The sequence below is a fragment of the Blastococcus sp. OS1-29 genome (assembly GCF_057628075.1).
In genome coordinates this window covers 395175-507174 of the sequence record NZ_JBXXJK010000003.1, presented here as the reverse complement: position 1 = coordinate 507174, position 112000 = coordinate 395175, and the positions used below count along the sequence as shown (strand labels likewise).

Annotated in this window: 104 protein-coding genes, 2 tRNA genes and 4 pseudogenes (1 of these 110 running past the window's edge); 46 read left to right on the top strand and 64 right to left on the bottom strand. The window is 73.1% G+C overall.

All coding sequences use genetic code 11. From position 1 onward, the window contains the following. Positions 1-5 precede the first annotated feature (5 nt). On the top strand, positions 6-881 hold the full coding sequence (locus AC2H4J_RS10600; RefSeq protein WP_487464822.1) for a maleylpyruvate isomerase N-terminal domain-containing protein: 876 nt from the start codon (positions 6-8) through the stop codon (positions 879-881). On the opposite strand, the gene AC2H4J_RS10595 is transcribed toward AC2H4J_RS10600, so the two are convergent. Genes AC2H4J_RS10595 through AC2H4J_RS10575 form a run of 5 tightly spaced genes read right to left on the bottom strand, consistent with a single transcriptional unit; the run spans position 878 to position 4121 of the window. Further along, positions 878-1087: a ferredoxin gene (locus tag AC2H4J_RS10595; protein WP_487464821.1), complete on the bottom strand. Its 210-nt coding sequence runs from the start codon at positions 1085-1087 to the stop codon at positions 878-880. The two genes, AC2H4J_RS10600 and AC2H4J_RS10595, sit on opposite strands and share 4 nt — an antisense overlap. Further along, complete coding sequence (locus tag AC2H4J_RS10590) at positions 1084-2283, bottom strand: NADH-ubiquinone oxidoreductase-F iron-sulfur binding region domain-containing protein (RefSeq protein ID WP_487464820.1); 1200 nt, start codon at positions 2281-2283, stop codon at positions 1084-1086. The genes AC2H4J_RS10595 and AC2H4J_RS10590 overlap by 4 nt, the downstream gene beginning before the upstream one ends. A 4-nt stretch (positions 2284-2287) precedes the next feature. Then, positions 2288-2908 carry a ferric reductase-like transmembrane domain-containing protein gene (locus AC2H4J_RS10585; protein WP_487464819.1) on the bottom strand — a complete coding sequence of 207 codons (621 nt, stop codon included), beginning with the start codon at positions 2906-2908 and terminating at the stop codon, positions 2288-2290. Next, positions 2905-3825: an FAD:protein FMN transferase gene (locus AC2H4J_RS10580; RefSeq protein ID WP_487464818.1), complete on the bottom strand. Its 921-nt coding sequence runs from the start codon at positions 3823-3825 to the stop codon at positions 2905-2907. Before AC2H4J_RS10580 ends, AC2H4J_RS10585 begins: the two co-directional genes overlap by 4 nt. After that, on the bottom strand, positions 3822-4121 hold the full coding sequence (locus AC2H4J_RS10575; protein WP_487464817.1) for a hypothetical protein: 300 nt from the start codon (positions 4119-4121) through the stop codon (positions 3822-3824). Before AC2H4J_RS10575 ends, AC2H4J_RS10580 begins: the two co-directional genes overlap by 4 nt. A gap of 101 nt (positions 4122-4222) precedes the next feature. Here AC2H4J_RS10575 and AC2H4J_RS10570 point away from each other — a divergent pair, with 101 nt between their 5' ends. The 4 genes from AC2H4J_RS10570 to AC2H4J_RS10555 all read left to right on the top strand — a co-directional run bounded on the left by AC2H4J_RS10570 (position 4223) and on the right by AC2H4J_RS10555 (position 5579). Next, positions 4223-4858, top strand: a complete 636-nt coding sequence (locus AC2H4J_RS10570) for a TMEM175 family protein (RefSeq protein WP_487464816.1) — start codon at positions 4223-4225, stop codon at positions 4856-4858. Between the two features lie 8 nt (positions 4859-4866). Continuing rightward, positions 4867-4943 (top strand) — tRNA-Ile (locus AC2H4J_RS10565). A 166-nt stretch (positions 4944-5109) separates the two neighbouring features. Beyond that, positions 5110-5274, top strand: coding sequence for a lmo0937 family membrane protein (locus tag AC2H4J_RS10560; RefSeq protein ID WP_487464815.1), 165 nt, complete (start codon positions 5110-5112; stop codon positions 5272-5274). Positions 5275-5399: 125 nt separating this feature from the next. After that, positions 5400-5579 carry a hypothetical protein gene (locus AC2H4J_RS10555; RefSeq protein WP_487464814.1) on the top strand — a complete coding sequence of 60 codons (180 nt, stop codon included), beginning with the start codon at positions 5400-5402 and terminating at the stop codon, positions 5577-5579. A 26-nt stretch (positions 5580-5605) separates the two neighbouring features. On the opposite strand, the gene AC2H4J_RS10550 is transcribed toward AC2H4J_RS10555, so the two are convergent. Next, a complete protein-coding gene (locus tag AC2H4J_RS10550) occupies positions 5606-6049 on the bottom strand; it encodes an iron chaperone (RefSeq protein WP_487464813.1) in 444 nt (147 codons plus the stop codon). A 279-nt stretch (positions 6050-6328) separates the two neighbouring features. On the opposite strand from AC2H4J_RS10550, the gene AC2H4J_RS10545 reads away from it, so the two are divergent. After that, positions 6329-9394, top strand: a complete 3066-nt coding sequence (locus tag AC2H4J_RS10545) for a patatin-like protein (RefSeq protein WP_487464812.1) — start codon at positions 6329-6331, stop codon at positions 9392-9394. 114 nt (positions 9395-9508) lie between these two features. On the opposite strand, the gene AC2H4J_RS10540 is transcribed toward AC2H4J_RS10545, so the two are convergent. The 6 genes and pseudogenes from AC2H4J_RS10540 to AC2H4J_RS10515 form a co-directional block, all read right to left on the bottom strand. Beyond that, positions 9509-10483: a hypothetical protein gene (locus AC2H4J_RS10540; RefSeq protein ID WP_487464811.1), complete on the bottom strand. Its 975-nt coding sequence runs from the start codon at positions 10481-10483 to the stop codon at positions 9509-9511. Between the two features lie 259 nt (positions 10484-10742). Further along, positions 10743-10811: pseudogene (locus tag AC2H4J_RS10535) on the bottom strand (low temperature requirement protein A); the annotation flags it as partial. A 56-nt stretch (positions 10812-10867) separates the two neighbouring features. Further along, positions 10868-12955, bottom strand: a complete 2088-nt coding sequence (locus AC2H4J_RS10530) for a xanthine dehydrogenase family protein molybdopterin-binding subunit (protein WP_487464810.1) — start codon at positions 12953-12955, stop codon at positions 10868-10870. Beyond that, a complete protein-coding gene (locus tag AC2H4J_RS10525) occupies positions 12952-13407 on the bottom strand; it encodes a (2Fe-2S)-binding protein (RefSeq protein WP_487464809.1) in 456 nt (151 codons plus the stop codon). Before AC2H4J_RS10525 ends, AC2H4J_RS10530 begins: the two co-directional genes overlap by 4 nt. Further along, on the bottom strand, positions 13404-14651 hold the full coding sequence (locus tag AC2H4J_RS10520) for a 2-oxo acid dehydrogenase subunit E2 (protein ID WP_487464808.1): 1248 nt from the start codon (positions 14649-14651) through the stop codon (positions 13404-13406). Before AC2H4J_RS10520 ends, AC2H4J_RS10525 begins: the two co-directional genes overlap by 4 nt. 1 nt (position 14652) lies before the next feature. Further along, positions 14653-16812 (bottom strand): alpha-ketoacid dehydrogenase subunit alpha/beta, encoded by a 2160-nt coding sequence (locus AC2H4J_RS10515; RefSeq protein ID WP_487464807.1) that lies wholly within the window; start codon positions 16810-16812, stop codon positions 14653-14655. A gap of 157 nt (positions 16813-16969) precedes the next feature. Between AC2H4J_RS10515 and AC2H4J_RS10510 the strand changes: the two genes are divergently transcribed. Beyond that, positions 16970-17473, top strand: coding sequence for a VOC family protein (locus AC2H4J_RS10510; RefSeq protein WP_487464806.1), 504 nt, complete (start codon positions 16970-16972; stop codon positions 17471-17473). Then, on the top strand, positions 17470-18141 hold the full coding sequence (locus AC2H4J_RS10505) for a GntR family transcriptional regulator (protein WP_487464805.1): 672 nt from the start codon (positions 17470-17472) through the stop codon (positions 18139-18141). Before AC2H4J_RS10510 ends, AC2H4J_RS10505 begins: the two co-directional genes overlap by 4 nt. Positions 18142-18243: 102 nt before the next feature. On the opposite strand, the gene AC2H4J_RS10500 is transcribed toward AC2H4J_RS10505, so the two are convergent. From AC2H4J_RS10500 to AC2H4J_RS10480, 5 genes are all read right to left on the bottom strand, one after another. Then, a complete protein-coding gene (locus AC2H4J_RS10500) occupies positions 18244-19713 on the bottom strand; it encodes an NAD-dependent succinate-semialdehyde dehydrogenase (protein ID WP_487464804.1) in 1470 nt (489 codons plus the stop codon). 20 nt (positions 19714-19733) lie between these two features. Then, entirely contained in the window at positions 19734-20972 is a 1239-nt protein-coding gene (locus AC2H4J_RS10495) for a M24 family metallopeptidase (RefSeq protein ID WP_487464803.1), read from the bottom strand. Positions 20973-20974: 2 nt separating this feature from the next. After that, positions 20975-21946 carry an NAD(P)-dependent oxidoreductase gene (locus tag AC2H4J_RS10490; RefSeq protein WP_487464896.1) on the bottom strand — a complete coding sequence of 324 codons (972 nt, stop codon included), beginning with the start codon at positions 21944-21946 and terminating at the stop codon, positions 20975-20977. Between the two features lie 98 nt (positions 21947-22044). After that, on the bottom strand, positions 22045-22680 hold the full coding sequence (locus AC2H4J_RS10485; protein WP_487464802.1) for a carboxymuconolactone decarboxylase family protein: 636 nt from the start codon (positions 22678-22680) through the stop codon (positions 22045-22047). A 183-nt stretch (positions 22681-22863) separates the two neighbouring features. Beyond that, entirely contained in the window at positions 22864-23922 is a 1059-nt protein-coding gene (locus AC2H4J_RS10480) for an alpha/beta hydrolase family protein (RefSeq protein ID WP_487464801.1), read from the bottom strand. A 139-nt stretch (positions 23923-24061) separates the two neighbouring features. On the opposite strand from AC2H4J_RS10480, the gene AC2H4J_RS10475 reads away from it, so the two are divergent. From AC2H4J_RS10475 to AC2H4J_RS10465, 3 genes are read left to right on the top strand one after another with little or no spacing between them, the layout of a single operon-like run. Further along, positions 24062-24961, top strand: a complete 900-nt coding sequence (locus AC2H4J_RS10475; RefSeq protein ID WP_487464800.1) for an ABC transporter substrate-binding protein — start codon at positions 24062-24064, stop codon at positions 24959-24961. Next, positions 24958-26148: an MFS transporter gene (locus AC2H4J_RS10470; protein WP_487464799.1), complete on the top strand. Its 1191-nt coding sequence runs from the start codon at positions 24958-24960 to the stop codon at positions 26146-26148. Before AC2H4J_RS10475 ends, AC2H4J_RS10470 begins: the two co-directional genes overlap by 4 nt. Positions 26149-26198: 50 nt before the next feature. Beyond that, positions 26199-27212: a LacI family DNA-binding transcriptional regulator gene (locus AC2H4J_RS10465; protein ID WP_487464798.1), complete on the top strand. Its 1014-nt coding sequence runs from the start codon at positions 26199-26201 to the stop codon at positions 27210-27212. Positions 27213-27218: 6 nt separating this feature from the next. On the opposite strand, the gene AC2H4J_RS10460 is transcribed toward AC2H4J_RS10465, so the two are convergent. The 7 genes from AC2H4J_RS10460 to AC2H4J_RS10430 all read right to left on the bottom strand — a co-directional run bounded on the left by AC2H4J_RS10460 (position 27219) and on the right by AC2H4J_RS10430 (position 36340). Then, the gene (locus tag AC2H4J_RS10460) at positions 27219-28766 is read right to left on the bottom strand and encodes a phytoene desaturase family protein (RefSeq protein WP_487464797.1); all 1548 of its coding nucleotides are present in this window, start codon (positions 28764-28766) and stop codon (positions 27219-27221) included. Further along, a complete protein-coding gene (locus AC2H4J_RS10455) occupies positions 28763-29860 on the bottom strand; it encodes a M24 family metallopeptidase (RefSeq protein WP_487464796.1) in 1098 nt (365 codons plus the stop codon). Before AC2H4J_RS10455 ends, AC2H4J_RS10460 begins: the two co-directional genes overlap by 4 nt. A gap of 47 nt (positions 29861-29907) precedes the next feature. After that, complete coding sequence (locus AC2H4J_RS10450) at positions 29908-30678, bottom strand: ABC transporter ATP-binding protein (protein WP_487464795.1); 771 nt, start codon at positions 30676-30678, stop codon at positions 29908-29910. 3 nt (positions 30679-30681) lie between these two features. Further along, positions 30682-32559 carry a branched-chain amino acid ABC transporter ATP-binding protein/permease gene (locus tag AC2H4J_RS10445; RefSeq protein WP_487464794.1) on the bottom strand — a complete coding sequence of 626 codons (1878 nt, stop codon included), beginning with the start codon at positions 32557-32559 and terminating at the stop codon, positions 30682-30684. Then, complete coding sequence (locus tag AC2H4J_RS10440) at positions 32556-33437, bottom strand: branched-chain amino acid ABC transporter permease (protein WP_487464793.1); 882 nt, start codon at positions 33435-33437, stop codon at positions 32556-32558. The genes AC2H4J_RS10445 and AC2H4J_RS10440 overlap by 4 nt, the downstream gene beginning before the upstream one ends. Before the next feature lie 76 nt (positions 33438-33513). Then, on the bottom strand, positions 33514-34683 hold the full coding sequence (locus AC2H4J_RS10435; protein WP_487464792.1) for an amino acid ABC transporter substrate-binding protein: 1170 nt from the start codon (positions 34681-34683) through the stop codon (positions 33514-33516). A 487-nt stretch (positions 34684-35170) separates the two neighbouring features. Beyond that, entirely contained in the window at positions 35171-36340 is a 1170-nt protein-coding gene (locus AC2H4J_RS10430) for an AI-2E family transporter (protein ID WP_487464791.1), read from the bottom strand. Positions 36341-36447: 107 nt separating this feature from the next. Between AC2H4J_RS10430 and AC2H4J_RS10425 the strand changes: the two genes are divergently transcribed. Both AC2H4J_RS10425 and AC2H4J_RS10420 read left to right on the top strand, forming a co-directional pair. Continuing rightward, a complete protein-coding gene (locus tag AC2H4J_RS10425; protein WP_487464790.1) occupies positions 36448-36570 on the top strand; it encodes a hypothetical protein in 123 nt (40 codons plus the stop codon). 27 nt (positions 36571-36597) lie between these two features. Next, positions 36598-37773 carry a serine/threonine-protein kinase gene (locus AC2H4J_RS10420; protein ID WP_487464789.1) on the top strand — a complete coding sequence of 392 codons (1176 nt, stop codon included), beginning with the start codon at positions 36598-36600 and terminating at the stop codon, positions 37771-37773. 4 nt (positions 37774-37777) lie between these two features. On the opposite strand, the gene AC2H4J_RS10415 is transcribed toward AC2H4J_RS10420, so the two are convergent. After that, the gene (locus AC2H4J_RS10415; RefSeq protein WP_487464788.1) at positions 37778-38116 is read right to left on the bottom strand and encodes a universal stress protein; all 339 of its coding nucleotides are present in this window, start codon (positions 38114-38116) and stop codon (positions 37778-37780) included. 66 nt (positions 38117-38182) lie between these two features. Continuing rightward, a complete protein-coding gene (locus tag AC2H4J_RS10410; protein WP_487464787.1) occupies positions 38183-38746 on the bottom strand; it encodes an HNH endonuclease signature motif containing protein in 564 nt (187 codons plus the stop codon). 813 nt (positions 38747-39559) lie between these two features. On the opposite strand from AC2H4J_RS10410, the gene AC2H4J_RS10405 reads away from it, so the two are divergent. Then, positions 39560-40069, top strand: a complete 510-nt coding sequence (locus AC2H4J_RS10405) for a mycothiol transferase (protein ID WP_487464786.1) — start codon at positions 39560-39562, stop codon at positions 40067-40069. 43 nt (positions 40070-40112) lie between these two features. Further along, positions 40113-41309 (top strand): acyl-CoA dehydrogenase family protein, encoded by a 1197-nt coding sequence (locus AC2H4J_RS10400; RefSeq protein ID WP_487464785.1) that lies wholly within the window; start codon positions 40113-40115, stop codon positions 41307-41309. Here the strand turns inward: AC2H4J_RS10400 and AC2H4J_RS10395 are convergent. Further along, positions 41272-41532 (bottom strand): hypothetical protein, encoded by a 261-nt coding sequence (locus AC2H4J_RS10395; RefSeq protein ID WP_487464784.1) that lies wholly within the window; start codon positions 41530-41532, stop codon positions 41272-41274. The genes AC2H4J_RS10400 and AC2H4J_RS10395 overlap by 38 nt on opposite strands. Before the next feature lie 143 nt (positions 41533-41675). Here AC2H4J_RS10395 and AC2H4J_RS10390 point away from each other — a divergent pair, with 143 nt between their 5' ends. Both AC2H4J_RS10390 and AC2H4J_RS10385 read left to right on the top strand, forming a co-directional pair. Then, positions 41676-41981, top strand: coding sequence for a hypothetical protein (locus AC2H4J_RS10390; protein ID WP_487464783.1), 306 nt, complete (start codon positions 41676-41678; stop codon positions 41979-41981). A gap of 33 nt (positions 41982-42014) precedes the next feature. Continuing rightward, entirely contained in the window at positions 42015-42806 is a 792-nt protein-coding gene (locus AC2H4J_RS10385) for an esterase/lipase family protein (RefSeq protein WP_487464782.1), read from the top strand. Positions 42807-42812: 6 nt separating this feature from the next. On the opposite strand, the gene AC2H4J_RS10380 is transcribed toward AC2H4J_RS10385, so the two are convergent. Further along, the gene (locus AC2H4J_RS10380) at positions 42813-43265 is read right to left on the bottom strand and encodes a MarR family winged helix-turn-helix transcriptional regulator (protein ID WP_487464781.1); all 453 of its coding nucleotides are present in this window, start codon (positions 43263-43265) and stop codon (positions 42813-42815) included. A 20-nt stretch (positions 43266-43285) separates the two neighbouring features. Between AC2H4J_RS10380 and AC2H4J_RS10375 the strand changes: the two genes are divergently transcribed. From AC2H4J_RS10375 to AC2H4J_RS10340, 8 genes are all read left to right on the top strand, one after another. Then, the gene (locus AC2H4J_RS10375) at positions 43286-44329 is read left to right on the top strand and encodes an ABC transporter substrate-binding protein (protein ID WP_487464780.1); all 1044 of its coding nucleotides are present in this window, start codon (positions 43286-43288) and stop codon (positions 44327-44329) included. Between the two features lie 81 nt (positions 44330-44410). Then, a complete protein-coding gene (locus AC2H4J_RS10370; protein ID WP_487464779.1) occupies positions 44411-45280 on the top strand; it encodes an APC family permease in 870 nt (289 codons plus the stop codon). Next, positions 45259-45858 (top strand): APC family permease, encoded by a 600-nt coding sequence (locus AC2H4J_RS10365; protein ID WP_487464778.1) that lies wholly within the window; start codon positions 45259-45261, stop codon positions 45856-45858. Before AC2H4J_RS10370 ends, AC2H4J_RS10365 begins: the two co-directional genes overlap by 22 nt. Continuing rightward, positions 45855-46880: an acetamidase/formamidase family protein gene (locus AC2H4J_RS10360; RefSeq protein ID WP_487464777.1), complete on the top strand. Its 1026-nt coding sequence runs from the start codon at positions 45855-45857 to the stop codon at positions 46878-46880. Before AC2H4J_RS10365 ends, AC2H4J_RS10360 begins: the two co-directional genes overlap by 4 nt. A 78-nt stretch (positions 46881-46958) precedes the next feature. Further along, positions 46959-48038 carry a sigma-70 family RNA polymerase sigma factor gene (locus AC2H4J_RS10355; RefSeq protein ID WP_487464776.1) on the top strand — a complete coding sequence of 360 codons (1080 nt, stop codon included), beginning with the start codon at positions 46959-46961 and terminating at the stop codon, positions 48036-48038. After that, positions 48035-48949 (top strand): STAS domain-containing protein, encoded by a 915-nt coding sequence (locus tag AC2H4J_RS10350; protein ID WP_487464775.1) that lies wholly within the window; start codon positions 48035-48037, stop codon positions 48947-48949. The genes AC2H4J_RS10355 and AC2H4J_RS10350 overlap by 4 nt, the downstream gene beginning before the upstream one ends. Beyond that, a complete protein-coding gene (locus tag AC2H4J_RS10345; protein WP_487464774.1) occupies positions 48946-49356 on the top strand; it encodes an STAS domain-containing protein in 411 nt (136 codons plus the stop codon). The genes AC2H4J_RS10350 and AC2H4J_RS10345 overlap by 4 nt, the downstream gene beginning before the upstream one ends. Further along, positions 49353-49643: a phosphatase RsbU N-terminal domain-containing protein gene (locus AC2H4J_RS10340; protein WP_487464773.1), complete on the top strand. Its 291-nt coding sequence runs from the start codon at positions 49353-49355 to the stop codon at positions 49641-49643. The genes AC2H4J_RS10345 and AC2H4J_RS10340 overlap by 4 nt, the downstream gene beginning before the upstream one ends. A 110-nt stretch (positions 49644-49753) precedes the next feature. Here AC2H4J_RS10340 and AC2H4J_RS10335 read toward each other — a convergent pair whose 3' ends face one another. From AC2H4J_RS10335 to AC2H4J_RS10310, 6 genes are all read right to left on the bottom strand, one after another. Continuing rightward, positions 49754-50083 carry a hypothetical protein gene (locus AC2H4J_RS10335; RefSeq protein ID WP_487464772.1) on the bottom strand — a complete coding sequence of 110 codons (330 nt, stop codon included), beginning with the start codon at positions 50081-50083 and terminating at the stop codon, positions 49754-49756. Between the two features lie 167 nt (positions 50084-50250). Further along, a complete protein-coding gene (locus AC2H4J_RS10330; RefSeq protein ID WP_487464771.1) occupies positions 50251-51144 on the bottom strand; it encodes an ABC transporter permease in 894 nt (297 codons plus the stop codon). Then, complete coding sequence (locus AC2H4J_RS10325; protein ID WP_487464770.1) at positions 51134-51943, bottom strand: ABC transporter ATP-binding protein; 810 nt, start codon at positions 51941-51943, stop codon at positions 51134-51136. Before AC2H4J_RS10325 ends, AC2H4J_RS10330 begins: the two co-directional genes overlap by 11 nt. A 33-nt stretch (positions 51944-51976) precedes the next feature. Continuing rightward, positions 51977-53071 (bottom strand): ABC transporter substrate-binding protein, encoded by a 1095-nt coding sequence (locus tag AC2H4J_RS10320; protein WP_487464769.1) that lies wholly within the window; start codon positions 53069-53071, stop codon positions 51977-51979. A gap of 228 nt (positions 53072-53299) precedes the next feature. Beyond that, positions 53300-53929, bottom strand: coding sequence for a class I SAM-dependent methyltransferase (locus AC2H4J_RS10315; protein WP_487464768.1), 630 nt, complete (start codon positions 53927-53929; stop codon positions 53300-53302). A gap of 2 nt (positions 53930-53931) precedes the next feature. After that, positions 53932-54900, bottom strand: a complete 969-nt coding sequence (locus AC2H4J_RS10310; protein ID WP_487464767.1) for an NAD(P)/FAD-dependent oxidoreductase — start codon at positions 54898-54900, stop codon at positions 53932-53934. A gap of 69 nt (positions 54901-54969) precedes the next feature. Here AC2H4J_RS10310 and AC2H4J_RS10305 point away from each other — a divergent pair, with 69 nt between their 5' ends. Then, positions 54970-55551, top strand: a complete 582-nt coding sequence (locus tag AC2H4J_RS10305; RefSeq protein ID WP_487464766.1) for a helix-turn-helix domain-containing protein — start codon at positions 54970-54972, stop codon at positions 55549-55551. Here AC2H4J_RS10305 and AC2H4J_RS10300 read toward each other — a convergent pair. Then, positions 55539-55973 carry a response regulator gene (locus tag AC2H4J_RS10300; protein WP_487464765.1) on the bottom strand — a complete coding sequence of 145 codons (435 nt, stop codon included), beginning with the start codon at positions 55971-55973 and terminating at the stop codon, positions 55539-55541. The two genes, AC2H4J_RS10305 and AC2H4J_RS10300, sit on opposite strands and share 13 nt — an antisense overlap. A gap of 291 nt (positions 55974-56264) precedes the next feature. On the opposite strand from AC2H4J_RS10300, the gene AC2H4J_RS10295 reads away from it, so the two are divergent. Both AC2H4J_RS10295 and mgtA (AC2H4J_RS10290) read left to right on the top strand, forming a co-directional pair. Then, a complete protein-coding gene (locus tag AC2H4J_RS10295) occupies positions 56265-58691 on the top strand; it encodes a phosphatase PAP2 family protein (RefSeq protein WP_487464764.1) in 2427 nt (808 codons plus the stop codon). A gap of 57 nt (positions 58692-58748) precedes the next feature. Beyond that, positions 58749-61412: a magnesium-translocating P-type ATPase gene (gene mgtA, locus AC2H4J_RS10290; protein WP_487464763.1), complete on the top strand. Its 2664-nt coding sequence runs from the start codon at positions 58749-58751 to the stop codon at positions 61410-61412. A gap of 10 nt (positions 61413-61422) precedes the next feature. Here the strand turns inward: mgtA (AC2H4J_RS10290) and AC2H4J_RS10285 are convergent, their stop codons facing one another. The 3 genes from AC2H4J_RS10285 to AC2H4J_RS10275 all read right to left on the bottom strand — a co-directional run bounded on the left by AC2H4J_RS10285 (position 61423) and on the right by AC2H4J_RS10275 (position 65057). Next, complete coding sequence (locus AC2H4J_RS10285) at positions 61423-62424, bottom strand: zinc-dependent alcohol dehydrogenase family protein (RefSeq protein ID WP_487464762.1); 1002 nt, start codon at positions 62422-62424, stop codon at positions 61423-61425. A 10-nt stretch (positions 62425-62434) separates the two neighbouring features. After that, positions 62435-63388 carry a universal stress protein gene (locus AC2H4J_RS10280; RefSeq protein ID WP_487464761.1) on the bottom strand — a complete coding sequence of 318 codons (954 nt, stop codon included), beginning with the start codon at positions 63386-63388 and terminating at the stop codon, positions 62435-62437. Between the two features lie 88 nt (positions 63389-63476). Further along, on the bottom strand, positions 63477-65057 hold the full coding sequence (locus AC2H4J_RS10275; RefSeq protein ID WP_487464760.1) for a DUF4389 domain-containing protein: 1581 nt from the start codon (positions 65055-65057) through the stop codon (positions 63477-63479). A 246-nt stretch (positions 65058-65303) separates the two neighbouring features. Here AC2H4J_RS10275 and AC2H4J_RS10270 point away from each other — a divergent pair, with 246 nt between their 5' ends. After that, positions 65304-66302: an Acg family FMN-binding oxidoreductase gene (locus tag AC2H4J_RS10270; RefSeq protein WP_487464759.1), complete on the top strand. Its 999-nt coding sequence runs from the start codon at positions 65304-65306 to the stop codon at positions 66300-66302. A 63-nt stretch (positions 66303-66365) separates the two neighbouring features. On the opposite strand, the gene AC2H4J_RS10265 is transcribed toward AC2H4J_RS10270, so the two are convergent. Then, positions 66366-67337, bottom strand: a complete 972-nt coding sequence (locus AC2H4J_RS10265; protein ID WP_487464758.1) for a universal stress protein — start codon at positions 67335-67337, stop codon at positions 66366-66368. Positions 67338-67476: 139 nt separating this feature from the next. On the opposite strand from AC2H4J_RS10265, the gene AC2H4J_RS10260 reads away from it, so the two are divergent. The 5 genes from AC2H4J_RS10260 (at position 67477) to AC2H4J_RS10240 (ending at position 72111) form a co-directional block, all read left to right on the top strand. Continuing rightward, positions 67477-68112 (top strand): CBS domain-containing protein, encoded by a 636-nt coding sequence (locus tag AC2H4J_RS10260; protein ID WP_487464757.1) that lies wholly within the window; start codon positions 67477-67479, stop codon positions 68110-68112. 19 nt (positions 68113-68131) lie between these two features. Continuing rightward, complete coding sequence (locus AC2H4J_RS10255; RefSeq protein ID WP_487464756.1) at positions 68132-68992, top strand: universal stress protein; 861 nt, start codon at positions 68132-68134, stop codon at positions 68990-68992. Between the two features lie 31 nt (positions 68993-69023). Further along, positions 69024-69410, top strand: a complete 387-nt coding sequence (locus tag AC2H4J_RS10250) for a pyridoxamine 5'-phosphate oxidase family protein (RefSeq protein WP_487464755.1) — start codon at positions 69024-69026, stop codon at positions 69408-69410. An 85-nt stretch (positions 69411-69495) separates the two neighbouring features. Beyond that, the gene (locus AC2H4J_RS10245; RefSeq protein WP_487464754.1) at positions 69496-71214 is read left to right on the top strand and encodes a sensor histidine kinase; all 1719 of its coding nucleotides are present in this window, start codon (positions 69496-69498) and stop codon (positions 71212-71214) included. A gap of 21 nt (positions 71215-71235) precedes the next feature. Beyond that, a complete protein-coding gene (locus AC2H4J_RS10240) occupies positions 71236-72111 on the top strand; it encodes a polysaccharide deacetylase family protein (RefSeq protein WP_487464753.1) in 876 nt (291 codons plus the stop codon). Between the two features lie 6 nt (positions 72112-72117). Here AC2H4J_RS10240 and AC2H4J_RS10235 read toward each other — a convergent pair whose 3' ends face one another. Continuing rightward, a complete protein-coding gene (locus AC2H4J_RS10235; protein ID WP_487464752.1) occupies positions 72118-72786 on the bottom strand; it encodes a response regulator in 669 nt (222 codons plus the stop codon). 236 nt (positions 72787-73022) lie between these two features. Between AC2H4J_RS10235 and AC2H4J_RS10230 the strand changes: the two are divergent. Further along, positions 73023-73433 (top strand): annotated as a pseudogene (locus AC2H4J_RS10230) (flavodoxin domain-containing protein); the annotation flags it as partial. A 107-nt stretch (positions 73434-73540) separates the two neighbouring features. Here AC2H4J_RS10230 and AC2H4J_RS10225 read toward each other — a convergent pair. Then, a complete protein-coding gene (locus tag AC2H4J_RS10225; RefSeq protein WP_487464751.1) occupies positions 73541-76699 on the bottom strand; it encodes a cation-translocating P-type ATPase in 3159 nt (1052 codons plus the stop codon). Positions 76700-76703: 4 nt separating this feature from the next. Then, positions 76704-79379: a GNAT family N-acetyltransferase gene (locus tag AC2H4J_RS10220; protein WP_487464750.1), complete on the bottom strand. Its 2676-nt coding sequence runs from the start codon at positions 79377-79379 to the stop codon at positions 76704-76706. A gap of 185 nt (positions 79380-79564) precedes the next feature. Here AC2H4J_RS10220 and AC2H4J_RS10215 point away from each other — a divergent pair, with 185 nt between their 5' ends. Genes AC2H4J_RS10215 through AC2H4J_RS10200 form a run of 4 tightly spaced genes read left to right on the top strand, consistent with a single transcriptional unit; the run spans position 79565 to position 83163 of the window. Continuing rightward, a complete protein-coding gene (locus tag AC2H4J_RS10215; RefSeq protein WP_487464749.1) occupies positions 79565-79834 on the top strand; it encodes a DUF1876 domain-containing protein in 270 nt (89 codons plus the stop codon). Between the two features lie 19 nt (positions 79835-79853). Further along, positions 79854-81383 (top strand): long-chain-fatty-acid--CoA ligase, encoded by a 1530-nt coding sequence (locus AC2H4J_RS10210; protein WP_487464748.1) that lies wholly within the window; start codon positions 79854-79856, stop codon positions 81381-81383. Continuing rightward, entirely contained in the window at positions 81383-82792 is a 1410-nt protein-coding gene (locus AC2H4J_RS10205; RefSeq protein WP_487464747.1) for a WS/DGAT/MGAT family O-acyltransferase, read from the top strand. The genes AC2H4J_RS10210 and AC2H4J_RS10205 overlap by 1 nt, the downstream gene beginning before the upstream one ends. After that, positions 82789-83163, top strand: a complete 375-nt coding sequence (locus AC2H4J_RS10200) for a hypothetical protein (RefSeq protein ID WP_487464746.1) — start codon at positions 82789-82791, stop codon at positions 83161-83163. Before AC2H4J_RS10205 ends, AC2H4J_RS10200 begins: the two co-directional genes overlap by 4 nt. Positions 83164-83173: 10 nt before the next feature. On the opposite strand, the gene pspAB is transcribed toward AC2H4J_RS10200, so the two are convergent. The 3 genes from pspAB to AC2H4J_RS10185 all read right to left on the bottom strand — a co-directional run bounded on the left by pspAB (position 83174) and on the right by AC2H4J_RS10185 (position 85489). Next, the gene (pspAB, locus tag AC2H4J_RS10195; protein WP_487464745.1) at positions 83174-83377 is read right to left on the bottom strand and encodes a PspA-associated protein PspAB; all 204 of its coding nucleotides are present in this window, start codon (positions 83375-83377) and stop codon (positions 83174-83176) included. Continuing rightward, positions 83331-84362, bottom strand: a complete 1032-nt coding sequence (locus AC2H4J_RS10190) for a class I fructose-bisphosphate aldolase (protein ID WP_487464744.1) — start codon at positions 84360-84362, stop codon at positions 83331-83333. The genes pspAB and AC2H4J_RS10190 overlap by 47 nt, the downstream gene beginning before the upstream one ends. Positions 84363-84451: 89 nt before the next feature. After that, a complete protein-coding gene (locus AC2H4J_RS10185; protein ID WP_487464743.1) occupies positions 84452-85489 on the bottom strand; it encodes a zinc-dependent alcohol dehydrogenase family protein in 1038 nt (345 codons plus the stop codon). Positions 85490-85876: 387 nt separating this feature from the next. On the opposite strand from AC2H4J_RS10185, the gene AC2H4J_RS10180 reads away from it, so the two are divergent. Both AC2H4J_RS10180 and AC2H4J_RS10175 read left to right on the top strand, forming a co-directional pair. Beyond that, positions 85877-88321, top strand: coding sequence for a glycoside hydrolase family 65 protein (locus AC2H4J_RS10180; protein WP_487464742.1), 2445 nt, complete (start codon positions 85877-85879; stop codon positions 88319-88321). A gap of 5 nt (positions 88322-88326) precedes the next feature. Beyond that, complete coding sequence (locus AC2H4J_RS10175) at positions 88327-89439, top strand: Acg family FMN-binding oxidoreductase (RefSeq protein ID WP_487464741.1); 1113 nt, start codon at positions 88327-88329, stop codon at positions 89437-89439. 4 nt (positions 89440-89443) lie between these two features. Here the strand turns inward: AC2H4J_RS10175 and AC2H4J_RS10170 are convergent, their stop codons facing one another. Further along, the gene (locus AC2H4J_RS10170; RefSeq protein WP_487464740.1) at positions 89444-89929 is read right to left on the bottom strand and encodes an AMIN-like domain-containing (lipo)protein; all 486 of its coding nucleotides are present in this window, start codon (positions 89927-89929) and stop codon (positions 89444-89446) included. Between the two features lie 38 nt (positions 89930-89967). Here AC2H4J_RS10170 and AC2H4J_RS10165 point away from each other — a divergent pair, with 38 nt between their 5' ends. Next, positions 89968-90417, top strand: coding sequence for a pyridoxamine 5'-phosphate oxidase family protein (locus AC2H4J_RS10165; RefSeq protein WP_487464739.1), 450 nt, complete (start codon positions 89968-89970; stop codon positions 90415-90417). Between the two features lie 26 nt (positions 90418-90443). Here the strand turns inward: AC2H4J_RS10165 and AC2H4J_RS10160 are convergent, their stop codons facing one another. Further along, positions 90444-90944, bottom strand: coding sequence for a winged helix-turn-helix transcriptional regulator (locus AC2H4J_RS10160; protein ID WP_487464738.1), 501 nt, complete (start codon positions 90942-90944; stop codon positions 90444-90446). A 65-nt stretch (positions 90945-91009) separates the two neighbouring features. Here AC2H4J_RS10160 and AC2H4J_RS10155 point away from each other — a divergent pair, with 65 nt between their 5' ends. Both AC2H4J_RS10155 and AC2H4J_RS10150 read left to right on the top strand, forming a co-directional pair. After that, entirely contained in the window at positions 91010-92452 is a 1443-nt protein-coding gene (locus AC2H4J_RS10155) for an MFS transporter (RefSeq protein ID WP_487464737.1), read from the top strand. Then, positions 92449-93258: a thioesterase family protein gene (locus AC2H4J_RS10150; protein WP_487464736.1), complete on the top strand. Its 810-nt coding sequence runs from the start codon at positions 92449-92451 to the stop codon at positions 93256-93258. Before AC2H4J_RS10155 ends, AC2H4J_RS10150 begins: the two co-directional genes overlap by 4 nt. Positions 93259-93280: 22 nt before the next feature. Here the strand turns inward: AC2H4J_RS10150 and serA are convergent, their stop codons facing one another. The 4 genes from serA to AC2H4J_RS10130 all read right to left on the bottom strand — a co-directional run bounded on the left by serA (position 93281) and on the right by AC2H4J_RS10130 (position 100728). Further along, entirely contained in the window at positions 93281-94486 is a 1206-nt protein-coding gene (gene serA, locus AC2H4J_RS10145; RefSeq protein WP_487464735.1) for a phosphoglycerate dehydrogenase, read from the bottom strand. Positions 94487-94693: 207 nt separating this feature from the next. Next, positions 94694-96298 carry a hypothetical protein gene (locus AC2H4J_RS10140; protein ID WP_487464734.1) on the bottom strand — a complete coding sequence of 535 codons (1605 nt, stop codon included), beginning with the start codon at positions 96296-96298 and terminating at the stop codon, positions 94694-94696. Between the two features lie 1146 nt (positions 96299-97444). Further along, on the bottom strand, positions 97445-98563 hold the full coding sequence (locus tag AC2H4J_RS10135) for a glycosyltransferase family 4 protein (protein WP_487464733.1): 1119 nt from the start codon (positions 98561-98563) through the stop codon (positions 97445-97447). After that, on the bottom strand, positions 98560-100728 hold the full coding sequence (locus tag AC2H4J_RS10130; protein WP_487464732.1) for an amylo-alpha-1,6-glucosidase: 2169 nt from the start codon (positions 100726-100728) through the stop codon (positions 98560-98562). Before AC2H4J_RS10130 ends, AC2H4J_RS10135 begins: the two co-directional genes overlap by 4 nt. Positions 100729-101272: 544 nt before the next feature. On the opposite strand from AC2H4J_RS10130, the gene AC2H4J_RS10125 reads away from it, so the two are divergent. After that, a complete protein-coding gene (locus tag AC2H4J_RS10125; RefSeq protein ID WP_487464731.1) occupies positions 101273-101497 on the top strand; it encodes an RGCVC family protein in 225 nt (74 codons plus the stop codon). A gap of 846 nt (positions 101498-102343) precedes the next feature. Here AC2H4J_RS10125 and AC2H4J_RS10120 read toward each other — a convergent pair. The 11 genes and pseudogenes from AC2H4J_RS10120 to AC2H4J_RS10070 all read right to left on the bottom strand — a co-directional run bounded on the left by AC2H4J_RS10120 (position 102344) and on the right by AC2H4J_RS10070 (position 110090). After that, the gene (locus AC2H4J_RS10120; protein WP_487464730.1) at positions 102344-102748 is read right to left on the bottom strand and encodes a hypothetical protein; all 405 of its coding nucleotides are present in this window, start codon (positions 102746-102748) and stop codon (positions 102344-102346) included. A 190-nt stretch (positions 102749-102938) separates the two neighbouring features. Beyond that, entirely contained in the window at positions 102939-105536 is a 2598-nt protein-coding gene (gene mgtA / locus AC2H4J_RS10115; protein ID WP_487464729.1) for a magnesium-translocating P-type ATPase, read from the bottom strand. A gap of 68 nt (positions 105537-105604) precedes the next feature. Beyond that, the gene (locus AC2H4J_RS10110) at positions 105605-105778 is read right to left on the bottom strand and encodes a hypothetical protein (protein WP_487464900.1); all 174 of its coding nucleotides are present in this window, start codon (positions 105776-105778) and stop codon (positions 105605-105607) included. A 13-nt stretch (positions 105779-105791) separates the two neighbouring features. Continuing rightward, entirely contained in the window at positions 105792-106142 is a 351-nt protein-coding gene (locus tag AC2H4J_RS10105) for a phosphoketolase family protein (protein WP_487464728.1), read from the bottom strand. Then, a pseudogene (locus AC2H4J_RS10100) lies at positions 106085-106258 on the bottom strand (hypothetical protein); the annotation flags it as partial. The pseudogene AC2H4J_RS10100 and the gene AC2H4J_RS10105, both read right to left, overlap by 58 nt. Beyond that, positions 106210-106374: pseudogene (locus AC2H4J_RS10095) on the bottom strand (hypothetical protein); the annotation flags it as partial. The pseudogenes AC2H4J_RS10100 and AC2H4J_RS10095, both read right to left, overlap by 49 nt. Positions 106375-106500: 126 nt before the next feature. Continuing rightward, positions 106501-107391: a slipin family protein gene (locus AC2H4J_RS10090; protein ID WP_487464727.1), complete on the bottom strand. Its 891-nt coding sequence runs from the start codon at positions 107389-107391 to the stop codon at positions 106501-106503. Between the two features lie 136 nt (positions 107392-107527). Continuing rightward, a complete protein-coding gene (locus AC2H4J_RS10085) occupies positions 107528-108022 on the bottom strand; it encodes a hypothetical protein (protein ID WP_487464726.1) in 495 nt (164 codons plus the stop codon). A 407-nt stretch (positions 108023-108429) separates the two neighbouring features. Continuing rightward, positions 108430-109185 carry a GAF and ANTAR domain-containing protein gene (locus tag AC2H4J_RS10080; protein WP_487464725.1) on the bottom strand — a complete coding sequence of 252 codons (756 nt, stop codon included), beginning with the start codon at positions 109183-109185 and terminating at the stop codon, positions 108430-108432. Positions 109186-109306: 121 nt separating this feature from the next. Then, positions 109307-109528: a hypothetical protein gene (locus AC2H4J_RS10075; RefSeq protein ID WP_487464724.1), complete on the bottom strand. Its 222-nt coding sequence runs from the start codon at positions 109526-109528 to the stop codon at positions 109307-109309. Positions 109529-110017: 489 nt separating this feature from the next. After that, a tRNA-Asn gene (locus AC2H4J_RS10070) sits at positions 110018-110090 on the bottom strand. Between the two features lie 130 nt (positions 110091-110220). Here AC2H4J_RS10070 and AC2H4J_RS10065 point away from each other — a divergent pair. After that, positions 110221-110430, top strand: a complete 210-nt coding sequence (locus AC2H4J_RS10065; RefSeq protein ID WP_487464723.1) for a hypothetical protein — start codon at positions 110221-110223, stop codon at positions 110428-110430. A gap of 9 nt (positions 110431-110439) precedes the next feature. On the opposite strand, the gene AC2H4J_RS10060 is transcribed toward AC2H4J_RS10065, so the two are convergent. Together AC2H4J_RS10060 and dnaG are read right to left on the bottom strand one after the other, a co-directional pair. Next, positions 110440-111015 (bottom strand): hypothetical protein, encoded by a 576-nt coding sequence (locus AC2H4J_RS10060; protein WP_487464722.1) that lies wholly within the window; start codon positions 111013-111015, stop codon positions 110440-110442. Between the two features lie 73 nt (positions 111016-111088). Next, positions 111089-112000 carry the 3' portion of a DNA primase gene (dnaG, locus tag AC2H4J_RS10055; RefSeq protein WP_487464721.1) on the bottom strand. The gene runs 972 nt beyond the window's last position, so 912 of the gene's 1884 nt are visible here — the last part of the coding sequence; its start codon lies beyond the right edge, outside the window — the gene reads right to left on this strand; its stop codon occupies positions 111089-111091.

Here is a 112000-nt window from a genome sequence, read left to right as displayed (position 1 = left end):
AGGGAATGGCCGACGCCGGCCGCGAGCAGGTCGGCGCGATGGTGCTGACGGCGTGGGACGCCTTCCTCGCGGCCGCGGAGGGGGTCGATCTGGACCGTCCCTCCCGGCTGGACGGCTGGCGCGCGCACGAGATCTGCGTCCACCTGGGCTGCTGGGACGACCACACCGCGATGGCCGATCTGATCGAGTCGGCACGGGCCGGCGGCACGGGCACCCCACCGGACGTCGACGGCGTCAACGCGCGGGTGACCGCCGCCCATCGCGACGCCTCCCGGGACGAGGTCCACGCGGCGCTGCGCCGCAACCGCGAGGCGACCGCCCGCTATCTGGCCCACGAGCCGGCCGAGCTCGACACCGCCCCGACGGTCTCGGTCGTCGGCCGGATCCCGCTGCTCAGCGTCGTGCTCGGCCAGGCCTACGAGCTCGCCGTGCACGGGCTGGACCTGGTCTCCTGCGGCGCCGCTCCCCCGCCGCCGGACGTGCTGCAGTCGGGCATCGCCGCACTGGCCGACGTGACCGGCGGCCTGGCGGCGTCCCTGGGCATCACCGGCGGTGTCACGCTCGCCACCCCGGACGGCGGCTGGGCGTTCGCCGCCGACCCGCACGGCTGGACCGTCCGGCAGGTGGCCGCGGGACGTTTCACCGGACCGGCCGTCGAGGCACCGGCCGACCTGCTGCTCGAGGCGGCGTCCGGCCGCATCAACCCGGTGCCGGCCGTTGCCCGCCGTCGGCTGAAGGTGCACGACGTCGGCGGGCTGCTGAAGCTGGCGCCGATCGTGCAGGCCGTGCCCGGGATCCCCGGCGGCCCGATTCTCCAGCTGGCCGCGCGGACCGTCGGAGGCGCCGGCGGGATGCTGGGCCGCCTGTTCGGCCGTGGCTAGCGCGTCCGGAGGTCCTCCCGCAGCCGCAGCGCCCGGGTCGGGCACGCGGCCGCCGCCTGCTTCGCGGTGCGGACCAGTTCCGGGGGCAGGTCAGCGGGCACGAGCAGGGGGTAGCCCCACTCGTCGAGGGTGATGCCCTCCGGGAACAGCTCGGCACAGAACCCGTGGCCGGTGCAGGCGATCGGGTCCACCGCCAGCCGGGTCATCGCGGGCTCCCCGGCACGGGCAGGAAGGGCTGTGCCGTCCGCGCCCTGCAGCGTCCGGCCCCGTGGCGGGCCAGTTCGTCGGAGAAGACGCGCAGCGAACTGGCGACGAGCCGGACGGTGGCGTCGGGATGCGAGCAGGCGCCCCGGCCGGGCAGCAGCCCCGACCAGCGCTCGACGTCGCGCAGCAGCCCGGACGGCGGCCGACCGGGCTGGGCGAGCAGGGCAAGCGCCGACGCGATGCGGGGCAGCCCGTTCAGGCATGGCCCGCACTGGCCGGCCGACTCGCCGGCGAGAAACCCGACCACGCGGGCGGCCTCGACCAGGCCGCAGCGGTCGGCGGGCAGCGCGGCCAGCACGCCTGCGCCGAGGGAAGCGCCGGCGGGGGCGAGGCCGCCGCGGTCCAGCCGGAGGTCCGCCGCGCGGTGGCTCTCGACCCAGGTGCCTGCGTATCCGCCGATCAGCACCGCCTGGGCGCCGTCCAGACGGAGGACGTCGCCGATCCGGCTGCCCAGCGGCACGTCGACCACGTCCACCCACGGGGTGCCGGCGATCTCCATCCGCCGGGTGGCCAGCATCGAACCGGCCGCGGATGCGTTCCCGCGGGCGATGAGGGCGAGGCGGGCGAGGGTCTCCACGTTGAGCACCAGCGTGGGTCGGCCGTCCACACCGCGCTCGCGCACCGGCGGGAACTTGGTGCGCGGCAGGGGTGGGCCGCCTTCGAGCGCCGCGCACAGCGCCGACTCCTCCCCCGCGAGATAGGCGTCGGCGACCGGGTGCAACCGGACGCCGACCCGGTCGCGGCGCTCGGCCAGGTGCGCCGTCAGCCCGGGCAGCAGCTCCGGGCGGACCGCGAGGTACGAGGTCGTCGCGCCGAGGGATCCGGTGACGAGGGCCAGCCCGTCGAACACCAGGTGCGGCGCGAGCGTCAGCAGGGTCGTGTCCTTGGCGGCCGCCGGCTCGCCCTCCGAGCCGTTCGCCACCACGACCGGAGGGCGCCGCGTGTCCGCGGCGGCCGCGGCGACGCTGCGCAGCTTGGTGGCCGTCGGGAAGCCGGCGCCGCCGCGTCCCATCAGCGCGGCCTCCTCGACCAGCGTGTGCAGGTCCACCGGGGGCAGCGGACCGTGGGCGGCGACGTGGTCGGCGTAGGACGGGCTGGGCGCGTCGAGCAGGCCTCGCACGAGGGATGGAGCGCTCATGTGGTCATCCGTTCCGGAAGACGCCGACCGGGGTGCCGGTGGCGAGGGCGTCGGAGGTGGCGGCGAGGGCGGCCGAGGCGCGCTCCGCCGGCGGCGGCATCGTCTTCCGGGCCAGGAGGGCTGCGGTGGAGAACCAGGCAGCGGCGCCGGCGCAGGCCAGAACCAGCCAGAGCAGCCACCCGCCACCGAGATCGGTGCCGGCGGTGATGCCGTGGACGAAGGCCAGTGGCCACATCAGGTAGGACGTCAGGTGCACCGCCTTCCAGAGCCGGAGCGGCAGGTGGTTGCGCAGCAGGCTGGTGGCCAGGACCAGCAGGAGCAGATCGACGGCGAGCGTGCCGAGACCGATCGCGAAGGGCCGGTAGCCCGCCACGAACGGGACGAAGGACGACGACACCCCGATGTCGACGTAGGAGTCGACGACCGCCGTCCCCACGTGGGTGACCAGCAGGAGCGCCGACAGCAGGCCGACGTTGCGGTGCAGGCCGTGGACGGCGAACCGCGGCAGCCCCGGGATCTGGCCGTGGCGGCGGACCATGCTGCCGAGCACGACGGTCAGCGTCATGAGCACCAGCGACGTGATGCCGGTCGCCCGGTTCAGGTACCAGAGCACGATGCCGGTCATGCCGCACGCTCCTCGGGCCAGCCCCCGGCGGTGAGCACCTGACCGTCGGACGTCACGAGGCGGACCGGCAGCCGCGCGGTGCGGAGCAGCGGCCAGATGCCGTTGCCGCGGACGACGGCGGCGGTGCTCAGCACGTTGGCGTCGACGCAGGTGCCCGCGGCCGCCGAGACCGTCCGCCAGGCGGGCGCGGGCGGCATGCCGGTGTGCGGGTCGACGAGGTGGTGCAGCCACAGGCCGTCGCGTTGCCAGCGGCGGGCGGTCACCGACGACGTCGCCAGTCCCCCACCGGCGATGGTCACGACGGCGGCCGGGCCGGCCGGCGCGGCGTCCGGGTTCCCGGTGACGTCCTCGACCCGGATGCGCCAGCCCCCGGTGGGCGGCGGACCATCGACGGCGACGTCCCCACCGATCGAGACGAGGCAACCGCTGCCGGTCGTCGCGGTGATCGCGCCGGCGGCGGTGTCGGCGGTCCACGCCTTCGCGGTGGCGCCGAGGTCCAGCCGGACGCCCGGGAGCAGCCGTACCCGGCAGCTCTCCTCGTCCAGCTCGATCGCGCGCCATCCGGGAGCGGGGACGGCGACGACGACGCCGTCCGCCCGGATCTCCTCGACGGACCGGTCGTAGCCGAGCCCGGCGAGGGCGCCGCCGACGGTGGGGTCGACGTCCCCGTCGGTGAGCCGGGCTGCGCGCAGGGCCACGGCGAGCAGCTCGGTGAACAGGGGGCTGATCGACGTCCACGCGCCGTCCGCCCGGTCGACCGCGGCGAGCTCCGAGTCGTCGCGGAACCGGCTGGCCGCCAGATCGACGTCGGCCATCAGGTCGGTGAGCAGCTGCCGGGCCTCGGGTAGGGCGGCGGGGTCGGTGACGGCCAGACGGACGCGGCAGGTCCACGCCGTCCAGTCGGCGGTGGCGATCACGACCCACCGCTCGACGCGTGCGAGCTGCCGCCGCCGAAGGTGCTGGTCTGCGGGAGCTGGTCGGGCACGACGAACTGGTCGTCGTCGTTGCTGGTGGTCGTGCTGGTGCTCGTGGAGCCGTCGTCGGATACCTCGCCGTTGCCGGTCGTGGTCCCGACGGAGGCCGACGCCGTGTCGGCCGCGACGGACCAGGCGAGCGCGCCGGTGCCGACGACTGCGGCGGCGCCGATGGACGCGGTCACCACGCGCAGGCGGTGGGCTCCGGTGCGGCGGGCTTCGAACGGGTCGGTCTGCATCACGGGCTCCTCAACGTCGTCAGGTACGACGATGAGGCGCCTGGCTCGGTTCACCCGGGGAACGGGCTGTGCAGTGGCTGAGAGCGCTCTAGCCTGCGCCGGTGCGCACCGACCGCGGCCTCGACCGGTTCATCACGTTCCTCGACGCGGTGGTCGCCATCGCCATCACACTGCTGGTGCTGCCGCTGGCCGAGGTGATCGGCGGCGAACACGTGCCGGCGCACGTGGCGGACGTCTTCGCGGAGAACGCCGCACCGTTCGGGGCCTTCCTCTTGAGTTTCGCGGTGATCGCCCGGCTGTGGACCGGCCACCACCGGATGATCGAGCGGGTCGGCGGCTACGACACCGCGTTCGTGCTCGTCAACCTCGGCTGGGTGCTGACGATCGTCTTCCTGCCGTTCGCCACTCAGCTGGCAGCTGCCTACTCGGTCCACGAGCGGCTCGCGGTCGGGGTCTACACCGGGACAGTCGCGCTCAGCTCGGTCCTCATGGCGGTGGCCGCGGTGCTGGTGTGGCGGCGGCCGGCGCTCCGGCGAGAAGGCATCACCGAGCGCGAGGCGTTCCCCCGAGCGGCGTTCCTGACGACCGGCCTGCTCGTGCTGGCGTTCGTCCTCGGCACCGCGATCCAGGCAGTGAACTACTACGCGCTGCTGCTCCTCCTGCTCACCGGCCCCGCGGACCGGCTGCTGCCGGGTCGACGTGCTGACGCGGGGCACGCGGCAGGTTTGAGACACTGACCGGTGCCGGGGCGGTAGCTCAGCTGGTCAGAGCATGGGACTCATAATCCCTGGGTCGTGGGTTCGAGCCCCACCCGCCCCACCAGGGCCGATGTGTCGTTCCCGCTGGTCTTCCCAGGTCGACGCCGACCGCACCGGAGACGGCCGGAAGCCGCAAACAAGTAGGCGCGCATGCGTGCATGCATGACTGCAGCACTCCGTGGGTAGTCGGTCCAGGCGGTTCTCTCCGCAGCCCTTCTCAGGAGGTCGCAATGATCCTGATCATCGCCGCTGTGCTGTTCGTGCTCTGGCTCCTGGGCCTGCTGGCGTTCCACGTCACGGCCTTCGCCATCCACCTGCTGCTCATCGCTGCCGTCATCGCCGTGATCGCCCACTTCGTCGTCGGAGGACGAGCGGGCCGCCGCAGCCGCCTCTGACCGCTTCCGTCGGGCTGTCCGGGCCGATCCCTCCGCTCAGGCAGCCCGACGGGACGTCACCTGCGACCGCATGTCAGCATGCGGCCACAGGATGACGGTTCGATCGGCGAGGGGACGAGGGCGCCATGACATCTGATGACCGGCGTTCCCAGGCCGACATCGACACGATCGCGATGCTCTCGGTGCGCGTCCGCCCGGAACTGCGCAAGCGCCTCAAGCGCCATTCCGTCGAATCCGGGCAGTCCATGGCCGAGATCGTCGAGTCCGCGATCATCCGGTACCTGGACGCCGAAGAGCCTGCCTGAGGCCGACTGATGCCGTCACCGCCCCGCTAGGAGATCGCGGCGGTGACCAGTTCGGCGACCTTCTTCTCCACCTCGGGCGTCCATTTCGTGATGGCGAACCCGATCGGCCACACGTCGCCGTCGTCGAGGTGCGCCGAGTCCTGGAACTCCAGGCTCGAGTAGCGCTGCCCGAACTTGCCCGAGTTCTTGAGCGACAGCACGACCTTCCCGTCGGCGTTCGCGTAGGCCGGCATGCCGTACCAGGTCTTCGGCGCCAGGTCCGGGGCGTGGGTGGTCACCGTGACGTGGACGCGCTCGGCGATCGCACGGTCGTCGTCGGTCATCTTCGCGAGGGCGTCGAGCACCTGCTGGAGCCCGTCGGCCTTCTTGGCGCCGTTCTTCCCCTCCGCGCGCAGCTCGGCCGCCCGCGCCTTCATGGCGGCACGCTCGTCGGCGCTGAAGCCGTCGGTCTCCGTGGTCTTCGCGGTCATTTGTGCACTTCCGTTCGTCCTCAGGGCCTCCCGGTCGCCGAGGCCGTCTGGTGGAAGAGGCTAGGGCGCGGTGCCGGTCAGGACTTCTCGATTCCTGACCGATCGGACCGGGGCCGTCGGGTCATCGCGCTCGTCGCGCTCGTCGCGCTCGTCGCGACGGACCTTCCGCGCGGGTGGTGGCGGCGCTACCGTGCGCCACGCCGTTCGCGCAGCTCACGGGGGACCCATGTCTCGTTCGTGCCGCATCCGCCACCTCCCGCCCGCGAGGAAGGCCCGGTCGTGACGGATCCGCAGGGCAACGACGCCACCCAGGAGATCCGCCTGGCGGTCGTGCTCAACGGCGGGGTGAGCCTCGCCGTCTGGATCAGCGGCGTCGCCCACGAGCTGAACGGCCTCGTGCAGGCGAGCCGGCGCCGCCCCGCGGCCCCCGACGCCTACGCCGACCTGCTCGGCGTCCTGCAGGCGAGCGCCCGGATCGACGTCATCGCCGGAACCAGCGCCGGCGGCATCAACGGCGGCTTCCTCGCACTGGGACTGGTGCACGGCTGCAACCTGTCCGGTCTGCGCACGCTGTGGCAGGACCAGGGGGACCTGGGCATCCTGCTCCGCGACCCCCGGAAGACAGCCGCGCCCTCGCTGTTGCGTGGCGAGTACTTCCACGCGGCGCTGACCGATGCCTACAACCGCGTGTGGGCGGACCGCCCGGGGGCGCCTGCGGGCGAGGACGAGGACGTCGACCTCTTCCTCACCGGCACGCTGTGGGAGGGGCGCCGGAGCTTCTTCGCCGACGACATGGGCCGCCGGATCACCGAACTGGACCACGACGCCACCTTCCACTTCAGCTCCGACCCGGAGACCGTCCCCTCCGGCACCGACCACGGGAACCTGCGCGACCGCTGCGTGACCCCCCAGCTCGGCGTGGCCTCCCGCTGCACCGCGTCGTTCCCGGCCGCCTTCGAGCCGTTCCACGTCGTCGTCTGTGACGGCGGTCCCCTGCCCGACGGGCGGTGGCCGTCGAACGCCGGCCGGGCCAACTTCGGGCGCTCCCAGTTCGTCATCGACGGCGGCATCCTGCGCAACAAGCCGATCCGGCCGGCCATCGAAGCCGTCTACCGGCAGGCGGCCGACCAGCAGGTGCGGCGGATCCTCGCCTACGTCGTCCCCGATCCCGGCGAGGCGGCGACCGGAGAAGGCAGCCAGACGGTGACCGAGCTGCCCGGAGCGGCCGACGTCATGCTCGGGGTGATGACGCGGCTGCGCTCTGCCGACTCGGTCGCCGACGAACTGGCGGAGATCGACCGGCGGAACCAGGAGACCGCGCACCGGCGGCGCGCCCGCGACCGGCTGGCCCAGACGTTGCTCGACGCGGCCGCCCCGGACGGCGGCAGAACCGACCTCGTGGGGTCGGCCTATCCCGGTTATCTCGAGGTCCGCCGGGCCGACACCGCCGAATCGGTGGCGAAGCTGCTGCTCTCGCGACCGGGCCAGCCGCCCTGGAGCCGGCGCGAGGTGTCCGCGGAGCTCCGCGACCTGATCGCCGACCTCGACGACATCCCCTTCATCCCGCAGGGCGACCCGCAGGCGGCGCTCGCCGCCTCGGGGAACGGCTGGCGCTGGGGCCAGGCGACCGTGCGTCGGCTCGGGGACGTCGTCCTGGACGTGCTCAAGCGCGCGGTGTGGCTGGCTCCCCTGGACGACGACCGCCGCGGGACGATCGTGGCGCAACGACGTCGGGTGCACGAGGTCCTCCGCGACGTCCGTGCCGTACGCACGGCCCTGGACGCCTACTGGCGGACCTGCGTCCTGCCGTCCCGAAGCGACGATCCTGTCGCGACCAAGGCAGAGCTGACCAGGCTGCGGGAAGACCTGACGGGATTCGTGTCGCGGTGGGGCGGCGCGGCCGGGCTCTCGATGGGGGCCCGGCTGCACGAGCTCGCCCTCGAACTGGCTCGATGCCTGGTCGACGCAGGGCCGGAGGTACGCAGCGTCAGTGCCGACGTCGATTCCCGGGTCGACCGCGACGGCGAGGACCGGCGGCGCCTGGGCGCGCTGGCCGGGCTGCTGGTGGCCGACGAGGAGGCGGCGTCCGACGTCCTCCGGAACATGCTCCGGCTCGAGGTCGTGCACGTGGCTTTCACCGGGGTCAGCGACATGCCCGAACAGGCGGTCGAGCTCGTGCAGCTCAGTTCGCTGCAGAAGGACCTCGTCACCGGGATCCAGCTGCATCACTTCGGCGCCTTCTACCGTCAGTCCTGGCGGGCCAACGACTGGCTCCGGGGACGCATCGACGGCTCCCGGCAACTGATCCAGATGCTGTTGGCGCCGGAGCGGCTCCGGCAGCTCTACGGCTCCGATCCCGGCGCGGCGCTCACGGCGCTCGGGGCGCTCGAGAAGGTGGCGGTGGGCCCCCCGGACGGCCCCCGTGCCAGGGAACTGGCCGCGGGCTGGGAGGCGGTGAGGGGGAAGCTCACCACCGAGTTGAGCGTGATCGAGGGCGGCGGGCCGCTCCCGCGGACGTTCCCCCTCGTCGCGGAGCGGATCGCGTACCGGATCAGCACCGACTTCCTCCCAGCGGAACTCGCGTCGCTGGCCACCGCCGTCATCGCCGAGCCCGATCCGGTCCCGCTCGGACTCCAGTGGGCCGAGCCGGCCCGGACCGCGCTGCAGGACCGCGGTCCCGACGGAGCCCCGCTCACGGCCGCCGCCCTGGACGCGTTGCTGGACGCCAGCGCCGCCGCGGTCGGACGGCAGACCATCACGCAGGAGGCCGAGCGAGGCTCGGACACCTTCACCCGCACCGTCTCCCACGCCGCCGCCTCGCTCACCGCGACCGCGGCCTCGGTCCCGAGGCCACAGGCCGTCGTCGGCCTCTTCAAGGCGCTGCGGGGGTACGCCCTCCTGCTCTGGGTGCTGGGCAACTTCCTCGCCGGGAAGAGCGCCACGGGCCGCAACCTGACGAGCCTGGTCCTCGGCGTGGGCGGCGCGCTCCTCGGCCTCGCCGTCATCGTTCCGGGCATCCCGCTGATGGTGCCGCTCGTGGGCGTCGTCCTGATCCTGGCCGTGGCCAGCATCGCCGCGCTGCGGCAGGGGAAGCTGGCGGGGACGTCGCTCACCCGCCGCATCGTGCTCGTGGCCGCGATCGTCGTTGTCGCGCTGGCCGGCCTGGTGGTGCAGCTGCTCGTCCAGAGCAAGCAGAGCGTGGGCGACCTGCTCCTGGAATGGGCGCTGCGGCTGCTGCTGGTGGCCGTCGTGCTCGGTGTCGGCTGGTTCCTCGGGCGCCCCGCGGTGAAGGACGAGGACGAGACGTCGACCCCGGTGGGGGCTGCATCCGCGCCGAGCCGGTGACAGCCCGTCAGGAACCGGCTCGGCATGGCGACTGCACGCGGCGCGGCGTCGCATGCCGCCCCGTCCATCGGGGAGTCGGTGGTCCGGACGCCGCCCTCACCTCATTATGGGGGCTCACTCGTTCCGGAAAGGCGCGGGGGTCCGCATGGCCATGCAAAGAGCGCACCACCGCTCGTCCGGTGCTGCCTCCGCCGTGCTCGGCGCCGGGGCCACCGCGCTGACGATCGCGTCGCTGCTGGCCATCTCGCAGACCACGGTGCTGTCCGCGGCCACGGCGACGGCGACGGCCGGTAGGTCGTCCGCGCCGTCCGGCTCGGCCGCCGCTCTGGACTTCCAGCTCGTCCCGGGCCCGCTCCAGGTCCCCGCCATCGGCGTCGTCGCGCCCGGATTCGACGACTGGTACACGACCGGACCGGGTCTCCCGCTGTCCTCGCCGCCTGCGGCGCCACAGTCCGCGCTCGAAGACAGCGTCCTGCCGTCGATCGCGACCATCGAACCGCCCGCGTCGGCGCTCTCGGTCACCCCACCGGCCGCGCCCCCGGCTGTCGACCCGCCGGCCGCAGACCCGCCCGCCCCCGACCCGCCGGCCGCCGACCCGCCGGCCGCCGACCCGCCGACGGTCGCGGAGCCGCCCAGCACTCCCCCGTCGCCTGCCGCGGCCGCCGCGACGCCGAGCACGGCAGCACTCACCCCGTCGGCCGAACCGACACCCACCCCACCGCCGCCGACCTGCGCACCCGCGGTCACACCTGCGCCGACGGACGGCGCCACGCCGACCACGCCCGTGGATCCGGCCGCGGACGCCGGGAAGGCCACCCCGCCCGCGCCGCCCGCGGTCTCCTGCCCACCGCCGCCGTGCCCCACCGCCGTGACCCCGCCGGCCGGCGGCACCGCTACGCCCACTCCGACCTCGGCCACCCCGACCCCGGCCACCCCGACCCCGGCCACCCCGACCCCGGCCACCCCGACCCCGGCCACCCCGACCCCGGCCACCCCGACCCCGGCCACCCCGACCCCGGCCACCCCGACCCCGGCCGCCGCGCCCCCGAGCACGTGCACCGACCCCGCGACGACCCCGACGGATGCCACGCCGCCGGCCCAGGCGACGCCGGCCCAGGCGACGCCGCCGGCGCAGGCGACGCCGGCCCAGGCGACGCCGCCGGCGCAGGCGACGCCGTCCGCCGCGCAGCCCTGACGCGCAGCCCTGACGCGTCCCCGTCACGGACAACCCGTCGCCGCGAGCGCCGCGAAGATCCACAACGCGAACAGCAGCACGAGCCCGCCGACCGCGATGGTCACGAACGCCCCGCCGACTCCTCCGGGACTCGAACGCCGACTGCACGCCGGTGGAGGTGGCCAGCACGCTCTCGCCGAGCAAGATGATCGTGAACAGCCCGTACCGGTCGACGATGTGGTGCGGGTGCCAACTGCCTCCCCCCGGTCACGCGGGCAGCCTCGGGACCGGCAGGCGCCTCAGCCTCCGTCCATCGCGGCGACGACGTTGGCGCTCGTGAGCGGGAGGGTGCGCACCCGCAGCCCGGTCGCGGCATGCAGCGCATTGCCGATCGCGGCCGCGGCCGGCCCGGTCGAGGCCTCCCCCGCCCCCAGCGCGGGCTGGTCGGGCCGGTCCAGGAGCACGACGTCGACGGGCGGCACCTCGCTGAAGGTGAGGATCGGGTACTCCTCCCACGTCCGGCTGGTGACGGTGCGGGCGTCGAACCGCACCTGCTCCTTCGTCGTCCAGCTCAGCGCCTGCAGCGCCCCGCCCTCGATCTGGTTGACCACGCCGTCGGGGTTCACCACGAGCCCGACGTCGACGGCGATCGTCAGCCGGCGTACCCGGACCGATGCCTCGGCCTGGACCTCCGCGACGACCGCGCACCAGGCGCCGCGGTTCTTGTACCGGGCCAGCCCGACCCCGAGCCCTGCGTCGGGTCCCGGGTCGCGGCCCCAGCCGGCCCGCTCGGCGGCGACCCGCAGGACCGCACGGGCCCGCTCGTCGGTCAGCATCCGCAGCCGGTACTCGACCGGGTCGACGTCCGCCATGTCCGCGAGTTCGTCGACCACCGACTCGATCGCGTAGACGTTCAGATGGGCGCCGAGTGCCCGGATCGCGGAGGTGCGCAGCGGCATCGTGAGCAGGCGGTGCGTGCGCACGAGCTGGTTCGGCAGGTCGTACAGCGGGACGGCGTTGCGGCCCGATCCCCCGCCGTTCTGCAGCGGCGGGTCGGCGGCGGGCAGCGGCTGCACGGCGTCCGCGACGTGGGTGGCCGCGAGCAGCGGGTTCCCGGGCGGACCGGGGCGGCTGGCGTGCCCGTTGCTCCACACGTCGTGCTGCCAGCGCTGCACCGCGCCGGTCCCGTCCAGGTCGGCCGCGATGTCCACGACCATCGCCGGCCCCAGCGGACCCCAGCTCAGCTCGTCCTCCCGCGTCCAGACGACCCGCACCGGCCGACCCGGCACGGCGCGGGCCAGCAGCACCGCGTCGTAGGCCGCGTCGTCGGCCGCGTTGTGCCCGTAGCAGCCGGCGTTCTCCACGTGCCGGACGGCGACGTCGGCCTCCGCCAGCTGCTGCAGCCGCGCGATCGCCGTCCGCAGTTTGTAGATGCCCTGCGAGTGCGACCAGACCGAGAGCCGTCCCCCGTCCCAGACCGCGAGGCCGCACGACGGCGCGATCGAGGCGTGCGCCAGGTAGGGCCGCGTGAACCGCGCCCGCACCGAGCGGGCCGCCGTCGTGGCCTCGCCGGTGGTGTCGGCGAGGACCGTCTCCTCGGTGGGCTCGGCGACCAAGAAGTCGGCCAGCCGCTCCTCGGGCGGGAGGCTGTCCTCCTCCGACCAGACGGCGCGCAGGGCGGCCAGCGCGCGCAGCGCGTTCTCCTCGCGCTCGGCGACGACCCCCAGGAACGAGCCGTCGCGGACGACGGCGACCACGCCCGGAACCGACCGGGCCGCGGCGTCGTCCACCGACTCCAGCACGGCGCCCCGCGACGGCGGCCGCAGGACGCGGCCGTGCAGCATGCCGTCCAGGCGCAGGTCGTGGATGAACCGTGGGCGGCCGGCGACCTTGTCGGGGATGTCCAGCCGCTGAGCCGACCGACCGACGACGGAGTAGCCGGCCGGGTCCTTCGCCGAGACCCCGGCGGCGACGTCCTGGTCCAGGTCGAGCGCGAGCTCCCAGTAGTCGGTGCGGCGCCCGTCGGACGCGCAGAACGCGCCGTCGGCCACCGTGAGGGTGTCGGCCGCGACCCGCAGCTGCTCGGCGGCGGCGGCCAGTGCCAGCGCACGCACCTGGGCGCACACCGCGCGCAGGGCGATCCCGGAGTGCTGCACCGACAGACTGCCCGCGGTGTACGCCTCGTCGGGGCTGGCGTCCGTCGACGCCGGCACCATCTCGATCCGCGCGGGATCGACGTCGAGCTCCTCGGCGACGATCTGCGCGAGCGCGGTGAGCACGCCCTGGCCCAGCTCGACCTTGCCCGACCGCACGAGCACCCGGCCCGACGGCTCGAGCGACACCCAGCGGCCCAGCCGCGGGTTGTTGTCCAGGCTCGGGGAGGTCATCGGGAGCACGGCCTCGCGCCGAGCACCGCCCGGACGATGCGGTTGTGGGCGCCGCAGCGGCAGAGGTTGCCGTCCAGCGCCCGCCGGACGCCGTCCTCCTCCACCTCGGGTTCCCGCTCCAGCAGCGCGGCCGCCGTGACGACCATCCCCGCCGTGCAGTAGCCGCACTGCAGCGCCTGTTCCTCGACGAACGTCTCCTGCAGCCGGTGCCCGGCGAGCCCCTCGACCGTGGTCACCTGCTTGCCCACGACCGCCCAGACCGGGGTGTCGCAGGAGTGCGTCGGGTGCCCGTCGACCAGCACGTTGCACGCCCCGCACAGCCCGAGGCCGCAGCCGAACTTGGCGCCGACCAGGCCCAGGTCGTTGCGCAGCACGTAGAGCAGCGGGGTGTCCGGGTCGCAGGCGACCTCGTGCGTCGTGCCGTTGACCACGAGGGTCTGGAGCGCGGTCACGACAGGATCCGGACCGGCCGCTCGAGCAGGGCGACGAAGGCGCTCATCCAGCGTGCCGCGATCGCCCCGTCGACGGGCCGGTGGTCGACCGACAGGGTCACCCGCAGCACGGTCGCGACGTCGAGCCGGCCGTCGGTCACCACCGCCTCCTGCTTCGCGGCACCGACCGCCAGGATCGCGGCCTGCGGCGGGTTGATGATGGCGGCGAACTCGTCGACGCCGTACATGCCGAGGTTGCTGATGGTCACGCTGCCGCCCTCGAGCTCGGCCTGCTGCAGCCGGCCCTCGCGGGCCCGGGCGGCGAAGTCCTGCGTGGCCCGCGCGACCTCGGTGATCGACCGTCGCTCGACGCCGGTGAGGACCGGCGTGACCAGACCCGTGTCCGTGGCGACCGCGACCGCCACGTCCACACCGGCGAAGGAGCGGATGGCGTCGCCGGTCCAGACGACGTTCATCTCCGGCACCTGCTGGTGCGCCTTCGCGATCGCCTTGACGAGCAGGTCGTTGACCGAGACGCGGACCTCGGCGCCCTCGTTGAGGTCTGCCCGCAGCTGCAGCAGCGCGTCGACCCGGGCCACCCCACGGACGTAGAAGTGCGGCGCGGTGGTCACGCTCTCGGTGAGCCGGGCCGCGACCGCCCGGCGCATCCGGCTCAGCGGCTGGTCGGTGAACTCGGCCGTCGTCCCCAGGGCCCGGGCCCGGACGGGCGGCGGCGTCGACGGCGCGATGTCCTCCGACTGGAGGTCGACCTCCTCGTGCGCGACCCGCTGGGCGAGGGCGGCCTCGACGTCCCGGCGAACGATCCGCCCGCCCGGTCCGGTGCCGGCCAGGTCGGTGACGAGCAGCCCCGCCTCCGCGGCGAGCCGGCGGGCCAGCGGGCTGGCGAAGCGCCGGGCGTGGCCGTTCCCGGCCGGCACGGAGGCGGGCACCGGCGCCGGCGCACTGCCGTTGCCCGCGGTCACGCCGAGGGCGGCCAGCGCGGCGTCGACGTCGTCCACGGTCTCGTCCGGCCGCGCGAGCACGGCGATCGCCGTGCCGACCTCCACCTCCGCGCCCTCGGGCACGAGCGTGCGCAGGAGGACGCCGTCGCTCTCGGCCTCGACGTCGACCACCGCCTTGTCGGTCTCGACGGTGGCGATGACGTCGGCCTTCGCGAACCGCGTGTTGACCGCCACCGGCCAGCCGGCGAGGGTCGCCGACGTCGTGGCCGCCGCGATCTCGGGCATGCGCAGGAGTTCGGGCATGTCAGTACCGGACCCGGGTCTGCAGCGCCTCGACGACCTCGTCGGTCGTGGCGATGGCGGCCCGCTCCAGCACCTTCGAGATGCTCGGCGACGCCTCACCGCCGGTCACCCGCTGGATGGGGTGGTCGAGGTGGTCGAAGAAGCGGCGACCGATCTCGTCGGCGAGCCAGCCGCCGTACGACGTCCCCACGGCACCCTGCTCGGCGATGAGGACGTTGTTGGTCTTCTCGATGCTGGCGCCGATGGTCGCCCAGTCGATGCTGGCCCGGTCGAGCCAGCGCAGGTCGATCACCTCGGCGTCCGCTCCGACCTGCTCGACGGCCTCGAGCACGTAGGCGGTCATCGCGAGGTAGGTGAGGATCGTGACGTCCTTGCCCTCGCGGCGGACGGCGGCCTTGCCGACCGGCAGGCAGTAGTCGAAGTCGTCGACCGGGCCCTCGCCGGTGGAGTTGTAGAGGTCGACGTGCTCGAGCACCAGCACCGGGTCCTTGCACCGCAGCGCGCTGTTCATCAGGCCCACGTAGTCGAACGGGGTGGACGGCGCAACGATCCGCCAGCCGACGGAGGTGGCGAAGACGCCGGCCGGGTCCATCGAGTGCTGCGAGCCGTAGCCGGTGCCCATGGCGACCTTGCTGCGCAGCACGATCGGGACGTCGTCGTCCCCACCGAACATGTGCCGGGCCTTCGCGATCTGGTTGAACAGCTGGTCGGCCGCGACCCACATGAAGTCGGCGTACATGAACTCGACGACCGGGCGGAAGCGGCCGTCCAGCGCGATGCCCCCGCCGAGGCCGGTGAACGCGTTCTCGCTGATCGGGGTGCCGAGGACGCGGTCGGGATAGGCGTCCTTGAGGCCGCGGGTGGCGCCGTTGGTGCCGCCGTTGAGCCGGTGCACGTCCTCCCCCATGACGACGACGCGCTCGTCGGTGGCCATGCGACGGTTCATCACGGCGGCGACGGCGTCGATGAACTTGGTCTCGGCCAGCTCGCCGGTGAAGGTGTCGCGGTCGACGATCGGGGCGTCGTCGAACTCGCTGAGGTCGCCGCGCACGCCCACGTCCACGAACGCGGGGTCCGGCCACTCCGACGCCTTGATCTGCCGCTCCTTCGGCTTGCCTCCGGGCTTGGGCTCCAGCAGCACCGTGCCGACGTCGGCCATGAGCGCCTTCGCGGCGGCGATGGTGTCGTCGACGTCGGCGCTGCTGAGGATCCGCCGGCGGGCGAGGTGACCGCGGAGCTGGTCGATCGGGTCGCGCAGCCGCCACTCCGCCTCCTCCTCGCGGGTGCGGTAGCGGAAGGAGCTGCCCGGGAAGGCGCCGTTCTGGTGGAAGTAGCGGTAGACGTCGGCCTCGATGACGGTGGGGCCGTCGCCGGCGCGCATGTGCGCCAGGGCCTCCTGCATGGCCAGGAAGACGGCCAACGGGTTCATGCCGTCGACCTTCCAGCTGCGGATGCCGAAGCCGGGGCCGCGGGCCGACAGCCGCGGCTCGCCGGTGGCCTCGAAGACGCTGGTGGAGACCGCGTACCGGTTGTTCTCGATGAAGAAGCAGAGCGGCAGTTTCCAGGCCGCGGCGAGGTTCATCGACTCCAGCGTGGAACCGATGTTGGTGGCGCCGTCGCCGAAGTATGTGACGGCGACGGCGTCCGTGCCGGCCTGCCGGTGCGCCCACGCCGAGCCGGCCGCCAGCGGCACGCCCCCGCCGACGATGGCGTTGGTTCCGATCGCGCCGGCCTCCTTCCACTGCAGGTGCATGCTGCCGCCCCGGCCGTGGCTGAACCCGCGGTCGAGCCCGCAGATCTCCGCGAGGCTGCGCAGCACGACCGCCCGCACGTCGTCGGGGAACGGCTTGGTCGGGTCGATGCCCTCGGGGTGGAGGTGCGTGAGCACCTTGGCCAGGAACTGGTGGTGGCCGCGGTGGGAGCCGTTGACCGTGTCCTGGCTGGTCAGCCCGATGACCGAGCCGACGGCGCCGCCCTCCTGGCCGATGCTCGAGTGCGCCGGGCCGTGGATGAGTCCCTCGCCCGCCAGTTCGAGCACGAACTCCTCGAACGTCCGGATCAGCACCAACTGGCTGAGCATGCTGGTGAGCAGGTGCGGCGCGGCGGCGTCCCAGTCGGCGTCCGTCGTCGTGAACTCCACCCACTCGACGGATGGATCCAAGGGCGTGCGCTGGGGCATCGTGCGTCCCTTCGAAGGGTGGTGACGGTCACAACGATCCCACGGACTGGATCCAATCACAAGGATGGAGATGCTCTGGCGTTCCGGATTCCCGGTGGTGTTCACTGACTGGATCCAATATCTGCTGTCAGGAGGACGCGTGGCTCTGCCCGGAATGACCGGTGTCGACCACATCGGGTTCACCGTCCCCGACCTGGAGCGGGCGCGTGCCTTCCTCGTCGACGTCCTGGGTTGCGAGTACCTCTACTCGCTGGGGCCGTTCATCCACGAGGACACCGACTGGATGGCCGAACACCTCAACGTGCACCCGCGCACCGTGATGCGGCGCAACTCGTTCTTCCGCTGCGGCGACCAGGCGATCTTCGAGGTCTTCTCCTACGAGGCGCCCGACCAGAACCTCGCGCCGCCGCGCAACAGCGACGTCGGCGGTCACCACGTCGCGCTCTACGTCGACGACCTCGACGCCGCGGTCGCCTACCTCCGCTCGTGCGGCGTGCGCGTGCTCGGCGAGCCGACGGCGAGCTCCGGCGCCCACGAGGGCCAGCGCTGGGTCTACTTCCTCAGCCCCTGGGGGATGCAGTTCGAGCTGGTCAGCTACCCGAACGGCAAGGCCTACCACGCGAACCCCGGGGCGTTCGCATGACCGAGGTCGCCGACGGCGTCGGTGCGGCCAGCGAGCGGATCGCGGCCTACCTGCGCGACGCGATCCTGTTCGGCGACCTGACCCCCGGGCAGTGGATCCGCCAGGAGGAGGTCGCCGCGCGCCTCGGCACCAGCCGGCTCCCCGTCCGCGAGGCGCTGCGCATGCTGGAGGCCGAAGGCCTCACCGAGCACGAGGCCAACAAGGGCTCCCGGGTGACGCTGCTGGACCAGCACGAGGTGGACGTCGTCTACCAAATGCGTGAGCGGCTCGAGCCCCTCGCGCTCACCGAGAGCCTGCCGCACCTGAGCGCCGACCAGGTCGAGCACCTGGAGTACGTGCAGGAGCGGATCGAGGCCGACGTGCAGCTGACGGAGTTCCTCGTCCTCGACCGCGAGTTCCACCTGACGTCCTACGCCGCGTGCACCTCGGAGCAACTGGTCTCCACGATCAGCCGGCTGTGGAACACCACGCAGCACTACCGCCGGGCGTTCATGCAGATCGGCGGCCCGGACCGGCGCTGGGTGGTCAACAGCGAACACCGACTGCTGCTCGACGCGATCCGCCGCCGGGACGCCGTCGACGGTGAGCGCTTCCTGTCCGGCCACATCCGCCGCACCCGCATCGAGCTCGCGGCGCACCCCGAGGTCTTCGCCGCCCCGCCGTCCTGACCGATCGCCGTCCTACCCCACCGTTCCGGGTCCTCCCCCACCGTCGACCGCGGGGGAGGTCCCGGAATGATCAGCGACGCTGATCATCCCGGGGCAGACAGGTCACCAGGAGACGGCGATGTACTTGCTCTCCAGGTAGTCGAGCATGCCGTCGTGGCCGCCCTCGCGGCCGATACCGCTCTGCTTGGTGCCACCGAAGGGCGCCGCGGGGTCGCTGACCAGCCCGCGGTTCAGCCCGACCATGCCGGAGTCCAGCCGCTCGCTGACGCGCAGGCCGCGGGCCAGATCACCGGTGTAGACGTAGGAGACCAGGCCGTACTCGGTGGCGTTGGCCAGCCGGACCGCGTCGTCCTCGTCGTCGAAGGTGACGATCGGCGCCACGGGCCCGAAGATCTCCTCGTCGAGGATCGGCGAACCCGGGCGAACGCCCAGCAGCACGGTCGGCTCGTAGTAGAAGCCGTCGGCGTATGCCGAGTCCTGGGGACGGCGGCCACCCACCACGGCCTCGGCACCCGCGTCGACCGCTCCCCGCACCAGCTCGTCCACCTTGTCCACGGTGTCGGTGTTGACCAGCGGCCCCACCTGCACGCCGTCGTCCAGGCCCGGGCCCATGCGCAGCGCCTTCATCCGGTCGGCGAGCCGGCGGCTGAACTCCTCGGCGATACCGCTCTGGACGTAGAAGCGGTTGGCCGCGGTGCAGGCCTCTCCCCCGTTGCGCATCTTGGCGACCATCGCGCCCTCGATCGCGGCATCGAGGTCGGCGTCGTCGAACACGAGGAACGGCGCGTTGCCGCCGAGCTCCATCGAGCAGTTGATGACCTGGTCGGCCGCCTCCTTGAGCAGCACCCGGCCGACCTCGGTCGAGCCGGTGAACGACAACTTCCGCACGCGCGGGTCGTGCAGCATCGCCGAGACGACGGCGCCGGACCGCCGGGCGGGCAGCACGTTGACCACGCCCGCCGGGACGCCGGCCTCGTCGAGGATGCGGGCCATCGCCAGCGCGGTCAGCGGGGTGTCACTGGCCGGCTTGAGGACGACGGTGCAGCCCGCGGCCAGGGCGGGACCGATCTTGCGGGTGGCCATCGCCGCGGGGAAGTTCCACGGCGTCACCAGCACGCAGATGCCGACCGGCTGCTCCAGCACCATGATCTTGTTCGCCCCGGACGGCGCCGTCATCAGCTGCCCGACCGCGCGGACGGCCTCCTCCGAGTACCAGCGGAAGAACTCGGCGGCGTAGGTGACCTCGCCCTTCGCGTCGGCCAGCGCCTTGCCGTTCTCGAGGGTGACCAGCTTCGCCAGGTCGTCGGCCTGCTCGGTCATCAGCTCCCAGGCGCGACGGAGGATCTCCGCACGCTCCCGCGGGGACGTGGCAGCCCACGCGCCGGCCGCGCTCTCCGCGGCGTCGACGGCGGCGATCGCGTCGTCCACGCTGCCGTCGGCGACCGTCGTCAGCACCCGGCCGGTGGCCGGGTCGAGCACGTCGAAGCGGCCGCCGTCCGACGCGGGCACGGCTTTGCCGCCGATCCACAGGTCGGTGAGCAGGTCCGGGTTGCTGAGGTTGTCCAGCGACATTGCGGGATCCTTCTCCGAGCTCAGTAGGGGTTGGTGACGACGAGGTCCTGGGCGGGGAACAGCGTAAGGATGCGGGGGCCGTCCTCGGTGACGACGACCTCCTCCTCGATCCGCGCGGCCGAGAACCCGTCGGTGGCCGGGCAGTAGGTCTCCAGAGCGAACACCATGCCGACCTGCAGTTCCACCGGCTCCTTCATGGAGTTCAGCCGGGAGATGATCGGCCGTTCGTGCAGGCCGAGCCCGAGGCCGTGGGCGAACTGCAGCCCGAAGGCCTCCATCTCGCTGCCGAAGCCGAACTCCTCGGCCGCGGGCAGCAGGGCGGCGACCTCGTCGGTGCCCACGCCGGCCTTGATCCCGGCCAGCCCACGGTCCATCCACTCGCGCGCCTTCGTGTACGCGTCGCGTTGCGCCGACGTGGAACTGCCCACCGCGAAGGTGCGGTAGTAGCAGGTCCGGTAGCCGTTGAACGAGTGGATGATGTCGAAGAACGCCTGGTCACCCGGGCGGATGAGCCGGTCGGTGAAGTTGTGCGGGTGCGGGTTGCACCGCTCACCGGAGATGGCGTTGACCGCCTCGACCTGGTCCGAGCCCATCTCGTACAGGCGCTTGTTTGCGTGCGCCACGATCTCGTTCTCGCGGACGCCGGGCTTCAGCATCTCGACGATGTCCTGGTAGACGCCGTCGACCATGGCGCAGGCCTGGTTGAGCAGCATGATCTCGTCCTGCGACTTGATCACCCGGGCGTCGAGCATCAGCTGTTGGCAGTCGACGACGGTCAGGCCCTGCCGCTGCATCTCGAACAGGAACGCCGGTTCGACGATGTCGACGCCGACCGGCTGGTCCGCCACGCCCGCCTCGACGAGCAGCGACCTGATCTCCTTGACGGCGTCTTCCATCAGCCCGACCGTCGGCGCCACCGCGCCCCGGAAGCCGAGGAAGCCGGCGCGGTAGTTCTCGGTCGGCACCCACTGGGAGTACTGCTGGTGGTGCTTGACCGCCGAGCCGAAGTCCCACAGCACCGGGTCCTTGCCCCGCGCGAGCAGCGCGTACCGGATCATCTTGTCGCCGAGGGCGCCACCGATCCAGGTCTGGGTCGTGTAGCGGATGTTGTAGAAGTCGAACAGCAGGAACGCGCCGCACTCGCTGGCCTCCAGCGACTGCTTGGCCCGGCCCAGCCGGTAGTCGCGCAGCCGGGCGAAGTCCACCCGCTGCTCGTAGTCGACGCCCATGTGCCCGGGCGCCGCCAGGGGGCGCGGCACGCTCAGTGCTCCGCGAGCGGTGCGAGACCGTCGTCGACCTCGACGTCCTCGCTGACGATCTCGTAGCCGGAGTTGCGGGCCTGCAGCTCCAGCAGGACGGCAAAGTCCTCGGTGGTGCGTCCCTGCGCGACGGCGGCCTGGACGGTCTCGCGGGCGGCGGACGTCACCGGCATCGGGACGCCGAGGTCGTCGGCGGCCCTCAGGCCGAGGTCGAGGTCCTTGCGCAGCAGCACCGGGGTGAACGTGGGCGTGAAGTCCAGGTTCACGTAGGCCGGCGACTTGTAGGTCGTGAACATCGAGCCCATGACGCTGTTGTTGAGGAAGTCGAGCATGGCGGCCCGCGGCACGCCGCCCTTCTCCGCGAGGACGACGATCTCGGCCATGTTCTGGGCGACCACGCCCAGCATGATGTTGTGGCAGATCTTCACGAGGCGGGCCTTCTCGCCGTCGCCGACGTACGTGACGTGCCGGCCGAGCAGCTCGAGGATCGGCTCGACCTGGTCGTAGGCCTCGCGCGGGCCGCTGCTGACCAGGCTGAGCTTGCCGGCCGCGACGACCTTGCCGTTCCCGCTGACCGGCGAGGCCAGGAAGGCGATGCCCCGAGCGGTGGCGACCTCGCGGACCCGCGCCGAGGCCTCCGCGGAGACCGTCGAGCAGTCGACCAGGACGCGCGGCGCCCGCTCGGGGTCGGACAGCAGCCGCTCGACGACCTGCTCGAGGTCAGCGGAGCTGGTCACCATCGTGAAGACGACGTCGCGGTCGGCGAGCTCGACCGGCTCGTCGGCGACCTTGGCGCCGGCCTCGGTGAGCGGCTCCGCCTTGCTGCGCGTGCGGTTCCAGACCGTGAGGTCCAGGCCCGCCCGGCCGATGCGTGCGGCGAGCGCAGCACCCATGTGCCCGGTGCCGAGCCAGCCGACGGTCAGGTCGGGAAGGTCCGTACGTGTCATCGAGCTGTCCCATCCGGGTCGGTGAATGCAATCGTTTGTAGCCTACTGGCGCGCCGACCCGTGTCAAGAACGCCGGAGAGGGCCTCCGGCGCCGAAAGCCCCCTCCGCAGGTCAGCGCGGTGCGCTCACCGCGTCGCGCCCGCCCAGTAGTCGGGCGAGGCCTTGCTCGCGGCCAGCTCCTCGGCGGTCCGGAACCCCGGCGCCATCGACGCCGCCGTGCCGGCCATGTACTGGTGGTGGTCGATGCCGAGCAGCCGGATCCAGCTCTGCTGGCCGAACGTGAGCGCGATCGCGCAGCCCAGCTCGACCAGCTGCGGCTCCGAGAAGTGCTCGTGCAGCCGGGCCCAGAATGCTTCCTCGTCCGCGGGCATCCCCCAGGCGATGGCCTCCGCGTAGGACAGGGCCGCCTTCTGGCGCTCGTCGTACTTGTCGGACTTCTCGAAGTTCAGCAGCTCGTCGTACTGCATCTCCTCCAGGCCGGCCTTGATCGCCTTCTCCGAGCGCTGATTGCCGCAGAACTCGCACTTCACCGTGCGGGAGATGTAGACGCGGCAGAGGTCCTTGATCGTGTGGTCGCAGACGCCGCTGTGGAAGATCGACTTCCAGGAGTCGGCGAACGCCCAGAACGCGTTCGGCGCGTGCGCCCGGACGGCGGAGCTCTCCGGCCGCGGCGTCCCCTCGCGGGCGCAGCGATGCATCTCCTCCTGCATCCGCTCATCCATGTCCTCGAGCGGCACGTAGCTGATGTGGGGCTTGGGCATGGAGTCCTCCGGGGGCCTGGCGCGCTCGGTGCGCGCAAACGTTTGCCTGACAGTGACGATGCGGCGGCCGCGGACCGATGTCAAGAGCCGTCGCCGACCCCCGGGAACGACCGCCCCGAGGGGACTTTCTGTACAGGAAGTCCCCTCCTCCCCGGGACTTCCTGTACCGAAAGTCCCGGCGGGTCAGGCGGAGAGCTGGCGGGCCATCCAGTCGGCGGTCTTGTAGCGGTGCTTGGCCGCCACGTTCATGTTCCCGTGGTTGCCGTCGTCGAGCATGATCAACTCGGTGGGTCCGCCGGCCTCGGCGACCAGCCGCTCGGCGTGCTGCCACGGGATGAGCCGGTCCTGCTTGCCGGCGACGACGAGCAACGGCACCCGGATCTTCGCGGCGGCGCGCGTCAGGTCCAGGTGCAGCGCGGCCTTGCGGCCCGCCTCCTGATCGGCGCTGAACGAGCGCGCGGTGAACGCTGTGCGGGTGAGCGGCGGCAGCTGGTCCCAGACCTCGCCGAAGTTGTACGGGCCGGCCAGCGCGACACAGGCCTTGACCTGCTCGACGCCGCTGGCCAGCCGCGGTGCGTAGTAGCCGCCGAGGCTGACGCCCCAGACGCCGATCCGCTCGGGGTCGATCCCCGGCCGGGCCGCGACGGCGTCCACGATCGCCCGACCCGGGATCTCCCAGTCGCCGCGGATCGGCAGGTCGTACTCGGCCTCGCCCTGGCCGGGGCCATCGACCGAGAACGTGGCCAGCCCGCGCTCGAGGAACAGCGCCTCGGTGGAACGGAACTCCTCCTTCGTGGAGTCCAAGCCCGGGACCATGACCACCACCGGGTGCGGCCCGGCGCCGGCCGGGCGGCGCAGTACGCCGACCAGGGTGCTGCCCTCGAACGGGATCTCCACGCGCTCGCCCGGCGGGTCGAGGTAGGGCAGCGCCTCCGTCAGGCAGGCGACCGCGTGCCGGTGCGCCTCGCGCATCTCCTCGGGGTGCTCGACGAACAGGAACTTGCCGAAGTGGTAGTAGACCGCCGCGGTGGAGAAGTGGGCACCCGCCGAGCGGGTGCGCCCCTCGCCCAGGGCCTCCCGGCCGAGGTCCTCGTGCACCTTCGCCGCCGCCGACCACGCCGAGCACCAGTCCTCCCAGCGCTCGAGGCTCGCCGTCACGCGCTGGAAATCGGCCACCGCCACGCCGTTCGTGGTGAATCGCGGAGCCCAGTTCGACACCGCACTGGCAACCCTGGCGTCCATGCACCCTCCCGGCTGAGCATCCTTGCAAACGAGTGCATGCTCGGGCAGCATGGAGCCGGTTGTCAATGACGGCTGTGCACGACGCTGGGCAGCCCGCCGCGAAGTCCCCGCGTCCCGCGGCCCCGACACGAGGACAGGGATGACGCACACCCTCCGGCTCGGCATCTTCAGCGCCAACGTCGTGGCCACGTGGGCCCAGCAGGCCGGGGTCTTCGCCCGGCACGGGCTCACCGTCGAGCAGTTCCCGGTGGCCTCATCGCCCGCCCAGTTCGCCTCGCTGATGGCCGGTGAGTACGACGCCGTCCTGACCTCGCCGGACAACGTCGCGACGTACGTGCTGAACGAGCACAATCCCGTCGGACGCCGGCTGGACCTGGAGATCGTGCGGGCGGTCGACCGCGGCGGCCGGCTGAGCCTGGTCGGCGCCCCCGGCATCGAGCACCCGGACGACCTGCGCGGCCGCCGGTTCGCCGTCGACGTGCCCACCTCCGGGTTCGCCTTCGTCGGCTTCGCGCTCCTCCGCCGCGCCGGCCTGGAGCCCGGCCGCGACTACGAGGTGGTGACCGCCGGGGCCACCCCGCTGCGCCGCCTGGGCCTGGCCGAGGGACGGTTCGACGCGACGCTGCTCAACGCCGGCCACGAGGCGCGCGCGGTCCGGGCCGGCGCGCACGTCCTGGGCGTGGTCAGCGACGTCGTCCGCCCCTATCTCGGCACCGTGCTCGCCACCCGCGCCGGCGAGGACACCCCGGCCCTGCGGGCCCTGCTCGACGCGTGGGACGACGCCGAGCAGGCCGTGCTCGCACCCCAGCGACGGGACGACGTGCTGGCGCTGCTCGGCGCGCAGCCCGACACCGATCCCGACATCGCCGAGCAGATGTACCGGACCCTGCACGACCCGCTGCACGGCATCTGCGTCGGCGGGGAGGTCGAGCCGGAGGCGTTCGAGGCGGTGCTGCGGCTGCGGGCCGACCAGGGCGGCTTCGAGTCCGACCACGACCTCGCCGCGCTCTCCCGCCCCGGCGGCGGCCTCCTGCGGTGAGCGGCACCCAGGCCGTCGCCACCGACCTGTCCCGCGGGCACCTGCGCGCGCTGCAGGCGGTCAACACGGTCAGCTCGCTCGACCGATCGGCGATCGCGCCGATGCTGCTGGTCATCGCCGCGGGGCTGCACACGAGCGTCGCCCAGGCCACGGTGGCCGCGAGTCTCTACTTCCTCAGCTACGGGCTGCTGCAGCCGGTCTGGGGCGTGGTCCTGGCGCGCCTGGGCACCATCCGCACGCTCCAGGTTGCCCTCTTCGGCGCCGCCGTGGCCGGGGTGCTCTCCGCGCTGGCGCCCGGGATCGGGCTCCTGGTGGTGCTGCGCGGGGTCGCCGGGGGCTTCTTCGGCGGCGCCGTGCCGGCGACCCTCGTGTACGTCGGCGCCGTCGTCCCGATCGAGCGGCGCCAGCAGCCGCTGACCGACCTGATGGCCGGCGTCGCGGTCGGTATGGCCGCCGCCACGGTGGCCGCCGGATGGGCCGCGCAACTGGTGAGCTGGCGGGCCATGTTCGCCGTCACGGCGGCCGCCGCCGCCGTCCTGGCCCTCTACATCCGCCGCCTGCCCGAGCCGCCGCGGGCCGAGGCGGAGCGGCATCCGCTGCGTGCGCTGCTCCAGGCCGTGCGCAACCGCTGGGTGCTGCTCGTGCTGCTGCTCGGGTTCGTCGAGGGCGTCGCGATCACCGGCTCGTTCACCTTCGTCGCGCCGGGCGTCCAGCATGCGGCCCATGCCGGCGCCGGGCTGGCGGGCACGGTCGTCGCGGCCTACGGCGTCGCGGTGCTGCTGTTCAGCCGGGTCGTCCGGCCGCTGTCGGCACGGATGAGCACGCCGACGCTGCTGCTGATCGGCGGCACCAGCGGCGCGCTGGGCTTCGCCGTCCTGGCCGTGCAGCGCGGGTACGTCGCCGGCGTCGTCGCCTGCGTGCTGCTGGGCGCCGCCTGGGCCTTCATGCACTCGACGCTGCAGACGTGGGCGACGTCGGTGGCGCCCCTGGCCCGGGCCCAGGTCGTGCCGCTGTTCGCCGCCTGCCTGTTCCTCGGCGGCTCGACGGGCGCGGCCCTCGGTGGCCTGCTCGCCGGCACGGGCCATTACGGCGAGCTGTTCAGCGTCTCGGCGGCCCTCTTCCTGCCGCTGACCCTCGTCGCCGCGATGACCCGCCGCCGGTACCTCCGCACCCGAAGGGGACGCTGATGGACACCCGCCCCCGCCCGCTGGGCACCTCCGCAGTTACGCTGCCGCCCGTGGCTCCGCGCCCGACGCTCCGTGACGTCGCGACCGCCGCGGGGGTGCACCCGGCCACGGCCTCCCGCGCGCTGAACGAGGCCACCCGCAGCCTGGTCCGCCCCGCCACGGTCGCCCGCGTGCGCGAGGTGGCCGCGTCCCTGGGCTACCAGGTGAACCCGATCGCCCGGAGCCTGAAGACCAGCCGGTCGGAGACGGTGGGTGTGCTCGTCCCCGACCTGACCAACCCGCTGTTCCCGCCGATCGTGCGCGGCATCGAGGACACCCTGGCCGAGAGCGGCTACACCGTGCTGACGGCGAACACCGACAACGACCCGGCCCGCACCTCCTCCAACTTCGCGGCGATGCAGGCCCGGCAGGTCGACGGCTTCATCGTCGCGACCGCCCTGCTCGAGGACCCGTTCCTGCACGAGGCGGCGGCCCGCGGGGTGCCGATGGTCATGGTGAACCGGCAGACCGAGCACCTGGACGTGTCGATGGTGGCCGGCGACGACGCGACCGGCATCGAGCGGACCGTCGACCACCTCGTGGAGCTCGGGCACACCGAGATCGCGCACATCGCGGGCCCGCTGCGGGTGTCCACGGGCGCGGTGCGACTACGCGCCTTCCGGGCGGCGATGCAGCGCCACGGCCTGCGCGACGACCGCGTCGTCGAGGCGGAGGCGTACTCGGAGGCGGCCGGACGGACGGCGCTCCTGCAGCTGCTCGGCGACGACCGGCCGACGGCGATCTCGGCCGGCAACGACCTGCTCGCGCTCGGCTGCTACGACGGCCTGGCCGAGGCCGGCCTGACCTGCCCCGCCGACATGAGCGTCGTCGGGTTCAACGACATGCCGTTCATCGCCCGCCTGCAGCCCCCGCTCACGTCGGTGCGGGTGCCGCAGTACGAGCTGGGCGTGGAGGCGGCCCGGCTCCTGCTCGACCGGCTCGCCGGCCGGACGACGACCCCGCGGGTGGTCCTGCTGCCGGTGCGGCTCGTCGTCCGTGGGTCGACCGCTCCCCCGCCCGCCTGACCGCCCTCAACCCCCCGCGCCCATGACGGTGGCCGGGTCGATCCCGAGGTCGGTGAGCAGGACGCGCGCGGCGTTCCGCCCGGCCCGGCCGGAGACCGATCCGCCGGGGTGCGCGGTGGCGCCGGTCAGGTAGAGCCCCTCGACCGGCAGCCGGTGCTCCGGCCAGCCGACCAGGGTCTCCCCCGACGGCAGCCGGAACTCCCCGCCGTGGCAGGAGCCGCCGACGTTGTGCCGGTTGCGCGTCTCGAGGTCGACCGGGGCCTCACCGCGGACGGCGAGCACGTGCTCGGGTCGCAGCCCCGGCACCCGCTCCGCCGTCCGCTCGACGATCGCGGCGGCGAACCGGTCGCGCTCGGTGTCCCAGGAGCCGGTCGCCAGGTGGCGCGGAGCAAAGGTGAGCAGCTTCGAGAGCCCGTGGCCCGCCGGCGCCCGGGCGGGGTCGACGACCGTCGAGCACACGATCAGCACCCAGGGGTCGACCGCGTAGGTCTCGCCCCGCGCGAAGGCGTCGAGCTGCGCGTAGAGCCCGGCCGCGGAGCCCATCCCGCCGGCGACCGCGGGGATCGGGCCGGCGGGGGTGTCGTAGGTCAGGTTCCCGTCGGTGGCCAGGTGGACGGCGAACAGCGTGAGCCCCGGCTGCCAGCTGTCGGCCGCGGCACGCAGCCCCGCCGGGGCCTCGGCGCCGTCGAGCATCCCGGCCAGCTGGGTGATGTGCGCCGACGACAGCACCGCCCGGCGAGCCTCCCAGCGGTCCCCGTCCGCGGTGACGACCCCGACGGCGCGGCCGCCCCGCACCAGCACCCGCTCCACCGGACGACGCACGTGCACCCGGCCGCCGTTGGACTCGATGGAGCGCACCAGTGCCTCGGGCAGCGCGCCAGAACCGCCCATCGGCGTCGCCCAGCCGAACGCCGACCGGCCGGCGGTGATCGAGAACGGCAGGATGCCGGTGCCGGCGCGGCGGACGTCGGTGATCGTGGCGAAGGACAGCCAGGTCAGCAGATCGCGCGCCTGTTCGGAACGGAACCGCTCGGCGATCACCTCGTGTGCACTGCGCGACCGCAGCGCCTCGTACGCGGCGTCGTCGGTCGAGGCGGCGGGATCGAGCCGGCCCGCGTTCCACCGGGCATGCGCCGTGGCCAGGCCGCCGTCCCAGTCGGCGAGCAGCCGCAGGTACGCGTCGCCGTCCGCCGGATCGAACCGGGCGAGCTCGGCGGCGGTCGCCGCGCGGTCGCGGTGCAGCACGATCGCGTCGCCGCGGGCCAGGGGCAGGACCCCCGCCGGGTCGGTGTGCACGTACCGGAGTCCGTGCTTGGTCAGACCGAGCTCGTCGTCCCGGATCACCGGGTTGCTCTGGATGAGCACGTGGGCGCTGGAGCAGGAGTCGTGCCGGAAACCGGGCAGCGTGAGCTCCTCGGTGACGGTGTTGCCGCCGACGATCGGCTGCTCCTCGAGGACGACGACCTCGAGCCCCGCGGCGGCCAGGTACGCCGCGCCGATCAGGCTGTTGTGGCCGGCACCGATGACGACGACGTCCGCGCTGTTCCCGCTCATCCGGCTCGCACCAGACCTCTCGGGAAGCTGTGCAGCCGCTCGGCGCCGCCGTCGGTGACGTGCAGCAGTTCCCCCGTCTGCACGCCGAGCCGTCCGTCGGTCGTCGCGACGTTGGGCTGCACGACGACGGTCATGCCTGCCTCGAGCGTCATGTCCGGGGTCGGCCGGATCGCCCGGCTGCGCGAGCCGATCACCGGCGGCAGGTAGCCCCCGCCGAAGCCGTGCACGAGGTCGTCGACCGTGGTGAAACCGGCGTCCTCGATGCCGGCTGCGGCGTCGACGAGCTCGCGCGCGTGCACGCCCGGGCGCAGCCGCGCGGCGACGGCGTCGAGTGCCGCCTCGGCCACCTCGTGCAGCCGCAGCACCTGCCCGGTCGGCTCGGCGGCGACCACGACCGAACGCAGCAGCTGGCCCGAGTACTCCGGCGCCACGGCGGCGCTGAGCTCGAAGGTGAGCAGATCACCGGCCGCCACCTGCCGGGAGCGGGGCCACTGGGCCGGCACCGAGCGGTCCGGATCGGACATCGGGGTGACGCCCACATAGTGGATGTGGTGCATGCCGCCGTGAGCGACGTAGGCCGATTCGATGCGGGCGGCGAGCTCGTGCTCGGTGCAGCCCACGAGCGGCCCCTCGACCAGCGCCGTCGCGGCGGCATCGGTGAGCGCGGCGGCGTGCCGCAACGCCGCCACTTCTTCCTCGGACTTCCGGAGCCGGAGCCGGGTGTACGCCCGATTCAGGGGCACCAGCCGGCGCCCCTCGGCCAGCGCGGCGTACTGGTCCCACGGCAGCGAGCCGATGAACCCCAGGGGTTCGCCCGCGCGGAGCAGCTCGAGCAGCGTGGCGGCCGGATCGTCGCCGGCGAACCGTACGTCCGCGGCTGCCGCGCGGCGCCTGGCCTCGGGCACGTGGTTGTAGAAGCTGACGAGCAGGACGTCGGGCTCCCCGCGGGTGACGAGGACGTGCGCCTCCCGGGTGACCGGCCAGCCGGTGAGCCAGGAGACCGCGCTGCCCGAGCGGTTGGCGCCGTAGAGGACGACGCGCTCCAGCCCCTCCGACTCCAGCACGGCCTCCAGCGCCTGCCGCCGACGCGCCATCTCCGGCGCGCTGAACCCGGGAAAGGGCGGTGGCAGCGCGCCGGGGCTCACCGGGAGGTGCCGGTGTCCGCCGTGGCGCCCGCGACGCGCTCGTTCCGGCTCTGGGTGCCGTGGCCGCCGAGGTAGAGCTCCGCGACCTCCGGGTTGGCCATCAGCTCACCGGCCGGCGCCTTCAGCCGCACCCGACCGCCCTCGAGCACCACGCCGTGGGTGGCCATGCTCAGGCCCAGCCGCACGTTCTGCTCGACCAGGAGGACCGTGGTGCCCGACGCGTTGGCGTCGCGCACCAGCTCCGACACCCCGGTGAGACTCCTCGGGTCCAGCCCCAGGGACGGCTCGTCGAGGAGCAGCACGCTCGGGTCGACCATCAGGCAGCGGGCGATCTCGACCATGCGCCGCTGACCGCCGGACAGGTTGCCCGCCTTGTCGTGCGAGCGCTCGGCCACGATCGGGATGAGCGTGCTGATGCGGTCGTACCGCTCGGCCAGCAGCGCCTTGTTCCGGCGCAGCGTGTAGCCACCGAGCAGTACGTTCTCCCGGATCGTCATCTGCGGGAACAGCGCCTGCGACTGGGGCACCTGGGCGACGCCCTTGGCCAGCACGCCGGCGCAGCCGAGCTGGTCGATCCGGACGCCGTCGAGGTGGATGGTGCCCAGCCGCGGCTTCAGCAGGCCGCTGACGACCCGCAGCACGGTCGATTTGCCGGCCCCGTTCGGGCCGACGATGCAGGTGATCGCCCCGGTCGGCACCTCGAGGTCCAGTCCCTGCAGGACGTCCCCGCCGCCGTAGCCGGCGTAGACGCCGGAGATGGTCAGCACCGGTCAGCTGCCTTTCACGGAGAGGGACGCCTGGTCGAGGACGACGTCCGGCACGGGCTCGGCGGGCAGCCACTCCGGCCCGAGGTAGGCCTCGAGGACGGCGGGGTCGGCGCGGACGATCGACGGCGGCCCCTGGGCGATGATCTGCCCGCGGCTGAGCACCGCGACCGGATCGCACAGGTCGAGGACGAGCGGGATGTTGTGCTCGACGACGAGGAAGGCAATGCCCTGCCGGTTGAGATCGCGGATGATCTCGACCATCCGGTTGATCAAGGTCGGGTTGATGCCACCGGCCGGCTCGTCGAGCAGGATCATCTTCGGCTCGAGCATGAGCACCTGCGCCAGCTCGACCAGCTTCTGCTGGCCGTAGGAGAGGGCGCCGGCCTCCTGGTCGCCGAACCGGCCGAGGCCGACGAAGTCGAGCAGCTCGCGCGCCCGCTCCGCCTCGTGCCCGCTGACGGCGTCCTTGGCCATGAGTCCCCAGCTCGCCGTCGGCAGGGGCGAGACCACGTTCTCCAGGACCGTCATGCTCTTGAACAGGCGGGTGATCTGGAAGGTGCGGCCCAGGCCGAGGTGCGCCCGCTCCCAGGCCGGCAGCTGGTCGATCCGCGTGCCGTCGAACCAGATCTCGCCGCCGCCCACCGGCATGGCGCCGGTGACCAGGTTGAACAGCGTCGTCTTGCCCGAGCCGTTGGGGCCGATCAGCGCGGTGATCGTGCCGGCGTCGACGGTGAGGTCGACCCCGTCGACGGCGCGCAGGCCGCCGAAGCTCTTCCGGGCGCCCCGGATCTCCAGGAGCGGGGCTGTCCGCTTCTCGGCGGCCGGCGCCGACCGCGGCGTGACGACGATCGGCGTCCGCGCCGTCGCCACCCCCGCCTGGTCGGTGTACTCGACCTTCTGCTGGGCCGCCCGGCGCCGGGCCAGGTAGGAGCCGACCGTCGGCAGCACGCCGCGCGGCAGGAACAGGACGACGAGGACCAGCGCGAGACCGAGCACGAGCAGGCGGCTGTCGGTGCCGCCGCCGTAGACGTTGGCCACCTCGGTGCCGATCGACACCACGAAGCCGCCGAGCACCGGGCCCCAGAGCGTGCCGCGCCCGCCGAGCAGCGCCGAGAGCACGATCGTGACGCTGGTCAGCAGGCTGAAGGCGCCGATCGGGTTGAGGAAGGAGAGGAAGTAGGCGTAGACGACGCCGGCCACCCCGATCGGCACCGCGCTGGCCGCGTAGGCGAGCACCTTGTACCGGGTGGTGTTGACCCCGATCGCCGCTGCCTTGTCCTCGTCCTCGCGGATGGCCAGCAGACCGGTGCCGAACTTGGTGCGGCGCGCCCAGGCGGCGAAGCCCACCGTGGCCGCCAGCAGCACGAGGAACAAGTAGTAGAAGGGCATGTTCTGGTAGTCCGACGACCAGAACGGCAGCGGCACGTTCACGCCGTTGGAGCCGTTGGTGACCGAGGCCCAGTTGTTGACCAGCACCTGGCTCGCGAGCAGCAGGGCGATCGTGATGATCACGAAGGCGTGTCCGCGGGTGCGCAGGACGACCATCCCGACAAGCGTCGCCGCGACGAACGCGACCAGTCCGCCCAACGGCAGGAACCAGAGCGGGTTGACCTGGTACTTCTCCGCGAGCAGGCCACCGGTGTAGGCGCCCAGGCCCAGGAACACGCTGTGGCCGATGGACACGTACCCGGCGTAGCCGGAGACGATGTTCCAGCTCACCGCCATGAGCGCGAGCAGGAAGGCGAGCAGCAGCACGCCCTGCTCGTAGATCGCGTAGGGGAACACGACGGGGTAGATGATCAGCACGAGGAAGAACAGCGCGGGGCCCAGTCGGCCCCAGCGGCCTGTCGTCAGTGCGCGCAACCGATCCACCGCGCTCATGCCATCACGTCCTGACGCAGCCGGGAACCGAACAGGCCCTGCGGGCGGAACAGCAGGACGAGCATGATCACGGCGTAGAAGATGAGTGTCGACCACTGCAGCGACACGTAGGTGGCGGTCAGCGTCTCGGCGAGTCCCAGGACGAGCGCACCGACGAGTGCGCCGGCGAGGCTGCCCATGCCGCCCAGCACGATGATGCCGAGCAGCCGGGAGATCCAGTCGTAGTGGGACGCCGGGAAGAACGGGTACAGCACCGACAGCACCGAGCCGCCGACCCCGGTGGTGGCGGCGCCCATGGCGAAGGCCAGCGCCGCGACCCCCGCCGACTGGATGCCGACCAGTGCGGCACCGGAGGAGTTCTGGGCGGTGGCCCGGATCGCCCGGCCGGTCCAGGTCTTGGAGAGCACGACGTAGAGAAGGGCGAGGACCAGGACGGCAGCGATGCAGCCGTACACCTGTGCCTTCGGCAGCGAGATGCCGAGAACGCGGAAGGACTGCGAGAAGTACGAGGGTGTCGCCGACCGGAACTTGTTGCCGGCGGTGACGTTGAGGACGCCCTCGATGGTGATCGCGATGCCGAACGTCAGCAGCACGGACATCCCCGGCGAGCTACCGGCGATCCGCGACAGCACACCTTTGTAGAGCAGCCAGCCCAGACCGAACATCACCGGCGTCATCACGATCGACAGCAGGATCGGGTCGACCCCGGTCGTCGACCAGATCTTCCAGGTGATGAACGCGACCAGGATGAGCAGCGCTCCGTGCGCGACGTTGATGATGTTCATGACGCCGAAGATCAACGTCAGCCCGCTCGCCATCAGGGCGTAGACGCCACCGATCAGCAGCCCGAGCACGAGCGCCTGCACCAGCTGGGTCATGCAGTCCTCTTCCGGGTGTGCGTGCTGGTCAGAGGCCCGGCGCCCCGTCCGCCGACGGGACGCCGGGCCGGTCGACTCACTGCCAGGGCGTCTTGGCGACAGCCGAGCCGACCGTGGCCGCGTCCTTCGGGGCGACGATCTCCGGCGTGCCGTTCTGCCACTGGCCGAGCAGGAACTGCTTGGTCGGGGCGCCGGTCTCGTCCCACGCCAGCGGCCCGAGGATGCTGTCGACCTCGTTCTTGTGCAGCCACTCGGCCAGCTTGCTCTGGTCGAGCGAGCCGACCTTCTCCACGGCGGCCTGGACGACCTGCGCCGCGGCGTAGGCGTCAGCGGCGTCCTCGGCGGGGATGCCGCCGTTGTAGCGCTTGGCGTACTCGGCGACGAACTTGTCGTTGCCCGGCGTCTTCGCCTTCTCGTTCCAGCTGACCGTGTAGAACACGCCCTCGGTGTTCTTCACACCGATGCCGTCGCTGTACTGACCGGCGTTGCTCGGTGCCGAGGTCTGGAACATCATCTTCGGCGAGTAGTTGAGCTGCTGCAGCGAGCGGATGAGGCCCACGCCGTCCTCGAAGACGGCGCCCTGGGCGATCAGGTCCGGCTTGGCCGCGGCGATCGCGCTGGCGATCGTCTGGAAGTTGGTGGCGTCGGCCGGGTAGGTCGTGTTGTAGACGGTCTGGACGCCGAGCGCCTCCAGCTGCTTCTGCATCGACTCGATCACCGGCGTGGTGAAGGGGTCGTCCTGCGTCGGGTAGGCGGCGGTCTTGGGCCGCTGGTCGGCCGGCAGGCTCTTGATGTAGTCGACGAAGACGTCCGGCTGGTGCGACGCCGTCGCCTGCTGGGCGAAGAACAGCTTCTTGAAGCCCCGGTCGAACATCTTCGGTGCGCCACCGGCGGGCTCGACGTAGAGCATGCCGTTCTTCTCGGCGACCGCGGAGGCGGGGAAGTTCAGCAGCGTGGAGAACGTGCCGAGCAGCAGGTCGACCTTGTCCTGCGTGATCAGCTTCGTGTAGTCGGTGACGACCGTGTCCTGGTTGCTCGCGTCGTCGGTGATCTTGAGCTCGATCTTGCGCCCGAGCAGACCGCCTGCGGCGTTGACCTGGTCGCGCCAGATCTCGTAGCCCTTGCGGGCCTCGCCACCGGGCTGGGAGAAGTCACCGGTCAAAGGCAGCGAGATGCCGACGACGATCGGGTCCTTGCTGTCGCCCGAGGCGGCCTTCTCGCTGGGCTTGCTCCCGCACGCGCTCACTGCGAGAAGGACCGCCGCCCCGGCAGCGACCGCTCGGAGAGCTGTACCCGACCATCCCCGGCGTGCAAGATTTCCTGGCTTGTGCTGCTTCGCCATCGAAGCTCCCGTTCCCGGTCCGAGCTGTCGCAATCGTTTGCGACGCGAGGAGCCAATCCTGTGTGGTGGGGCTCACAGGTGTCAAGTAACTCTCCGATAACCGTGACGCCCGGGACTCGTGCACGGTGCCGGTGGCCGGAAATTGGCTGCTTTCGCGCAGGAGCACGGTCGGTCGGGGCCACAGAGGCCCGGGGAGCAGGTAGGTCGGCGGAGAGCGGAGCGGTTCCGGAACGGGACTGCCCGGCACCCGGTGCTGCGCCCGCCCTGCGCGGCGCCCCGGGGGTTGGCCCGGGCTCCACAGCAATCGGTTGCGGCCGCCCGGGCACCGACGACGACGCCCCCGGGCCGTCTCCGAAGAAGAGCCCGGGGGCGTCGTGGTCGGGCCTCGACGCTAGGCCCGCCGCACTCCTGGCAGCTCGGCCCCCGGCGCCTCCAGCGAGGGCGGCGGGGAAGCCACGGCAGGCTCCTCGTCGACGCCGACGGTCGGCTCCTCCTTCGGGCGCCCACGCCGGTGGTCCCAGAGGTCGCGGAGGATGACCTGGATCATGCTGGCCACCGGGATCGCGAGCAGCGCCCCGAGGATGCCGAGCAGCTCCACGCCGATCAGGATCGCGATGATCACGGTGAGCGGGTTGAGCTGGACGGTGCGGGCGAAGACCAGCGGCTGCAGCAGGTGGTTCTCCAGCTGCTGGTACAGGACGAAGAACACCAGCACGGCGATGCCGGCCGGGATCGAGTGGATGAAACCGGCAAGGACCGCCACCGCCCCTCCGATCGTGGCCCCGACCAGCGGCATCAGGTCGGCGATGCCCACGAACAGCGCGATGAGCGCGGCGAACGGCACGCCGGAGACGAGCAGGACGATGTAGGTGAGCAGCCCGCAGATGAAGCTGATCAGCAGGTTGCCGGAGATGTACCCCGTCACCGACTTCGCGCAGTCGCCGCCCACCCGCCGGATCCGCTCGGACGTGCTGGGCCGGAAGACGTTCAGGGACGTCTGGACGACCTTCGGGCCCTCGAGCACCATCAGGTACGCCAGGACGAACACGGTCAGCGTTCCCGCGATGCCGGTGGCGAAGCCGGAGGCGACGCTCGCGGCCGGGGCGGTGAGGCCGCTGGCGAACGTGCTGATCTTGGACTGGTTGTCCTGCACCCACTGCAACGCGTGGGTGCGCTGGAGCAGATCGCCGATCGGGCCGCGTCCGGACCGCGCGTCGGCGATCTGTTGCGGCAACTGTCCGGCGAGCTTCGTCCCCTCGTCGACCAGGGGCACAGCGAAGGCCGCGATGAGGGCAGCGAACAGGATGAAGACGAGGAGGAAGACGAGGAACGTGGCGAGCGCGCGACGCCGTCCGCCGAGCAATCGCTTCTGCACCCATCCGACCAGCGGGTAGAGGGCCACCGCGAAGAAGGCGCCGACGACGATCCAGGTCAGCACCTGCCGAATCTGCAGCACGATGTAGATCAACAGCAGGGTGGCGAGGACCAGACCGATGGTGGTCAGGATCGTGCGCACCGGAACCGGGCGGGAGCTCCGATCCGCGGGGAAGGAGAAAGTCACCGGCGCCTCATGCCCCCGATCGGCGGTGCGCAACCTACATTGAGTCCGGCCTCTCAGCCGGGCTCCGGCGCCGGGCGGACGGCGCGCCCCTGGGGCAGGCTCGCATCATGAGCACACCGGAATCCGCGAACCCCCAGCCGCGCGACATCGCCCTCGAGCAGGAGACTCCCGAGCAGGCGGCCGACCTCGAGGCGCAGAGCGAACCGGATCCCGACGCCGACGAGTCCTGACCGTACGCACGGGGTACTGGCGCGTCCATGACTGCCGACATCGGCCCGGACACCGGACCACAGCTGCGGCACGAACCCCGCATCGTCGCCGGCCGGTACGCGCTCTCGGAGGTGCTCGGCCGCGGTGGCATGGGCACCGTCTGGCGGGCCACCGACCGAGTGCTCGCACGCGAGGTGGCGTTGAAGGAGATCACCTTCTCCGTCGACCTCTCCGCCGAGGAGCGCGCGATCCTGCGCGAGCGCACCCTGCGCGAGGCACGGGCCGCGGCACGGCTGGACCATCCCCGCGTCGTCGGCGTCCACGACGTCGTCGAGGAGGACGGCCGCCCCTGGCTCGTCATGGAGCACGTCCAGGCGCGCAGCCTGCAGGACGTCCTCGAGGAGCAGGGCCCGCTGCCGGTGGCGGCGGTCGCGAGGATCGGGCTCGACGTCCTGTCGGCGCTCGAGGCGGCCCACGACGCCGGCATCGTGCACCGCGACGTGAAGCCGGCCAACGTGCTGGTGGAGAGCGACGGGCACGCGTACCTGACGGACTTCGGCATCGCGACCACGACCGGCGATTCGAGCCTGACCACCGGGGGTGCGCTGATCGGTTCGCCGTCCTACATGGCGCCCGAGCGTGCCTACGGGGACGAGCCCCGGCCCCCGGTGGACCTCTGGTCGCTCGGCGCGACGCTGTACGCCGCGGTGGAGGGACGTCCGCCGTTCGCGCGCGGCGAGGCGATGGCCACGATGATGTCGGTCGTCTCCGAGCACCCGGCGCCGATGCTGCGTGCCGGACCGCTCGAGCCCGTCCTGCGGGGGCTGCTGACGAAGGACCCCGCGGCGCGCTCGGACGCGGCGCGGGCCCGCGCGCAGCTGTCCGCAGTGCTCGCGGGACCGCGTGCGGACGAACCCACTCCCCCGGCGGCCCCCGCATCCCTGCCCGCACCGTCGGTGGAGCGACTCGACGCCGACGACCTGCGGGCCCTCGCCTCCGCCTCGAAATCGCTGCTGACCTCGGTGGCCCGGGACGCCCGCGACCAGGCTCGGCACCTCAGGGATCGACGACGGGACCGGAAGACCGGCCCGGTCGAGGGCCCGCGGCGGCGCCGGTTCAAGCGCCGCTGGGTCGTCGTCCCGTTGGTGGTCACCGTCGTGGTCGTGCTGCTGGTCCTGGTCGGGCTCGGCCTGCTGGTGGCGGCCCTGCTGGGGCTGCTCTGAACGATCAGGCGACCGGGACCTCTTCCGCACCCATCACCAGGAGCTCGGCCCGCGTACTGACGGCGACGTCCCGCACCGTCACCGGAGCGGTCACCGATGCGACCCGGGTACGGCCATGGACGCCGGTCTCCTCGACGGCGCCCCGCACCATCGCCGTGAGCGCCTCCTCCATCTCCGCGCGGCCTTCGTCGGGCTGGCCGGGGTCCCCGAACCACACGGTCACGGCGAGCAGGTCGGCGTCACGGCGTTCCGCTTCGCGCAGCGCCCAGAGCAGCGCCCGGTAGCCACAGGCCGTCGGGTGGACGTCGACGAGCACCAGCGGACGGCGGACCTCCTCCGTCATGAGGGCAGGATGCGCCCTCCCCTGCGGTGCCGCCAGAGTCCTCGCCGCGTGAGAACCACAGATCGATCAGGCGGCGAGCAGGGGCTCCGGCATGAGGATCTCGGTGCCGTCGGGGCGGTAGGTGCGCCATCGGCCGCCGGGTTGTCGCTCGATGCGGAACCCGTGATGGACCTTGGTGTGGTGCCGCTCGCACAGCAGCGCCCCGTTCTCCACCGAGGTCTCTCCGCCGTCGAGCCAGTGCAGGACATGATGGGCGTCGCACCAGTGGGTGGGGGCATGGCAGCCGGCGAACACGCAACCCCGGTCGCGGGCGTCCAGGGCCCGGCGGAGGTGCGGCGGGAAGAACCGGTTCTCCCGGCCCACGTCACGGGGTTGGCCGTCGGGGCCGAACACGATCCGGGCGATGCCGCCGTCGCAGGCCAGCATCCGGGCCCGGGCGGCGGAGATGATCGCCCCGAAGCCGGTGCGCGCGGCGCCGTGCCCGGGATGCGGATCGGCCAGGTCGTCGAGGTCGATGGTGACCACCACCCGCGGCTTCACGGTGCGCAGGAACGGCAGGGTCCCGGCGGCCAGCGCGTTGTCGGCCAGCTGCACCAGGGCGTCGGCCTGCTGCTGGCTGCGCCTGGCCATCCCCGGCCGGCCGGTTGGCCTGCACGATCGACTCGAGCGCGGCCTGCACCTTCTCCCCGCCGACCGCGTCGAGGTCGAACCGGCCGGACACGCTGCCGTCGGCGTGCCGGACGAGGGTGAACCGGCGGCCCTCGGTGGGGTCGGGTTCGGCGCCGTCGGGGTCGAGGTTGGCCAGGTAGTGGTGCACCACCTGCGCCAGCTCGTTGTGCGGGCGGGTGGCGGCGGCGTCGGCCAGCACCGCATCCACCGCGGCCAGCTCCACCCCGGCAGCCGCGGCCGCGGCCCGGTGCTCGTCGCGGGCGACCGGCGCGATCACCGCGACCGCCTCGGCGGTCACCCGGCCGGCGGCGAACGCCGCCGCCACGGCGGGCAGGTGTTCCAGCGCCCGCCCGGAGACCACCAGCCGGTGCGCCGCTGTCGAGGACAACAGGCCGTGCCCGCGCAGCCAGGCCTGCATCGTCTTCGCCCCGTCGTGCTGGGACGCCTGCGTCAGCTCGCCCTCCCGCACGGTGGAGGTGACCTGGGCGGCGAGCCGGTTCGTCGCGGCCAGCAGCCGGCGGGACCGCTCCAGCAGCTGCGGGCCGAACATGCCCTTCAGGTTCTCGGCGGTCACCCGGTCCAGGGCGCGCTCCAGGTCGGCGAGCGCATCACCCGAACCGTCCGAACACATGTACGAAGGATACTGGAACAAGGAACGCTCCGCAGCGCGAATCCCCAGGTCAGAAGCCTGTCCACAGACCTTGGATTGTCCTTGACAGGCCGACGCGATGACGACGACGCGCACGGGACCGGCACGACCACCAGGATGGCGGCATGCGCAGCCGCGACCTCCTTCTCTACGCCTACGGCCAGATCCAGGAAACCCTCGGCCGGGCGGTCGCCGGCCTGACCCCGGACGAACTCACCTCCCGGATCGGCCCCGACGCGAACACCATCGCCTGGCTGGCCTGGCACCTGGCCCGCGTGCAGGACGACCACGTCGCCGACGTCGCGGGCTCCGAGCAGGTGTGGACGGCCGGCGGCTGGGTCACCCTCTTCGACCTGCCCTTCCCGTCCGGGGCCACCGGCTACGGATTCGACTCCGAGCAGGTCGCGCAGGTCCGCGTGCCGTCGGCCGACCTGCTGCTCGAGTACGCGGAGGCGGTGCACGAGCGGACGGCGGAGTTCCTGCGCGGCCTGTCCGACGACGACCTCGACGCCGTCGTCGACACCCGCTGGGAACCGCCGGTCACGCTCGGCCTCCGCTTGGTCAGCGTCCTCTCCGACGACCTGCAGCACGTCGGGCAGGCCGCGCTGCTGCGGGGGCTGCTCCCGAACCGGTGATCACGGCGCGCGGAAGTCGGACCCGGCCTCTAGCGTCGCGCAGGTGAGCGAGCCGAGCACCGACTTCTACGCCGTCGAGGATCTCCTCGAGCCCGAGGAGATCGAGATCCGCGACCGGGTACGGGCCTTCTGCGAGGCAGAGGTCACCCCGCACATCAACGAGTACTGGGAGCGGGCCGAGTTCCCGTTCGACCTGGTGCCCAAGATCGCGGAGCTCGGCATCTCCGGCGGCACCGTCGAGGGCTACGGCTCGCCGGGCATGAGCGCGGTGGCGGCCGGGCTGGTAGCGGCGGAGTGGGCGCGCGCCGACGGCAGCATCGGCACCTTCTACGGCGTGCACAGTTTCCTGGCCATGCAGTCGATCGCCCTGCTCGGCAACGAGGAGCAGCGCGAACGCTGGCTTCCCGCGATGGCCCGCATGGAGAAGATCGGCGCCTTCGGGTTGACCGAGCCCCGGCACGGCTCGGACGCCGTCGGCCTGGAGACCTCTGCCCGCCGCGACGGCGACTCCTTCGTGCTGAACGGCCAGAAGAAGTGGATCGGCAACGGCTCGATCGCCGACTACGTGATCATCTGGGCCCGGAACGAGGACGGCGCCGTCGGCGGCTACGTCGTCGAGAAGGGGACCCCGGGCTACGAGGCCACGGTCATGACCGGCAAGACGGCGCTGCGGGCGGTGTGGCAGGCCGAGATCACGCTGACCGACGTCCGGGTGCCGGCGGAGAACAAGCTCGCCGAGTGCCACTCGTTCAAGGATGTCTCCCAGGTGCTCGACCGCACCCGGTACACCGTGGCGTGGCGCGCGCTGGGTCTGGCGACGGCGTCCTACGAACTGGCGCTGGCGCATGCCAGGAAGCGGGAGCAGTTCGGCCAGCCGATCGCCGGCTACCAGCTGGTGCAGGACAAGCTGGCCCGGATGCTCGCCGAGATCACGTCGATGCAGCTCATGTGCTGGCGGCTGTCCAAGCTGGCGGACGCCGGCCGGATGACGGCGGCCATGGCGTCGCTGGCGAAGATGAACCACGCGGCGAAGGCCCGGGCGATCGTCGCCGACGCCCGCGACATCCTGGGCGGCGACGGCATCCTGCTGGAGAACCACGTGGCCCGCCACCACGCGGACATGGAGGCGGTCTTCACCTTCGAGGGCACCGACTCGGTGCAGGCGCTGATCGTCGGCCGGGAGATCACCGGCCTGTCCGCGATCAGCGGGCGGAGGTCAGCGGCTTCGTCACCGCGGTGATGCGCTGACAGTCCGCGCAGGCGGTGCGGCCTGCACCGACCCGCGTCCACTTCTGCGATCCCCACACCTGCACGATGGCCCCGCAGACGGCGAGCTCGATCTCCCCGTCGAGCTCCATCGGGAGCCGGTGGGCCTCGACGGCGTGCCACGGACGAGCGGGCTGAGACTCCTGTCCCCAGGACCACCGATCGGGTCGGGCGAACCCCACGGCGTAGCTGTCCATGTGGGAATCTGTGCCCCGCGCCACATCGCGCCAATCGTCACGATCGGGTGAATCCGGCCGATTTCGGTCCGCGCAATCGCGGGCCGCGGGCGCGCTGCGGTCGGGTTACCGTCGGGGGCGGACGAGCGAGAAGGAGCGCGGGGATGGAACCGATCAGCCTGCTGGTGGGCGGCGTGCTGCTCGCGCTCGGCTTCGTCGCCGGCCGCCTGGGACGGCGCCAACTCCCGCCGCCCCCGCCGATGACGCCGCTCTGCGGGTGCGGCCACGCGCTGAGCCAGCACGACCGCGAGACCTCCACCTGCTACGCGGAGTTGCGCCGCGACACGTTCGACCGGCGCGGCCGCTGGTCGGGGCACAGCTGGGTGCCGTGCACCTGCCGGCAGTACGTCGGCCCGCGTCCGATCGACGAGGTCTTCGCCCCCCGCCTGCTGCCGCCGACGATCGACTGAGTGCACCGGCCAGGATCGGGGCATGTCCGCCCCGTGACCGCACGTCCCGGACCTCCGTCGTCCCGCCGCCGTGTCCTCCTCGCCGCGACCGAGCCGGCGCGCACGCTGGCCACCGCCGGGTCGATGGCGGCACTGCCGCCGTTGCTGCACTGGGCGCCGCGCGGTGAGCCGCACCCGGTCCTCGTCCTCCCGGGCCTGCTGGCCTCGGACGTCTCCACCCGCGTGCTGCGTGCTTGGATCGGGCGACTCGGCCATCCCGTCGTCGGCTGGGCGCTGGGCCGCAACCGGGGGCCGACGAAGGAGGTCGTCGACGAGCTGCCCCGCCTGCTCGACCGGCTGGCGGGCGAGCACCGGACGACGGTGAGCGTCGTCGGCTGGAGCCTCGGCGGCATCTACGCCCGCCGGCTCGCTCAGCGGGTGCCGGGCCAGGTGCGCCAGGTCATCACCCTGGGGTCCCCCTTCGCCATGACCGGCCGGCAGGCCGACGACAGCGCCGGTGCCCGCGTGTACCGCCGACTGGCACCGGAGTCGGCGGCCGAACGGCGGCACACCGCGTCCCGGGGAGCCCTGGCCCGGCCGTTGCCGGTGCCGAGCACGGCGATCTACTCGCGATGGGACGGCGTCGTCGACTGGCGCGCCTGCCGGCAGCGGCCCGGTCCGCGGAGCGAGAACGTCGCCGTGCACTCGAGCCATCTCGGGATGGGGCACGACCCCGCCACTCTCTGGGTGGTGGCCGACCGGCTGGCCCAGCCTCGCAACGACTGGAAGCCGTTCGAGCGGCCGACCCGGTTCGGGCTGGGCGCGCTGTTCCCGCCCGAGGACTGAGCGGCCTCAGGCCTCGGCGAGGTCCCCGAGGGCGCGGACCAGTGCGGCGACCCGGTCGCCGCCGAGCGCGGTCGCCAGCGCGGACTCGTGCGCGGCCACCAGCGCCTCCAGCCTCGCGAGCCGCGCCCGGCCCGGCTCGGACAGGTGGACGACGACCTTCCGGCCGTCGTCCGGGTCGGGCAACCGGTAGACCAGGGCGGCGTCGACGGCCCCGTCGACCAGTCGGGTCAGCGTCGGCGCGGGCAGGTGCAGCGCGGTGACGAGCTCGCCCATCGACCGGCCGGCGTCACCGGCCAGCGACCGCAGCAGCCGGTAGCCGTCGAGGGTGGCGCCGTCCTCGGCCAGCAGCGCGGCCACACCCCGGGCGACCCGGCGCTGGGTGACGGTCAGCAGCTCGACGAGATCGTCGGACACCCGGGCGGGCGACGTCTCGGCCGGCGCGCCCCCTGCTGGACCCATGGCGGCACCATACTCAGCAGGTGCCCAACCGGTCCGGACTCCTCGATCCGTGGGAGGCGCTGCTCAGCGGCCCGACAACGGACGTCGTCCGCATGGGACTGGCCGTGCCGCTGACCGGCCCCCTGGCCATGACCGCGCCCTCGGCCCTCGACCTCGCCGGCCTGGCCGCCGACGAGGTCAACGCCGCGGGCGGCGTCGCGGGCCGGCCGATCGAGCTGGTGGGGGTGGACTCCGGCCGGACGGCCGACGTCGTCGCGGCCGAGACGGCGGCGCTGCACCGCGCCGGCGCCTTCGAGGTGCTGGTCGGGTTCCACACCAGCGACGTCCACCGGGCCGTGGAGCGCGCCCTGCCACCGGGTGCGCGCTACGTCTTCACGCCGCCGCACGAGGGTGGCGCCCGGCGTCCCGGTGTGGTGCGGCTCGGCCAGTCACCGCTGCACCAGCATGCCGCGGCGCTGACGTGGCTCGTGCGGCAGCGGCGCGCGCGGCGCTGGGTGCTGCTCGGCACCGACTACGTCTGGCCGCGGGCGGTGCACCGCGCCGCCCGGCGCGCCCTGGTCGAGGCGGGGGGTGAGGTGGTCGGCGAGGCCCTCGTCCCGTTCGGTCCGACGGACCCCGGTCCGCTGCTGGACCTGGTGCGTCGCAGCCGCGCCGACGCCGTGCTGCTCAGCCTGGTGGGCCGGGACCTGGTCGCGTTCAACCGTGAGTTCGCCCGGGCCGGGCTGGATCGGCGCGTGGTCCGCCTGTCCGGCGCCCTGGAGGAGAACGGGCTGTACGCGATCGGCGGCGACACCACCGGCGAGCTGTACGCCTGCATGCCGTCCTTCGTCGCGGCCGGGAACGGCACCGACGAGCACCAGCTCGCCCTCGAGGAGCGCCATGCGCGACGGTCGGGACCGGACGCGCCGGCGGTCTGCGCCTACGCGCGCGGGGTCTACGACGGCGTCCGGATGGCCGCCGCCCTGGCCGGGGGACGGTCGCCCCGGGCGCAGGGCACGGCGCCGCGGCTGGCCCGCGCCGACGGCCTCGCCTTCCGCGAACTGACCGAATCGTCCTGCGCCTGAATCGTTACTTCCACCTGGAAGTAGTTGGTCTACTCTCCATGCGCCCGGCTCCGCGCCGGAGGCTGAGACGTAGGAGTAGGCATGAGCGAGTCCCGGACCACTGACGATCCCGCCGGCCGGCTGCCCCGCGCCGCCGGCGGACCCATCCCGGCGACAGGGAACCCCGGGGTGGAGGCCTTCGGCTACCACCAGGAGCTCAAGCGGTCACTGAGCTTCACCGACCTGCTGGTCTACGGCCTGATCTTCATGGTCCCGATCGCCCCGTTCGGCATCTTCGGCAGCGTCTTCCAGGCATCGGGCGGCATGATCGCGCTCGCCTACGTGATCGGCATGCTGGCGATGGGCTTCACCGCCGCCTCGTACTCGCAGATGTCCCGGGCGTTCCCGATGGCCGGCTCGGTCTACACCTACGCGGGCCGCGGCATCGCCCAGCCTGTCGGCTTCATCGCCGGCTGGATGATCCTGCTGGACTACGTCCTGGTGCCAGGGCTCCTCTACCTGATCGCGTCGGTGGCGATGAACTCGATCGTGACGGCGGTGCCGATCTGGGTGTGGCTGGTCGGCTTCGTCGTCCTCAACACCGTGGTCAACTACCTGGGCATCGAGTTCACGGCGCGGGTCAACAAGATCATGCTCGTCGCCGAGCTCATCGTGCTGGCGATCTTCCTGGTCATCGGCATCGCCGCCCTGGCCGGCGGCAAGGGCCAGGGCTTCGACTTCTCCCCGATCTACAACAGCGACACGTTCTCGCTGAAGCTCGTGTTCGGCGCGGTCTCCATCGCGGTGCTGAGCTTCCTGGGCTTCGACGGCATCTCGACCCTGGCCGAGGAGAACCGCGAGTCGGCCCGGTCCATCGGCAAGTCGATGATCGCCGCGCTGGCCCTGGCCGGCGTCCTGTCATCGTCCAGACCTGGATCGCCGCCCTCCTCGTGCCCAACCCGGACAAGCTGATCTCGGACGGCGACGCCGGCGGCACCGCGTTCTACGACGCCGCCCAGGTGGCCGGCGGCCACTGGCTCTACGTGCTCACCGCCGTCGCCACCGCGATCGCCTGGGGCTTCGCCAACTCGCTGGTCGCGCAGGCGGCCACGTCGCGGCTGCTGTTCGCGATGGCGCGCGACCACCAGCTGCCGGGCTTCCTCGCCAAGGTCCACCCGGTGCGGCGCGTGCCGGTCAACGCCACGCTGGCCGTCGCGGTCATCTCCCTCGCCCTGGGCCTGTACATGAGCAGCCGGGACGACGGCATCACGCTGCTGTCGACGCTGGTCAACTTCGGCGCGCTGACGGCGTTCCTGTTGCTGCACGTCTCCGTGGTCTGGCACTTCATCGGCCGGCGGAAGAGCCGCGACTGGTGGCGGCACCTGGCCGTGCCGGTGATCGGCTTCGGCATCCTGCTCTACGTGGTCATCAACGCGCAGGTGGCCGCCCAGCGGCTCGGCTTCGTCTGGCTCGGCGTCGGCGTGGCGATCCTGATCTTCCTGATGGTCACGGGCCGCGAGCCGGAACTCCGCGCGGAGGAGGGCCTGTGACGACGACGCTCGAGGTCGTCCCGCTCGAGCCGACGCCCGACCAGCTCCGGTACACCTTCGGCGGCGGCGAGCCGCTGCTGACCGTGCGGCCCGGCACGATCGTCGAGCTGACCACGGAGGACTGCTTCGGCGGCCGGGTCCGGACGGTCGACGACCTGCCGAGCCGGGTGTGCGAGTTCCCGTACCTCAATCCGGTCACGGGTCCCATCGCCGTCGAGGGCGCCGAGCCCGGCGACACCCTCGCGGTGCACCTGGTCGAGATCGCGCCCGCCCGCGACTGGGCGGTGTCGGCCACGTTCCCGCACTTCGGGGCGCTCACCGCCACCCACACCACCGCCATGCTGCACGACCCGCTCGACGAGCTCGTCTGGGTCTACGAGGTCGACCGCGACCGGGGCACCTGCCTGTTCCGGCCTCGCCGCGGCGGCCCCGAGGTGGAACTCCCGCTCGACCCGATGCACGGCACGATCGGCGTGGCCCCGGCCGGTGGGGAGGTGTTCGCGAGCATCACCCCCGGCGCCCACGGCGGGAACATGGACACCCCGGAGATGCGCGCGGGGACGACTGCGTACTTCGGCGTCAACGTGCCGGGCGGGCTGCTGTCGCTCGGCGACGGGCACTGCCGGCAGGGCGAGGGCGAGGTGTGCGGCACCGCGGTCGAGGCGGCGATGCGCACGGTGGTCGTCGTCGACCTGATCAAGGGCGGCGGTCCGGGCTGGCCGCGGATCGAGAGCGACGACTACCTGATGTCGACCGGCTCGACCCGGCCGCTCGAGGACGCCTACCGGGTCAGCCAGCACGACCTGGTGACGTGGGCCGCCGAGCTCACCGGCTGGGACACCCTCGACGCCTACCAGCTGGTCAGCCAGGCCGGTCTCGCTCCGGCCGGCAACGTCGTCGACACCAATTACACGATGGTCGCCAAGCTGGCGAAGCGGTATCTCGGCAGGGACGCCGTCGTCGCGGACGGGGTGCACGAGCGGCTCCGGGAGACCGCGGCCGACTACCTGGCACAGCGCTGAGGTCGGGACGCCGAGGGGTCGCCGGAACCCCGCCTCTCGGGAGGCCACGGAGGGCCGCTCGGGCGTAGCGTCCGCCGGGTGGAGGCACAGCGGTCGCTGGGCGCGTCCGGCCGGTCCCGGCCTCAGGACGACGTGGCCGCCTTGATCCCGATGGTGCGGCGCATCGTCGCCGCGCGTGTGCGGGACGATGCGACCGCCGACGATCTCGTGCAGGAGACGCTGACGCGGGTGCTCGCGGCCGCCGAGCGTGTCGACCGCGACCTGTTGGAGCCCTACGCGATCGCCACCGCCCGCAACGTCGTGGTGAACCAGTGGCGTGAGCAGGACCGCCACCGGCGCAACCAGCACCGCATCGTCGACCTGCGCCCCTCGGACCCCGTGGACGAAGCACTCCTGGCGGACGAGGAGCGATCGGCGGTGGCCGAGGCACTCTCCCGCCTGAGCGAGCGCGAGCGCGAGGTACTGCTGGCACACGAGGTGTCCGGGCAGGACACCCGTTCCCTCGCGGACGAGCTCGGGTCGACGGCTGGGGCGGTCGCAGCCCAGCTGAACCGGACCCGGGCCCGACTGCGGGTGGAATACCTGCTGGCACTCGACCGGGTCGAGCCGCCGACCGACCGGTGCCGTCCCGTCCTGCTCTCGCTGTCCGGAGGGGACCGCCGACGACAGCGCGAAGCCGAGGCGGGCCGCCACCTGCTCGAGTGCGACCTGTGCGCGCGACTGAGCCGGCCGCTGATGGAGCGCAGCGCCCCGCGCGACGACGAGCTCCGCATCTCGATCCGGGCAGACGCGGACATCGTGACGGCGCGTCAAGCGGCGCGAGAGCTGGCCTCGCGTCTGGGCTTCTCGCGGACCGACCTGACGCTGATCGCGACCGCCGTCTCCGAGGTCGCCCGCAACATCGTTCGCTTCGCCGGCTCAGGTGAACTGGTGATCGAACTGGTGGAGGAGTCCCGCAAGGGTCTGCGCGTCATCGCCACGGACCACGGGCCCGGGATCGATGACGTCGACAGGGCCCTGACCGACGGCTACAGCACGTACAACGGGCTCGGGCTGGGACTTCCCGGTGCTCGGAGGTTGATGGACGAGTTCGAACTGGTGTCGAGGGTCGGCGCCGGGACGACGGTGACGATGACGAAATGGTGGGGTGCGGGATGACTGTTCAGGATGACCAGAACGTGGCCGAGGAGGTCTCGGCCGACTTCCCCGCGATCGACCGGACCGACGAGGACCAGCTGCTGCCCCAGCTCGTCGCCCATCTGCGCGAGCACCGGACGAAGCTGCGCCAGGAGTGGGCGGGGCGCATCCAGGATGCGGGTCTGCTGCACGCGATGACGCCCCAGGAGATGGCCGCTGAGACGACCTCGGTCTACGACAACTACGTCGAGGTGCTCGAGACCGGCAGCGTCGAGGCCCTCCAGCGATACGCCCGCGACCTCTCCGAGCGGATCATCCCGAGGGGGGTGGAGACACACGAAGTGGTCGGCATCGTGCTGCTCCTGCGCGACGTGCTGGCCCGCTCGCTGTTCGAGAAGTACCAGCGGGACTTCGGCCTGCTGAACCGGGTGCTGGACGCCTACGAGCCCGCGGCCAACCGCATCGCGAACACCGTCGCGGTCAGCTTCGTCGACGAGCGGGAGCGGGTGATCCGTCAGCAACAGGACTCGATCCGGGAACTGTCGACGCCGGTCCTGCCCGTCCGGGAGCGACTTCTGATCCTGCCGATGATCGGCGTGCTGGACAGCGAACGGGCGCGCCAGCTGACCGAGCAGCTGCTCACGGGCATCCGCACCCACCGCGCCAAGGTGGTGGTCATCGACATCACCGGTGTCCCGGACGTCGACGAGACCGTTGCCAACCACCTCGTGCAGACGGTGGACGCCTCTCGGCTCATGGGCGCCAGCGTGATCATCACCGGGCTGTCGCCGCTGATCGCCCAGACGCTGGTCACCATCGGGGTCGACCTCAGCAAGATGGACACGATCGGCGACCTGCAGGGCGGTCTCGAAGAGGCCGAGCGGCTGCTCGGCTACACCGTCGGGCGCGACGTAGGGGCGGGCAGCCCATGACACCGGGACCCAAGCTCGTCTCCATCCTGCGACAGGGTCCCTACCTGATCGCATCCATCCACACCGCCCTCGACGACACCCAGATGGACCGTTTCCGCGAGGACCTCATCGAGCAGATCGGACAGCACCGGTCCCGGGGCGTGATCATCGACGTGGCGGCGCTGGACGTCCTCGACTCCTTCGGCGCGCGCACGCTGCGCACCATCGGGCAGGTGGCCCGGCTTCGCGGCGCGGTGACCGTCGTCGTGGGCATCCAGCCGGACGTCGCGTTCGCGATGGTCGCCCTGGGCATGTCGACCGGGACCCTCGAGACCGCGCTGGACCTCGAGGAGGGGCTGGAGCATCTGGACAGCCGGGTCTCCAACCGCAACGGTGCCGGGGCGGTCCGTCGGATGCCCGCGCGATGAGCCGGCTCGACGACCTCACCCGTGACTACCGCGTCGCGTTCCTCCAGTACCTGCCCCGCAGGGAGGAGGCCGCCCTGAGCCGGGGCTACGAGATCGGCCGACGGGCGGTCACGGACGGGGTGAGCATCCTGGAACTGGCCCGAATCCACCACGAAGTCCTGCTCGAGGCGCTGCGTGAAACGCCCGCGGAGGCCCTGACCGAGTTCGCCACCGCGGCGTCGGAGTTCTTCCTCGAGGTCCTCGCCACGGCGGACATGGCCCAGCGGGGCCTGCTGGAGGGGCGGTAGGAGGTAGGGGCGCGCCCAGGCCCCGGCCGGGAAGCGGGGGCACTGCCTCCCGGCCGGGGGGTCGGCGCGACGCGGCCGGTCAGACCGCGAAGGGGGGCGTCAGCGGAGGGTCAGCCGCCGACCTGATCGATGGTGACCGTCTGGGTGCCGGCGCGATTGGTGCAGGTGACGTCCTGCCCCTGCGCGACCCCGCTCAGGATGTTCAGCACGTTCGCGCCCACCTGGGTGCCGCAGACCTGCGCCATGACGTTGGCGGCCACACCCACGCCCACGTTCTGGAGAATTCGGTTGTTGTTGACGTCCAGGAGGTCGACGACGGTGACGTTGACCAGCCCGCCCGTGACGACGGGCGCGGCCTGGGCGGGCGCGGCCACGAACAGACCGCCGGCCGCGATCGCGCTGGCGGCACCTACGGAGGCGATGCTTCGACGAAGGTTCATGAGGGGTCTCCTTGGTCCGGGGCAGCGACCTTCCGCCGCTGCCATGGGATACGTGGATGAAGACCCCGTCACCCCCCGGCCATGACGCGGCGCCCCCGACCGCCGGGCCACAGACGACGGCGTGTCGCCGCGTCATGCCCGACGGGTAGGGGCGTCCCCCGAGACGCTCAGCGGATGGTCAGGCCCCGCCGGATCAGGACGCGCCGCTCGATCGGGGCGAAGATCAGCAGCTCGATCGCGATCCCCACGACGAGGATCAGCACGATGGAGGTGATCACCAGGGACATCTGCGACAGCTCACGCCCGATGTTGAGCAGCTGCCCGAGGCCCTGGCCGAGGCTCGGCGAGTAGGTGATCAGCTCGGCGGCCATCAGCGAGCGCCACGCGAAGGCCCATCCCTGGCGCAGACCGCCCAGGTACCCCGGGAGCGCCGCGGGCAGCAGGACGTACCGGATGCGCCCGAGGGTCGACAGGCCGAGCACCCGACCGACGCGGTCGAACAGCGGGGGCACCTGCTTGAGCCCACCGAGCAGCCCGTTGGCGATCGACGGCACGGCACCGAGCAGGACGACGGTGTAGATCGCGGCGTTGGTCAGCTGGAACCAGATGATCGCGGCCGGCACCCAGGCGACCGAGGGCAGGCTCTGCAACCCGCTGACGATCGGCCCGATGGCCGCCCGCAGCCACCGGCTCCACCACATGGCCAGCCCCAGCATGCTGCCGATGACCAGTGACATCGCGAAGCCGACCGCACCGCGACTCAGGCTGGTCCACACCGCTTCGATCGCGCGGCCGTCCTGGACCGTCGACCAGAACGTGGCGCCGACGTCGGCCGGCGACGGGAGCGCGTAGGGCGGCTTCAGCTCGGCGAGGTAGGCCAGCTGCCACACGCCGACGAGCGCGGCGAGGAACACGATCGGCGGGAGCACCGAGCGCACGAGGATGCGTCCCAGCCCGGGGCCGGCCGGCAGGTCGGGGGCAGCGTTGAGCGCATCGAGTCCGGCCTCGACCGTCTGGTTGGTGCTCTTCTCGACGACGTTCAGGCCGGTGTCAGTTGGCATGGCGGCTGATCTCCTCGTGCAGCTCGCGGGTGATCTCCGCGGCGAGGGCGCTGACCCCGGGGGACTCGATGGTGCGCGGCTGCGGGATGTCGACCTGCCACTCCCGGACGACGCGGCCGGGCCGGGATCCGAGCAGCACCACGCGCTGCCCCAGCCGGGCGGCCTCGCGCACGTTGTGCGTCACGAACACGATCGACAGCCCCTGCTCGGCCCACACCCGGGTGAGCTCCTGGTGCAGCACGTCGCGGGTGATCGCGTCGAGAGCGGCGAACGGCTCGTCCATCAGCAGGACGGAACTGTCCTGGGCGAGCGCCCGGGCGAGCGCGACCCGCTGGCGCATGCCGCCCGACAGCTCGTGCACCCGCTTGCCGCCCTGGCCGGCCAGGTTGACCACCCCGAGCAGGCGCTCGGCCGCGGCGCGGCGCTCCGCCCGGCCCACCCCACGGGCGCGGAGCGCGAGCTCCACGTTGCCCGCGGCGGTGAGCCAGGGCAGGAGCGCCGGCTCCTGGAACATCAGCGCCGGCCGCTCGGCGGTCACCGAGATCGTTCCCGACGTCGGCGTCGTCAGCCCCGCGATCAGGTTGAGCAGCGTCGACTTCCCGCAACCCGAGGCCCCCACCAGGCAGACGAACTCACCCGGCGCGACAGTGAGGTCCATCCCCTGGAGGACGGCCGGGCGGCCCCGCTCGAACACCTGGGACACCCCCTCCACCCGGACGGCGGCGGGCCGCCGCGGCGGCGCCGTGCGCACCTGGGCGGTGCGGACGGGGGCCTCCACGATCGCGGACTCGGTGCTCATGCGGTGCTCCCTGCGGGGGTCGGGTGGTACGGGTTACTGGTCGCCGAGGCCGCCGGCCGAGACCGGCTCGAGGTTCTGGGCCTTGAGGACGGCGTTGAGCGGGCGGAGGTCGTAGATGCCCTTCAGGTCGACCGCCTTCTCCGTGGTCCCGGCGGCGACACCGTTCGCGGCAGACTTCTTCAGGGCCGCGGGGATCGGGTCGTAGGTGACGGTCAGCTCGCTCCACGCGCGGTCGAGCACCGCGGGCGAGAGCGACTTGCCGCCCGCTGCCCCGAGGGCGGTGTTCACCGCGGTCTTGGCCTTGGCCGCGTCGTCCGTGGCCTCCTTCACCGCGGCGACGTGGCCGCGGAGCAACGCGGCAACGGTGTCCGGGTACTGCTTCAGGAAGTCGGTGCGCACGATCAGGTGGGTCGTGACGAACTTGCCGTCCGGCCAGAGGTCCTTCTCGTCGACCAGCACGTGGCCGCCGCCGTCGATCACGAGCCGCGAGGCATAGGGCTCGGGCACCCAGGCGCCGTCGAGCTGGCCACTCTGGAAGAGGTTGAGGACGTCGCTGTTGGCGGTCGGCGCGATCGTCACGTCCCCGCCCCCGCTGACGCTGTTCTTCAGGCCCTGGCCGGTGAGCCAGGTGCGCAGGGCGACGTCCTGGGTGTTGCCGAGCTGCGGGCTCGCCAGCGTCTTGCCCTTCAGGTCGGCGGGCTTGTCGATGCCGTTGCGGACGACGAGCTGCGCACCGCCGGAGGCTGCCCCGGCGATGATGCGAAGGGCGTCGCCGTTGCTCTGGCCGTAGGCGTTGATGGTCGGGCTGGGGCCGATGTACGCCGCGTCGAGCGCGCCGCCGAACAGTGCCTCGACCTCGTCGGGGCCGGCGTTGAAGACCTGCGTCGTGAGCTTGGTGGCGCCGAGCTCCTTGGTGAACAACCCCTCCTGAACGCCGATCAGGGCGGGAGCGTGGGTGACGTTGGCGAAGTACCCGAGCCGGAGCTCGGGGGCGGCGCCGCCCTTGGCGTCGCCGGACTCGGCGTTGCTGGTGCCGCCGCAGGCGGCGAGACCGGCGGCCAGCGGCAGCAGGGCGAGCAGGGCGAGCGTGCGGCGGAGCGGGGTCGGCATCGTGCGGTTCGTGGCCATGGTTCCTCGTCGGGCGAGGGCGGGCGGACGGCGACGGGCCCCGAGTGCGCGTCGTCGCGGCCGCGCGCCCGGGTGGAAGAGCAGAAGGGGGCGGCGGTCAGGCCGACGGACAGAGCGCACTGCTCAGTCGTCCGTGGTCGAGGTGGCGGCGGGCCACGAGGAGGAGCGAAGGCATGGCGGGGACGATACCCACACCAAGTCCACCGCATTAGTAGTTTTTCTCTCCGGTCAGATTTTTCTCCTCCGCGCACGCACGACGGCGTCGTGCACCTCGATGTGCTCGCCTTCGTGCTGATGGGCCGGCCGCGGGCGGGCCTCGGCCACCAGCACCTCCCAGTCCGCGGGGTCGAGGGCGGCCGCGGCCTCCGCGGCGGTGAAGAACCTCTCGGGCTCCTCCGGACGGTGCGCGCCGGCCGCGATGTCGCTGAAGTCGTGCCCCACGAGAAGCAGCTGCCCACCTGGCCGCACGGCGTCGGCCAGCCGGGCGAACAGTGCCCGGCGCTCCTCGGTCACCAGGTGCATGAACTGGGCGGAGACCAGGTCGAAGCTCGCCGGCTCGGGCGTCCACCGCGTCACGTCGGCACGCACCCACTCGATCCGCGCGGCCACCTCCTGGCCCGCCGCCGCCGCGCCGGCCGCGGCCCGCTCCAGGGCGGTGGCCGCGAAGTCGACCCCGGTCACCTGCCACCCGCGAGCAGCCAGCCAGACCACGTCCGCACCCTCGCCGCAGCCGACGTCCAGCGCGGTGCCCGGGGACAGATCGCCCGCCTCCGCGACCAGCTGCGCGTTCGGCTTCCCGCTCCACAGCGCGTCGGCAGAGCGGTACATCTCCTCGAAGGACTGCTCGTCGTGCTGCACGGTCAGCTCACCGCCGCGAGTTCGCGGGCGGCGGCGACGGCCGCGCGGGTGTCAGCCATGGCGAGGTCACCGTTGATCGCCGCTCCCGCCATCAGTCCGGCGGCGGCCGAGCCGATGACCTGCGCCATCAGTGCGGTGACGTTGCCCGCCACCCAGACGCCGGCGACCGCGGTGGCGCCCGTCGGGTCCGCCGGGACGAACGTGCCGAGCACGGTGCCGTCGACCACGTGCTCGGTCGTCTCGAGGCCGAGCTGGGTCAGCAGGGCCGAGCGGGCGGTGAACCGCGGGCTCACGACGACCACGTCGCGCGCGACCACCTCTCCCGATGCCAGCCGGACGCCGGTGAGCCGGTCGCCGTCGACGGTCAGCTCGGTCACCTCGCCGTCGACGACCGGGATGCCCCGCGCCGCCAACTGCTCCCGCTCGTCGTCGGTCAATCCCGGACCGGTGTGCCCGAACACGGTCACGTCGGCGCTCAGCTGCCGCCACAGCAGGGCCTGGTGCAGCGTCATCGGACCGGTGGCGAGCACGCCGATCGCCCGGTCGCGCGCCTCCCACCCGTGGCAGTACGGGCAGTGCAGGACGTCGCGCCCCCAGCGCTGCGCCAGACCGGGGACGTCGGGCAGCTCGTCCACCAGTCCGGTGGTGACGAGAAGACGGCGGGCGACCGTGCGGCGTCCGTCGTCGAGGGTGACCCGGAACGCACCGTCGTCGCCGCGCTCGACCGAGGTCACCCGCCCCGCCACCACCGTGCCGCCGTACAGGGCGACCTCTGCGCGTCCCGCGGCGAGCAGGTCAGCCGGCGGCATGCCCTCGCGCGCCAGGTAGTTGTGCACGTGCGATGCCTTCGCGTTCCGCGGCTCCCCGGCGTCCACAACCAGCACGCGCCGGCGCGACCGCGCCAGGGCGACCGCTCCGCTCAGTCCCGCGGCGCCGCCGCCGATCACCACCACGTCGTACTGCTCGTCCATGTCGCTCCTTCTGGTCGGTTGTGTCGACTGTCGACCCGACGTCGCCAGCTGGCAAGTACCGTTGCTGCTATGGCAAAGAATGACGACCGGGACGTGCTCACCGGAGTCGGCCCGCGACTGAAGGCGCTCCGCCTGGAGCGGGACGTGACCCTGACCGCCCTGTCCGCGACGACCGGGATCTCGGTCAGCACCCTGTCCCGCCTGGAGTCGGGTCAGCGCCGGCCGACCCTGGAGCTGCTGCTCCCCCTGGCGCGGGCGCACCAGGTGCCGCTCGACGAGCTGGTCGGCGCTCCCGCGACCGGCGACCCGCGGATCCATGCCGAGCCGTTCGACGCCAACGGCATCACCGTGGTCCCGCTGACCCGGCGCCCGGGCGGCCTCCAGGCGTTCAAGCAGATCGTCCCGGCACACCGGCCGGCCCCCGAGCAGCAGTCGCACGAGGGCTACGAGTGGCTCTACGTGCTGTCGGGCCGGCTGCGGCTGCTCCTGGGCGAGCACGACCTCACCTTGAAGCCCGGGGAGGCTGCGGAGTTCGACACCCACGTCCCGCACGCGTTCGGCACCGGCGACGAACCGGCGGAGGTGCTGTGCCTGTTCGGACCCCAGGGCGAGCGGATGCACGTCCGCGCCCGCCCCGCTCAGAGGCAGTAGGGGCAGCACCCGCAGCCGACGACGACGGTGCGCAGGCACGCGAGCAGGGCGCCGGAACGGAGGTCCTTCGGCACCAGCGCGTGCGCCCCGACGGCCTCCACCTCGGGTCGCCGGCCCGGCTCGGCCGTGAGGACGACGACGCGCGGTCCCGGCCGGACCGCGTGCAACGCCTCCGTGGCGGCGAGGCCGTCCATCCCCGGCATGACCAGATCCATCACGACGACGTCCGGCCGCAGTCGCTCCACCGCCTCGACCACCTGCGCGCCGTCCTCGCACTCCCCCACGACGGTCAGATCCGCCTCGTCGGACAGCAGCGCGGCCAGGGTGCTGCGCACCATGGGATGGTCATCGACGACGAGCACCCGGATGGCGCCTCGCTCGGACGCCCGCCGCTCACCACACGGGCACGACCGTCCGGTCACCTGGACCTCCTCGGGCGAGTTGCGGCTCCGGCCGACCCCGCCGATCGGCGACCGTAGCCCTCCCGCCGTCCCCGCGGTCAACTCGGCCCAGTGCCCGGTCGTGTGCGTCCACCTCACATCAGCCCGCCGACGCGCAGGTTGACCGCGACGAGGATGAGCGTGCCGGCGTCGGCGGGCTTCACGGGCACCATGCTCGCCGCCGGTCGACCACCGCACAGGGGCCGCCCGGTCCGCCCCGGTGAGCCGGAAGACCCTGCCCCCGAGGGCCTCGCGTGGTGTCGACTCGCCTCCATGGCCCAGGTCCTGCAGCCCCGGTCCCGCCGGCACGCGCCCGCGACGCCCGCGCCGCGGGCCGACCGGCCCCAGCGGCACCCCGGTGACGCGCTCCGGGTCGGGCTGGGCCTCGCCGTCCTGGGGCTGGGCTTCCTGCTCGCGCAGCAGGGCGAGCTGACGGCCGTCGAGCGGGACCTGTTCCGGTTGGTCAACGACCTGCCGGGCTTCGTCCTGCCCGTGGTCTGGGCGCTCATGCAGCTGGGCAACGTCGTGGCGGTGCCCAGCCTAGCCGCAGTGGCGGCTCTGTTCCGCCGGTTCCGCCTGGCTCGCGACGTGCTCGTCTCCGGCCTGCTCGCCTACTTCGCCGCCGACCTGGTCAAGAGCGCGGTCGGACGGGAGCGGCCGGCGGCCCTCCCGGTCGGCGCGGTGCTGCACGAGGGCGCCATCGGCGGGGCCGGCTTCATCAGCGGGCACGCGACCGTGGCCGCCGCCATGGCGACCGCCGCCGCGCCCTACCTGACCCGCCGCACCCGGCGGGTCGCCTGGGCCCTGGCCTGGATCGTGGGTCTGGCCCGCATCTACGTCGGCGCGCACCTGCCGCTCGACGTCCTGGGCGGGCTGGCCGCCGGGTGGGCCATCGGATCCCTCGTGCACTGGGCGCTGGGCGTGCCCCGCTGGCAGCCCTCGGGGACCGGGGTCGCCGCCCTGCTCGCCCGCTACGGGCTGCAGGTGGAGGACCTGCGGCCGGCCCTCGTCGAGGCGCGCAGCTCGCATGCCTTCACCGCCGTGGCGCCGCCCGGCCGCGACGTCTTCGTGAAGGTGCTCGATCCCGACCGGTACGAGCGCGACTGGTTGTTCCGGCTGGCCCGGCTGCTGGCCGTCCGCGACGTGAAGGACGCCGATGCGCTGGCTCCGCTCGGGCGGCTGGCCGAGCACGAGGCGGTGGCGATGCTGACCGCGCACGCCCGGGGCGTGCGCGTGCCCGAGGTGCTCGTGGCCCGCGGGACCGACCGCGGAGCCGTCATCGCGATGGCCGCCGTTCCCGGCCGGGCGCTCGACTCGCTCCGGCCGGAGGAGCTCACGCCGGAGCTACTGCGCCGGGTGTGGGACCAGGTGGCGCTGCTGCGCGGGGCGCGCATCGCCCACCGCGACCTGGTCGCCTCCAGCGTGGTCGTCGACTCCGAGGGCCTGCCGTGGCTCGTCGACTTCGGCAACGCCCAGACCGGCGCCGACGACGTCACGCTCGCCGGCGACGTCGCCGAGCTCATGGCGTCCCTGGTGTCGCGGAGCGATCCGCACGTGGTCGTGTCCGCCGCGGTCGAGGTATTGGGACCGGATGCCGTCGCCGCCGCCCTCCCGGGGCTGGCTCCGCTCGCGCTGTCCCGTTCCACCCGCGTCGCGCTGCACGGGCGGCCGGATCCGCTGGGCGCCCTGCGGGCGGACATCCGCGGCCGGCTCGGTCTCTCCGATCCCGCGCGCCTGCAGTTCGGCCCGGCGGGCCCCCTGGCCTGGGTGGCGATCACCGCGGCCGGCCTGGTCGTGCTCGTCGGCCTCGCCTGGCAGAGCGGCGCCGCCTCCGTGGCCCAGACCGTGGAGGTCAACGGCTGGCGCTGGCTCGGGGGCGCGCTCGCCCTGGTCCTCCTGGCCCGCGGGGCGGCCGCCGCGGCCGCCGAGATCGCCGTCGACCGCCGACTCCCGCTCGGGCGGGTGTTCGCCGCCACCGTCGCCGCCGACGGGGCGACGCTGCGGCGTGGCCCGGTCGACCGTCGGCGGGTGGCGGCCCGGTTCCTGGAGCGCAGCGGGGTGCTGCCCTCCGCCGCGGAGCGGGCGATCGACCGCTTCGACGTCGGCGCCGTGCTCGCCGCGCTGGTCGTCGCCGTCGGCACGGCGGTGCTGACGTGGCTGGACGGCACCTCGGCCGCCTGGCGGCTGCCCCCGGCACCGTGGCCGGTCGTGCTGATCGGGCTGGGCGGCTTCCTGCTCGTGCTGGTGGGCCAGCTACTGGCATCCCGGCGGGGCGGCAGCGCGCGGCCCAGCCCCCTGCGGCAGAAACTGCTCGGGCTCCCCGGCTCCGCCTGGCGGCACGACGGCCAGGACCGCGCCACCGCACGGCGCCGCTGGGTCGTCCAGCTGGCCTGGGCCGCTGTCGGCTTCGCGCTGGAGGCCTCCGCGCTGGCGGCCATTCTGCACGGGCTGCACGGCGGCGTCCCGGTGCTGACCACCGTCTCGATCTACGCCGTGCTCCGCCTGGCGTGGGCGGTGCTGCCGGTCGCCGGGGCCCCGGGCCTGGCCGAGGCGGAGCTGCTGCTCGCGCTCACGGCGGCGGGCGCCGCGCCGGGCGCGGCGGGCGCGAGCGTGCTCACCGTCCGGGTCCTGACCTTCTGGCTGCCGGCCGTCCTGGGGTGGGCACTGTCCGGCCGGCTCGAGCACCGCATGCTCCTGTGACCGTCCTGGCCGCGGTGGTCGCCCGGCGGCGCGGGTCCAGCGCCCCGAGGCCCGGCGATGCCTGACCGGAGCGGGCCCGCGACCGCCGACGCGCGGACGACGGGCGCCTCTCCCGTCGGGCTGCCCGTCGAGGAGGCGGCGGCTCTGCCGGTCGACGACGTGCTCGCCCGCCTGGGCAGCACACGCGACGGGCTGTCCGCGGCCGAGGCGGCGGCCCGGGCCGCCGCGTCCGGGCCGAACGCCGTGCGCACGCACCGGGCACGCGCCCTGCCGATCCTCGCCCGGCAGTTCCGCAATGCCGTGCTCCTGCTCCTGGCCGGGACGGCGCTCGTCGCGTTCTTCCTGGGTGACCGGACCGACGCGGTCGTCATCGGAGTGATCCTGGCGCTCAGCGTCGGGCTCGGTTTCGGCAACGAGTACCGGGCCGCACGGGCCTCCGACGCACTGCACTCGTCGGTGCGCCACGTCGCCGTGGTACTCCGCGACGGGCATGCGGAACAGGTCGACGTCACCGCGCTGGTCCCGGGCGACGTGGTGCGACTGGAGCTCGGCGAGGTGGTTCCCGCCGACCTCCGGCTGCTCGACACCACCGGCCTGCAGTGCGAGGAGAGCGTGCTGACCGGTGAGTCGCTGCCGGTCGACAAGGAGCCTGCGACGGTGCCGGCCGGCGCCGCGCTCGGTGACCTCCGGAGTTGCGCCTTCATGGGCACCGTGGTGCACGCCGGAACCGGCACCGGCGTCGTGGTGGCCACGGGCGGGCGTGCCGAGTTCGGCCGGATCGCCCTGGGGCTCGGCCAGCGCGAGCCGGAGACCGACTTCCAGGTGGGGCTGCGGCAGTTCTCGGTGCTGCTGCTGAAGGTGGCCCTGGTGCTCACCGTGCTGATCCTCGGCACGAACCTGGTCCTGCAGCGCCCGCTGATCGATTCCGTCCTGTTCAGCCTCGCGATCGCGGTCGGCATCACCCCGCAGCTGCTCCCGGCCGTGGTCAGCACCAGCCTGGCAACCGGCTCCCGCCGCCTGGCCCAGCAGAAGGTGCTGGTGAAGCGGCTGATTGCGATCGAGGACCTCGGTGACCTCGACATCCTCGTGACCGACAAGACCGGCACCCTCACCGACGGCCGGATCTCCTTCACGGCGGCGCTCGACCCGGCCGGCACGGCGGACGACGACGTCCTGCGGCTCGGCCTGCTCGCCACCGAGGCCGACCCTCGGGACGGGGCTCTCGGCGCCGTGGGCGGCAACGCGCTCGACGCCGCGCTGTGGGCCGCGGCCGATGGTGGCACGACGCAAGCCGTCCAGGGCTGCACCCGCGTCGGGCTGCTGCCCTTCGACCACGACCGGCAACTCATCTCCTCCGTCGTCCGCACGCCGGACGGCGGGATCCGGCTCGTCGTGAAGGGCGCTCCCGAGGCCGTCCTCGCCCGATCCGTCGACGTGCCGTCGGAGGTGGTGGCCACGCTGCAGGCGCTCTTCGCCGCCGGGGGCCGCGTGCTCGCGGTGGCCTCCCGGTCGGCAGCCGGCCAGGGCGACCCGACCCCGGCGGACGAGCGCGACCTCGCCCTCGCCGGCTTCCTCGTGTTCCTCGACCGGCCGAAGGCGAGCGCCGCGGCGTCGCTGCGCCGGCTCGCCGTTCTCGGCATCACGGTCAAGGTCTGCACCGGCGACAACCCGGTCGTGGCCGAGAAGGTGTGTGCCGACCTGGGGCTCGTGTCCGGCGGCACGCTCACCGGCGCGGAGCTGGCCCGGATGGACGACGCCGCCCTCGACGCCGCCGTCGAGGCGACGACGGTGTTCGCCCGCGTCAGCCCCGAGCAGAAGGCTCGGGTCATCCGGCTGCTCCGCCGGCGCGGACGCGCCGTGGGCTTCCTGGGTGACGGGGTCAACGACGCGCTGGCCCTGCACGCCGCGGACGTCGGCATCAGCGTCGACACCGCGACCGACGTCGCCAAGGACGCCGCCGACGTGGTGCTGCTGGAGAAGGACCTCGGCGTGCTGGCGGACGGGGTGGCGGGCGGCCGCCGGATCTTCGCCAACACCATCAAGTACGTGCTCATGGGGACGAGCAGCAACTTCGGCAACATGTTCAGCATGGCGGCGGCGTCGGCGGTGCTGCCCTTCCTGCCGCTGCTGCCCGACCAGATCCTGCTGAACAACCTGCTCTACGACTCCAGCCAGCTCGCCATCCCCACCGACCGGGTCGACCCCGAGCAGCTGCGCGCGCCGTCGCACTGGGACCTGGCCCTGATCCGCCGGTTCATGCTCTTCTTCGGCCCGATCAGCAGCCTGTTCGACTTCCTCACCTTCGCGCTGCTGCTCGGGGTGTTCTCCGCCGGCCCGGAGCTGTTCCGCGCCGGCTGGTTCGCGGAGTCGCTGGCCACCCAGACGCTCGTGATCGTCGTCATCCGCACCCGGCGCACGCCGTTCTTCCGCAGCCGGCCGAGCCGGCCGCTGCTCGTCGCCGCGCTCGCCGTCGTCCTCATCGGCGTGGCACTGCCGTTCACCCGGCTCGGCACCGTCCTGGGCTTCGCCGCCCCGCCCGTGGTGTTCCTCCTCGCGCTCCTCGCGATCGTCGTGATCTACCTGGGGCTGGTCGACCTGTCCAAGCAGATCTTCTTCGCCGGACCCGAGGAGCACCGCCCGCACGTCCGCCGCCGTGGCCGGCCGCACCGCGTGCACCGGCGCGCCGCCCGGTTCAGCGTCCCCACGCCGCTGTCCGGCTGATCGCGGGGGCTCAGCCCTGCACCAGGACGGCGGCGCCGCCGAACCGGCCGTGGGCGAGGTCGGCCAGCGCCCGGGGCGCCGCGTCCATCGGGTAGGCGGTGGTGGTGGCGCGCACGCCGAGCCGATCCGCGAGGGCCAGGAACTCCTCGCCGTCCCGCCGCGTGTTGGCCGTGACGCTGCGCAGCCGCCGCTCCTCGAACAGCTCGGCGGCGTAGTCGAGGGCCGGGATCTGCGAGAGCCAGATGCCCGCGACGGCCAGGGTGCCGCCCCGGTCGAGGGCCCGCATGGCGACGGGCACCAGCTCTCCGGCCGGGGCGAACAGCACCGCGCCGTCCAGCGGCTCGGGCGGGGCGTCGGCCGGACCCCCCACGGAGTCGGCGCCGAGCTCCTTCGCCAGGGCCCGATTGTGCTCGCCGCGAGTCAGGACGTGCACCCGCAGACCCTGGGCGAGGGCGAGCTGCGCGGTCAGGTGCGCGCTGCCACCGAAGCCGTAGATGCCGAGGCGGCCTCCCGGCGGCACGGCGGCGGCGCGCAGCGCGCGGTAGCCGATGATCCCCGCGCAGAGCAGCGGCGCGGCACGCTCGTCGTCCATGCTCTCCGGCAGCCGGTAGGCGAACGCCTCGTCGGCCAGGCAGGCGTCGGCGTAGCCGCCGTCGACGTCCCAGCCGGTGAACACCGGGTGCGCGCACAGGTTCTCGTGGCCCCGCCGGCAGTACCCGCACGTGCCGTCGGTGCGCCCGAGCCAGGCCACCCCGATCCGCTCGCCGACCGAGAACCTCGAGGCCCCGGCACCGAGGGCGTCGACCACCCCGACCACCTCGTGCCCGGGGGTGACGTCCGGCCGGCGCGGCGGGAGGTCGCCCTCGGCCAGGTGCAGATCGGTCCGGCAGACGCCGCAGCAGGTCACCCGGACCCGGACCTGCCCGGGCCCCGGCTCGGGCAGCTCCCGCTCGATCCGCCGGAGCGGCCCGGCGTCGATCGGTCCCGGGCGCTCGACGACCCAGGCCAGCACGAGCGGACCGTCAGCCGGCCGCAGCCGCGGCGGCCCGCTCCGGGTGCGCTTCGTGCCGCGACCGCACGGGACGGACGACGAGGACCGGACAGGGGGCGTGCATCACGGCGTGCAGCGCGACCGAGCCCAGGACGACACCCTCGAGCTCACTGCGGCTCCGGCTGCCCAGGACGAGCAGCCGGGCGCCGTCGGCCCGACTCGTCAGGACCTGGGCCGGATGCCCTTCGACGGCGACGACGTCGACCGCCGCCGCGCCCTCGGCCCCCAGCACCTCGTCCACGATCGTCTGCCCGCGTCGCAGCGCGGCGTCCTGGGTCTCACCGGCCGGCGGCAGCGTGAGCGCGTACAGGTCGCTCCAGTAGTGCGGCGCCTCGTAGGCGAGCACCGCCTCGACCCGCGCCCCCAGCGGCGCGGCCTCGGCGACCGCGGCGCTGAGCGCGCGGCGCGCGTGGTCGGAGTCGTCCAGGCCCACGACCACCCGGGGCGGCCCGGCGGCCGCCGTCGTCTCGGGGTGCACCACGGCGACCGGGCACGGCGCGTGCGCCGCGCAGTGCAGAGCCACCGATCCGGCGACCGCGCTGCGCACACCCCCCCGGCCGCGGCTGCCGACGACCAGGAGGTCGGCACCGGCGGCGTGGTGGACGAGGTGCACGGCCGGCGCGCCGGCACAGACCACCAGGGAGACGTCGAGATCGGCGGTGCCGGGCTGCGCCAGGACGTCGGGCGCCTGCCGGACCTCGTCGACGAGGGCACCGGCGCGGGCCTCGGTGTCGGCGCGCAGCGCGTCGAGCCGCCGCTGGTCCAGCAGGTACGGGTCGATCCAGTAGAAGTCGATCGGGTACGCCGTCACGACGTCGACGGTCGCCCGCCGCCGTGCCGCCTCCCCCAGGGCCCAGGCCAGGGCCAGGCGCGACCCGTCGGACCCGTCGATGCCGACGACGATCCGCTGCGCGGTTACCTCCACGACTGCCTCCACTCGCTCGTGCGTCGCCGCGAGCCTCTCCGGGGACGCCGGCCGCCGGGAGCGGGCCGACGTCCCCGCCGGCAGGGCCCTAGGTCCTCGTGCGGGCCTGCTCCGATTCGGAGGCGCTCGGCGCCCTCGGCATGGGCGGACCCGGCGGGACGGCGATCGGGCCGCGCGGTGGAGTGGCCGCCGCGTGCACGGCCAGGCCGACGATGAGACCACCGATCGCGAGCAGGACGACCCCGGTACCGAGGATCGAGCCGGCGATCCACGTCAGGCCGGGCAGGGTCGCCGCGGCCCGCACGTCCGCCGTGACGCCCGCGCCGCCGTCGGCGCGCATCACGACGATCGTCCAGTCGCCCGTGGTGGGCCGCCAGGTCAGCGCCTGGGTGCCCGGGCCGCCGGCCGACTCCTGCCAGATGCCGGCCTGGTCCGGCGGCACGGACGGGGCGCCCCCGGCCTGCTCGACCGTCGTCGACGGATCGAGCCGGCCGCCGTTCCAGCGCAGGTTCAGATCGCGCAGCTGTGCGTGCCCGACCCCGTCCAGATAGCGGTCGGCGTCGGCGGTGCGGGCGATGCCCACGAAGAGGGCGCCGCTCCGGCCGGCAGGAGACACCTGCACCCGCGCGCGGCCCAGGAGGTTGTCGACGGCCCAGTCGAGGCCGGCGCCCTCGAGGCGGAAGCTGCTGGTGGTCACCGCATAGCCGGCAGTGCTCACCCGGGCCGCCGGCGTGGACAGGTACCCGGCGTCGTCGCGCTGGGTGCGGTCGGCCACGAGCAGCGTCCCGCCGCCCACCAGGCAGCCGGCGGAGGCGAACAGCAGCAGGGATCCGATGACGAGTGCGACGACCCGTCCGGCGGTCCAGGTGTGCTGCGTTCCCACCGGCGCAACCGGTCCCGCCGGCACCACCGGTCCGGCCGGTGGAACCGGTCCGGCCGGGGTAGCTGCCGGCCCCCCGGCCGGCGGTGGCGCGATCGGGGCGACCGGGACGGACCCCGGGTCGGGTCCGCCCATGTCCAGCCGGAACGGCGGGTACTCGTCGGTCATCAGCCCGGCGTAGGCAGCCACACGCAGGGCCCAGCGGTCCATCCCCAGGATGAAGTCGTACAGCGGGCGCGGGTACCGGCCGGCGAAGAGCAGCACGATAGCGGCCACCAGCACGAGCAGGCCGACGAGCCCGCCGGCCCCCCAGCCGTTGTCCCATCGTCCGTCGCCGCCCCGGCTGCCGAGCCACGCCCCGCCGCCGATGAAGACCGCCAGGACGATGTAGTGCGGAAGGGCCAGCAGCCACCACTTCACGAGCACCAGACCGCGGGAAAGGCGCTCCGGGTAGGGCACCTCGTAGTGGGCCGGGTAGTCCGGGACGTCGGCCAGGGTGAACGGCGGGTAGCGGTCGGTGCCGTTCGCGCCGTAGCCGTAGTAGTGCACCCGCCACGACCAGCGCAGGACGCCGACGTTGTAGTCGAACAGCGCGCGGGGGTAGCGGGCGGTGAACAGGATCGCGAAGAACGCGATCACCCCCACCACGACGAAACCCACCCACAGGAACGCCAGCACGACGTAGTGCGGGATCAGCAGCAACCACTTGACCAGCCACAGCGCGCGTGAGACCTGCGGTTCCGGTGCCGCGTCGACGCGGACCGGATACGGCCTCCGACTCTCGGTCATGAGGACCTCCTCGCCCGGCGGCGCGGTAGGGCGGGCGCCCGGTGCCGTCGGTCGTCACCCAGCCAACCGGTCACCGGCCCCCGCCGACACGGACCTAGGTCGGCAGGCGGCCACCGACCTTGTTCCTGCCTCGGCGGGGACCCCCGAGAGGTCGGGACGTAGGTCCCGTCGCGGAGGACGCGCGGCCCCGGCGGACCGGTCCGGCCCGATCGAGACTGGGGGTCGGAACTCGACCGAGGAGCAGTCATGTACGCCCCCCTCCCCAGCACACCCTCGTCGGCGCCCGAGCCGGACGCGCTCCGGCGGGGCGTCGAGTTCGCGGTCCTCGCACCCTCGGTCCACAACACCCAGCCGTGGCTGTTCGAGCTGCACGACGACCGGCTGGCGGTCCGGGCCGACCGCTCGCGCCAGCTCACCGCACTGGACCCGACCGGACGGGAGCTCGTGCAGAGCGTGGGGGCCGCGCTGTTCAACATCCGGGTCGCCTGCGCCGCATCGGGCTGGACCCCCGAGGTCGACCGGTTGCCGGACCCGCACGACGCGGACCTGCTCGCGGTGGTGGGACCTGGCGTGCCCACGCCGGATCCCGCGCTCGCTGCCCTCGCAGCGGCTGTCCCTGTCCGCCGGACCAACCGGCGAGCGTTCACACCGGGCGAGGTGCCGGAGGTCGTGCTGCGCGGTCTCATCGCCGGAGCCGCGGCCGAAGGCGCCCTTCTCGTCCCCGTCCGGCACGAGGCGCACCGCCGGCTGCTCGCGAGGCTGACCCAGCAGGCCGATCGCCTCCAGAACGCCGAGCCGTCGTACCGCGCCGAGCTGGGGCAGTGGACGAACCGTCGTCCCGAGGACCGCGACGGCGTGCCGGCCGCCGCCGTCCCGCACGTCGACGGCCGCCGGCACGACGATCTGCCGCTGCGGGACTTCGACACCACAGGGGCCGGCGGCCTGCCCGCGGAGACGGCCTCCGGCGTCGACGGCGGCCTGCTGGTGCTGGCGACCCGCTCCGACGACCCGTTCGCCTGGCTGCGGTGCGGCGAGGCCATGCAGCGGGTGCTGTTGGAACTGACCCGGCTCGGGTGGGCGGCGAGCCCGTTCACGCAGCTGATAGAGGTGCCGCTGACGCGCACGCAGCTGCGCTCGGCGCTGGCCTGGGACGCCCACCCGCAGCTGCTGCTGCGCATCGGGCACGCGGACCCGACCCCGGCGACCCCCCGACGTCCGGTCGACGAAGTGGTCCGCACCGCCTGAGCGGGTACCGAACCAGCGGGCCGGGAACCAGCGGGCCCGGCACCAGCGGGCCGGATCGCGGGTTCAGCCCCCGGCCAGCGCAGGCTCGGGCGAGGTGCTCGGTGCCGTGGCCGTGCGCGAGGGGCGCACCACCAGGACAGGCGCCGGGGAGTGCATGGCGCAGTGCAGTGCGACCGAGCCCAGCAGCAGCCCGCTGAGCGCGCCGCGACCGTGGCTGCCGACGACCAGCACCTGGGCCCCACGGGCGTGGTGGACCAGCGCATCCGCGGCGGGCCCGTCCACGATGTGCAGGTGCGCGGCCGGCGGCGGGCCTTCATGTGCGGCCAGCACGTCCTCGACCAGCTCCTCCGCCTGGCGTCGCACCTCGTCATGCCCCTCGTCGGGAGGCGGCACGACCACCGTCGACAGATCGGCCCAGTAGTCGGTGTCGCTGTACGCGGCCACCACGTCCAGGTCGGCGCCGGTCCGTGCCGCTTCCTCGACGGCGGCAACTAGGGCGACGCGCGAACCCGCGGACCCGTCGGCCCCCACCACGACCCGCGGTTCAGCGGGCGCGTCCTCGGGTGCCGGATGGACGACCAGCACGGGGCAGGGCGCGTGGCTGATGCTGTGCAGCGCCACCGAGCCGAGCAGGGCGCTGCGCACGGCGCCGCGACCGCGGCTGCCGACCACCAGCAGCTCGGCGCCCTGGGCCGTCTCGCGCAGCGACTGCACCGGTGGTTCGTAGGTCACGGTGAGGGTGACCTCGACGTCGTCGATGCCCGCGACGTCGGCCAGCTCCCGCCGGACCTCGCCGACCAGGTCCTGGGCGCGCCGGGTGGTGTCGGATCGCATCGCATCGACGTCGGGCACCGCGACGGGTGCACCCCGGGTCCAGACGACCGGCGGCGGCACCGCGGAGACGATGTCCAGCCGGGCCTGCCGTGCGGCGGCCGCCCGCAGTGCCGCACCGAGTGCGAGCCGGCCGCCGGGTGAGCCGTCGATGCCGACGACGACGCGGCGCGAGCCGCCGGACGAGGAAGGGGGCGTGTCCATGCGTGCAGCCTCTGGGGCCGGGGCGGCGGTCGGCAGGGACGGAGGTCCCGGCCACGGGCGTCCGGAGACCCTGAACCGGACGATCGGCCGTGCCTAACGTCCGTATCGAGTGGGGTCGAGGTGGACGAGGGAGCGCGCCGTGCAGGTACAGGAAGTCATGACCCGTGAGGTGGTCACGGTCGGACCGGCCACGTCCGCCAAGTACGCGGCCGAGTTGATGGCCGAGCGCGGGTTCGCCGCGTTGCCCGTGCTCGACGAGGACGGTCTGCTGGTCGGGATCGTGGCGGAGGCCGACGTCCTGCGTGACCGGATGCCGCGCGATCCGCGGTTGCACGCCCGCCGCGACGACCAGCCCGCGGCGACGCCGTCCGTGCTGGTGCACGGGGTGATGACCGCCCAGGTGCGCACGGTCGACGTCCGGGCGGACGTCGCCGATGTGGCCCGCCTGTTCGTCGATGACCGGCTGCGCAGCGTCCCGGTGCTCGAGCACGGGAGGCTCGTCGGCATCGTCAGCCGCCGCGACCTGCTCCGCACGCTGGTGCGGCCGGACGACGTGATCCGCGGTGACGTGCTGGGCCTGGTCGAGGGCTACACCGGCGAGCCGGGCGCCTGGACCGTCGACGTCGTCGAGGGCATGGTCACGATCCGCCGCACCCACGGTGCGCCCCAGGTCTCCCGCGACGTCGAGGAGCGGGCGCTGCGCGCACTCGCGACCACGGTCGGGGGCGTCGTCGACGTTCGGGTGCCTTCCGGGCCCATGAGCGCATCCGCCTGAGCGGAGGGAGGACGACGAGATGACCCGGCCCGTGATCGCAGGCGTGGACGGCTCGGCGCGAGCGCTGGACGCCGCACGCTTCGCCGCCGACGAGGCGCGCCGGCGCGGAGCGCCGCTGCACCTCGTGACGGTCGTGCCGTGGCCCTACGACGGCCTGGCCGCTCCCCCGCCGGATCTCGACCTGCCCGCACTCGTCCGGCAGAGCGGCGAGGCGGTGGTGAGCACCGCGGCCGCAGCCGTGGATGGCGTCGACGTCACCACGTCCGTGCGGGACGGCGATCCGGTCACCGTGCTCACCGAGCTCTCCGCCGACGCGCAGCTCGTCGTCCTCGGCAGCCGCGGGGTCGGCGGGGTCACCGGCCTCCTGCTCGGCTCCGCGGCGAGCGGGGTGGTGGCGCACGCCCGCTGCCCGGTGGTGGTGCTGCCGGACGACGCAGCCGTGGTGGTGCGCGGACGGCGGTCGGTCGTCGCGGGGGTGGCGGGGCGCCTCGACGACGACGAGGTGCTGGCCGTCGCGTTCGCCGAGGCGGCCGCGCGCGGCACCGACCTGATCGCCGTGCACGCGTGGCAGGACGTCGTCCTCGAACCGGAACTGCGCACGCTGAGCCCGCTCGTCGACTGGGCCGGCGTGCTGGCCGACGAGGAGCGCGCGCTCGCCGAGGCGCTGTCCGGGTGGCGCGGCAAGGAGCCCGACGTCGTCGTGCGCGAGCTGGTCGTGCGCGACCGGCCCGCTCGGGCCCTCGTCGCGGCCTCGCTGACCGCCGAGCTGCTCGTCGTCGGGCACCGCAGGCGCCGCACCCTGGGCTCGACCACGCACGGCGTCCTGCACCGGGCTGGATGCCCGGTCGCGGTCGTCCCGCTGGCGGGCCGGCACGGCTGACCGGCACGGGCGGACGGGTCCGGGGGCCGACGTGCCGACGACCGATGCCGACCGCGCGCAGGAGGTGCTCGACCGGGCGGAGTTCCTCCGGCTGCTGGGGTCGGTCGGCATCGGCCGCCTGGGCTACACGCAGGCCGCCCTGCCGGCCATCCGCCCGGTCTCCTTCTCGCTGTCGGGCGAGGATCTCCTCATCCCGGTACCCGACGGCAACCCCCTGATCGAGGCGCTCCGGGGGTCGGTGGTCGCGTTCGAGGCCGACTCCTACGACGAGGCCGTCCGGATCGGTTGGACCGTGGCCGTCGTCGGCACCTCACGGGTGCTCGACCGGCCGCGCGCCGGCGAGTCACTGCCACAGCCCTCCGTCATCGCGGTCCGCGTCGGACCGGTGCAGGGGCTGCGCACCGGCATGAGGTCGTGACCCTCCGGCACACTCCTCGCAGTCGACGACGCCCTGTTGCGGCGCGCGGTCGCGTGAGACCGTGAAGTTCGGGAGGTGCGATTCCATGTCCGGCGGAGATCCGCTCGTCGACGGTGGCAGCCGCGACGGCTCACCGTTGTCGGGGATGCGGCTGACCGAACTCATCGAAGAGGTGCAGGAGCGGCTGAGCTCGGTGGCCCGGGCGCAGACCCGGGTGCAGAACCTGCTCGACGCGTTCCTGAGCGTCTCCACCGGTCTCGATCTGCCCAGCACGCTGCGCCGGCTGGTGGAGGTCGCCTGCGATCTCGTCGACGCCCAGTACGGGGCGCTGGGCGTGCTCCGCCAGGACGGCAACGGGCTGGCCGCGTTCATCAACGTCGGCATCGACGAGGAGCTGGCCGCCCGGATGGGCCACCTCCCCGAGGGCAAGGGGGTGCTCGGTCAGCTGATCAGCGAGCCGTACCCGCTGCGGATCGCCGACCTGGGCACGCATCCGTCGTCGGTCGGCTTCCCACCGCATCACCCGCCGATGAAGTCGTTCCTGGGGGTGCCCGTCCTGGTGCGGGGCGAGGTCTACGGCAACCTGTACATGACGGAGAAGCGGCAGGGGGAGTTCACCGCCGAGGACGAAGCGGTGCTCACCGCCCTGGCCGGGGCGGCCGGGATCGCCATCGACAACGCGCACCTGTACGAGCAGAGCGAGATCCGCCGCCGCTGGCTCGCCGCCATCGCCGACGTGCGGGCCCTGCTGCTCGAGGCGCCGTCGGCCGAGGCGGCGATGTCACTGATCGCGGCCCGGATCGCCGACCTCACCGAGGCCGACGCGGCCTGGCTCCTGCTTGGTCCCGACGCCGACACCGGCGACTACACGGTCGGCGCCCAGAGCGGCGAGGGCCTGCCGGACCTGGCGACCGAGCGGCTGCGGCCCGCGGAGAGCCCGTTGCTCAAGGCGGTCGAGGAGACCGGCGAGGTGGTCACGCTGGACCTCTCGACCGTCGCCTACGACAGCCGCACCCCGCACGTGGACTGGGGTCCCTGCATGGCCATCCCGCTGCACGGCACCCACATCGACCGCTACGTGATGATCGCGGGCCGCCGGGCCGGGGCGCAGCCGTTCGACCCGAGCCTCGCCCCGCTGGTCACCGCCTTCGCCGACCAGGCGACAGTGGCGCTGGACATGGCTGCCCGGCAGCGGCTGGCCCGTCAGCTCGACGTCTACGAGGATCGCGACCGCATCGCCAGGGATCTGCACGACCACGTGATCCAGCGGGTCTTCGCCTCGGGCCTGGCCCTGCAGTCGGTGCTGCCGCGCGTGGGCGACGACCTGGCCCGCGGGCGCATCCAGGGCGTCATCGGCCAGCTCGACGAGACGGTGCGCGACATCCGCACGACGATCTTCGACCTGCACAGCGTCGACTCCTTGGGCTCCGGGGAGAGCCTGCGCCGGCGCGTGCTGGACATCGTGACGGAGACGGCGGTCGGACTCGAGCCGACGGTGCGCATGTCCGGCGCGGTCGACAGCCTGGTCACCGGCGAGCTCGCCGTCGACGTGGAGGCGGTCGCGCGCGAGGGGGTCAGCAACGCGGCCCGGCACTCGGGTGCCGCGCACGTCGTCGTCACCCTCGACGTCTCCGACACGGTGGTCGTCGAGGTGTGCGACGACGGGCGCGGGTTCGACGTCAAGGCCGCGCGCAGTGGCCTGCGCAACCTGCAGCAGCGGGCGGAGAAGCGCGGCGGCGAGGCGTCGGTCGAGCCGCTGCCCGAGGGCGGTACGCGGTTGCGCTGGTCCGCGCCGCTGCGGTGACGCGCGCGGTGGGCTGACGCCGTGTCGTGGTCGTCCCGGCGCTGGTGGGCACTGGCGGTCGCTCTCGTGACCGTGGTCGCCGTCGGCGTGGTCGTCCTCGTCACCCGGAGCGGCGACCACTCCCCCGCTCGGCCCGAGGCCGGTGCGTCGACGACCTCCGCCCGGTCCTCCGCGGCGTCCTCCTCGTCGGCGTCCGCGCCGTCGGTCCCGCCGTCGCAGCCCACTGCGACGACGACGTCCCCATCAGGTCCGCCGGCCGTGCCGGCCTCGCTGCGGGGGCAGGACCTGGAGGCGATCCCGACCTCGTCCCGGGTCGTCGCGCTGACCTTCGACGCGGGCGCGAACTCGGCCGGTCTGTCGAGCATCCTGGCGACCCTGGCCCGCGCGGAGGTGCACGCGACCTTCTTCCTGACCGGGCAATGGGCCGCGGCCGATCCGGCCGGGGTGGCCGCCATCCGCGCGGGAGGCCACCGGATCGGCAACCACTCGATGACCCATCCGGAATTCACCGGGCTCACCGACGCGGCGATCCGCGCGCAGCTGCTCGACGCCGAACGGGCGATCGCCGCGGCCGGCGCCGACCCGCGCCCGCTTTTCCGCTTCCCGCTCGGCGATCGGGACGCCCGCACGATCGCGGCGGTGAACGGCCAGGGCTACGTCGCGGTCCGCTGGTCGGTGGACACCCTCGGCTGGAAGGGCACCAGCGGCGGGATGACCGCTGCGCAGGTGGCCGACCGGGCGATGGGGGCCCTCCGACCGGGCGAGATCGTCCTCATGCACATCGGGTCCAACCCCGACGACCGCAGCACACTGGACGCCGACGCCCTGGGCGGGACCATCACCCGCATCCGCGCCGCGGGCTACGACTTCGTCACCCTCGACGCGCTCCTCGGCTGACCCGCGTCAGCGGCTAGCGTGCGGAGTGGCGCGCAGCTCCGTGGCGAGCACCGCGGCCTGGGTGCGGCGCTCGAGGCCGAGCTTGGCCAGCAGGTGGGAGACGTAGTTCTTCACGGTCTTCTCGGCGAGGAACATCCGCTCGCCGATCTGCCGGTTGGTCAGCCCCTCCCCGATGAGCTCGAGCACCGTGCGCTCCTGCTCGCTGAGCTTGGCGAGGGGCCCGGACGGCTCGGCCGCCCGGCGCATCCGCTCCAGCACGGCGGTGGTCGCCGACGGGTCCAGCAGGGACCCGCCCGCAGCGACCGTGCGCACGGCGGTGACGAGGTCCACCCCCAGGATCTGCTTGAGCAGGTACCCGGACGCGCCTGCCATGATCGCCTCGAACAACGCCTCGTCGTCGCTGTAGCTGGTCAGCATGATCACCTTGAGCTCGGGCATCTTCGACCGGAGCTCACGGCAGACCGAGACCCCGTCGCCGTCGGGCAGCCGCACGTCGAGGATGGCGACGTCGGGGCGCAGCGCCGGCACGCGGGCCAGGGCCTCGCTGGCGTTCTTCGCCTCGCCGATCACCGTGATCTGCGGGTCGCTGTCCAGCACGTCGGCGACCCCGCGCCGGACGACCTCGTGGTCGTCCAGGAGGAACACCTTGATCGGGGTCTGTCCGTCGTCGCTCACACGTGCCCTCCTGCCGACCGGCCGCCCCGGTGGCACGGCTCGGGAGGAACGACCCTGGTGGCGTTCCCTCTCGGCAGGCTAAGCCGGAAGACCCGCCGTAGAGGCAGGGTAGAAGGTCCCGACGGTGGGGACGTGGGACGGGTCCCCGGCATGCGGGCCGTGGTGGCGACGTCCGCCCCCGGCGGGCGGGTCCTCGGACCCTCGCACCGGTCGCCGGCCGCGAGCACGGTGGCCTCATGGACGTGCAGGCACAGGTACTGGTCACCTACGCCACAGCAGCCGGTTCGACGGCCGGTGTCGCCGAGCGCATCGCGGACACCCTGCGGGCGGCCGGGGTGGCGGTCGTGTGCCGCCCGGTCGGCACGGACCTCGACGTCCGCCCCTTCTACGCCCTCGTCGTGGGCAGCGCCGTGCACAACATGGCATGGCTGCAGCCCGCCGTGGACCTCCTCGCCCGGGCGGAGGACAGCGCCCGGCCGGTGTGGTGCTTCAGCGTCGGGGGCATCCAGCCCACGGGGCGGGTCACGCGCGCGATGACCGATCGCGAGCTGCAGCGCATCGCGCAGTCGTTCCCGGGCTCCCTCGACGTCCGCGACCACCGGATGTTCGGAGGAATCATCGATCTGAAGCACACTCCCCTGTGGGGCCGGCTGTTCTTCCGCGCGACCGGGGGGCGCCCGGGTGACCACCGGGACTGGCCGTCCATCCAGGCCTGGGCCGAGGAGATCGCCGCCGCGCTGCCGGTGGGCGACGCTCAGCGCCGGAGCGCCCCGGCCACGGCGAGCGCGCCGGCGGGCACCAGCCCGGCGACCACCGCGACGGCGAGCTCGGCCGGCGCCAGCGACTCCGTCCCGAGCAGGTCCGACAGCCCGGGCAGGTAGACGCCGGCCAGGAGCAGCGCGGCGTTGACGGCCACCGCCACGGGCAACCAGATCGAGGCCCGCCCCTCTGCGCGGGTCCAGGAACCGGCCGGGCGCAGGGCGAGGGCGAGCGCCAGCTGCCCCACGGCCAGGACGACGAACAGCTGCGTCTGCCACGGCCCGCCCCGGCCGTGCGACCACACGGCCGTGCCGAGGCACAGCGCCGTCAGAGCCGCGGCGAGCACGATGACCCGCCGCACGAGCGGCCGGTCGAACACGCCGGCCGAGGGGCTGCGCGGCGGGCGGCTGAGCACGTCGGGTTCGGCGGGTTCGCCGCCCATCGCCACCCCGACCGGTCCGTGCGTGAGCAGGTTGACCCACAGGATCTGCGCGGGCAGGAGCGGGAGCGCGAGGCCCAGGAACGGCCCGGCGAGCATGACCAGCACCTCGGCCGTGCCCCCGGCGATCCCGTAGCCGACGAAGCGGCGGACGTTGTCGAAGACCCGACGGCCCTCGGCGACCGCGGCGGTCACCGTGGCGAGGCTGTCGTCGGCGAGCACCAGGTCGGCAGCCTCCTTGGCGACCTCGGTGCCCCGCTGCCCCATCGCGACGCCGATGTCGGCCGCCCGCAGCGCCGGCGCGTCGTTGACGCCGTCGCCGGTCATCGCCACGACCTCGCCCGCGTCCTGCCAGCCGGTGACCAGGCGCAGCTTGCCCTCGGGCTCCACCCGCGCGAGGACGTGCTCCTCGGCCGGGTGCCGGTCGTCGACCAGCCCCACCTGGCGAGCGACGGCGACGGCGGTGCCGGCATGGTCGCCGGTCACCAGCACCGGGCGGATCCCGGCCCGGTGACAGGAGGCGATGGCGGCTGCGGCCTCGGGCCGGACCGGGTCGTCGAGCGCGACCAGGCCCAGCAGGTCGCCGTCCCGTGCGACGGCGAGGACGCGCCGCCCCTCGGCCGCCCAGCGTGCGGCGGTCTCCGTGGCCTCCGCGGCGTCGGGCAGGCCCGGCAGCACCGCCTCGGGGGCGCCCTTGGTGATCACGGTCGTCGCGGCGTCGGGGGTCCGGTGCTCGGTGGTCATCCGCCGGGTCACTGCGTCGAACGGCTCCTCCCGCAGCCGCGGCAGCGCGGCCCGCGCCGCGGCGACGTCGACACCGGCGTCCAGCGCGGCCCGGACCAGCGAGGTCTCGGTGTCCGCACCCCCGACCGCCCCGCCCGCACCGGCGCCCGAGGGATCGGCGTCGTTGCACAGGGCGGCGGCCTCGAGCAGGCGGACGACGGGTGGCGGCACCGGGCCCGGGAGGACGACGTCGTTCATCCTCGGCGCCCACGCCCGGTCCACCGCCATCGCGCCACGCGTGAGAGTGCCGGTCTTGTCGGTGGCCAGCAGGGTGACCGACCCCAGGGTCTCGACCGCCGGCAGGGAGCGCACCACCGCGCCGCGCCGGCTCATCCGCGCCGCCCCGCCGGCGAGCGCGAGGGTGACCACCGCCGGGAGCGACTCCGGAACGGCGGCGACGGCCAGCGCGACGGCGGCGACCACGGTGGTCTCCCACGGCTCGCCGCGCAGCAGCCCGGCGACCACGAACAGCAGGCAGGCCACCGTGACCCCGCCGGAGATCTGCCGGCCGAGCCGCGCCAGCCGCCGCTGCAGCGGGGTCATCGGGGTGCGGCGCTCGTGCACCAGCGTCGCCAGCCGGCCGACCGCGCTCGACGCGCCGATCGCGGTGACGACCGCCTCGGCGGTGCCACCCACCACGGTGCTGCCGGCGTGCACCATGCCCCGCCGGTCCGCGACCGGTCCGCCATCCGGGGCCACCGCGGCCGGGTCGCGCTCGACCGGCACCGACTCGCCGGTCAGCAGCGACTCGTCGACCAGCAGCCGGTTGCTGCGCAGCAGCCGGGCATCGGCCCCGACGACGTCACCCGCGGTCAGCCGCAGCACGTCGCCGCGCACCAGCTCCCGCGTGGGCACCCAGCGGTCCCGGCCGTCCCGGAGGACCCGGGCGCTGGGCGCCACCAGCGTTCCCAGCGCCGCGACGGCGCGCAGCGCCCGGCGCTCCTGAACCACGCCGAGCGTGGAGTTCACCACCACGACCAGCCCGATCACCACGGTGTCGATCCAGTCGCCGGTGACGGCGGTCAACAGGGCGGCGGCGAGGAGCACCAGGATCAGCGTGTCGGTCAGCTGCAGCAGCACCGAGCGGGCGAGGGAGACCGGCCGCCGCGTCTGTACCTCGTTGGGCCCGTCGGAGGCGAGCCGCTCGGCAACGGTCTCGCCGTCCAGTCCGGCGGCGGGGTTCACCCCGAGGCCCGCGGCCACCTCCGCGGCGCTCCGCGTCCACGCCGCCGGGCCGTCGGCCGGCGGCGCGACGACGGGCGTGCGCGGTCCGCTGCCCAGCAGCCGGACGAGGCCCCAGCCGGTGATCGCGGCCATGGTCAGTGCCATGAGCCCACCGGCTGCCGCGCCGATGAGCGCGATCAGCCAGGTCGGCTGCCCCGGCTGCCACAGCGGCATGGCCACGCTCATGAACACGGCGAGGCCAGCGAGCCAGGCCACCGCCGTCCAGCCGATCCACCGCCGGGCCCCCGCCACCCGCCCCCGCAACACGCTCCACTGGGCGATGCCGATGCTCAGCAGCAGGATCAGACCGGCGGGGACGAGGACGACGAGCTCCAGCGCCAGCGGCCAGTCCTGCAGGCGACCGCCCAGCGCGCTCGGCGTCATGCCCAGCACCCAGGCGAGCGCAGCCGCCAGCCCGGTGCGGCCGACCCAGGACCGGACGGGGAAGCCGGGCAGGGCCCTGCCGAGCACGCCGGCCTGGGCGAGGCCGAGCACCGCCCCCTCCCCCGCGCCGGCGACCGCGAACGCCACCGGCCGCAGGCCCTCCGGCAGCCCGTCGCCGCCGAGGACATAGGCCAGCACCGGAACCAGGAAGCCGAGGGCCTCCCCCAGGAACGTCGCCACCGTCCACCGCCGCCACAGCCGGCCGGGCGCAGCGTCGGGCGCACGACCCGGCACGGCCACGGACGGCAGCACGACGCTTTCCATCACCTCACGCCTCGGACGCGATCCTGACCCGGACGTCGAGCGGGACCGTGCCCCTCGGCGTCACCACCAGCGGGTTGACCTCGATCTCCGCGATCTCGGGCAGCGTGTCGACCAGCCAGCCGACCCGGCGCACGCAGTCCGCGACACCGCGGTGGTCCAGGCCGCTGCCGTGCGCGGTCAGGAGGAGCCCGGTGCCGGCGAGCATCTCCGCGGCGTCGGCGTCGCCCACCGGGGCGAGCCGGTGCACCCGGTGTCCCAGCGCGTCGGTCGCCCGTCCGCCGGCGCCGAGGGCGACGACCGGCCCGGCGGAGGCATCCCGCAGGGCCCCGACCAGCAGCTCGTCGCCGGGCGGCACGAGCGGCTGGACGAGCGCGCCCAGCCAGTCGTCCCCGGCCCGCGCGCGGAAGCCGGCGACGACGTCGGCCACCTCGGCGGGGTGGGCCACCGGCAGCCGCAGGTAACCGGCGTCCCCCTTGTGCACCACGCCCGCGACGTAGCCCTTCACGGCGACCGGGGCGTGTGCCTTCCGCGCCGCTGCCGCGGCCTCCGTCGCGGTGAGCGCCCATGCGGACGGTGCGAGACGCAGTCCGGCAGCCGCGCAGAGAGCGGTGACCTCGGGCGGGAGCAGCCAGCCGCCGCCGTGCTGGCGATCGAGGGCCCGGATCAGCACCTCCCGCGCGGCGCGCACGTCCACCCCGGCCGGGGCCTGCGGTGGCTCGACCGGGCGCTCGAGCCAGCGCCGTCGCCGCAGGGCGGTGGCCAGGGCCCGGGCCGCGATGCCGACGTCGTTGGTCGACAGGACGAACCGCTCCTCGCCGGCGGGCAGGAGCAGTCGTTCGAGGGTGGTGGCCCTGGTCAGTCGCACGTCGACGACCGGCCTGGTCGCCTCCCGGCCGGCCGCAGCGGCGCCCGCCACGACCCCGGGCCAGGGGTCGCTCACCGCGGTCGGGGCGGTCACGGTGACGACGGCGCCGACCTCGGGGCTCCCGAGCAGGACCTGGAGCGCCTGGGCGAACTCGTCCTCCCGCACCGCGGCTCCGGCATCGACCGGGTTGCCGGTCGAGGCCAGGGCGGGCAGGACCGCGCGCAGCCGCTCCTGCACGGGCTCGGGCAGCGGATCCACGCGCAGCCCCGCGGCCACGCAGGCGTCGGCGGCCAGGACGCCACCGCCACCCAGGTTCGTGAGGACGGCGACGGCCGGTCCGGCCGGGAGCGGCTGGCCGTGCAGCAGGGCGAGGGCGCCGGCCAGGTCGGTCAGCGTGGAGACGGACTGGATGCCGGCCGCGGCATAGGCCGCCTCGCGCAGCACGTGGGGGGTCGCGGCCCGCGCGGTGTGGGAAGCGGCGGCGCGCGCCCCGGCAGCCGACGTCCCGACGTCCAGTGCCAGCACGGGCATGCGTCCGGCCAGGTGAGCCGCCGTCGACACGAGCCCGCGCAGGTCGGGCTCGGACTCCGCGTGGACGACGGCCAGCGCGGTCCCGTCGTCCTCGTCGAACCAGGCCAGGGCGTCCCGGACGCCGACGTCCAGCGCGTCGCCGATGGCGACCACCGCCGACAGGCCGAGCCCCAGGCGGGTCCAGGCGCTGCCGGCGGCGATCGCGATGCCGCCGGACTGCGCCACCAGCCCGATGTCGCCGGAGGGGACCTGCTCGGAGATGAACGTCGTGTCCAGCCGCCCGGTGGCACCCGGACCGACGACGCCGACGGTGTTCGGCCCGACGAGTCGCATCCCGTAGCGCTCGACCAGGTCGACGACCTCCTCGGCGAGGCCCGGGACCAGCGAGATTCCCGAGGAGACCAGGACGACGGCGCGCACGCCGTGCTCGCCGCAGTCACGGACGACGTCGGCGACGGCCCCCGCGGGCACGGCGACGACCGCCAGGTCGACCGGGCCGGGCAGGTCGGCGACCCGCGGCAGACACGGGACACCCTCGACCCGGTCGGCATGCGGGTTCACCGCGAGCACGGTGCCGGGGAAGCCGGCCTGCTGCAGCTTGCGCACGACCGCCCCGCCGATCGAGTGCGCCCCCGAGCCGGCCCCGATCACGGCGACCGTCTCGGGCCGGAGGACCGCGCGCAACGAGGCCGCGGCCGCCAGGCGGTGGCGTTCCTCCGACGCGGCGGAGTACCGCTCGTCGCCGTGCAGCGTGATGTCGATGCGCATCGAGGGGCCCTCGCGGGTGACGCCCACCGGCAGCCCGAGCGTGTTCAGCACGCGGACCATGCGGCCGTTCTCGGCGAGGACGTCGGCGGTCATGCGCCGGATCCCGATGCGCAGGCACGTCGCGGCGAGCTCCTCCAGCAGGGCGGTCACCACACCGTGGTCGCGCCACTCGTGCGCGACGACCGCCGCGACCTCGCCGCCGTCCCCGCCGACCGGCACCATCTGCACGGCGCCGACCAGCCGGCCCCGGACGACGGCACCGAGGGACACCGCTCCGCTGTCGGCGAGCGTGCGTTCCAGGTAGCCGGGCAGATCGGCGGGGTGGAGCGTGCTGAACCGCAGGTACCGGTCGCGCTCGGGCAGCGCGTCGTGCAGGGCGAGCAGCACCCCCGCGTCGTCCGGACCGAGCCGCCGGACCAGGGCGGGCGTGCCGTCGGCCAGCAGCACCCGGTCGGGAGCGACGCGCCGGGCCCGGACCGCAGGGGCGGGCGGGAGCGCCGTCGCCGTGGCGGTCACGTCCGGACCGCCGACCGCACGCGCGCAGCATGCCCGCCTTCTCTCGTCACGCCGTCCACCGTCGACCACGCGGTCGGGTTCCGGCAGGGGCCGGAAGTCCCACGGCGTCCGGTCTTCCGGCCGCGTCCGCCGCCCACCGGCCACGGCACGGTCGGTAGTGCATCACCAGCCCCCGAGGAGACGTCATGGACGCCGTGAAGACCTGGACCGTTCGGATCGACATCGGTGAGCACGAGGGGCGCACGCGCGCCATGGCCCACCTGCAGACGCGGGACTCCGACCACCTGGTCGGCGTCGGCTCGGCACGGCTGAACCCGACCGACCGGGACGTGCCCGAGATCGGCGACGAGCTCGCCGCCGCCCGGGCGCTGAGCGATCTGGGCCATCGGCTGCTGGATGCCGCGATCGACGACGTGGAGCAGGTGAGCGGCGGTCCCGCGCACCTGCTCCGGTGACTGAGAGGAACGCACCCGGATGACCCTCAACCTGGCCATGATGCTGCGCGAGGCCGCGCGCACCCACCCCGAGAAGGCCGCGCTGCTGTTCGACGGCGGGCAGGTCAGATACGCCGAACTCGACGCCGCCTCCGACCGGTTCTGCGCCGGCCTGCGGGCCCGGGGGCTGGTCCCCGGCGACGCCGTGGGCCTGCAGTTGCCGAACGTCCCGCAGTTCGTGGTCGCCTACTTCGGCATCCTCAAGGCCGGGTGCGTCGTCGTGCCGATGAACGTGTTGTTCAAGGCCGCCGAGGTCGGCTTCATCCTGCGCGACTCCGGCGCCCGGATGCTCATCACCTGGGCCGGGTCCGTGGAGGAGGCCGCCAAGGGGGCGGCCGACGCCGGCCTGCTCGACCTGGTCGTGCTCAACCTGCCCGGCCTGCCCAACGTGACGGTCGGCCGCCCGTACGAGCAGTTGCTGGCCACGGCGGTCGTGGGACCGCCGCCGATGCACCAGACCGAGCCGGGCGACACCGCGGTGATCATCTACACCAGCGGTACGACCGGACGTCCCAAGGGCGCCGAGCTGAGCCACTTCTGCCTGTTCATGAACGCCGACACCCCCGGCCGGCTGTTCGGCATGCGGGAGGACGACATCGTCGCGGTCATGCTGCCGCTGTTCCACGTCTTCGGGCTGTCCAGCGTGATGAACGTCTGCGTGCGGTTCGGCGGGACGATGTCGCTGATCCCGCGGTTCGAGCCGGGCAAGGTGTGCGAGGTCGTCCAGCGGGACCGGGTGACGGTCTTCGAGGGCGTGCCGACGATGTTCATTGCCGTCCTCAACCACCCCGAGCGGGAGAAGTACGACCTCTCCTCGATCCGCGTGGCGGTCTCCGGCGGTGCGCCCATCCCCGCCGAGGTGATCGACGAGTGGGAGCGCACCTATCCCGGCGTGGTGATCCTCGAGGGCTACGGGCTGTCGGAGACCGCCTCCACCACGACCTTCAACATCAGCGAGCAGGAACGTCGGGTCTACAGCGTCGGCAAGCCCATCTACGGGGTCGAGTGCGCGATCTGGGACGCGGAGGGCCGGCCGCTGCCCCCGGGGCGGGACAACGTCGGGGAGCTCGTCGTCCGCGGGTTCAACGTGATGACCCGCTACCACGCGAACCCGCAGGCCACGGCCGAGGCGTTCACCGACGGCTGGCTGCACACCGGGGATCTCGCATACGTCGACGAGGACGGCTTCTACTTCATCGTCGACCGCAAGAAGGAACTGATCATCCGCGGCGGCTACAACGTCTACCCGCGCGAGGTGGAGGACGTCCTCTACACCCACCCAGCGGTGGCCGAGGCCGCCGTCGTCGGCGTCCCGGACGACCGGCTCGGCCAGGAGGTCAAGGCCTTCGTGGCGCTGCGCCCCAACGGGCCGCGGGCGACCGAGCCGGAGCTCATCGCGTACGTCAAGGAACGGATGGCGTCCTACAAGTACCCCCGCAGCGTCGAGTTCCGGGAGCACCTGCCGATGAACGCCACCGGCAAGATCCTCAAGCGGGAGCTGATCGCGTGATGGACCGGATGGGCCCGCTGGACGCCGCGTTCCTGGAGATCGAGGACGCCCAGACCGGGACGTCCCTGGCCATCTCCTCGATCGCGGTCTTCGAGGGACCGGCACTCAGCGCGGAGGAGTTCACCACCGCGATCCGCGGTCGGCTCCCCCTCGTGCCCCGGTACCGGCAGAAGGTGCGGGAGCTGCCGCTGGACCTCGGCCCGCCGGTGTGGGTGGACGACCCGGACTTCGACCTCGGGTACCACCTCCGCCGCACCGCGCTCCCGGAACCGGGCGGCGACCGGGAACTGGCGACGCTCATGGCGCGCGTGATGTCCCAGCGGCTGGACCGCGCCCGGCCGCTGTGGGAGTACTGGTTCGTCGAGGGCCTGGCGGGTGGGCGCTGGGCGATGATCTCCAAGGTCCACCACTGCATGGTCGACGGCGTCTCCGGCACCGATCTGTACCGGGTGATCCTCGATCCCGGCCCCGAGCCAGGGTCGCCCGTCCCCGACGACTGGCAGCCGCACCCCGAGCCCTCGGGCGCCCGGCTGGCCGGGGAGGCGATCCGCGACCTGGCCGCGCTGCCGTGGCGGGCGACGCGGGCGTTGGCCGGCACGGCCCGCTCCCCCGCTGCGCTGGGGCAGCTGGTGCGGACGACGGTCCGCGGCACCGCCTCGTTCGCGACGGCCCTCGTGCCGACCCGGGCCTCCTCGCTCACCGGACCGCTGTCGGCGGAACGCCGCTACGCGTTCGCCCGCAGCACGGTCGAGGACGTGTCCACCGTGCGGCACGCCCTGGGCGGGACCTTCAACGACGTGGTGATGGCGGCCGTCACCGCCGGCTTCCGCAGCCTGCTGATCAGTCGCGGAGAGCAGCCGGCGCCTCATCTGATCCGCTCGCTGGTGCCGGTGAACGTCCGGGCTCCCGGCGAGGAGAGCATCCGCGACAACCGGGTGTCCTCCATGCTCGCGGACCTGCCGATCGAGATCGCCGACCCGATCGAGCGCCTGGGCGCCGTCCGCGAGCTGTTCGGCCGGCTGAAGGCCGAGCACGAGGCCGACGCCGGCGCCGTCCTGGTGAAGCTGGCCGGGCACGAGCCGTTCCTGCCGGTGGCGGCCGGGCTGCGGCTGACGTGGCACGTGCCGCAACGCAACATCACGACCGTCACCACGAACGTGCCGGGGCCGCGGGAGCCGCTCTACGCCCTCGGTCGCCGGTGCGTCGAGATCATCCCGTACGTGCCCATCGCGTCCCGGCTCCGCGTCGGGGTGTCGATGTTCACCTATGCCGGAGCGCTGACGTTCGGGGTCACCGGCGACTACGACACCGCGGGCGACGTCTGGACCTTGGCCGACGGGATCGGGAAGGGCATGGCCGAGCTCGTCGCCGCGGCAGCCGACCGAGCCTCCTCGGAGGTCCCGGGATGACCGTGGTCACCGGCGTCGCCGCCGACGGGCGGCGGTGGGAACTGCGCGCGGCGTCCCACCAGGTCACCGCGCTCACGGCGGGGGGCACGATCGGGGAGGCGCACGTGACCGACCGGGGCGACCGGGTGGTGGTCGAGCTCTGGTCCGCCGAAGCCGGTATGCCGTCCGAGCTGAGGGCCCAGCTCGTGACGGCGGCCTTCTCCTCCCCTGCCCTCCGGCCGGAGCGCCCCGTCCTCGTCTGCATCCCCCGGCACGACGGCGGCCTGCTGGAGGAGGCCCGCCGTCATGTCCGGGACGCCCGGACGCGGGCGGCCGGGGTGACGTGCCTGCTCGAGGGCTACGTGGGGAACGGGACGCCACCGCCGCGCTGACCCGGCGGACTCACAGCCCGGGGGCGCCGTAGACCGGGAACCACCGGCCGAGGTCCGGCTCGATCCGGAGGTCGTCCTCGATCACCGCGCGCACCTGCAGCTCGAGGGGGTTGTCCCGGCGGTCGGGCCGGCCGGTGCGAACGGCTCTGCCTCGCCACGAGGCCTGCTCAGACGTGCGCCCCCACGGGCTGCTCGAGGCCCAGCCGGTATTCACCGCGTCGGGCGGCGGTGTTCATCGCGGCCCGGTGCAGGAGCGCGGCCTGGGCCGCCACCACGTTGCCGGCCTCGCCGTCCCAGGCGCGGAGGACGGGCGCCTGCAGGGCACGCCCGAAGGAGAAGCTCAGCTGCCACGGCTGCCGTGGCGCCCGGTTCAGCGCGGCGAGATTCGCCGTCGCCTGCAGGTCGGACTGACCGCCGGAGAGGAAGACGATGCCGGGGACGGCGGCCGGGACGGCCTGACGGAGTGCGCCGATGGTCGCCTCGGCGATCTGCGCGGCATCCGCCTGCCGGTGGGAGTCGACACCCGGCAGCACCATGTTCGGCTTGAGCAGGCTGGCCTCCAGCACCACCCGGTGGCGGGCCAGCTCGTCGTAGACCGTGCGCAGGGTCGCCACGGTGACCTCCGCGCAGCGCTCGAGGCTGTGCGCACCGTCCATCAGGACCTCGGGCTCGACGATCGGCACCAGGCCGGCCTCCTGGGTCAGCGCCGCGTACCGGGCCAGGGCCTGCGCGTTCGCCGACAGGCAGGTCCGGCTCGGCCGGCCCTCGCCGATCCGCAGGACCGCCCGCCACTTGGCGAAGCGGGCGCCCAGGGCCGCGTACTCCTCGAAGCGGGCGCGTAGCCCGTCCAGCCCCTCGGTGACCACCTCGTCGGGGAACCCCGACAGCGGCGTCGTCCCACGGTCGACCTTGATCCCCGGTACGACACCGGCCCGGCGCAGCACCTCGACGAACGGCGTGCCGTCGTCGGTGCGCTGGCGGATCGTCTCGTCGAAGAGGATCACGCCGCTGATGCTCGCCCCGATGCCGGGGGTCGTGAACAGCAACTGCCGGAAGGCTCGGCGGTGCTCCTCGGTGGACTCCACCCCGATCGCCGCGAGCCGCTTGGCCATCGTCGGGTTGCTCTCGTCCGCCGCGAGGATGCCCTTTCCGGGGGCTACCAGCGCCTGCGCCGTCGGGATCATCGTCGCCAGGTCCATGCGCCCACCGTCGCCGACGGCGACGTCCGGTCACGAGGGCCGGACGTCCCGTCGGCATGCGGCCGACGGTCCCTCGTCGGCCGCACCGCTCACCGGAGGACGGCCACCTTGAGTGCGCCGGTGCTGCCCGGGTCGTCGAACACGTCGTAGGCCTGGGGGACCTCGTCGAAGCCGAACCGGTGGGTGATCAGCCGCGACGCATCGAGCTTCCCGGCCCCGACCAGCTGCAGCAGAGTGGGCGTCGTGGAGGTGTCGACCAGACCCGTGGTGATGGTGACGTCGCGGATCCAGAGGTCCTCGAGGTGCAGCGTGGTCGGCTTGCCGTGCACGCCGACGTTCGCCACGTGCCCGCCCGGGCGGACGACGGCCACCGTCAGGTCGAAGGTGGCGGGCAGGCCGACGGCCTCGATGGCGACGTCCGCGCCGAGCCCTCCGGTCAGCTCCCGGACCGCACCGACGACGTCGTCGTCCGGCGAGAGCGCACGGTCGGCGCCGAAGGACAGGGCCGCGGCACGGCGGCTCTCGACCGGGTCGACCACGACGATCTGCAGGGGGCTGAACAGCCTCGCGGTCTGCACGGCGGCGAGCCCGATGGGGCCGGCGCCGACCACCACGACGGTGTCGCCGGGACGGACCCGGCCGTTGAGGACGCCGACCTCGTAGGAGGTGGGCATGATGTCGGCGAACATCAGCGCCGCCTCGTCGGTGATGCTCTCGGGCAGGACGTGCAACGATCCGTCCGCGAAGGGGATGCGCACCGCCTCGGCCTGGACGCCGTCGATCAGGTGCCCCAGCACCCAGCCCCCTCCGCCGAGGCACTGGCCGTAGCGGCCTTCGCGGCAGAAGCGGCAGCGCCCACACGCGCTGATGCACGACATGAGCACCCGATCACCGGGTCGCACCGTGCGCACACCGGGCCCGACCTCCGTCACGGTGCCGACCGCCTCGTGCCCGAGCACCCGCCCGGACTCCACCTCCGGCACGTCGCCGCGCAGGATGTGCAGGTCGGTGCCGCAGATCGTGAAGCCGTCCACGCGGACGACGGCGTCCTCGGGGTCGCGTACCTGCGGGTCGGGGACGTCCTCCCAGGACCGTTTGCCGGGGCCGTAGTAGACCAGCGCCTTCATGGCGTTCTCCTTTCACCGGCCCCCAGTCGACGGCCCCGGCCGGGCCGGCGGCCACGGTCGGAAGCCGGGACCTGGCGGGTACAAGGTCTGCCCCGGAAGCTCCCGCGGACAGGCAGGCTTGCCCGCTGTGACGCCCGAGGAGTTCTTCGCCGCCCACCCGGTCGGGCTGGCCGTCTACCGCGTGGGCGGCTGACAACGTCTCCGTGGACTCGGAAGCGATGTGCAGCCGGGGCGCGTTCCTGGCGCGGAAATGCGCCCAACCCGCACATCGCCCGTGGCCACGGGCCCGGTCGACGGGCCGAACGGCCCGGTCGCCGGTGACCAGCGCCCCGTACCGCAGCCGACCGGGCACTGGCAGGCTCGTGGAGACGGAGGAGCGGAGCACGCGTGACCGGGTGGCTGTTGCGATACGAGGGCCTCGACCCGGCGCGCGAGCCGCTGCGCGAGGCGCTCTGCACCCTGGGCAACGGCCGGTTCGCCACGCGGGCCGCCGCGCCGGAGTCCCGTGCGGGCGACGGCCACTACCCGGGCACGTACGCCGCGGGCGTGTTCGACCGCCTGGACGACTCGGTGGACGGCGTCCACGTCGAGAACGAGAGCATCGTCAACCTGCCCGACTGGCAGTCGCTCACCTTCCGCATCGAGGACGGCGACTGGCTGGACCTGGCTGCGGTCGCGGTCACCGGCTACGTGCAGGAGCTCGACCTGCGCCGCGGGGTGCTCACCCGCCGGTTCGGCATCCGCGACGCCGAGGGCCGGCGGACCCGCGTCGCCCAGCGCCGGCTCGTCTCGATGGCCGACCCCTACCTCGCCGCGCTGGACATGACCGTGACGCCGGAGAACTGGTCCGGCCGGATGACCGTGCGCTCGGGTCTCGACGGCCGGGTGGAGAACCTCGGGGTCGCCCGGTACCGCGGGCTGGGCAGCCGACACCTCTCCCGCGTCGAGGGGGCCGCGGAAGCCGACGGCACGTTGTCGCTGACCACGGAGACCGTCACCTCCCGCGTCCGCGTCGGCCTCGCCGCCCGCCACCGGCTGCTCGTGGGCGGCGCCGAGCAACCGCTGCGCGGCACGCCGGCCGTGGACCGCGACTTGGCGGGCCTGGATCTGGCGGTGGACGTCGCGCCCGGCGTCCCGGTGACCGTGGAGAAGGTCGTGGCGCTGTACACGTCACGCGACCGCGCCATCGACGAGCCCGGCGCGGCGGCACGGGTCGAGGTCGGCCGCGCACCCGCCTTCGACGCCGTCCTGGGCCGGCACGAACTCGCGTGGCGCGCCCTCTGGGACCGGTGCGACGTCACGATCGACGGGCCGGTCCGCGCCTCGCTGGTGCTGCGGCTGCACGTGTTCCACCTGCTGCAGACCGTCTCCCGGCACAGCATCGACCTCGACGTCGGTATCCCGGCCCGGGGACTGCACGGCGAGGCGTACCGGGGCCACGTGTTCTGGGACGAGCTGTTCGTGATGCCGTACCTGAACCTGCGGCTGCCCGAGGTGGCCCGCGCGATGTTGCTCTACCGCTGGCGCCGGCTGCCCGAGGCCCGCGCCGCCGCCCGCGCGACCGGATGCCGCGGCGCGCTGTACCCGTGGCAGAGCGGGGCGAGCGGGCGCGAGCAGTCGCAGACGGTCCACCTCAACCCGCGGTCGGGCCACTGGCTGCCGGACAACTCGGCGCTGCAGCGGCACATCGGCCTGGCCGTCGCCGTCAACACGTGGCGGTACTGGGAGGCCACCGGGGACCGGGACTTCCTCGACCGCCACGGCGCCGAGATGATCCTCGAGATCGCCCGGTTCTTCGCCGACCTGGCCCGCTACGACCGCAGCGACGACCGCTACGACATCTGCGGGGTCATGGGCCCCGACGAGTACCACGACGCGTTGCCCGGAAGCGTTCGTCCCGGCCTGGACGACAACGCGTACACCAACGTTCTGACGGCGTGGGTCCTCGGCCGCGCCGTCGACTGCCTGGACCTGCTGGGGTCAGCGCGACGGGAGGAGCTGCTCGACCAGCTCGGCATCGCCCGGGCCGACCTCGAGCGGTGGGAGCACGTGGCCCGGAAGCTGCGGCTGTGCTGGCACGCCGACGGCATCCTCAGCCAGTTCCGCGGCTACGAGGATCTCGCCGAGTTCGACTGGGCCGGGTACGCGCAGCGTTACGGCGACATCAGCCGGCTCGACCGCATCCTCGAGGCCGAGGGGGACTCCCCGAACAACTACAAGCTGTCCAAGCAGGCCGACGTCCTGATGCTCTTCCACGTCCTGAGCGCCGACGAGTTCTACGCCGTCCTCGACCGGCTCGGCTACGCCCACGACCGGGAAACCATCCCGCGGACGGTGGGCTACTACCTGGACCGCACCTGCCACGGGTCGACCCTGTCGAAGGTCGTGCACGCCTGGGTCCTGGCGCGGGGCAACCGGCGCAAGGCGTGGGAGTACTGGCTGGACGCACTCGAGAGCGACATCGCCGACGTGCAGGGCGGCACGACCGGCGAGGGCATCCACCTGGGGGCCATGGCCGGAACCGTCGACCTGCTCGAGCGCGGCTTCACCGGGCTGGAGACCCGCGGCGAGGCGCTGGGACTGGACCCCTACCTCCCCGATGCGCTGGCGAGCCTGCGGTTCCGGCTCCGCTACCGCGGCCATCCGCGGATCGAGATCACCGTCACCCACACCAGCGTGACCGTCGGCGGCGGTGCCGCGCAGTCCACGATCCTCCCGGTGCGCGTGCGGGACGAGGAGTACCGGTTCGATGCGCGCGGCAGCCTGGAGATCCCCCTGCACCGGCGCCGCACCGCCCACAGCGGTCGACCGTCCGACGAAGCGGAGAGGTGAGCACCGTGCGCCCACCCACCCCCCGGCCGCACCCCGCGGGCTCGACCGCGGCCTGGCGGTCGGCGATCGAGCAGGCCGCCGACCGCGGCCGACTGGCCCCGTCGGTGCACAACACCCAGCCGTGGGTGTTCGCGCTCTTCCCCGACCGGCTGGAGCTGCGCGCCGACCGCTCCCGGCAGCTGACGGTCCTCGACCCGGACGGCCGGGAGCTGGTGCAGAGCGTCGGGGCCGCGCTGTTCAACGTCCGCGCCTCGCTGGCCGGCTCGCACGTCGGCGCGACGGTGGACCGGCTGCCCGACCCCGCGGACGCCGACCTGCTGGCCGTGGTCCGGCCGGCACCCGACACCCCCGATCCCGACCTCGCCCGGCTCGATCGCGCGATCCCCCGGCGGCACACCAACCGCCGTCCGTTCGGCGCGGAGACGCTGTCCGACGACGTCCTGGGCCGGCTGGCCGACGTCGTCTTCACCGAGGGAGCCCGGCTGGTGCCGGTGCGCACCCCCGCCGAGCGGGAACTGCTCGCCCAGGTCACCCGGGAGGCCGATGCTCTGCAGAACGCCGACCCGCAGTACCGCGCCGAGCTGGAGCAGTGGACCAGCCGCACCCCGGCGCAGGGGGACGGCGTCCCGGCCAGTTCCGTGCCCCGGACATCCGGACCGCGCACGGACGCCGTCCCGGTCCGCGATTTCGATCTGCGCGGGCGCGGCGGGCTGCCCCGGCGCACCGGCTCCGGAACCGACCAGACGCTCCTGGTGCTCGCCACCGACTCCGACGATCCGCCGGCGTGGCTCCGGGCCGGCGAGGCGTTGGAGCGGCTGCTGCTGGAGCTGACCGTCCGCGACTGGGTCGCCGGGCCGATGAGCCAGCCGCTCGAGGTGCCGGCGACGCGACGGCGCCTGGCCGGGCTGACCGCACCGCTCCAGCCGCAGATGGTGCTGCGCGTGGGCCGGGCGGCGACGGCCGACTCGACGGCGCGGCGCCCGCGACGCACGGTCGTGCAGAACAGCGCCCGCCCGGACCCGCCGGTCGTCCCCACCCCGCCGCCGCGTGCCGAGCGGCCGGAGCAGCCCGGCCGGCGCCCGGTGCCGGACGGCCGCGGGGGGACGACGTGGCGGTGACCGGTCAGTCGTGCGTCGACTGGCCGGTGGCGACGTCGACGACGATCCGCACCGGGTTCTGCAGGAGGTAGACCCGGAACCGCGTCGTCGCCGCGGTGCCGATGAAGACCACGGTGGTGCCCTCGAACCTCCCGTCGAACTGCACCGCGGTGACGGACTCGGTGTCGTGGGCCGAGATCCGCCGGGAATCCGAGTACTCCGTGACCCCGGTGTCGGGCGGATTGCCCACGCCGGTCACGGTCGCCTGCAGCGTCGCGTCGCCGGGCAGGTCGATCGCGGCGCCGCTGCCCTGGGAGGCCGGCTGGTCGACGTACCGCACGTCCCACCCCGGCGTCCCACGTCCGCCGAAGTCCAGGACGACGCGGTCGAACCCGTCGTGGTGGCCGATGCGGACGTCGGGGACGTTGCCGAAGGCGTCTGGCGACGCAGCGTGCGTGTCCGGTCGGGTGTCGAGCCTGGTCTTCCCCGGCTCGGACGCCCGGATCCTCACCGTCGCGCCGCACGCCGCGGCCCGGCCACAATGACGCCATGAGTGCCGCCGGTTCGCTGGACGTGATCCCCGACGACGAGTGCTACGCCCTGCTCGCGACCCAGGAAGTGGGCCGGATCGGCGTGGTCGTCGACGACCACCCGCTGATCGTCCCGGTGAACTACGGGCTGGACGGCCGAACGATCGTCGTCCGCACCCACCCGGGCACGATGCTCAGCGCAGCGTCCCGGGGCACCGTGGCGTTCGAGGTCGACGACGTCGACCGCCGGGAGCGGCGGGGATGGAGCGTCCTGGTCCTGGGGGCCGCCGAGGAGATCGGACCCGAGCAGCGGGCCGAGCTGATCGAACGCACCCGAGGCAGCGGGGTGCAGCCGTGGGCGCCCGGTGAGCACGGCGTCTGGCTGCGGATCCGCCCGCAGGGGATCAGTGGACGGCGGATCGTCCCGGGCCGGCTCCCGTGGGGCGTCGACGACCGCGCGTACCTCTGAGCGCTGCCTCCCCGCGGGAGACCGAGTCAGCCCAGCGCATTCCGGTTCGGCCGCACGGCAAGTTCCTCCACCGCCACCCCGTGTCCGCGCTCGCAGGTCACCGCGACGGCCACCTCCCCGCCGCAGCCTGCGTGATGCACCGACAGTGGGCCGCCGTGCGCGCCACCGAGGTAGCGGTCGCCCCACGCCATGAGTGCGAGGGCCGCCGGCAGGAGATCGCGTCCCATGTCGGTCAGCCGGTATTCATGCCGGGTTCGTTGGCCCGGCTGCCGATAGGGCACCCGCTCGAGGAGGCCTGCCTCCACCAGTTCGCGCAGGCGCTTCGCGGCGACTCCCTCGGTGATGCCGACCCGGCCGGCGAAATCGTCGAACCGCCGGGTGCCGTAGAACGCCTCACGCATGATCAGCATCGCCGACCGGGTGCCGACGACCTGCATCGCCCGGTCGATCGAACAGCGACCGTGCGCGCTCCACGCATCGCGGTCCGCGAGGGCGCCTTCGAGCACCGCCGTCCCGTCGTGGCTCATGATCGACATCCTAGCTCCTGACTTGTCAAAAGCGTAGTCAGCCTGCTTTGCTCCTGGCTATGGGAATGCCTAGCCAGATCCGAGGGGAGGCGTCCGACCGGTCGGACCCTCGCGCCGTCCTCGTCGTGCTGTCCCTCGCGGCCTTCATGGCGAGCCTCGACCTTTTCATCGTCAACGTCGCTCTGCCGAGCCTCGGCAGCGATCTCCACGAGCCGTCCCTGAGCACGCTCAGCTGGGTGCTCAACGGCTACGCCATCGTGTACGCCGCGCTGCTGGTGCCCTTCGGCCGGCTGGCCGACCGATACGGCCGCAAGGGTGGCTTCCTCCTCGGGCTGGCCGTGTTCACGCTCGCCAGCGCGGGCTGCGCCGCCATCAGCAGCGTGGAGTGGCTCGTGGTCTTCCGCGTGGTGCAGGCGGCCGGGGCGGCGCTGCTCACACCGACGAGCCTGGGCCTGCTGCTGACCGCCACGCCCGCCGCCGACCGGGTGCGAGCGGTGCGGATCTGGGCAGCGTCCGGCGCGCTCGCCGCGGCGGCGGGCCCCGCCGTCGGGGGCGCCCTCGTCGAGACGTCCTGGCGCTGGGTCTTCCTGATCAACCTGCCCGTCGGAGCGCTGGCCCTGCTCTGGGCGGCGCGAGTCGTGCCGGCATCCCGCGACGAACGGCGCACCCCCCTGCCGGACCTGCTGGGCGCGGCGATCCTGACCGTCGCCATCGGCGCCCTGGCCCTGGGCCTGGTCAAGGGCAGCGACTGGGGGTGGACCAGTGCGAGCACGCTCGGCTGGCTACTCACGGCCGCTCTCGGCATCGCATGGTTCTCGATCCGCTCTCTGCGGCACCCCTCCCCCGTGGTGTCGCCCGCCCTCGTGCGGGTGCGCAGTTTCGCGCTGGCCAACGTCACGGCGATCGCGTTCTCGGTGGCGTTCGCCGCCAACCTGCTGGCCAGCACCTTGTGGATGCAGGAGGTCTGGGGTTACTCGGCGATCCGTACGGGTCTGGGCATCGCGGTCGGCCCGGCCATGGTCCCGCTCTTCGCCGCGATCGCCCAGAAGCTCTCCGCCCGCGTCCCGGCCGGCGTCATCACCGCGATCGGCTGCTGTCTGTTCGGGGTGGCCGTCCTGCTCGTCGGCCTGCGGCTCACGCTGACGCCGTCCTACGCCGCGGTCGTGCTGCCCGGGATGCTGGTGGGCGGTGCCGGTGTCGGTCTCGCGCTGCCGACCATCCTCTCGACCGCGACCGCGGACCTCCCGGTGCACAGTTCGGCCACCGGGAGCGCCGTGGTGAACATGAGCCGCCAGATCGGCGCCGTGCTCGGCATCGCCGTCCTCGTCGCCGTCCTCGGGACGCCGAAGGACGGGGCCGCCGCCCTGGACGCGTTCGCGCGCTCCTGGGTCGTGATCGGCGGCGTGTCGGTCCTGGCCGCCCTCGTCGCGCTCGGCATGACCCCCCGCCGCGACGTCGAGATCTCACCCGCCCTCGAGCCCGGGACCGCCAGGAGCGCCGGGGCATGACCGCCGTCCCCGGCTCGACACCCCTCCTGCCGGCGCTCGAACCGAAGGGCGGAGGACGCGCCGTCGTCTTTCCGGACCAGGCCCGGTCCTGGACCGGAACGCACGGTGGCGTCGTGGTGGCGACGCTGATCCGAGCGGCGGAGGAGGCGGCGACCGGACGGCGACCAGCCGCCGTGACGGCGCATCTCCACCGGCCCGTGGACACGGTCGCCGCCACCATCACGCTCACCGAGGTGTCGTCCGGTCGCACCGTCAGCAGCGTGTCGGTCGGGCTCGACCAGGGACAGCGCCGGGCCACCGCGACGGTGCTGCTCACCGCCGACGGTGACGGCGCCGGCACGCTGTCGTCCAGCGGCCGCCGCGACCTCTCGTCGCTGCCCGTCCCGGACGACCTCGACCGGCTCGGCGTCTTCGACGAGGCGACGCCCATGGCCACCCACCTCGACATCCGCCCGCTCGGTGAGGCACGACCGTTCGGGGGCGGCGACGAGCCGGTGCTCATGGCGTGGCTGCGGATGCGACCGGCACCGGCCTACCGATCCGCGGTGGCTGCCGTGCTGCTCGACGGCCTGGTGCCCTCCCTCTACGCCGTCCTCACCGCACCGGCGGTCATTCCCACCGTCGAGTTCACCGTGCACTTCTGCCCGGTTCAGCCGACGGACGAGTGGTTCTTCATCGAGCAGCGGACGACGTGGTCGACCGGCTCCTTCTGTGTCGACGAGGCGGAGCTCAGGACGACCGACGGAATTCTCGTCGCCCAGTCGCGGCAGCTGCGCCGCATCCTGGGGGCGCCATCGGCGGGGTGAGAGTGCGCCCGCTGACGTGCCGCTACGTCGGCTCGGCGAATCTCGTCAGCCGGATCGTCTCGGGAAGGGCCTGGAGCGAGGCCACCAAGGTGTCGGGCAACGAACCGCTGACGTCCGTGAGGACGTAGCCCAGTTCCCCGCGCGTGGCGAGGATCTGACCGTCGACGTTCAGGCTGTGCTCCGCGATCAGTGCCTCGATCCGGGCCAGGACGCCCGGAATGTTGCGATGGAGCAGCGCGAAGCGGGTCACCGATGCCCCGTGCAGGGCCACCGGGGGCAGGTTGACGCTGAGCGTCGTCGTGCCGGTCCGGCTGAAGTCCAGCAGCTTGCCCGCCACGAACCGGCCGATGTCGTATTGCGCCTCCTGAGTGGATCCGCCCACGTGCGGCGTGAGGATGACGTTCGGCAGTCCTCGCAGCACAGACGTGAACTCGTCCCCCTGCGCCCGTGGTTCATCGGGGAAAACGTCCACGGCGGCGCCGGCGATGTGCCCGCTGAGGATGTGGTCGCGCAATGCCTCGTGGTCGACCACGAATCCGCGGGACAGGTTCAGGAACAGGCTGCGCGGGCGCATGAGGGCGAACTGCTCGGCCCCGAACAGGCCCGCGTTGCCGGCGCGCCCGTCGACGTGCAGCGTCACCGTCTCGGCGGCTTCGAGCAACTCCTCCAGGCTGCCGCAGGCGCGGGCATTGCCGAGCGCGAGCTTGTCCTCGAGGTCGTAGAAGATCACCCGCATGCCCAGCGCCTCGGCCAGGACGGACAGCTGGCTGCCGATGTTGCCGTAGCCGACGATGCCGAGCGTGCGTCCGCGGATCTCGTGGCTCCCGGTCGCCGACTTGTCCCAGGTGCCGGCGTGCAGGGCTCGATCACGGTCCATCAGCCGCCGGGCCAGGCTGATGATCTCGGCGATCGCGAGCTCGACGACGCTGCGGGTGTTCGAGTAGGGCGCGTTGAACACGGCCACCCCGGCGGCAGCAGCTGCCCCGAGGTCGATCTGGTTGGTGCCGATGCAGAAGGCTCCAACGGCCGCCAGGGCGGGGTTCCCTCGCAGGACGTCCGCGGTCACGTGCGTCTTCGACCGGATGCCCAACAGGTCGACCCCGTCCAGCGCCTTCGCGAGGTCCTCGGCGTCCAGCGCGCCGCGCCGGCAGTCCACCTCGTAGCCGGCCGAGGACAGCAGCTCGACCGCCACCGGGTCGATGTTCTCGAGCAACAGAGCTCTGGGCATGTCGTTCGGTCCCCCTTCGGGCTCGACGGCTGGGGCATGGCTCCGAGCGCACGACCCGTACAGCAGTTCACCACCCTTCGAGTGGACGCCTGCAGCGCGGGCCCTGCGCCGGCCGCTGCGCCGGTGTCCGGCACCGCCTCGGCCGCGCGGCAGCCGGGATCAGCGGAGAGACCTGTCCAGCCTCGATGGAGAATGCACGTGCTCAGATCAGAGCCACCACACCGAGGCGCCGAGCACCACCAGCCCGGCGGCGACGGCCAGGAACCGAGGCAGGGCCCGCCCGGGCGCCAGCAGGGCGACCAGGTAGGCGAACAGCGGCATGAGGCCGATCGAGTAGCGCCCCACGACGGGGAAGTCCATGCCGAACGTCAGGACGTTGGAGACCCGCAGCGCCGGGGCGTACAGCACGAAGGTCGCCAGGGCGCAGAGCATCAGCAGGTGCAGCGGGTCGAGGCGTCGGGCCCGGCCGGGCTCCGCAGCGACGGCGTCGGCGTCCAGTTCGATCAGCGTGTCGGTCGGCCGGTCCATCACCGCGACCCCACCGGTCCAGGGGTCGACGACGCGACCGGCGGCGTCGCTCGGCACGGCGGCGGATGTCCCCACGCGCCCCGGCGCGGCGGGGTGCACGGTCGCCCCCCAACCGTCGGAGCCGGCACCGAGGGCGTCGTACCCGCCCGTGGCTGCCGCAGAGCCACGGCGCGGCAGCACCCGCAGGGCCATCAGCAGAAGTGAGCCGATCACCAGCGCACCCAGCCAGAACGGCAGCCCCGAGGCCAGGCCCCGAAGCGGCCCGGTCACGAACAGGTAGTGCTTGGCCGAGAAGTGCCCGATGTCGGTCCACGGCGAGTGGAGGCCCGCGAGCTCGAAGAAGAACCCGGTCACGACGTCGGACGCGCGCGTGGGCGCCATGCTGGCGAACAGGGCCTCGTTGTCGACCACCGCGCGGGCCGCGATCACGCGACCCCAGACCAGCACGGGCACCAGCACGATGGCGCTCAGTGCGGCAATGTGCCACGCGCGCGGTTGCCAGGCCCCGTCCACGCGCCAGCCCCAGCGGCGCCCCACGAGCGCGACGAGCGCCGCGAGGATGAACGCGCCCACGGGCAGGGAGTGCGTGACCGCCGTGAGCGAAGCGAACGCCGACGCCAGCGCGAGCCAGCCGAATCCGCGCCCGGTGCGCATCCAGTGGATACCTGCCCCGGCGACGAGCACGCCGTTCAGCAGCGCCGCGGAGCCGGGGTTGACGATGACGCCGAGGTAGAGCACGAGCGGGGCGGCGATCGGCAGCAGCGACGCCGCGGCGAGCCGCGCCCCGCGCAGCCCCAGCGACCGCGCGACGAGGACGCCGGCGACCGCCCCGCCGAGCAGGCAGACCACGCTCCAGAGTCGGTACACCGTCACGGGAGCGTGCCCGCTCGACGCCCGGTCCACGACGGCGCGCCAGACCTCGCCGCCGACGAAGTACGTGGGGTAGTGGATGTAGGCGGTGCTGTACCGGCCGGACGGGAGCACCCCCGGGTCAAGCTCTGGCGAGCCGCATCCCACGGGCAGTGGGCCGGCCTCGTGCCCGACCCCGCACGCCCACTCCTCGATGACCTGATCGGAGTACAGCGCGCCGCGGTAGGGCAGGTGTCCGTCGTGCACCATCAGCGCATAGCCGAGGTGGACGTGCTCGTCGATGATCGACAGTGGCTTCCGGGCGACCGCCGAGAGCGTCAACGAGATCCCGGCGAGCAGGATCAGGGCCCCCAGCAACAGCCAGGTGACCTTGCCGGCCGCGCGGTGCATCGTCCGCTGGGGGCGTTGCGCCACGGACCCGTCCTCCGTCCTGCTCCCGTCCACCGGACCGGCGGAGCCTTGTACCCGTACAACGAACGTCGGTCCGCAGGTCGCGTCCCGGCTGCACGGCCTGGCCAACGTATAGCGCCCACCACGCCGGCCAGGGAAATCGCGTGCCGAGACCGGGATGTGTCGTATTCACCTGTCCCGACGGACGCCTGCGTCATTTCAGCCACACCCGCAACGACGCCGGCGAGCTGCTGGCCGACGCCAAGACCAGTGGTACGGAACGTTCCGGCGCCGAGGCGGCGATCCTGGAGGTGGCTTGGCCAGACGCCCGCAAGAAGTCAACCGCCTGGGACCCGGGCGAAGGTGTCCGAGGACGTCTCCCTGAGCCGGCGCAGCGTCACTGACCGCGCCGCCACACGGTCCCTGGGCAGTTCAGCAACCTCCCACAGCTTCCCGGCGCTGTTCCCGCTTGCTCTCGAGGAAGGAGCCGGAAGTCCGGACACCCACCGCCGGACCGCTGAAACGTGGTTGCCGGGCCACGGCAACCACGACCGGTCGACGTGCCCGGTGGCGGACCTACCGGGGCGACGGGAAAACGCGGATGGTTGAGGTCAACGAGCCCAGTGGCGATCCAGCCAACGGGCAAGAAGGAAGAGGGATCACCTTGCTCACGTCGATTGTCCTGTTCTTCTTCTTTGTCGGACTGGCGACAGCCGGAATTCGCGGGTGGACGGCCGACAGCCGCGACGTGGAGTACCGGCTGTGGCCGTCGACTCCTGTCCCGGCCGCGTAGCAGTAGGACACGTCACCTAGCGCGGGCGCCTCCGATGAGCGACCGCCGGCAACCCACCACCAAGGAGACGACGACAAGAGCGCCACGTCGTGTGTCTGTTGCCGACGGTCGATGCGCAGTCAGCGGTCGTGCACGAGCGCCGCGTCAGCGCCTCGAGTCGGAAACGGAACTTTGCTCCCCCGATTGGACTCGAACCAATAATTCTGCGATCAACAGTCGACCGGTATCGGTGGCGTACAAATTGGCACACACGGCGGCGCCTCAGTAGAGCGAAAAACATTCCCCGATCATCGAGATGATCGCCCCGCGACCGCTGCTTCCGACGACTCCTGCGGTCGCTCGACGCGGCCCCATGGTGGGAAGCCCGACCGGCGCCGTCAGGCCGCAGCCGGTGTGGGTGCCCGCCGGATGCGTCGCCCAGAACGGACGAGGACCTCATTGCTCAGCCTCGGCAGCAACAGCTCCCGGTACACCGCCTCGTAGCCGGCGACCATCGACGTCGCGTCGAAACAATTCTCGACGTGCGTCCGGCACGCCGCCGGGGACAGCTTCCGGGCGGCGGCGATGGCGGCCGGCAACTCGGCGGGGTCGTCGCACAGGATGCCGGTCACTCCGTCGACCACGACCTCGGGTACCGCCCCCCGGCGGAGTGCGACCACGGGGGTGCCGCACGCCATGGCCTCGATCATGACCATCCCGAACGGCTCCTCCCACAGGATGGGGAACACCAGTGCGGCGGCACGGGCGAGCAGGTCGCGCTTGGCGGCGGCGTCCGCAGGGCCGAAGACCGTCACGTCGGGGCCGAGCCGAGGTTCGATGAACGTGCGGAAGTACTCCAGCTCGACCGGCTCGGTGCACTTGCCGGCCACGACGATGGGCAGCCCCGCGCCGCGGGCGGCGTCGATGGCGAGGTGCACACCCTTGTCCGGGTGGAGCCGGCCGAGGAAGAGCACCATCTCCTCCTTGTGGGCCCGGAACGGGAAGCTCGTCACGTCGACGGCGTTGTGCACGGTTCCCTGCCAGGCGAGGTCCGGCGCGGCTCGACGTTGCGCCGCCGAGATGGCGACCAGCGAGACCGTGTCGCCCAGCTGGCGGTAGTACTCGCCTGGCTCGCCGGCCACCGGGCCGTGCATCGTGACGACCGTCGGCACCGCCCGGCCGCGGGCCAGCAGCGGCCCCGCCAAGGTGTGGTCGTGCACGAGGTCGACGTCCAGCGGGGCCAGGATCCGGGCGACCGCCGCCGTGTGCAGCACCTCGGGGAGAGCTTCACCCAGCCGACCGCTGGGCGGCTCCAGGTAGGTGGCCTCGAACCGGCCGGCCTTCGTGCCCGGCATCCCCGCCCCGATGAGGGTGACCTCGTGCCCCCGCTCGACGAGCCCGTCCACCAGGTCCGCGCACATGTTCTCCACGCCGCCGTAGCCCTGCGGCGGCACCGTGAACCACGGCGGCGCGATCATGGCGATGCGCAGCGGGCGGAGGGTGCGGGGAGCCGTCATGGGGTCCGATCTGCTGAGGGGGACGTAACGGAGGGGACGACGGCGGGACGGGCATCCCGGATGAGCTCGAACCCGGGGGGCAGACCCTGCGCCCGCACGACACCGGCGGCGACGGTGACCGTCATGCGGGCGCCGCCCAGAGCAACCCGCTCGAGGGCGAGGTCGCCCAGCTCGCCGGGAAGTCGAGGGGCGAGCCACACCCGGGAGTCCGGCACCTCCGGGTCGAAGCGGAGCAGGGTCCGCAGCAGCAGCAGCGGGCTGGCCGCCGCCCAGGCCTGGGGAGAGCACGACGTCGGGTACGGAATGGGCGTCTCGAACTCGGTGCGGTCGAAGCCGCAGAACAGCTCCGGGAGGCGCCCGCCGAAGTGGACGGAGGCCTCGAGCAGCCCGCCGGCGATCCGCTGGGCGTGCTCGACGAACCCGTACCGCATGAGGCCTGCGGCGATCACTGCGTTGTCGTGCGGCCAGACCGAGCCGTTGTGGTAGCTCATCGGGTTGTAGGCCTCCATCGAGGAGGCCAGGGTCCGCACGCCCCAGCCGGTGAACATCTCCGGGGAGAGCAGGTGCTCGGCCACCGCGGCAGCCTTGTCCTCGTCGATGATCCCGGTCCACAGGCAGTGCCCCATGTTGGACGCCAGGCTGTCGATCGCTCGCTTGTCCCGGTCCAGACCGAGGGCGAACCAGCCCTGGTCGGGCAGCCAGAAGTCGCGATTGAAAGCCGAGCGCAGCTCGGCCGCGCGCTCCGCCCACCGCTCGGCGGTGGCGACGTCGCCCGCCCGTCGGGCCATCTGCGCGCGTGCGATGTAGGCCGCGTAGGTGTAGCCCTGCACCTCGGCCAGCGCGATCGGGGTGTCGGCGATCCGCCCGTCGGCGAACGTCACCCCGTCGAAGGAGTCCTTCCAGCCCTGATTCCGCAGGCCTCGGTCGGTCGCCCGTTGGTACTCGACGTAGCCGTCGCCGTCCCGGTCGCCGTATCTGTCGCTCCACGCCAGCGCACGATCCGCCGCGGGGAGCAGCTCGGCCACGGCTTCGGGGTCGACGCCCCAGAGGGCGGCCTCCCCCAGCAGCATGACGAACAGCGAGCTGGCGTCGATGCTGCCGTAGTAGACGGTCCCTCCGGCCAGCGAGTGCGCGGAGTCCGCGCCGAAGCGCATCTCGTGCAGGATCTTCCCGGGCTCCTGATCGCTGCGCGGCTCCACTTCGGTGCCCTGGAAGCGGGCGAGCGTGCGCAGCGTGCCCAGCGCGAGCGTGGGATCCATCAGCAACGCCATCCACGCTGTGAGGATGGAGTCGCGTCCGAACACGGTCATGAACCACGGCGCCCCGGCGGCGACGGCCACCCGGTCGGGATGCTCGGGATCGAAGATGCGCAGCGCCCCGAGGTCCTCCTCGGTGCGCTCGATCAGCGCGGCGAGGCCCCGGTGGTCGGTGAGCACCACCGGGTTGGCCAGTCGCCACTCCCGCAGCCGCTGCGAGGGGACGGTGCGTTCCACCGGCTCGTGGCACCGGTAGCGCGAGGGCAGCTCCCCGCCGTTGAAGGAAGGCTGTACCTGCAGGCAGCTGGACCACTCGCCCCGGGCCGGGACGACGACGTCCACCGTCAGGGTGCCGTCGGCGTTCGCCGTCCACCCCTCGGCGTGCACGCGACAGCCCCGCGCGTCATCGCGCCAGGTCCGGTGGAACTGGAGCCCGTCGACCCCGGCGCTCATCCGGTGCTCACCCCGGGGCTGGACCCGGCTCTCCTTGACCTCGAACAGGTCGGCGAAGTCCGCGCCGACGGCGACCGAGACCCTGCAGGCCGCGGCCTCGGCGGCGAGGTTGCGCACGACGACGTCCTCACGCATCCCGTCGCCGACGTACCGGTGTCGCAGGACCAGCAGGGTGCTGTCGGCCCGCCCGGCTCGGGGCCGGGCCCGGGCGACGAAGGTCGTCGCGAAGGGCTCGGCCTCCATCGTGGCCAACGGCTCAGGTGCGACGTCATCGACGAGGAGCAGCCACCGGGACAGCAGCCGGGTGTCGCGGAAGAACAGCCCGTGCGGCTGTTCGGGATGGATGTCGCCCGTACGACCGCACACGCAGAAGCCTGCCCCCTCGACCAGGGTGACCGTTCCCCCGGGAGAGCCCAGCGCCGGCGGTTCACCGGCGAAGGTCCAGCCGACCGGCACGCCGTCAGCCCCTTCCGCGCACGACGGCAGGTGCGGAGCAGGCAGGGCTGCGGATGTCGGTGGCCCCGGGTGGCGTGGCGCGAACGGCTGAACCGGGCGGATGCGGTGCGGTGACCATGGCGGTCGTCCCCCTCTGGCAGGGGCGCCCGGGGGCGCACCCTGCTGCCGCGGACGGCGTCGACTTGGTCGTCGACGTGCGGGGTGTCCTCGGCGGCCGCAGTCTCGCACACGGTGGACCCGCCGCCCTCCGGCGGATGACCAGGGCTTCACCCGGCATGGGCGGTCCGGCCGGAACGGCGGCCTCGACGGACGGGACCAGCCCCTCGATGGGCGTACGTTGACTCCAGGTGCCCTTCTTCGCACTCAGCCCCTCCGCTGGCGGAGGGAGATCGGCGGTCCACACATGGACCACTCACCACGCAGGGACTAGGACGGCCTCCCGGCGGTCTCCCCATGACGACCACGGCAGCCGTCCCGTTCCGCGATCGGTACCCGACCGCCCACCATCACCGCCGTACTACGGCGGAGTCAGGCCGTTGACACCATGACCCTTTCTGCAGCACATCCGTCCATCGCAGCCCCGCGCGAGGCCCCTCACCGACCTGAGCGGGAGCAGCGGTTCGCGGGACGTGATGCGCCGGCTGACGGGATCGAGGCGTGCGACGTCTGTCCGCATCCGTTGGACGCCCACGATGCGATCGGTTCGAGATTCTGTAGCGCGACGCTCGACGGTGCCCTCACCAGAGGCTGCGTCTGCCGACCCTCGTGACGCCCCGCATCCTGGTCATCAGGCTGGGGGGTGCGCACAGCGGGCCGTTGCCTCGCGCGCGTACGTCGATCGGCCCGCTGGTCGGGCGGTGTGTCCGGTTGGAGCAGAGATCTCGCTGACAGAGCCGACGGCGTGCCGCCTCGACGTCAAGCCATTTCCTCACAGCCCGGCTGTGCGAGTCGAAGCATCAGTGGCGACAGGCCCGGTCATCCGACCATTTCTCCGCCTCAGAGCCGGCGAGGGCCGCGATCAGGGAATCATCGAATCCATCGGTCCCGGGCGCCGGGATAATCGCCTGCACCGTCGTCGGATCGCCGGCGCTCGAATGACGGACCACATCGCTGTCACTTTTCCTCCAGCGGCAAGAAAGGGTCACCGGAATCGACACCGAGGCGAATCTCGCCCGCGGTCGTCAGAACGTTCGGCGCACCGGGAGCGTCGCCATGAATTCTGCAGAAGAGCCCCCCTTCTTTGCCGGAAGATCGGCGATCGTCGGCCTCGGGTTCGCGCTGCCCTTCCGATCTCTTCCTCCACGGCTGCCCATCACCCCTTCTCGGCGGTCGCAGGGCCTCCTCCGCGCATCCGCGGAGGACTGCGTCGCTCCGCGGGCCGAGTGGCCGTCGATCCGGACCGCGCGCCGGCGGTCAGACGAGTGGCCGGCACTCGTCCTGCTCGTCGTCCCGGTCGGCTCGACAGGTCGACCCGGTCCCCCGTCACCGGTCGGAGGCGGCGAAGCCGGGGCGGAGACAGGGGCCCGTCGGCGATTGCGGCCGCCGTGCCGCCGGTGGGCATCGCTGTGTTGTGGATCGCGGCCAACCGTCTCGGCGGTGCGAGAGAGCCAGTCGGTCAGACGCCCCCGGAGAGGCGACTCTGTGTCTGTGTCTCGGCTCGGGCGGTGTCCCGCTCGCGAACGAGGTCGTCTCGTCGCTCGATCGCTGCGTCGGTCTCCAGGCGGGACTGCTTGAGTCCTTGACGTGCTACTCGACCGCGCCGGGAGGTGCGGCGCGCTCCGGCGAGCAAGAGGCCCAGGCCGAGCAGCGCGATGGCACCCACGACGATCCCGTAGAGAAACACAGTCCCGGTCGAGCCGGTGACGTGGTACCCGAACACAGCGAAATCGTGGGTGAGCTCGTGCCCGCTGCCAGCGTTGGTAAGAACCCCGGCCAGGCCTACCACCACGGCCGCGATCAAGAGGATGAGACCTGCGACGACAATCATGAGAAACCTCTTATCCGCGTCACGGGGGTGCAAGCACCTACAGTACGCCGAAACCTCAGCCCTGAGGTGACATCTCCCTCCAAAATGCTTGATTTTCGGCTTCGTTCGACAAGCAACAGCCGGACGGCCCGATCGCCGCGCGCCGATACGACCCCGATCGGTCAATTCTGCTCTCGCCGAAATGGTCCTCTCGCCGAAATGGTCACGGTGGTACGCCAGCCCTCTACGTGTTGAGCGGAGCGGGGGTGCTGAAGCGAGCGGCGCGGCGCTGCAGTTGGTGCTCGCGGCCGCGGCGTCGGATGCTCGGCAGCCGCCCCTCCGGGTCGGCGAAGAACACCCGCTTGGCGAGTTCGATGAGCGCGAGGTATCCGACGACCATCGCGATGAGCGCGAGCAGGAACGTGAGGGGCAGGGGCGCGAAGCCGAGCAGGTGGGACAGCGGCGACTGGGGCAGTGCAACGCCGACGGCGACCGTGGCGAGTGCGGCGAGCAGCAGCGGGCGGCTGGGGCGGCTGCGGGTGAACGGACTGCGGCGGGTGCGGATGGCGAAGATGACCAGGGTTTGGGTGGCCAGCGATTCGGCGAACCAGCCGCCGCGGAACAGTTCGGGTCCGGCGGAGAAGACGCCGAGCATGAGGGCGAAGGTGAGGAAGTCGAACAGGCTGCTGATGGGGCCGAAGAACATCATGAACCGGCGGATGAACCCGATGTCCCAGTGAGAAGGGGCGCGCAGCTGCTCGGCGTCGACGTTGTCGGTGGGGATCGTGAGCTGGCCGGCGTCGTAGAGCAGGTTGTTGAGCAGGATCTGGCTGGGCAGCATGGGCAGGAAGCTCAGAACGGCTGATGCGGCGGCGGCGCTGAACATGTTCCCGAAGTTGCTGCTGGTTCCCATCAGGACGTACTTGATGGTGTTGGCGAAGATGCGGCGTCCCTCGGTGACGCCGTCGGCGAGCACGCCGAGATCCTTCTCCAGCAGGACGACGTCAGCGGCGTCCTTGGCGACGTCGGTGGCGGTGTCCACACTGATCCCGACGTCGGCGGCGTGCAGGGCGAGAGCGTCGTTGACCCCGTCTCCGAGGAAACCGACCGCCCGGCCGCGGCGGCGCAGCAGGCGGACCAGCCGGGCCTTCTGCTCGGGGCTCACCCGGGCGAAGATCGTGCTGGTCTCGGCAGCGGCGGTCAGTGCGTCGTCGTCCAATCCGGTGAGGTCGATGCCGGTGAGCGTGCCGCCGGAGACGAGTCCGAGGTCGGCGCAGACCTTCTCGGCGACCAGTGGGTTGTCACCGGTGCAGACCTTCATCGTGACGCCGAGTGCGGCCAGCCGCTGCAGGGAGGCGGCGGCCGCGGCCTTCGGCCGGTCGAGGAACACCAGGAAGCCGGCGAGGGTGAGGTCGCGTTCGTCGGCGGGAGTCGGCACGGTGAGGCCGCCGGCTGGGCGCGAGGCGACAGCGACGACGCGGCTGCCGGCGGCGAACTGGGCCTGCAAGGCGGCGGCGGCCACGGCCGGGACGTCGACGCAGCGGGCCAGCACGTTCTCCGGCGCGCCCTTGCCGACGAGTTGCGCGACGCCGTCCGGACCGCGGACGACGGCGGAGGTCATGGCGCGCTCGTGGTCGAAGGGGAGCAGACCGAGGCGGCTCCAGCCGGTCACGGCCGACGTCGCCGGACCTGCGGCGCCTTCCCAGAGCGCGGCGTCCAGCGGGTTGCCGCCGACCGCTCTGCCGCTGTCCCCCGGCGCGTTCTCCGTGGACAGCAAGCCCAGCCGGAGCACGTCGTCGCTGGCGGCACCCGACGGGTCGAGCGCCGCGGTGAACGTGATCCGCCCCTCGGTCAGCGTGCCGGTCTTGTCCGTGACCAGGACGTCCATGTCGCCGAGGTCCTCGATGCACACCAGCCGCTTGACCAGCACCTTGCGCTTGGCAAGCTGCTTGGACCCGGTCGCCAGGCTGGTGCTGACCACCGCCGGCAGCAGTTGCGGGGTGATTCCCACGGCGATGGCCAGGCTGAACAGCAGGGACTCCAGCAGCGGCCGCTGCAGCACCAGGTTGGTGACGAAGATCAGCACCGTCAGCGCCAGCGCCACCTGCAGCAGCAGCACCGAGAAGTGCCGCAGTCCGACCTGGAAGTCGGTCTCGGGCTGGCGATCCCCGAGGCCGGCGGCGATCTTCCCGAACTCGGCGCGGGCCCCGGTGGCCACGACGACACCGACGCCGCCGCCGGCCCGGACGACCGTGCCCATGAACGCGCTGCTGGTGAGGTCGCCCAGGGCCGCACCGCCCGGCACCGGCACCCCGGTCTTGGCGGCGGCCTGCGACTCGCCGGTGAGGACGCTCTCGTCGCACTCCAGGCCGGTGGATTCCAGCAGCCGCAGGTCGGCGGGAACGACCTCGCCGAGCGCCACGCGGACGACGTCACCGGGCACCAGCGTGGTGACATCGACCTCCGCGGGGCCTGCGTCGCGCAGCGCGATCGCCAGGTGGGTGACCCGCGAGTGCAGAGCCTCGGTGGCCCGCTCCGCGCGGTACTCGTTGACGAACCCCAGGCCGACGCTGGCCAGCAGGATCACCCCGATGACCACGGTGTCGGTGCGCTGGCCGAGGAAGAACGAGATGAACGCGGTCACCGCGAGCAGGACCAGCACGGCGCTGCGCAGCTGACGGCCGAGGATCGCCAGCGGCCGGGCACGGTGGGTTCGCACCGCGTTCGGCCCGACCAGGGCGAGGCGGCGAGCGGCCTCCGTGGAGGTGAGCCCCGCTGCGGTGCTGTTCAGCCGCTCGAGCACGTCCGCGGCGGGCGCGGCGGCGGCCTCGCTCACGGCCATCGACAGGCCTGAGCCGCACTCCGGCGCCGAGTAAGGTGCCGGGCCGGTCCGGCGCAGCCCGCTCACGGTCATGCCCGAGCCGCCGATGCCGGGTCCCCGAGTGTCTGCTCGACACCGGCGGCGATCTGCAGGTCCTCCCGCGACCGCCCCACGAGCGTGCTTACGGCGCCGCGCCCGTCGCCGATGTCCACGTCCCCGTTCTCGATCAGGTCGACCTCGAGCGAGCTGCCGGCCTTCACCACGAGCGCCCGCACCTCAGACCGGCCAGGTCCAGTCGGAGATCTCCGCTGGATCCTCGCCGTGCTCGCGCGTGTAGGCGCGGGCTCGGACCCGTGCGTCGGCCATCTCCTGCCGTAGGTGGGCCATCCGCCCCCGCAGTGAAGGGACGCGGTCGATGACGTCCATGACGAGGTGGAAGCGGTTGAGGTCGTTGAGCATGACCATGTCGAAGGGTGTGGTCGTCGTTCCCTCCTCCTGGTAGCGCGCACGTGCAGGTTGGCGTGGTTGGTCCGCCGGTAGGTCAGCCGGTGGATCAGCGCCTTGTTCACGACGTGGTCGATGAAGCCGGGGTCCTGGTGGGAGAACCCGTTGTTGTCCTGGCGCCACACATGGCTGGACAGCAGATAGTTGAGCGACGCGATCGGGCGCCGCCACGGGATGCCTTGAGTGGGTTGGCCATCACGTAGATCTGGCCGACCGACAGGTAGTTCGCCGCCCGCCAGTAGGCGTCGATCAGCGCCAGTTCGCCGTCGTCGAGGGGCCGCGGATCGCCGGACACGGCCGGCGTGGGCCCTCGTACGTTGGCTCCGGTCGGCTGGAGAACCGGGGACTTCAGCATGGAACGGCCTTGTGTCGTGTGCTCTCGGGGCTGGCCCGGGAGCGTTGGAGGTGTCGCACGATGTAGGGGCGGGGGGTGCGGACCGGTAGCGCGGGGGCAGGGCGCACACCGGTCCTCGCTGCGGCGTCAGCCGCGAGTGGGAGTGGCGGAAATGCCGTTCCGCGGGAGGGTGACGACCGGCAACGGGGCGGCGGAGGTCGCCGAGTCAGCTGCCTCCGCCGGCGGGGTGGCGGGCAGGGCGCCGGCGGCGGCGGTCTCACGAGCGAGGAACGAGCCGAGCTCCCCGATGGTGCTCATGAGGGGCGCGGGGAAGACGACGGTCGTGTTCTTGTCGACCCCGATCTCCACGAGGCTCTGCAGGTTGCGCAACTGGAGCGCCAGGGGATGCGCCATCATCGTGTCCGAGGCGTCGCCCAGCGCAGCGGCGGCCAGCGACTCACCCTCGGCATTGATGATCTTCGCGCGCTTCTCCCGCTCGGCCTCGGCCTGCCGGGCCATCGCGCGCTTCATACTGTCCGGAAGCTGGATGTCCTTGAGCTCCACGAGGGTCACCTGGACGCCCCACTCCTCGGTAGCGACGTCGAGCAGCCCACGGATGTCGAGGTTGATCCGGTCGGTCTCCGACAGCGTCTCGTCCAGGGTGTGCTGGCCGACCTCCTTGCGCAGCGTGGTCTGGGCGATCTGGTTGATCGCGGCGTTCACGTTCTCGATCGCGACGACGGACTTCGTCGCGTCGATCACCCGGAAGTAGGCAACGGCGGAGACGTCCACGCTGACGTTGTCGCGGGTGATGATCCCCTGCGACTGGATCGGCATCGTGACGATGCGCAGCGAGACGCGGCGCAACCTGTCGGCCACCGGGACGATGACGCGCAGCCCGGGCTGCCGCACACCGACCACCCGGCCGAAACGAAAGAGCACGCCGAGCTCGTACTGCTGCACGACGCGCAGCGACATCGCCAGCCCGATGAGCACGACGGCGACGATCACGATGAGAACGGTCAGAAGAACGGTCATGAGTGCCTCGAAGGGAGGTCACCGAAATCTCCGGCGGTGAGCGGTCTAGCTCCCGAGGGCGCGGCGTGGGCGGCGCTCCCGTTCCGGACTGGCTGGCACTCAGCCCCCCAACAGTGCGCTCCCCCTGGTCACGCTGTCAATCAGTCCCGTGTGGCGCGGCCGGGGACGGCGAGGCGAGCAACCGCTCAGCGACCGCAGCCACCGTCTGCCCTGCGACGGCGGCCCGGCGGTGGAACTCCGCCTCCGCCGCCTCGGGGGGCCAGCCCTGGCCGATGAGCACCCCGAGGGCCCGGTCGAGAAGACTCAACTCTGCGAGTGTGCCCGCCAGAGCGGGACCGGTCGATGCGGTGAGCGGGAGAAGGTGGGCGTCGAGCTCGGGCGGCTGCCGTCCGCTCCCCAGCAGCGCCGCCAGGTCCTCGGCGAGCAGGACGAAGGCCCCCGGCGCCGATGCCTGCAGCACCAGGAGGCAGCCCAAGCCGGCCGCGGGGAGCGAGAGGGCGAGCGACGAGCGCACCTCCGTCGCCCGTGGCACCAGATCTGCTCCGGGGATGGGCAGCGCGATCTCGACGTCGATGCCCAGGCGGCGGACCGCGACCGACACGGTCGTGCAGGACGGGACCAGGGCGATCACCTCGCGGTTCAACCGGTCCAACTGAGCGGTCAGTGCGCCCTCGACCGGGCAGGCAGCGTCCCCTGCACGAGCGGTGGGACACGGGTGCGGGCGCCCACGGGCGCCCGCAGTGGAATCGGCGCACTGTGGGAGGACGTGATTCAGGAACTGCAGTTGCTCGGCGAGGGTCGGCGGAACGTCCATGGGGACGGTCTCCTGACTTGCGCGCGGTGCGCGAGGACCCGCATGCCTACCTGGAGTGCCGCCCGGGGGAGGCATCGGAGGCGACCAGACTGCGAGCGCTGATGCGCGGCGACATCAGGACGAGGGTGAACGACCGCTCCGGCCCTGAAATCACGCGCTGCGGATTTCTGCCCATCCGCGAGGTGGACGCTACTCCGCGCGGTCGACGCACGACCGGAACGAGGTCAGGCCGACGCTGTTCGGTCGGCGTCCCCGTCGGGAGCGGCCGCGGCCTGCCGGCCGCGAGCTCGCCGCACCGCCTCATCGACCAAGACCCGGGCAACCTCGGCGACCTTGAGGTGCTGCGCCTGGCTCATCGACCGCAACCGGCCGAACGCCTCGTCCGGACTCGCCCCGGTGCGGCTCATCAGCACGCCGAGCGCCTGGTCGATGACCGCGCGGCTGGTCAGTGCCTCCCCCAGCTGTGCAGCCAGGCGCTGGGACTGCGCCAGCACCTGGGCGTTGTGCGCCGCCACCGCGGCCGGCCGGGCGAACAGCTCGCCGGTGCGTACGGCCGCCGGGTCGAACGCGTTCTTCGCGTGGGCGTAGACGTTCATCGCCCCCACCACCCGGTCCGGCAGCAGCAGCGGCAGCGACAGCACGCTGTGCACGCCCATCCGCCCCACCCGTGGACCGAACCTCGGCCAGCGCGCGTCGCCGCCCAGCGACCCGGACGTCTGGGTCGCCCGCGACTCGACCGCGAGCAGGCACGGGCCCTCCCCCAGGCCGTACTGCACGTCGTCGACGGCGTGCACGAACCCGGCACTGGCCACCACGGTCTGCGCCCGGGCGTCCTCCAGCATGGTCAGGCCGGCGCCGTCAGCACCCGGGATGGCCTGCACGGCGAACTCCGCGATCTCGGTCAGCGTCTCGCGAAGCGGCCGGTGATCGGTCAAGAGCCCGGACAGACCCGCCAGGCTCGTCGCCAGATCGCCGTCCACGGCCACGCACCTCCCGCGCCCGACTGTTCGAGCCTGTCCACGGTAGACCCGGCCGGCCGCGGTCGAAGCAGGCTGAACAGGGGGAGGCACCCGGCCGGCGACTGGCCAGGAGGACGTGCCCCTACTCGCTCCAGCCCATCGCGCTCGGCTTGTTCTCCTCGCCGAGCGACCACCAGGGGAGCTGTCCGGGCGCCAAGGTCGGACGGGCGAACTCGGTCTGGCACGGCAGACGCGCCCTGAGGGTCACGAACTGGTTGCTCCCCCGGGCTGTCTCGATCTCCGCGACGCGACTTGCCAGGTCGACGGAGTCTTCCAGTTCCCAGACGAGACCCGCCCCTGCCATCCGAAGGACTTTGGGCATGTATCAGCCAGTCAGTAGCAGAAGTCGCCGCACCAGTGGCGCGGTCTCGTGCTGCCACCGCGGGGCCCGGACCGGCCAGGGGCATCCACGGGAACGACGTCACTCCTGCCGTCCGCGGCGGCATTCTGGCTCGCAGATGGAGAGGCGTCCCGGCGTTCGGACACAAGGGCCCCTCGACAGGAACGGTCGCAAGGCGCAGGTGACGGGGCCGGAGTCAGCTGAGTGGGCGGCGCCCTCGGAGTCCCAGACTGGCGTCGCCTGTTCCCCCGCCGGGGAAGCCTTCCCAACGGCCACCCGGTCGACGGCCGGACGCGGCTGAGGCACCAGGGCCGCGGCCGGGTGCAGCCCCGCTACTACCGCGGTAGGGGTGCGCCGGTTCGCGCGGTCGGGGGGTTACCGGGGGATCAGCCACTCGCCATGCAACGACAAAGGCCCCTGACCGGCGTCTCCGCTGGTCAGGGGCCTTGTTTGCTCCCCCGATTGGACTCGAACCAATAACCCTGCGATTAACAGTCGCATGCTCTGCCAATTGAGCTACGGGGGATGAGCGGGTGCGCGACCCGCTGGCCTGACGAGGGTACATCAGCCCCCGGACCACCCCCGGAGCGGCTCGCCCGGTCAGACGCCCAGGTAGCGTGGCGGCGTCCTGGCTCGACCGTCTGCGGAGGTTTCTCGTGGCGAAGCTGTCCTTCCTCGCCGGTTTCGGAGCCGGGTACGTCCTCGGCTCCAGGGCCGGGCGTGAGCGCTACGAGCAGATCCGGCGCGCCTACGCACACGCCAAGGACGACCCGCGCCTGCAGAGCCTCGCCGGCATCGCGCAGGCGCGTGCGGACGACGCCCTGTCCTCACTGCGCGCCCGGATGGGCACCGACGCGCCCCGCTGAGGCGAACGGTCAGTCCGGCTGCTCGGCGGCCACCAGATCGGCCAGTTTTTGCCGGGCGACCTCGCGCGCCTCCGGGTCGCTGCGCTGGGCGTCGTCGTCGAACACGACGCTCCACTCCCGCGCCGCCTGCCCGGGGACCCGTCGCGCGACGAGCAGCACCCCGCCCCCGTTCGGTAGCGGCGTGCGCTGACTCGCCACGACCGTCTGGTCGACCCGCCGGCGGACGACGCCCGGCAGCTCACCGGCATCGCTGAGCACGTGCCGCACCTCCGGCTGGCGCGCCTGCACGCCCGGCTCGACCTCTGCCAGCCGCACGACCTCGAAGCGCCCGCCGCCGTCGGAGGTCGCGAGCCACTTCGCCGACCCGATCTCGTGCCAGGGCACCACCTCGGCGTCGGTCACCGAGGTGACTTGCAGCGGGACCACCCGCAGCCCGCGCGAGGTCGCGACGAGCCAGCCACCGTCGCGGACCAGCGCCCCCCAGGCGAGTACCCGCTCGTCGGGGTCGCTCGAAGCCAGGACGGCGACCCGCACCGGCTCCGGTGGCCGGGCGAACCGCCGCTTGACCCGATCGATCACGCTCACGGCCGCTCCTCACTGGCGCTCGTCGGGGCCGCGAGCGGGGCTGCTCTGCCCATGCGTGAGCTCGCAAGCTCGCTCACGGCGTCAGCCCGCCCATCGCCCGCTCCCGCAGCGAGCGGGCCTGCGCCTCGAGCGCGACCAGCTGCCCGAACACCTTCGTGTACTCCTCGGGCGCCTCGACCGGGTTCATCCGCTGCAGCTTGCTCTTCAACGACGCGACCCGACGGACGGTGGCCATCTCCTGCAGGCGGGCCAGCACGGCGTTCACGTAGACCGAGTCGCCCTCGCCGACGGACCGCATGGGCTCGACGGCCAGCGCGGTGAGCATCGCCCGCGCCGACTCCCGCACGCAGTGCGCGGCGACCTCGTCCAGCCATGCCGCACCCGTGACGGTCGCGGCCGCCGCTCCCCCGGCGCCGGCCACGGCCTCGGCCACTGCCGCGTAGTCGGGGTCGGTGTAGGCGGCCGGCGGGATCGCGTCGAACGACGGCCCCGCCACCTCGGGCACCTGCAGCGCCGCCTTCACGGCCTCGCGCTCGACCTCGATCGCCGCGTCGTCCGGCGTGCGCTGCGGGCCACGCGGCCGGGCCCGCGGACGCTCGGTGCCCTCTCCGCCGAGCCGGCGGAGCCGCTCCATGACGTCGCTCTCGTCCGGCAGGCCCAGCAACCCGGCCAGCCGGCGGGCGTAGGCGGGGCGAAGCGCGTGGTCCTTGATCTGTGCCAGCAGCGGCGCGGTCTTCTCCAGGGCGGCGACGCGGCCCTCGACGGTGTCCAGGTCGTAGGCGGCGATCGTCGTCTTCAGGACGAACTCGATCAGCGGGGTGCGACGGGCGATCAGGTCGCGGACGGCGGCGTCCCCGTGCTCCTGCCGCAGCTCGCACGGGTCGTTGCCGTTCGGCTCGACCGCGACGAACGTCTGGCCGACGAACCGCTGGTCCTCGGCGAACGTCTTCATCGCCGCCGCCTGGCCCGCCGCGTCCCCGTCGAA

Bases quoted from the DNA above. Each gene is read 5' to 3' on its own strand.
- AC2H4J_RS10370 (WP_487464779.1), top strand. From the start codon at position 44,411: ATGAGCGAGTCCCGGACCACTGACGATCCCGCCGGCCGGCTGCCCCGC.
- mgtA (WP_487464729.1), bottom strand. From the start codon at position 105,536: ATGGCCGTGAGCGAGGCCGCCGCCGCGCCCGCCGCGGACGTGCTCGAG.
- AC2H4J_RS10350 (WP_487464775.1), top strand. From the start codon at position 48,035: ATGACTGTTCAGGATGACCAGAACGTGGCCGAGGAGGTCTCGGCCGAC.
- AC2H4J_RS10275 (WP_487464760.1), bottom strand. From the start codon at position 65,057: ATGACCGAGAGTCGGAGGCCGTATCCGGTCCGCGTCGACGCGGCACCG.
- AC2H4J_RS10305 (WP_487464766.1), top strand. From the start codon at position 54,970: ATGGCAAAGAATGACGACCGGGACGTGCTCACCGGAGTCGGCCCGCGA.
- mgtA (WP_487464763.1), top strand. From the start codon at position 58,749: ATGCCTGACCGGAGCGGGCCCGCGACCGCCGACGCGCGGACGACGGGC.
- AC2H4J_RS10340 (WP_487464773.1), top strand. From the start codon at position 49,353: ATGAGCCGGCTCGACGACCTCACCCGTGACTACCGCGTCGCGTTCCTC.
- AC2H4J_RS10205 (WP_487464747.1), top strand. From the start codon at position 81,383: ATGGACCGGATGGGCCCGCTGGACGCCGCGTTCCTGGAGATCGAGGAC.
- AC2H4J_RS10500 (WP_487464804.1), bottom strand. From the start codon at position 19,713: ATGTCGCTGGACAACCTCAGCAACCCGGACCTGCTCACCGACCTGTGG.
- AC2H4J_RS10480 (WP_487464801.1), bottom strand. From the start codon at position 23,922: ATGGACGCCAGGGTTGCCAGTGCGGTGTCGAACTGGGCTCCGCGATTC.
- AC2H4J_RS10330 (WP_487464771.1), bottom strand. From the start codon at position 51,144: ATGCCAACTGACACCGGCCTGAACGTCGTCGAGAAGAGCACCAACCAG.
- AC2H4J_RS10345 (WP_487464774.1), top strand. From the start codon at position 48,946: ATGACACCGGGACCCAAGCTCGTCTCCATCCTGCGACAGGGTCCCTAC.
- AC2H4J_RS10090 (WP_487464727.1), bottom strand. From the start codon at position 107,391: ATGACCGTTCTTCTGACCGTTCTCATCGTGATCGTCGCCGTCGTGCTC.
- AC2H4J_RS10295 (WP_487464764.1), top strand. From the start codon at position 56,265: ATGGCCCAGGTCCTGCAGCCCCGGTCCCGCCGGCACGCGCCCGCGACG.
- AC2H4J_RS10440 (WP_487464793.1), bottom strand. From the start codon at position 33,437: ATGACCCAGCTGGTGCAGGCGCTCGTGCTCGGGCTGCTGATCGGTGGC.
- AC2H4J_RS10460 (WP_487464797.1), bottom strand. From the start codon at position 28,766: ATGAGCGGGAACAGCGCGGACGTCGTCGTCATCGGTGCCGGCCACAAC.
- AC2H4J_RS10215 (WP_487464749.1), top strand. From the start codon at position 79,565: ATGGACGCCGTGAAGACCTGGACCGTTCGGATCGACATCGGTGAGCAC.
- AC2H4J_RS10320 (WP_487464769.1), bottom strand. From the start codon at position 53,071: ATGGCCACGAACCGCACGATGCCGACCCCGCTCCGCCGCACGCTCGCC.
- AC2H4J_RS10390 (WP_487464783.1), top strand. From the start codon at position 41,676: ATGGAACCGATCAGCCTGCTGGTGGGCGGCGTGCTGCTCGCGCTCGGC.
- AC2H4J_RS10415 (WP_487464788.1), bottom strand. From the start codon at position 38,116: ATGACGGAGGAGGTCCGCCGTCCGCTGGTGCTCGTCGACGTCCACCCG.
- AC2H4J_RS10190 (WP_487464744.1), bottom strand. From the start codon at position 84,362: ATGGACCTGGCGACGATGATCCCGACGGCGCAGGCGCTGGTAGCCCCC.
- AC2H4J_RS10325 (WP_487464770.1), bottom strand. From the start codon at position 51,943: ATGAGCACCGAGTCCGCGATCGTGGAGGCCCCCGTCCGCACCGCCCAG.
- AC2H4J_RS10135 (WP_487464733.1), bottom strand. From the start codon at position 98,563: ATGACGGCTCCCCGCACCCTCCGCCCGCTGCGCATCGCCATGATCGCG.
- AC2H4J_RS10265 (WP_487464758.1), bottom strand. From the start codon at position 67,337: ATGGACACGCCCCCTTCCTCGTCCGGCGGCTCGCGCCGCGTCGTCGTC.
- AC2H4J_RS10410 (WP_487464787.1), bottom strand. From the start codon at position 38,746: ATGGCCAGGCGCAGCCAGCAGCAGGCCGACGCCCTGGTGCAGCTGGCC.
- AC2H4J_RS10160 (WP_487464738.1), bottom strand. From the start codon at position 90,944: ATGAGCCACGACGGGACGGCGGTGCTCGAAGGCGCCCTCGCGGACCGC.
- AC2H4J_RS10530 (WP_487464810.1), bottom strand. From the start codon at position 12,955: ATGACCTCCCCGAGCCTGGACAACAACCCGCGGCTGGGCCGCTGGGTG.
- AC2H4J_RS10595 (WP_487464821.1), bottom strand. From the start codon at position 1,087: ATGACCCGGCTGGCGGTGGACCCGATCGCCTGCACCGGCCACGGGTTC.
- AC2H4J_RS10560 (WP_487464815.1), top strand. From the start codon at position 5,110: ATGATCCTGATCATCGCCGCTGTGCTGTTCGTGCTCTGGCTCCTGGGC.
- AC2H4J_RS10225 (WP_487464751.1), bottom strand. From the start codon at position 76,699: ATGGAAAGCGTCGTGCTGCCGTCCGTGGCCGTGCCGGGTCGTGCGCCC.
- AC2H4J_RS10405 (WP_487464786.1), top strand. From the start codon at position 39,560: ATGCGCAGCCGCGACCTCCTTCTCTACGCCTACGGCCAGATCCAGGAA.
- AC2H4J_RS10165 (WP_487464739.1), top strand. From the start codon at position 89,968: ATGAGTGCCGCCGGTTCGCTGGACGTGATCCCCGACGACGAGTGCTAC.
- AC2H4J_RS10505 (WP_487464805.1), top strand. From the start codon at position 17,470: ATGACCGAGGTCGCCGACGGCGTCGGTGCGGCCAGCGAGCGGATCGCG.
- AC2H4J_RS10475 (WP_487464800.1), top strand. From the start codon at position 24,062: ATGACGCACACCCTCCGGCTCGGCATCTTCAGCGCCAACGTCGTGGCC.
- AC2H4J_RS10425 (WP_487464790.1), top strand. From the start codon at position 36,448: ATGAGCACACCGGAATCCGCGAACCCCCAGCCGCGCGACATCGCCCTC.
- AC2H4J_RS10270 (WP_487464759.1), top strand. From the start codon at position 65,304: ATGTACGCCCCCCTCCCCAGCACACCCTCGTCGGCGCCCGAGCCGGAC.
- AC2H4J_RS10125 (WP_487464731.1), top strand. From the start codon at position 101,273: ATGACCCTTTCTGCAGCACATCCGTCCATCGCAGCCCCGCGCGAGGCC.
- AC2H4J_RS10420 (WP_487464789.1), top strand. From the start codon at position 36,598: ATGACTGCCGACATCGGCCCGGACACCGGACCACAGCTGCGGCACGAA.
- AC2H4J_RS10590 (WP_487464820.1), bottom strand. From the start codon at position 2,283: ATGAGCGCTCCATCCCTCGTGCGAGGCCTGCTCGACGCGCCCAGCCCG.
- serA (WP_487464735.1), bottom strand. From the start codon at position 94,486: ATGCCCAGAGCTCTGTTGCTCGAGAACATCGACCCGGTGGCGGTCGAG.
- AC2H4J_RS10455 (WP_487464796.1), bottom strand. From the start codon at position 29,860: ATGGCGCGTCGGCGGCAGGCGCTGGAGGCCGTGCTGGAGTCGGAGGGG.
- AC2H4J_RS10155 (WP_487464737.1), top strand. From the start codon at position 91,010: ATGCCTAGCCAGATCCGAGGGGAGGCGTCCGACCGGTCGGACCCTCGC.
- AC2H4J_RS10395 (WP_487464784.1), bottom strand. From the start codon at position 41,532: ATGGACAGCTACGCCGTGGGGTTCGCCCGACCCGATCGGTGGTCCTGG.
- AC2H4J_RS10075 (WP_487464724.1), bottom strand. From the start codon at position 109,528: ATGGCAGGGGCGGGTCTCGTCTGGGAACTGGAAGACTCCGTCGACCTG.
- AC2H4J_RS10200 (WP_487464746.1), top strand. From the start codon at position 82,789: ATGACCGTGGTCACCGGCGTCGCCGCCGACGGGCGGCGGTGGGAACTG.
- AC2H4J_RS10555 (WP_487464814.1), top strand. From the start codon at position 5,400: ATGACATCTGATGACCGGCGTTCCCAGGCCGACATCGACACGATCGCG.
- AC2H4J_RS10245 (WP_487464754.1), top strand. From the start codon at position 69,496: ATGTCCGGCGGAGATCCGCTCGTCGACGGTGGCAGCCGCGACGGCTCA.
- AC2H4J_RS10485 (WP_487464802.1), bottom strand. From the start codon at position 22,680: ATGCCCAAGCCCCACATCAGCTACGTGCCGCTCGAGGACATGGATGAG.
- AC2H4J_RS10310 (WP_487464767.1), bottom strand. From the start codon at position 54,900: ATGGACGAGCAGTACGACGTGGTGGTGATCGGCGGCGGCGCCGCGGGA.
- AC2H4J_RS10520 (WP_487464808.1), bottom strand. From the start codon at position 14,651: ATGCCCGAACTCCTGCGCATGCCCGAGATCGCGGCGGCCACGACGTCG.
- AC2H4J_RS10575 (WP_487464817.1), bottom strand. From the start codon at position 4,121: ATGCAGACCGACCCGTTCGAAGCCCGCCGCACCGGAGCCCACCGCCTG.
- AC2H4J_RS10600 (WP_487464822.1), top strand. From the start codon at position 6: ATGGCCGACGCCGGCCGCGAGCAGGTCGGCGCGATGGTGCTGACGGCG.
- AC2H4J_RS10585 (WP_487464819.1), bottom strand. From the start codon at position 2,908: ATGACCGGCATCGTGCTCTGGTACCTGAACCGGGCGACCGGCATCACG.
- AC2H4J_RS10380 (WP_487464781.1), bottom strand. From the start codon at position 43,265: ATGGGTCCAGCAGGGGGCGCGCCGGCCGAGACGTCGCCCGCCCGGGTG.
- AC2H4J_RS10550 (WP_487464813.1), bottom strand. From the start codon at position 6,049: ATGACCGCGAAGACCACGGAGACCGACGGCTTCAGCGCCGACGAGCGT.
- AC2H4J_RS10255 (WP_487464756.1), top strand. From the start codon at position 68,132: ATGACCCGGCCCGTGATCGCAGGCGTGGACGGCTCGGCGCGAGCGCTG.
- AC2H4J_RS10335 (WP_487464772.1), bottom strand. From the start codon at position 50,083: ATGAACCTTCGTCGAAGCATCGCCTCCGTAGGTGCCGCCAGCGCGATC.
- AC2H4J_RS10185 (WP_487464743.1), bottom strand. From the start codon at position 85,489: ATGAAGGCGCTGGTCTACTACGGCCCCGGCAAACGGTCCTGGGAGGAC.
- AC2H4J_RS10210 (WP_487464748.1), top strand. From the start codon at position 79,854: ATGACCCTCAACCTGGCCATGATGCTGCGCGAGGCCGCGCGCACCCAC.
- AC2H4J_RS10445 (WP_487464794.1), bottom strand. From the start codon at position 32,559: ATGAGCGCGGTGGATCGGTTGCGCGCACTGACGACAGGCCGCTGGGGC.
- AC2H4J_RS10150 (WP_487464736.1), top strand. From the start codon at position 92,449: ATGACCGCCGTCCCCGGCTCGACACCCCTCCTGCCGGCGCTCGAACCG.